The organism is Rothia sp. HMSC069C04 (genome assembly GCF_001812895.1).
Taxonomy (GTDB): domain Bacteria; phylum Actinomycetota; class Actinomycetes; order Actinomycetales; family Micrococcaceae; genus Rothia.
The window spans coordinates 152,260-267,602 of sequence record NZ_KV810742.1; the positions used below are offsets into that span (position 1 = coordinate 152,260).

At 58.7% G+C, this 115,343-nt stretch carries 93 protein-coding genes, 2 tRNA genes and 1 pseudogene (1 of these 96 running past the window's edge); 29 read left to right on the top strand and 67 right to left on the bottom strand.

Features of this window, described 5'->3' with window-relative positions; all coding sequences use genetic code 11:
- From HMPREF2879_RS05730 to HMPREF2879_RS05780, 11 genes and pseudogenes are all read left to right on the top strand, one after another.
- Positions 1–433: pseudogene (locus HMPREF2879_RS05730) on the top strand (fibrinogen); the annotation flags it as partial.
- Between the two features lie 344 nt (positions 434–777).
- On the top strand, positions 778–1,638 hold the full coding sequence (locus tag HMPREF2879_RS05735; RefSeq protein ID WP_044150700.1) for a hypothetical protein: 861 nt from the start codon (positions 778–780) through the stop codon (positions 1,636–1,638).
- A 214-nt stretch (positions 1,639–1,852) separates the two neighbouring features.
- Entirely contained in the window at positions 1,853–5,284 is a 3,432-nt protein-coding gene (locus tag HMPREF2879_RS05740) for a fibrinogen-like YCDxxxxGGGW domain-containing protein (protein WP_246822916.1), read from the top strand.
- A 478-nt stretch (positions 5,285–5,762) separates the two neighbouring features.
- The gene (locus HMPREF2879_RS05745; protein ID WP_044150701.1) at positions 5,763–6,551 is read left to right on the top strand and encodes a CDP-alcohol phosphatidyltransferase family protein; all 789 of its coding nucleotides are present in this window, start codon (positions 5,763–5,765) and stop codon (positions 6,549–6,551) included.
- An 11-nt stretch (positions 6,552–6,562) separates the two neighbouring features.
- Positions 6,563–7,513, top strand: coding sequence for a glycosyltransferase (locus HMPREF2879_RS05750; RefSeq protein WP_070635010.1), 951 nt, complete (start codon positions 6,563–6,565; stop codon positions 7,511–7,513).
- A 17-nt stretch (positions 7,514–7,530) separates the two neighbouring features.
- Positions 7,531–8,886: an O-antigen ligase family protein gene (locus HMPREF2879_RS05755; RefSeq protein ID WP_070635011.1), complete on the top strand. Its 1,356-nt coding sequence runs from the start codon at positions 7,531–7,533 to the stop codon at positions 8,884–8,886.
- Positions 8,883–10,889 carry an oligosaccharide flippase family protein gene (locus tag HMPREF2879_RS05760; protein ID WP_070635012.1) on the top strand — a complete coding sequence of 669 codons (2,007 nt, stop codon included), beginning with the start codon at positions 8,883–8,885 and terminating at the stop codon, positions 10,887–10,889. The genes HMPREF2879_RS05755 and HMPREF2879_RS05760 overlap by 4 nt, the downstream gene beginning before the upstream one ends.
- Positions 10,890–10,956: 67 nt before the next feature.
- Positions 10,957–12,189, top strand: a complete 1,233-nt coding sequence (locus tag HMPREF2879_RS05765) for a Wzz/FepE/Etk N-terminal domain-containing protein (protein ID WP_070635013.1) — start codon at positions 10,957–10,959, stop codon at positions 12,187–12,189.
- A 192-nt stretch (positions 12,190–12,381) separates the two neighbouring features.
- On the top strand, positions 12,382–12,864 hold the full coding sequence (pssD, locus tag HMPREF2879_RS05770) for a PssD/Cps14F family polysaccharide biosynthesis glycosyltransferase (RefSeq protein WP_012904005.1): 483 nt from the start codon (positions 12,382–12,384) through the stop codon (positions 12,862–12,864).
- A gap of 277 nt (positions 12,865–13,141) precedes the next feature.
- Positions 13,142–13,852: a glycosyltransferase gene (locus HMPREF2879_RS05775; protein WP_012904007.1), complete on the top strand. Its 711-nt coding sequence runs from the start codon at positions 13,142–13,144 to the stop codon at positions 13,850–13,852.
- Between the two features lie 250 nt (positions 13,853–14,102).
- On the top strand, positions 14,103–14,600 hold the full coding sequence (locus tag HMPREF2879_RS05780) for a DUF2505 domain-containing protein (protein ID WP_012904008.1): 498 nt from the start codon (positions 14,103–14,105) through the stop codon (positions 14,598–14,600).
- Between the two features lie 145 nt (positions 14,601–14,745).
- On the opposite strand, the gene HMPREF2879_RS05785 is transcribed toward HMPREF2879_RS05780, so the two are convergent.
- From HMPREF2879_RS05785 to rfbB, 7 genes are all read right to left on the bottom strand, one after another.
- The gene (locus HMPREF2879_RS05785) at positions 14,746–15,243 is read right to left on the bottom strand and encodes an FAD synthase family protein (protein ID WP_012904009.1); all 498 of its coding nucleotides are present in this window, start codon (positions 15,241–15,243) and stop codon (positions 14,746–14,748) included.
- Between the two features lie 528 nt (positions 15,244–15,771).
- Positions 15,772–16,242 carry a Fe-S cluster assembly sulfur transfer protein SufU gene (gene sufU, locus HMPREF2879_RS05790; RefSeq protein WP_005506960.1) on the bottom strand — a complete coding sequence of 157 codons (471 nt, stop codon included), beginning with the start codon at positions 16,240–16,242 and terminating at the stop codon, positions 15,772–15,774.
- 66 nt (positions 16,243–16,308) lie between these two features.
- Positions 16,309–17,607: a cysteine desulfurase gene (locus HMPREF2879_RS05795; RefSeq protein WP_070635014.1), complete on the bottom strand. Its 1,299-nt coding sequence runs from the start codon at positions 17,605–17,607 to the stop codon at positions 16,309–16,311.
- A gap of 204 nt (positions 17,608–17,811) precedes the next feature.
- Positions 17,812–18,399, bottom strand: coding sequence for an aminoacyl-tRNA hydrolase (pth, locus tag HMPREF2879_RS05800; protein WP_012904011.1), 588 nt, complete (start codon positions 18,397–18,399; stop codon positions 17,812–17,814).
- Between the two features lie 187 nt (positions 18,400–18,586).
- A complete protein-coding gene (locus HMPREF2879_RS05805; RefSeq protein ID WP_005506952.1) occupies positions 18,587–19,207 on the bottom strand; it encodes a 50S ribosomal protein L25/general stress protein Ctc in 621 nt (206 codons plus the stop codon).
- A gap of 243 nt (positions 19,208–19,450) precedes the next feature.
- On the bottom strand, positions 19,451–20,875 hold the full coding sequence (rfbD, locus tag HMPREF2879_RS05810) for a dTDP-4-dehydrorhamnose reductase (RefSeq protein WP_049338793.1): 1,425 nt from the start codon (positions 20,873–20,875) through the stop codon (positions 19,451–19,453).
- Complete coding sequence (gene rfbB, locus HMPREF2879_RS05815; RefSeq protein WP_044142793.1) at positions 20,875–21,873, bottom strand: dTDP-glucose 4,6-dehydratase; 999 nt, start codon at positions 21,871–21,873, stop codon at positions 20,875–20,877. Before rfbB ends, rfbD begins: the two co-directional genes overlap by 1 nt.
- A gap of 74 nt (positions 21,874–21,947) precedes the next feature.
- Here rfbB and rfbA point away from each other — a divergent pair, with 74 nt between their 5' ends.
- From rfbA to HMPREF2879_RS05835, 4 genes are all read left to right on the top strand, one after another.
- The gene (gene rfbA / locus HMPREF2879_RS05820; protein WP_049341599.1) at positions 21,948–22,808 is read left to right on the top strand and encodes a glucose-1-phosphate thymidylyltransferase RfbA; all 861 of its coding nucleotides are present in this window, start codon (positions 21,948–21,950) and stop codon (positions 22,806–22,808) included.
- A gap of 96 nt (positions 22,809–22,904) precedes the next feature.
- Positions 22,905–24,377 carry a tyrosine-protein kinase domain-containing protein gene (locus HMPREF2879_RS05825; RefSeq protein WP_049341597.1) on the top strand — a complete coding sequence of 491 codons (1,473 nt, stop codon included), beginning with the start codon at positions 22,905–22,907 and terminating at the stop codon, positions 24,375–24,377.
- A gap of 111 nt (positions 24,378–24,488) precedes the next feature.
- A complete protein-coding gene (locus tag HMPREF2879_RS05830; protein WP_049362346.1) occupies positions 24,489–25,346 on the top strand; it encodes a nucleotidyltransferase family protein in 858 nt (285 codons plus the stop codon).
- Positions 25,343–25,651, top strand: a complete 309-nt coding sequence (locus tag HMPREF2879_RS05835) for a PqqD family protein (RefSeq protein WP_012904017.1) — start codon at positions 25,343–25,345, stop codon at positions 25,649–25,651. The genes HMPREF2879_RS05830 and HMPREF2879_RS05835 overlap by 4 nt, the downstream gene beginning before the upstream one ends.
- An 86-nt stretch (positions 25,652–25,737) precedes the next feature.
- Here HMPREF2879_RS05835 and HMPREF2879_RS05840 read toward each other — a convergent pair whose 3' ends face one another.
- The 12 genes from HMPREF2879_RS05840 to HMPREF2879_RS05895 form a co-directional block, all read right to left on the bottom strand.
- On the bottom strand, positions 25,738–26,985 hold the full coding sequence (locus HMPREF2879_RS05840; RefSeq protein WP_049341593.1) for a glycosyltransferase: 1,248 nt from the start codon (positions 26,983–26,985) through the stop codon (positions 25,738–25,740).
- A gap of 12 nt (positions 26,986–26,997) precedes the next feature.
- On the bottom strand, positions 26,998–27,945 hold the full coding sequence (locus HMPREF2879_RS05845) for a glycosyltransferase family 2 protein (protein ID WP_049341591.1): 948 nt from the start codon (positions 27,943–27,945) through the stop codon (positions 26,998–27,000).
- Positions 27,946–28,010: 65 nt separating this feature from the next.
- The gene (locus HMPREF2879_RS05850) at positions 28,011–29,060 is read right to left on the bottom strand and encodes a glycosyltransferase family 4 protein (RefSeq protein ID WP_049341589.1); all 1,050 of its coding nucleotides are present in this window, start codon (positions 29,058–29,060) and stop codon (positions 28,011–28,013) included.
- A 168-nt stretch (positions 29,061–29,228) separates the two neighbouring features.
- Positions 29,229–30,560, bottom strand: coding sequence for an O-antigen ligase family protein (locus HMPREF2879_RS05855; RefSeq protein ID WP_049341587.1), 1,332 nt, complete (start codon positions 30,558–30,560; stop codon positions 29,229–29,231).
- Positions 30,557–31,681, bottom strand: coding sequence for a glycosyltransferase (locus HMPREF2879_RS05860; RefSeq protein WP_049341585.1), 1,125 nt, complete (start codon positions 31,679–31,681; stop codon positions 30,557–30,559). The genes HMPREF2879_RS05855 and HMPREF2879_RS05860 overlap by 4 nt, the downstream gene beginning before the upstream one ends.
- Before the next feature lie 17 nt (positions 31,682–31,698).
- Positions 31,699–33,942, bottom strand: a complete 2,244-nt coding sequence (locus HMPREF2879_RS05865) for an N-acetylneuraminate synthase family protein (protein ID WP_049341583.1) — start codon at positions 33,940–33,942, stop codon at positions 31,699–31,701.
- Positions 33,943–34,032: 90 nt separating this feature from the next.
- Complete coding sequence (locus HMPREF2879_RS05870) at positions 34,033–34,761, bottom strand: acylneuraminate cytidylyltransferase family protein (RefSeq protein ID WP_049358429.1); 729 nt, start codon at positions 34,759–34,761, stop codon at positions 34,033–34,035.
- Positions 34,761–35,855, bottom strand: a complete 1,095-nt coding sequence (locus tag HMPREF2879_RS05875) for a hypothetical protein (protein WP_049358430.1) — start codon at positions 35,853–35,855, stop codon at positions 34,761–34,763. Before HMPREF2879_RS05875 ends, HMPREF2879_RS05870 begins: the two co-directional genes overlap by 1 nt.
- Positions 35,848–36,414 carry an acyltransferase gene (locus HMPREF2879_RS09425; RefSeq protein WP_053090429.1) on the bottom strand — a complete coding sequence of 189 codons (567 nt, stop codon included), beginning with the start codon at positions 36,412–36,414 and terminating at the stop codon, positions 35,848–35,850. Before HMPREF2879_RS09425 ends, HMPREF2879_RS05875 begins: the two co-directional genes overlap by 8 nt.
- Positions 36,405–37,403 carry a CgeB family protein gene (locus HMPREF2879_RS05885; protein ID WP_049350009.1) on the bottom strand — a complete coding sequence of 333 codons (999 nt, stop codon included), beginning with the start codon at positions 37,401–37,403 and terminating at the stop codon, positions 36,405–36,407. The genes HMPREF2879_RS09425 and HMPREF2879_RS05885 overlap by 10 nt, the downstream gene beginning before the upstream one ends.
- A 258-nt stretch (positions 37,404–37,661) precedes the next feature.
- Positions 37,662–38,582, bottom strand: coding sequence for a glycosyltransferase family 2 protein (locus tag HMPREF2879_RS05890; RefSeq protein ID WP_049341577.1), 921 nt, complete (start codon positions 38,580–38,582; stop codon positions 37,662–37,664).
- A 105-nt stretch (positions 38,583–38,687) separates the two neighbouring features.
- Positions 38,688–40,505, bottom strand: coding sequence for an ABC transporter ATP-binding protein (locus HMPREF2879_RS05895; RefSeq protein ID WP_049341575.1), 1,818 nt, complete (start codon positions 40,503–40,505; stop codon positions 38,688–38,690).
- A 309-nt stretch (positions 40,506–40,814) separates the two neighbouring features.
- Between HMPREF2879_RS05895 and HMPREF2879_RS05900 the strand changes: the two genes are divergently transcribed.
- Positions 40,815–41,945, top strand: coding sequence for an arsenate reductase/protein-tyrosine-phosphatase family protein (locus HMPREF2879_RS05900; protein WP_049362294.1), 1,131 nt, complete (start codon positions 40,815–40,817; stop codon positions 41,943–41,945).
- 160 nt (positions 41,946–42,105) lie between these two features.
- Here HMPREF2879_RS05900 and HMPREF2879_RS05905 read toward each other — a convergent pair whose 3' ends face one another.
- The 3 genes from HMPREF2879_RS05905 to HMPREF2879_RS05915 all read right to left on the bottom strand — a co-directional run bounded on the left by HMPREF2879_RS05905 (position 42,106) and on the right by HMPREF2879_RS05915 (position 44,719).
- Positions 42,106–43,086 carry a ribose-phosphate diphosphokinase gene (locus HMPREF2879_RS05905; protein ID WP_049327934.1) on the bottom strand — a complete coding sequence of 327 codons (981 nt, stop codon included), beginning with the start codon at positions 43,084–43,086 and terminating at the stop codon, positions 42,106–42,108.
- Between the two features lie 20 nt (positions 43,087–43,106).
- A complete protein-coding gene (gene glmU / locus HMPREF2879_RS05910; protein ID WP_049362296.1) occupies positions 43,107–44,561 on the bottom strand; it encodes a bifunctional UDP-N-acetylglucosamine diphosphorylase/glucosamine-1-phosphate N-acetyltransferase GlmU in 1,455 nt (484 codons plus the stop codon).
- An 87-nt stretch (positions 44,562–44,648) separates the two neighbouring features.
- Positions 44,649–44,719: transfer RNA gene (locus HMPREF2879_RS05915), tRNA-Gln, on the bottom strand.
- Between the two features lie 235 nt (positions 44,720–44,954).
- On the opposite strand from HMPREF2879_RS05915, the gene HMPREF2879_RS05920 reads away from it, so the two are divergent.
- Entirely contained in the window at positions 44,955–46,784 is a 1,830-nt protein-coding gene (locus HMPREF2879_RS05920) for an ABC-F family ATP-binding cassette domain-containing protein (protein WP_049362297.1), read from the top strand.
- Positions 46,785–46,965: 181 nt separating this feature from the next.
- On the opposite strand, the gene HMPREF2879_RS05925 is transcribed toward HMPREF2879_RS05920, so the two are convergent.
- The 6 genes from HMPREF2879_RS05925 to rsmI all read right to left on the bottom strand — a co-directional run bounded on the left by HMPREF2879_RS05925 (position 46,966) and on the right by rsmI (position 53,543).
- Positions 46,966–47,964 (bottom strand): 4-(cytidine 5'-diphospho)-2-C-methyl-D-erythritol kinase, encoded by a 999-nt coding sequence (locus HMPREF2879_RS05925; RefSeq protein WP_070635015.1) that lies wholly within the window; start codon positions 47,962–47,964, stop codon positions 46,966–46,968.
- Positions 47,965–48,032: 68 nt separating this feature from the next.
- Positions 48,033–48,905 carry a 16S rRNA (adenine(1518)-N(6)/adenine(1519)-N(6))-dimethyltransferase RsmA gene (gene rsmA, locus HMPREF2879_RS05930; protein ID WP_070635016.1) on the bottom strand — a complete coding sequence of 291 codons (873 nt, stop codon included), beginning with the start codon at positions 48,903–48,905 and terminating at the stop codon, positions 48,033–48,035.
- A 45-nt stretch (positions 48,906–48,950) separates the two neighbouring features.
- Positions 48,951–49,772: a glycosyltransferase family 25 protein gene (locus HMPREF2879_RS05935; RefSeq protein WP_070635017.1), complete on the bottom strand. Its 822-nt coding sequence runs from the start codon at positions 49,770–49,772 to the stop codon at positions 48,951–48,953.
- Positions 49,773–50,157: 385 nt separating this feature from the next.
- Positions 50,158–50,979 carry a glycosyltransferase family 25 protein gene (locus HMPREF2879_RS05940; protein ID WP_044150717.1) on the bottom strand — a complete coding sequence of 274 codons (822 nt, stop codon included), beginning with the start codon at positions 50,977–50,979 and terminating at the stop codon, positions 50,158–50,160.
- A gap of 476 nt (positions 50,980–51,455) precedes the next feature.
- Positions 51,456–52,529: a TatD family hydrolase gene (locus HMPREF2879_RS05950; RefSeq protein ID WP_070635018.1), complete on the bottom strand. Its 1,074-nt coding sequence runs from the start codon at positions 52,527–52,529 to the stop codon at positions 51,456–51,458.
- A gap of 66 nt (positions 52,530–52,595) precedes the next feature.
- Positions 52,596–53,543 carry a 16S rRNA (cytidine(1402)-2'-O)-methyltransferase gene (gene rsmI / locus HMPREF2879_RS05955; RefSeq protein ID WP_070635019.1) on the bottom strand — a complete coding sequence of 316 codons (948 nt, stop codon included), beginning with the start codon at positions 53,541–53,543 and terminating at the stop codon, positions 52,596–52,598.
- A gap of 197 nt (positions 53,544–53,740) precedes the next feature.
- Here rsmI and HMPREF2879_RS05960 point away from each other — a divergent pair, with 197 nt between their 5' ends.
- The gene (locus tag HMPREF2879_RS05960) at positions 53,741–55,387 is read left to right on the top strand and encodes a dolichyl-phosphate-mannose--protein mannosyltransferase (RefSeq protein ID WP_070635020.1); all 1,647 of its coding nucleotides are present in this window, start codon (positions 53,741–53,743) and stop codon (positions 55,385–55,387) included.
- A gap of 203 nt (positions 55,388–55,590) precedes the next feature.
- Here the strand turns inward: HMPREF2879_RS05960 and HMPREF2879_RS05965 are convergent, their stop codons facing one another.
- The 3 genes from HMPREF2879_RS05965 to HMPREF2879_RS09645 form a co-directional block, all read right to left on the bottom strand.
- Positions 55,591–56,922 (bottom strand): DUF1461 domain-containing protein, encoded by a 1,332-nt coding sequence (locus HMPREF2879_RS05965; protein ID WP_070635021.1) that lies wholly within the window; start codon positions 56,920–56,922, stop codon positions 55,591–55,593.
- A gap of 146 nt (positions 56,923–57,068) precedes the next feature.
- Positions 57,069–57,296, bottom strand: a complete 228-nt coding sequence (locus HMPREF2879_RS05970) for a DUF3499 family protein (RefSeq protein WP_049355905.1) — start codon at positions 57,294–57,296, stop codon at positions 57,069–57,071.
- Positions 57,297–57,316: 20 nt separating this feature from the next.
- A complete protein-coding gene (locus tag HMPREF2879_RS09645; RefSeq protein WP_049362311.1) occupies positions 57,317–57,733 on the bottom strand; it encodes a WhiB family transcriptional regulator in 417 nt (138 codons plus the stop codon).
- 694 nt (positions 57,734–58,427) lie between these two features.
- On the opposite strand from HMPREF2879_RS09645, the gene HMPREF2879_RS05980 reads away from it, so the two are divergent.
- Complete coding sequence (locus HMPREF2879_RS05980; protein WP_070635022.1) at positions 58,428–59,228, top strand: TIGR03089 family protein; 801 nt, start codon at positions 58,428–58,430, stop codon at positions 59,226–59,228.
- Between the two features lie 180 nt (positions 59,229–59,408).
- On the opposite strand, the gene HMPREF2879_RS05985 is transcribed toward HMPREF2879_RS05980, so the two are convergent.
- Positions 59,409–60,026, bottom strand: a complete 618-nt coding sequence (locus HMPREF2879_RS05985; RefSeq protein ID WP_070635023.1) for a GtrA family protein — start codon at positions 60,024–60,026, stop codon at positions 59,409–59,411.
- Positions 60,027–60,389: 363 nt separating this feature from the next.
- Here HMPREF2879_RS05985 and HMPREF2879_RS05990 point away from each other — a divergent pair, with 363 nt between their 5' ends.
- The 3 genes from HMPREF2879_RS05990 to HMPREF2879_RS06000 all read left to right on the top strand — a co-directional run bounded on the left by HMPREF2879_RS05990 (position 60,390) and on the right by HMPREF2879_RS06000 (position 63,339).
- Positions 60,390–61,580, top strand: coding sequence for a 5-(carboxyamino)imidazole ribonucleotide synthase (locus tag HMPREF2879_RS05990; RefSeq protein WP_070635024.1), 1,191 nt, complete (start codon positions 60,390–60,392; stop codon positions 61,578–61,580).
- Positions 61,581–61,679: 99 nt separating this feature from the next.
- Positions 61,680–62,318, top strand: a complete 639-nt coding sequence (gene purE / locus HMPREF2879_RS05995; RefSeq protein ID WP_049350050.1) for a 5-(carboxyamino)imidazole ribonucleotide mutase — start codon at positions 61,680–61,682, stop codon at positions 62,316–62,318.
- Positions 62,319–62,337: 19 nt separating this feature from the next.
- Entirely contained in the window at positions 62,338–63,339 is a 1,002-nt protein-coding gene (locus tag HMPREF2879_RS06000) for a lipid II:glycine glycyltransferase FemX (RefSeq protein WP_070635025.1), read from the top strand.
- 215 nt (positions 63,340–63,554) lie between these two features.
- Here HMPREF2879_RS06000 and glpX read toward each other — a convergent pair whose 3' ends face one another.
- A complete protein-coding gene (glpX, locus tag HMPREF2879_RS06005; RefSeq protein WP_049327916.1) occupies positions 63,555–64,562 on the bottom strand; it encodes a class II fructose-bisphosphatase in 1,008 nt (335 codons plus the stop codon).
- A gap of 417 nt (positions 64,563–64,979) precedes the next feature.
- Here glpX and HMPREF2879_RS06010 point away from each other — a divergent pair, with 417 nt between their 5' ends.
- Both HMPREF2879_RS06010 and HMPREF2879_RS06015 read left to right on the top strand, forming a co-directional pair.
- Positions 64,980–65,699, top strand: coding sequence for a carbonic anhydrase (locus tag HMPREF2879_RS06010; RefSeq protein WP_070635026.1), 720 nt, complete (start codon positions 64,980–64,982; stop codon positions 65,697–65,699).
- Positions 65,700–65,923: 224 nt separating this feature from the next.
- Positions 65,924–67,330 (top strand): class II fumarate hydratase, encoded by a 1,407-nt coding sequence (locus HMPREF2879_RS06015; RefSeq protein ID WP_070635027.1) that lies wholly within the window; start codon positions 65,924–65,926, stop codon positions 67,328–67,330.
- 178 nt (positions 67,331–67,508) lie between these two features.
- Here HMPREF2879_RS06015 and HMPREF2879_RS06020 read toward each other — a convergent pair whose 3' ends face one another.
- From HMPREF2879_RS06020 to mca, 7 genes are all read right to left on the bottom strand, one after another.
- Complete coding sequence (locus HMPREF2879_RS06020) at positions 67,509–69,260, bottom strand: pyruvate dehydrogenase (RefSeq protein ID WP_049350049.1); 1,752 nt, start codon at positions 69,258–69,260, stop codon at positions 67,509–67,511.
- A gap of 183 nt (positions 69,261–69,443) precedes the next feature.
- Positions 69,444–69,734 carry an NUDIX hydrolase gene (locus HMPREF2879_RS06025; protein ID WP_246822917.1) on the bottom strand — a complete coding sequence of 97 codons (291 nt, stop codon included), beginning with the start codon at positions 69,732–69,734 and terminating at the stop codon, positions 69,444–69,446.
- A 115-nt stretch (positions 69,735–69,849) separates the two neighbouring features.
- On the bottom strand, positions 69,850–71,121 hold the full coding sequence (locus tag HMPREF2879_RS06030; RefSeq protein WP_246822918.1) for an MFS transporter: 1,272 nt from the start codon (positions 71,119–71,121) through the stop codon (positions 69,850–69,852).
- Between the two features lie 417 nt (positions 71,122–71,538).
- On the bottom strand, positions 71,539–72,045 hold the full coding sequence (locus HMPREF2879_RS06035; RefSeq protein WP_070635029.1) for an NUDIX hydrolase: 507 nt from the start codon (positions 72,043–72,045) through the stop codon (positions 71,539–71,541).
- Positions 72,046–72,171: 126 nt separating this feature from the next.
- Positions 72,172–72,699 carry a prepilin peptidase gene (locus HMPREF2879_RS06040; protein ID WP_070600600.1) on the bottom strand — a complete coding sequence of 176 codons (528 nt, stop codon included), beginning with the start codon at positions 72,697–72,699 and terminating at the stop codon, positions 72,172–72,174.
- Positions 72,700–72,802: 103 nt separating this feature from the next.
- Positions 72,803–73,612: a polyprenyl diphosphate synthase gene (gene uppS, locus HMPREF2879_RS06045; protein WP_070635030.1), complete on the bottom strand. Its 810-nt coding sequence runs from the start codon at positions 73,610–73,612 to the stop codon at positions 72,803–72,805.
- A gap of 280 nt (positions 73,613–73,892) precedes the next feature.
- The gene (mca, locus tag HMPREF2879_RS06050; RefSeq protein ID WP_070635031.1) at positions 73,893–74,864 is read right to left on the bottom strand and encodes a mycothiol conjugate amidase Mca; all 972 of its coding nucleotides are present in this window, start codon (positions 74,862–74,864) and stop codon (positions 73,893–73,895) included.
- Positions 74,865–75,275: 411 nt separating this feature from the next.
- On the opposite strand from mca, the gene greA reads away from it, so the two are divergent.
- Positions 75,276–75,773: a transcription elongation factor GreA gene (gene greA / locus HMPREF2879_RS06055; protein WP_049346797.1), complete on the top strand. Its 498-nt coding sequence runs from the start codon at positions 75,276–75,278 to the stop codon at positions 75,771–75,773.
- Positions 75,774–75,944: 171 nt separating this feature from the next.
- On the opposite strand, the gene ilvA is transcribed toward greA, so the two are convergent.
- From ilvA to sdhC, 18 genes are all read right to left on the bottom strand, one after another.
- Positions 75,945–77,198, bottom strand: coding sequence for a threonine ammonia-lyase (gene ilvA, locus HMPREF2879_RS06060; protein WP_049341524.1), 1,254 nt, complete (start codon positions 77,196–77,198; stop codon positions 75,945–75,947).
- 233 nt (positions 77,199–77,431) lie between these two features.
- A complete protein-coding gene (locus HMPREF2879_RS06065) occupies positions 77,432–78,706 on the bottom strand; it encodes an AI-2E family transporter (protein ID WP_049358313.1) in 1,275 nt (424 codons plus the stop codon).
- A 173-nt stretch (positions 78,707–78,879) separates the two neighbouring features.
- Positions 78,880–79,869 carry a Bax inhibitor-1/YccA family protein gene (locus tag HMPREF2879_RS06070; RefSeq protein ID WP_044150729.1) on the bottom strand — a complete coding sequence of 330 codons (990 nt, stop codon included), beginning with the start codon at positions 79,867–79,869 and terminating at the stop codon, positions 78,880–78,882.
- Between the two features lie 197 nt (positions 79,870–80,066).
- On the bottom strand, positions 80,067–80,951 hold the full coding sequence (locus tag HMPREF2879_RS06075; protein WP_070635032.1) for a Cof-type HAD-IIB family hydrolase: 885 nt from the start codon (positions 80,949–80,951) through the stop codon (positions 80,067–80,069).
- Positions 80,952–81,265: 314 nt separating this feature from the next.
- Positions 81,266–81,339, bottom strand: a tRNA-Leu gene (locus HMPREF2879_RS06080).
- A gap of 260 nt (positions 81,340–81,599) precedes the next feature.
- Positions 81,600–82,985: an NAD(P)/FAD-dependent oxidoreductase gene (locus HMPREF2879_RS06085; protein WP_049352115.1), complete on the bottom strand. Its 1,386-nt coding sequence runs from the start codon at positions 82,983–82,985 to the stop codon at positions 81,600–81,602.
- Positions 82,986–83,441: 456 nt separating this feature from the next.
- On the bottom strand, positions 83,442–85,046 hold the full coding sequence (locus HMPREF2879_RS06090; protein WP_070635033.1) for a S8 family peptidase: 1,605 nt from the start codon (positions 85,044–85,046) through the stop codon (positions 83,442–83,444).
- Positions 85,047–85,109: 63 nt separating this feature from the next.
- The gene (locus HMPREF2879_RS06095) at positions 85,110–86,063 is read right to left on the bottom strand and encodes a Ppx/GppA phosphatase family protein (protein ID WP_070635034.1); all 954 of its coding nucleotides are present in this window, start codon (positions 86,061–86,063) and stop codon (positions 85,110–85,112) included.
- 152 nt (positions 86,064–86,215) lie between these two features.
- On the bottom strand, positions 86,216–86,815 hold the full coding sequence (locus HMPREF2879_RS06100) for a DUF501 domain-containing protein (protein ID WP_049341514.1): 600 nt from the start codon (positions 86,813–86,815) through the stop codon (positions 86,216–86,218).
- A gap of 85 nt (positions 86,816–86,900) precedes the next feature.
- The gene (locus HMPREF2879_RS06105; protein WP_070600587.1) at positions 86,901–87,545 is read right to left on the bottom strand and encodes a septum formation initiator family protein; all 645 of its coding nucleotides are present in this window, start codon (positions 87,543–87,545) and stop codon (positions 86,901–86,903) included.
- A gap of 223 nt (positions 87,546–87,768) precedes the next feature.
- Positions 87,769–89,049: a phosphopyruvate hydratase gene (gene eno / locus HMPREF2879_RS06110; RefSeq protein WP_005506838.1), complete on the bottom strand. Its 1,281-nt coding sequence runs from the start codon at positions 89,047–89,049 to the stop codon at positions 87,769–87,771.
- 371 nt (positions 89,050–89,420) lie between these two features.
- The gene (locus tag HMPREF2879_RS06115; RefSeq protein ID WP_044150737.1) at positions 89,421–90,167 is read right to left on the bottom strand and encodes a nucleoside triphosphate pyrophosphohydrolase; all 747 of its coding nucleotides are present in this window, start codon (positions 90,165–90,167) and stop codon (positions 89,421–89,423) included.
- Between the two features lie 88 nt (positions 90,168–90,255).
- Complete coding sequence (locus tag HMPREF2879_RS06120; RefSeq protein WP_070635035.1) at positions 90,256–94,194, bottom strand: ornithinee aminotransferase; 3,939 nt, start codon at positions 94,192–94,194, stop codon at positions 90,256–90,258.
- 248 nt (positions 94,195–94,442) lie between these two features.
- Positions 94,443–95,693: an amidohydrolase gene (locus HMPREF2879_RS06125; protein ID WP_005508959.1), complete on the bottom strand. Its 1,251-nt coding sequence runs from the start codon at positions 95,691–95,693 to the stop codon at positions 94,443–94,445.
- Positions 95,694–95,936: 243 nt separating this feature from the next.
- A complete protein-coding gene (locus HMPREF2879_RS06130) occupies positions 95,937–96,725 on the bottom strand; it encodes a succinate dehydrogenase iron-sulfur subunit (RefSeq protein ID WP_005508960.1) in 789 nt (262 codons plus the stop codon).
- Between the two features lies 1 nt (position 96,726).
- On the bottom strand, positions 96,727–98,490 hold the full coding sequence (gene sdhA / locus HMPREF2879_RS06135; protein WP_049350037.1) for a succinate dehydrogenase flavoprotein subunit: 1,764 nt from the start codon (positions 98,488–98,490) through the stop codon (positions 96,727–96,729).
- Positions 98,491–98,541: 51 nt separating this feature from the next.
- Positions 98,542–99,027, bottom strand: a complete 486-nt coding sequence (locus tag HMPREF2879_RS06140; protein WP_012904082.1) for a succinate dehydrogenase hydrophobic membrane anchor subunit — start codon at positions 99,025–99,027, stop codon at positions 98,542–98,544.
- 3 nt (positions 99,028–99,030) lie between these two features.
- The gene (gene sdhC / locus HMPREF2879_RS06145) at positions 99,031–99,489 is read right to left on the bottom strand and encodes a succinate dehydrogenase, cytochrome b556 subunit (RefSeq protein ID WP_005506819.1); all 459 of its coding nucleotides are present in this window, start codon (positions 99,487–99,489) and stop codon (positions 99,031–99,033) included.
- 348 nt (positions 99,490–99,837) lie between these two features.
- Between sdhC and HMPREF2879_RS06150 the strand changes: the two genes are divergently transcribed.
- Together HMPREF2879_RS06150 and HMPREF2879_RS06155 are read left to right on the top strand one after the other, a co-directional pair.
- Positions 99,838–100,947, top strand: a complete 1,110-nt coding sequence (locus tag HMPREF2879_RS06150) for a mannose-1-phosphate guanylyltransferase (RefSeq protein WP_012904083.1) — start codon at positions 99,838–99,840, stop codon at positions 100,945–100,947.
- A 293-nt stretch (positions 100,948–101,240) separates the two neighbouring features.
- Positions 101,241–102,659: a hypothetical protein gene (locus HMPREF2879_RS06155; RefSeq protein ID WP_070635036.1), complete on the top strand. Its 1,419-nt coding sequence runs from the start codon at positions 101,241–101,243 to the stop codon at positions 102,657–102,659.
- A gap of 104 nt (positions 102,660–102,763) precedes the next feature.
- Here HMPREF2879_RS06155 and HMPREF2879_RS06160 read toward each other — a convergent pair whose 3' ends face one another.
- The 3 genes from HMPREF2879_RS06160 to HMPREF2879_RS06170 all read right to left on the bottom strand — a co-directional run bounded on the left by HMPREF2879_RS06160 (position 102,764) and on the right by HMPREF2879_RS06170 (position 105,420).
- Complete coding sequence (locus tag HMPREF2879_RS06160; RefSeq protein ID WP_070635037.1) at positions 102,764–103,342, bottom strand: 2'-5' RNA ligase family protein; 579 nt, start codon at positions 103,340–103,342, stop codon at positions 102,764–102,766.
- A gap of 51 nt (positions 103,343–103,393) precedes the next feature.
- Entirely contained in the window at positions 103,394–104,458 is a 1,065-nt protein-coding gene (gene trpS, locus HMPREF2879_RS06165) for a tryptophan--tRNA ligase (protein ID WP_070635038.1), read from the bottom strand.
- 86 nt (positions 104,459–104,544) lie between these two features.
- Complete coding sequence (locus HMPREF2879_RS06170; RefSeq protein WP_005506814.1) at positions 104,545–105,420, bottom strand: exodeoxyribonuclease III; 876 nt, start codon at positions 105,418–105,420, stop codon at positions 104,545–104,547.
- Positions 105,421–105,500: 80 nt separating this feature from the next.
- Between HMPREF2879_RS06170 and HMPREF2879_RS06175 the strand changes: the two genes are divergently transcribed.
- Complete coding sequence (locus tag HMPREF2879_RS06175; RefSeq protein ID WP_070635039.1) at positions 105,501–106,334, top strand: GntR family transcriptional regulator; 834 nt, start codon at positions 105,501–105,503, stop codon at positions 106,332–106,334.
- A gap of 104 nt (positions 106,335–106,438) precedes the next feature.
- Here the strand turns inward: HMPREF2879_RS06175 and HMPREF2879_RS06180 are convergent, their stop codons facing one another.
- The 5 genes from HMPREF2879_RS06180 to purN all read right to left on the bottom strand — a co-directional run bounded on the left by HMPREF2879_RS06180 (position 106,439) and on the right by purN (position 112,294).
- On the bottom strand, positions 106,439–107,317 hold the full coding sequence (locus HMPREF2879_RS06180) for a bifunctional methylenetetrahydrofolate dehydrogenase/methenyltetrahydrofolate cyclohydrolase (protein ID WP_005508973.1): 879 nt from the start codon (positions 107,315–107,317) through the stop codon (positions 106,439–106,441).
- Between the two features lie 205 nt (positions 107,318–107,522).
- Complete coding sequence (gene glyA, locus HMPREF2879_RS06185) at positions 107,523–108,797, bottom strand: serine hydroxymethyltransferase (RefSeq protein ID WP_049346827.1); 1,275 nt, start codon at positions 108,795–108,797, stop codon at positions 107,523–107,525.
- Between the two features lie 244 nt (positions 108,798–109,041).
- Positions 109,042–109,623, bottom strand: a complete 582-nt coding sequence (locus HMPREF2879_RS06190) for a TetR/AcrR family transcriptional regulator (protein ID WP_049341495.1) — start codon at positions 109,621–109,623, stop codon at positions 109,042–109,044.
- A gap of 268 nt (positions 109,624–109,891) precedes the next feature.
- On the bottom strand, positions 109,892–111,502 hold the full coding sequence (gene purH, locus HMPREF2879_RS06195) for a bifunctional phosphoribosylaminoimidazolecarboxamide formyltransferase/IMP cyclohydrolase (protein ID WP_070635040.1): 1,611 nt from the start codon (positions 111,500–111,502) through the stop codon (positions 109,892–109,894).
- 210 nt (positions 111,503–111,712) lie between these two features.
- Positions 111,713–112,294 carry a phosphoribosylglycinamide formyltransferase gene (purN, locus tag HMPREF2879_RS06200; protein WP_049352241.1) on the bottom strand — a complete coding sequence of 194 codons (582 nt, stop codon included), beginning with the start codon at positions 112,292–112,294 and terminating at the stop codon, positions 111,713–111,715.
- Between the two features lie 202 nt (positions 112,295–112,496).
- On the opposite strand from purN, the gene HMPREF2879_RS06205 reads away from it, so the two are divergent.
- A complete protein-coding gene (locus HMPREF2879_RS06205; RefSeq protein WP_049352147.1) occupies positions 112,497–113,027 on the top strand; it encodes a hypothetical protein in 531 nt (176 codons plus the stop codon).
- Here the strand turns inward: HMPREF2879_RS06205 and HMPREF2879_RS06210 are convergent.
- Positions 113,024–115,343 carry the 3' portion of a cell division protein PerM gene (locus HMPREF2879_RS06210; RefSeq protein WP_070635041.1) on the bottom strand. The gene runs 239 nt beyond the window's last position, so 2,320 of the gene's 2,559 nt are visible here — the last part of the coding sequence; the start codon falls outside the window, past its right edge — the gene reads right to left on this strand; the stop codon is at positions 113,024–113,026. The two genes, HMPREF2879_RS06205 and HMPREF2879_RS06210, sit on opposite strands and share 4 nt — an antisense overlap.

A 115,343-nucleotide genomic window follows, 5' to 3' on the forward strand; every position in this document is an offset into this window, starting at 1 on the left:
CGATAAGGACAGCGGTAAGATGCTGCCGGAGTTCGCACCGATTATGAACGGCGCGTATGGATACGGTGTGTGGGAGTCCTTCGTGGATTCCACGGGCACCCTGTGGGTTGGTGGCGATATCCGTAAGTCGTTGGGCGCTAATGGCGTACAGCCGACTATTGGCTTCGCGCGTTATGCTCCTCGTGATGTGACCCCTCCGGCTCCCCCGAGCGATCTGAAGGTCACGACGAACGGTTCCAAGGATCAGCTGACGTGGTCGGGTATTTCCGAGCGCAGGGTGAAGTACCAGGTTCTGCGCGATGATCGTCCTATTGCGACGGTTACGGGTACGAGCTATTCGGTGGATCACCGCGATGGCGCCCGCTATTATGTGCGCGCGGTAGATACTGCAGATAACTATTCGGCAAGCACCGAGGCTGTCCAGGCAGCATAACACCTCATCAGGGCGATATGCGCTTTTGTGACAAAGAATTTTAGTGATGTTCGCCCTATTGTCCCGGGCTGGTTTATGACCAGCCCGGGACTTTTTTGCACAATGTGAATCTATTTCATTCATTTACATGAAGGTTCTTTCATTCAGAGATATATATTTATCTTCCATTCGGGCAAAAATAGAGCATTATTTAGGGCTTATTCTCATCATTTATAAAAACGTTATTTTTGTAAGTCTAAGTATTTTCCCAGCTTTGCGTGTTAGCCTTTAGGTGCTTTGCCGCCGTGCAAGGTATTATCTTCCGGAATATAGTCATTCTCACTCCAACCACTAAAGAGGCTTCCATGTCAGTGTTCTTCAAGTACCCCTCCCGGTCCCGCCTTCTGGGCACCTTGGGTACCGTTGCGGTATCCGCCCTGGTCCTGAGCGCTTGCGCTACTGAAAACCCGAGCTCCGATAGCTCTTCGCCTGCTTCTGCGTCCGCGAGCGTTTCCGCGTCGGCGCATGCTTCCTCAAACAAGTCTTCGAGCGCTTCCCCCCAGGTTTCTGAGCAGGGCACCGCTTCTGCGTCCGCTGAGGCTTCGGGCGAGGCGTCCCCCAAGGCAGATGCTGAGGCCACTTCTTCTGACGGTCAGAAGCTTGAAGAGATTTACACCGGTTCGGAGGAAATGAAGAATGCTTCTTCCGTGCCCGTTGACACTGAAGAAGTGAAGAAGACCACCGAACTGGTCAATTCTTTTGAAAACATTCTGACCAAGGTTAAGGCAGCTCCTTCTGCCGCTCCGTCCCCGGAGCGCACTGCTGATCCGACCAGCGACGAAGAAGCTGAGCAGCAGAACGTTGAGCAGGCTCGTGCCGTTCTCGATGATGAGACGATTCGCTCCATCGAGGCTGTGGCTGTTGATTCCGCTGCCGCTGAGTTTGCCGTGCAGGCTTCCGAATACGCACTGGCAGGCTGGCACTATGAAGGTTCTTCCACTGTGGTGGGCACTCCCCGTATGACTGAGACTCAGTACAAGGGTCAGCCCGCGCGCATGCTGGAAGTATGCATGGATTCTTCCTCTGTGAAGATCTATGACGAGAATAATCAGCCCGTTAAGGATGACAATTCTCCCAAGCGTTCACTCAATATTTACACCCTCGTTCAGGTCGATGGTCAGTGGAAGATTGCGACCCATGATTTCCCGAACAATCCTGATTGTTAGGGTCTAATTAAGAGATGCCGGCTTCCAGCTACGATTCGCTAGAAACCGCGCATTATCATCCATAGCGCATTAATGTTGATGCGCACTCGATAACATTTCTTGGCATTCATTTGGAGATATTATGAAAGCCCACCTTGGCATGACGGGCTCTGGCTTTTCTCGTTCTGCTATAACCCGCTCAACTCTTTGCTTGAGCATTGCTACGGCTTTGGCTTTGCCCGTAGCTATCCCCGCTATTACGCCGAGTACCGCTGTCGAACAGACTGCGGAAAAAAGGGACTCTGCTTTCTACAATGGCACGACCTCCGAGCGTGCTGCCGCTAGCTGTTGGGAAGCCAAGCAGGCTAACCCCGAGGCAAAGAGCGGCGCCTACTGGCTGTACACTCCCGCGATGAGCCAGCCGACCCAGTTCTACTGCGATCAGGAAACTGATGGCGGCGGCTGGGTCAAGATTGGTGAGGGCCGTGACGGCTGGACCGAAAACTATGAGGGTCAGGGCGATACTTCGCAGCTCTACAGCGATGCTGCACCCGCGTCATCCGGTATGACTCTTGAACAGGGCAAGGCGCTGAGCTCCCTACCCGCCGCGAAGACCCCGATTCAGCTTTCGGGCACCACTATTTCTCAGTTGCTCAACGGCGTTCGTCCCGATCAGCTGCCCGACGGTTACCGTTTCCGCCGTGCCCTAAACACCTCGGGCACCAAGTGGCAGGAGGTGACGGTTGACCGCCGTCAGACTTCCGAGTGGACCTGGGCTCTGCGCTCGAGCGCTGTCTGGTCGAATACGACCATCACCAACCCTGACGAGTTCTCTTCCTACAACGAAGAGGGCCGCAAGAACTGGACTGACGGCACCTGGGAAGACCACATTCTGCGTGGACAGAACAACGGCTTCAAGACTTTGATGTTTGATGAGTTGGCGTCCCAGGATTACCGTATGGGTTTCCGTTACGGTGCAAACTCTCCCATTTCGCAGGATGGCTCTGAGCCGGCAATCACCGATGCGCGGAACTCCTACATCTACGGTAAGGAAAGCAACGGTGAGGCCTCTTTCGGTTACACCCAGATGTTCCTGCGCCCGAAGCTGACCCAGAATGATTTGAACCTGGGCGCTATCCCGGATTCCGGTACCCCGGCGAGCGCTCGTCGTGCCCTGCCCAATAGCCGTTCGGCGGATTGGCGCTGGCGAACCAGCGCCAGGACCGCCTCCGGTAAAACCGGCGAAATGAACACCTACGTTGAGGCCATTACCGAGGTCGATCACGGTAACGGCACCTCCAGCGTGTTTATTGGTGGCGACTTCGAGTACCTTGAGTCCTCTACCGGTGAGCGTGTTGCGCAATCTAATATTGCTGCTTTTGACCCGGTGACCGGCGAGTTGCGCCGCGATTTTAAGCTGACTGTTGACGGTCAGGTGAAGGCTGTTGAGGCTCTGCCGAATAACCGTTTGGCTGTTGGCGGTAACTTCAAGCTTGTTAACGGTGAGAAGCATGAGAGCTTCGTCGTTGTTGACGCCACAACCGGTGAAGTTGCCCCTGAATGGGCCCAGGTTAAAGTCGAAGATCGCATTCGTACCGAGGTCATGACAGTGAAGACCATTCACCGTCAGGGTGACTACGTGTATATTGGCGGCACCTTTACCCACATTTATGAAAGTGAAAAGGCGGGTGAGGCGTATTCGCGCAATATTGCCCGTTTTAAGTTGGGCGAGCCTTCTAACGGTGTGCCCGGTATTGTGAGTATAGACCGTAACTGGCGCCAGGTGTTCAACGGTACTGTCAACGGTATTAGCGCCTCCGCTGATAACTCTCATGTTTACGTAGCCGGTTACTTCACCTGGCTCAACGGTGGCCTTGCCTACCGCGTGGCTGATATTACTCAGCATATGCAGAAGGGCAGCCCGTGGGCGTACCAGCAGTCTGAGATTCCTGCTGGCGCTAATGTCTCTGACCTGCGTAATGAAACCAAAATTTGGGGTTTCCAGTTCGACGTCCAGGATGCCGGTACCGGCGTCTGGGTGGGCGGTACCGAGCACCTCATCTCTCGTTACGATAAGGCGTCCTTGACCCCCACCTACACCGCGATTACCCGCGATGGTGGAGACTTCCAGGATCTGCACCTGCACGGTAACACCATCTACGGCGCCTGCCACTGCGGCGACTTCCTCTACCAGGATTCGCGTAACAAGCGGACCCCCGTGGGCGGTTCGAGCGTGATTCACTCGGTCAAGCTGGTTGCTGCTTTCGATAAGGACAGCGGTAAGATGCTGCCGGAGTTCTCCCCTGCTATTAAGGGTGACCACGGATTCGGTATCTGGGAGTCTTTCGTGGATTCGAAGGGCACCCTGTGGGTTGGCGGCGATATTCACCGTTCGCTGGGTGTTCACGGTACTCAGGATACCGTCGGTTTTGCGCGCTTTGAGGCTCGCGATGTGGCTCCTCCGCCTACCCCGCAGAACCTGAAGGTTGAGCTGAAGGACGATAAGGACGTTCTGACCTGGGATGCTGTACAGGATACCGGTAGTGTCCGCTACCAGATTCTGCGTGATGACCGCGTCATTGCTAGCACTTCGGGTACGAAGTTCGAGATTGACCACACCGATAACGCACGTTACTTTGTGCGCGCTGTGGATAGCTCGGATAACTACTCTGCGTCCACTCCGGTCCAGGTAGCTCCGGTGCGACCGACTCCTACCCCCACGGAGACCGCGACCGCAACGCCTACCGCTGACCCGACTGCTACTGCAGACCCCACGGCAAGTGCTGACCCGACCGCGAGCGCTGACCCCAGTGCTTCGGCAAGCGCTACCCCGAGTGCAGAAGCGACTACTGAGGTACCGAAGGTCCAGGATCCGGACCCGAAGGTTGAGGAGCCTAAGCCCGCCGATCCCAAGCCTGAGAATCCGAAGGAAGAAGCCGCTAAGGACCAGATTGTTCTGCCCTACGCCTCGGATTGGAAGTACATGGTCTCTACCCAGGCTCCCAACCGTAAGTACGGTTGGAAGTACAACTTCCACTTCAGCCTGGAAGATATTGCGCAGGAAGCATGGCAGACCGGCAAGACCCCGATTGGGGTCGGTACTGGTAACCTCAACACCTCCGTTAAGGTTCCGCTCGTGCGTTCCCGCCACAATATCTACGCCTACACCACCATCCAGCTCACTCGTGAGCAGGCCAGCCGTGATCTCGTGCTGACCACTTACGCGGATGACGCTATTGCGGTGGGTGTCAACGGTGAAGAGGTTGGTCGTTCCAACTTTGACACTCGTGGAAAGCTGTGGAATAGCGCGATTGCATCGAGCTCGATTGATACCGCTACGGCTCAGAAGACTCCGGTGACCTTCACCGTTCCTTCTTCCAAGCTGAAGGTTGGCGAGAACCTCATCGCAGTTGAGGTTCATCCGGGCATCAGTCGACGAAACGTTCGCCCGAATGTAAGCTTCGACATGCAGGCAATCGCTAAGGCACCGGTTGCTGAGCAGCCTGCCGAGAAGGAAGGCGACAAGGAGGCGGATGCTCCCGCCGCACACGAGGCTGAGCAGCCCGTGGTCGACAACGCGAACAACGCGGCAGCCGGCCAGGGCGAGCGACGCATCGTCAATAACGGAGTCGGAACCCGCGTTCCGATGCAGTCTCGAAGGAACTAATACCTTCTAGATAATCTCAGCTAAATGGGGTTTGATTTTCTGAATGATTCAGGAAATCAAACCCCATTTGCGTATATTCCCCACTTTTCCGTGTTTTTTGCATCATTTATTCCCATTATTTGTGCTTCTGTCATGTGCCTCTCTGCACAATGTTCAGAAATGTTTTCTAAATCCACAATTCACGAGAACAAAGCGCCGATAACCCCCTCTAACAGCACACCAAGCCTACCCGAAGGATCCCGCAAATCTGCACCAAAGCGCATTGTCAGAGGGTTTTTACGACACAATTGTTGACCCTGACCACACGCCCCCTGTTGCACTTCATCTCGTTGTAAAATATCTATATAGTGGTGTACGTGAAAAAAGGGACCAACCACCTCTTTTTTCGCGTGCGAGACTTCCGGACTTTCTCGCAACCACCCCGAAAGGGAGTAATTCACTCTCCTTCACTCCTCTCACCGATTAAAAAGGAATGTGCATGTCCACCTCTGAGGCACCTCACGCCCCGAACTCCGCGCCCGCATCGGGATTTTCTGCGAAGTTTTCTCACACCCTGCGCTCTCTTGAAGCAGCGCAGAAGCCCGGCATTGGCGTTCCCGCCTACACCCGCTGGGTCAACCGCCGAGTAGCACGCTACTTCGCTGCGGCAGCTGTTGCGCTGGGCATCACCCCCAACGGCGTCACCGCAATTTCCGCTGCATGTTCCGCGGCAGGCATCATCGTTCTGATTACCTGCCCGCCCAGCGTTGGTGTAGGTATCTGCGTTGCCCTGCTTTTCGCGCTCGGTTACGGTCTGGACTCCGCTGACGGCCAGGTTGCTCGCGTGACCGGCGCGTCCTCCCCCGCCGGTGAGTGGCTCGACCACGTGGTCGACTCCATCCGCGTGCCTTCCGTGCACATGGCAACCCTGCTCTCCTTCCTGCTGTACCCGGCGCACTACTCCTTTACCGGCTCCAGCGCATTCAACGGCTGGATCATTGCGATGCCGATGATTTTCACCGCGCTGACCGCAGGTCACTTCATGAGCCAGATTCTGGCTGAGCAGCTGCGCAACAACCGCAAGACCGCGGCACCGCCGACCGGTGGTCCCCTGCGCTCCTTCATCAACCTGCACATGGACGCTGGCACCCTCTGCTGGATTTACATTTTCGTTGGCTTCGGCCCCGTATTCGTCATCGTCTACGCACTGCTTCTGCTGGCTAATGCCGCAACCGTCCTGCTGTCCATGCGTCGCAAGTACGTTAGCCTCGCGACCCCCGCTGAGTAAGGAGAATCCCAATGATGCACTTCACCTCTCGCACCCCTGCTGTTTCCGCCGTTATCGCAACCAACGGCAAGCGCCCCGAACTGCTGCGCGTGGCTGTCCGCTCCATCCTTGAGCAGAGCTACCGCGGTTTCGTTGAAGTTGTTGTTGTCTTTGACCGCGTTGAGCCCGACCGCCTCGAGGACATTGAGGTCGGCGAAAACCGTGCCCTGAAGATTGTCTCCAACACCCGCTCCGGCGGTCTGGCTGGCGGCCGCAACAGCGGCATCATCGCCTCCAGCGGCGAGATGATTGGCTTCTGCGATGATGACGACTACTGGATGCCTTCCAAGCTCACCCAGCAGGTCGCTCTCTGGCGCGAAAACCCCGAAGCAACCGCTATCTCTTCGGGTATTACCGTCCGCTCCGGTGGTCAGGATATCGTGCGCCTGGCGCCCGAGCGCGCAACCTTCGCTGACTTCCTGCGTTCGCGCATTACCGAAATTCACCCCTCCGCCATGCTGTACTCTCGCGAGGATCTGCTCGGCGTTGACGGTAAGCCCGCCCGCATCGGCCTGGTCGATGAGGAACTGCCCGCCGCCTACGGTGAAGACTACGACCTGCTGCTGCGTGCAACCCGCCACGGCGATGTACTGAGCGTGCCCGAACCGCTGATTCTGGTGCTCTGGGACCGCCCCTCCTTCTTCTCCGGCAAGTGGCAGTCCATGGTTGACGGTCTGAGCTACATTCTGCGTAAGTTCCCTGAATTCGAGCAGGATCCCAAGGGCCTGGCACGTATTGCCGGTCAGATTGCGTACGCTCAGGCGTCTCTGGGTAACAACAAGGAGGCGCGTGCCTACGCTCGCTCCGCTCTGCGCCGCGACCCTAAGCAGCTTCGTGCTTGGGCAGCGTATGTTGTGTCCACCGGCGTTATTAAGCCCGCTACTCTTCTTGATCTCGTCCAGAAGACCGGTCGAGGTCTCTAACCAGGTATCGCACAGACATGGTTTCCTCTTCCGTTCTTTCCCCTCCGGGTACTTCGCCTGTGGCGCTGAAGGATTCCGCCGGGTCGGTGGCCACGCCGCCTAGCGGTATTCTGCGTGCCCGCGCGCGCAACCGTCCGGTATCTACGGCGCAGAAGAAGCTCCCCGCTTGGCCTCTGCTGGCGTTGCTGTACGGCTTCCCGGCGCTGTGGGCTTTGGGCGTGCTTCAGATTGCACCGCTGGTACTGGCAGCGATCATGCTTTTTTACCTCATTATTCGAGGTAATGTGCGCGTGCCCGGTTCTCTGTGGGTGTGGGGCGCATTCTGCGTGTGGGTTGTTGTTGCGGCGCTTGCGCTGACCCGTTCGACCGACATTATTGGTTGGGGTCTACGCTTTGTAAATATTCTCAGTGCCGGCATTTACGCCCTGTACTACTACAACGCGCGAGCCTCTATTAGCATCAATAGGCTGCTGGGCGGTCTGGCGACTCTGTGGGTGACCCTGATTGTTCTGGGGTACGGTGGTGTTCTCTTCCCCGAGTTCCGCCTGCGTACTCCGATGAGCTTCATCATGCCTTCTGGTTTTATGCAGAACCCGCTGGTGCGCGACTACATGCTTCCTCCCCTGGCTGAGGTTCAGCGTCCTTGGGGTGCTCCCGAGGCGTATATTCGCCCCTCCGCGCCGTTCCCCTACGCGAATAGTTGGGGTCTGGCGTACACTCTGCTCACCCCGGTGATGCTGGCGTGCTTGCTTCGCCTGCATTCCATCTGGCTGCGTATTGCGTTGCTGATTGGTATGGCGCTTTCTACTGTGCCTGCGATTGCGACCAGTAACCGCGGCATGTTCATTGGTCTAGGTATCAGCGCAGCGTACGTACTGTTGCGTCAGTTCCTTGCGGCTAATTGGCGTGCTGTGGGTACGGGTGTTGCGGCGATTACGGCTGTGGTTGTGGCGCTCTTTGCGTCGGGCACCGTGGATAACATTCTGGGTCGTCAGGACTACTCTGACTCCACCGGTGGCCGTGCGGCGCTCTACCGCGCCACCTGGAAGGCGACCTTGGAGTCCCCGATTATTGGTTACGGCACTCCGCGTATGGAACCGAGCATTGGCGTGTCAATGGGTACCCAGGGGTACCTGTGGACTCTGATGTTCTGCTTCGGCTTCGTGGGTCTGGCGCTGTTCGCGCTCTTCATGGTGTGCACTGTAGCAGGCGGCGCACGAGTGAAGACCACCTCCGGGTACTGGCTGCATAGCGTGCCGGTCGCGTGCTGCGTCGTCTTTATTTTCTACAGCTTCGATATTGCTCAGATGACCATTCTGATGCTCGCGTCGATGGCGTGTATTCGTTCCATTCGGGATGGTGAGGGGCTATGACGAAGAATCAGTCCCCTCGTGGTTTAGAGACCACTGCGGTTTCAGCTTTCGATGATGCCTACTCGACGGGCGGTCACCCTAGCCGCCGTGCACGCCTGCGTGAGAGCGGCGAGTACGTGGATCCTGTAGTGGAGCAGGCTGACTCGCAGGCAGAGTCTTCTACCGATGAGTTTGCTCCGACGGTGGACGATATCCGTTCCGGTCGTTTTCCTGCGACCACGGCGCTGTCGATTGTGCCTCCGGCTCGAGGCTTTGCTTCCGAAGAGTTACTGCCCGATTCTTTGGAGGCGGGTTCTTCGGAGTCAGGTACTTCAACTGCTGGTTCCTCAGCGGCAAACGCTACCGCTGTAGTGGGTGCTCATCTGTCCGGTTCCCGGCGGGTTGCCTCGGCTACTGCTGAGTCTGTAGAAAAGGCGCAGGAAGAAAAGACTCCGAATGAGAAGGCTAAGCCTTCCGCGTCAGGTGCTCAGGCAGATAGCGCCTCCACTAAGAATGCACCGGTTACGAAGGCTCCCGCTAAGGGTAAGCAGCCCAGCCTCGCGAAGAGCGGTTCTCTTGCTTCTCTGTGTGTGATGTACGGTGCGGGTATTGCGTTCGTGACCACGATGGTGGTGTCGAATGGTATTGGTGCTGAGGGTTCGGGCGAGTTTTTCCGTCTGATGGCGCTATTCGCGATTGCGATTTCGCTGGTGACCTTCGGCGCGGATACGGGTCTGGTTCGTACGATGAGCGCTCAGCGTGCGCTGGGTCGTTACGGGGTGCTTCCGCAGCTAATCCGTTACGGTCTGATTCCTTCGCTGGTGACTTCGGTGCTTCTGGTGGCGGGTGTTTACATCTACACCGAGATTGTGCCGATGGCTCCTGAGTATCAGGCGGCGATGCGCGTCAGTTCTGCTTTCGTGCTGGTGGCGGCGCTGATGACGGTGTTTTTCGGCGCGCTGCGTGGTCTGCACCGCGTGGTGACCTTTACGGTTCTGCAGAATGTTCTGCTTCCTACTCTGCGTTTTGCGGCTGTGGGTTTGGTGGTTCTGTTCTCGGGCCAGCTCATGGATCTTGTGTACGCCTGGACTGTTCCGGTGGCGATTACTGCGGTGGTTGCCCTGTGGCTTTTGGAGCGGGCGTTCCCGAACGAGGAGCATGTGGAGGTTCTTCCTTCCGAGGAGGCTCCGACTGAGACGTTCCGTTCGTTCTGGGGTTTCAGTTCTGCGCGCGGTGTTGCAACCGTTGTGGAAACCATCCTGGAGTGGATTGACGTGCTGGTAGTGACGGCGTTCTTGGGTGCCGCTGCCGGTGGTATCTATGGTGCCGTGAACCGTTGTGTTCGTGTGGGCACCATGATTGAGCACACCGGTCGTGTGGTGACCGGCCCGTCGATTAGTGCGGCGTTGGCGACCCGTCAGCTCGATCGTGCTCGAGAGATTTTCTTGTCGACCACTCGCGTGTTAACTGCTCTGTCGTGGCCGTTCTACCTCTCCCTGGCGTTCTTTGGTCCGGTTCTTCTGGGCTTCTTCGGTAAGGGCTTTGAGTCTGGCGCCGGTATTCTCTGGGTGATTTGCCCGGCGGCGATGCTGTCGATGAGTGCCGGTGGTGTGCAGTCTGTTCTGCTGATGAGCGGTAAGAGTCGCTGGCAGCTGTTGAACAAGCTCTCCTCGCTGGTGGTGGCTGTGACTTTGAACTTCACCTTGGTTCCGGTCTGGGGCCTGTACGGTGCGGTGACGGCGTGGGCGTCTGCTCTGCTGATTGACACCTTCCTTGCGAGCTACCAGGTGTTCCGCCTCGTTGGTATTCGCGCTTCGGTTCGCGAGATGGCTCCGTCACTCTTCTTGGGTGCGGCTGTTCCGACGGTGTGCGCTCTGGCGTCTTTGGCTTTCTTGGGTCAGAGCGTGCTGGGCGTCATCGTGTACGTGGTGCTACTGGTGCCGGTGTACGGCGCGGTGCTGTTCCGCTTCCGCAAAGCACTCGGTATTGAGCGTTTCCTGTCCGCCCGCCGCGCGAAGTCTTAAGCCTTCAGCTTCCTCTACGTTTTTCTCCGATATTTAGTGTCCGTTTCTCTTCCTCTAGGATGTCCTCATGGATAACACCTCTCATACCTCCTCGGTTACCCTTGGCAACCAGGTACGTCGTATTTTCCGACACCCTCTGCTGATTCTGCTGTCGGTTGTGGTTTTCGCTGTGGCGGGTGCCGCCTACGGCTACATGACCAATAGCAAGTACACTTCTAAGGCTTCGCTGGTTGTTTACCCGCTGGTGGTTGATCCCGCCGGTACCGGTAGCGCCAACTCCGCGAAGGTGGATATTGCGACCGAGTCTCGCGTTGCGTCCTCTCGCGAGGTTGCGCAGAACGCGGCTAAGGCTCTGATTGCTAATGGCGATACCCTCTCTGAGGCTCAGCTGACCAGCCGCCTCATGAACTCCGTCAAGGTGACCGGCACCTCCCAGACTGCTGTACTGGATATTGAGGTAACCCGCCCCAACGGTACGGAGGCTGCACGTTACGCTAACGCTATGGCGAACGCATACCTGCAGGTTCGTTCCGAGTCGCTGAAGAGCAGCGTTGATTCTGCTCTGCACCAGATTGATGAGCAGATTTCGGCCCTCGAGGGTGATAACAACCGTGCGGGTCTGCTCTCTCAGTTGCAGGACCGTCGCGCTCAGATTCAGCTGACTTCCACCACCGGTGGTCGCGTGATGAGCGAGGCTCAGGTTCCTTCTTCTTCCTCGGCTCTTGGCCCGGTGAAGATGGGTATTGTTGGTGCTGTTGCCGGTCTGCTGATTGGTGCTGTGCTGGCGTACGGTCGTGACCGCACTATGCGTCACGTTGGTTACGCTGATCGTCTGGAAGATGCTGGTATCCCGGTTCACGAGCTGGGTTCCACTTCTGAGGCGAATGACGCGTTCATGCTGCTGCGCACCATTGGTGCTCCCGACGGCGACGTGAAGAGCGCTGGCGCTTCCGGCATTGTGATTCTGCCCGGTACTGACCGCGGTGTTGAGCACCTATACCAGATGCTGCAGCGTGTTCTGCCCACCGAGTACGCACGTTTCACCGATTACGCTTCGGTCCGTGACGCGCTGACCCGCCACACTCCCGAGTCGCTGGTTGAGAAGAGCGAGACTCCTCTGGTGATTAGCCTGAGCACCGCTACTCCCCTGTCGACTCAGCTGCGTTTCGTCCAGGCTGGCGGCGTGGCTCTGGTTCCGGTGACTGCGGCTACTTCTCTGCAGCAGGTTCGTGAGCTTTTCGCTCAGCTGGATCAGCTTGAGGGCGTGAACGCTCTGGCTGTGTTCCTGGATCGCGAGTAATCAGACCGCGAGTACTCGGGGTTCTGTTGATGGATGCCTCGCTTCTGTGCGGGTTCGTCCTTCGTCCTTGAGCGTAGGGTGCGGTGACACCTGCTGAGGCGAATCTGTTGATGCAGGCGTTGCCGAACCCGTCAGCTCACCCTTATCTTCTCTTCTTACTTTTCTCTTGTATTGGGGCTTTAGGAGAACACTATGACTGAGGCAATTTCCTCTCAGGCACCGAAGAAGAAGCTTCTGCTGGTTTCTAGCAGTGGCGGGCACTTGAAGCATCTGACGGCTACTTCTGCTGCGTGGCAGAATTATGACCGCGTGTGGGTTAGCTTTAAACAGCCCGATGTGGAATCTTCTCTGGCTGATGAGAAGACCTATTGGGCTTATTACCCGACCACTCGAAATATTAAGAACGCTATTCGTAATCTGTTCTTGGCATTTCGTATTTTTCCGAAGGAACGTCCGGATGCGGTTGTTTCTGCGGGTGCGGGTGTTGCTGTTCCTTTCTTTGTTGCGGCTAAACTTTTTGGCGTAAAGACTCTTTATATTGAGTGTTTTGACCGCCCGACTCTGCCGACGATGACCGGTAAGATGCTGTACACCTTTGCTGATCGAATTATTGTTCAGAGCGAGGAACAGCAGGAGAATTTCCCTGATTCTCGTGTGATTCATCCCATTTTCTAAGAGTGATGAATTTATCCTGAAAATAGCGTCCTCGCGTGTGCTGAGGGCGTTATTTTCAGGGTATAGTATTTATTAATACATACAGATACGCATAAGTCGTGCGCTCCACTGTGGACTCACCATCCAAGCGAACTAACCACTCGCCAGAGAAGCGTATGCGGAGATTACTCACCATTTTCTCCGGCACGACGCCGCCGCGTATACCAATGATGCCCTCCGGATTTTTGCGTCAGGTATACGGGGTTACTACCGATAAATACATAGAGAGGAATAGGCTATGTCTATTCAGGACTTCCCCCACGTCAGCGTTGATACTTCCAAGTTCGACCTGCCCGTATTTACCCCTGCCGTCGCGCCCGTTCGTATTCCTACTAAGACGTACGATTTGGTGGTGTCCCTCGGCACCGACGTTCACACTTTTGATCGTCTCTTGCGTTGGGTTGAGGCTTATCTTGAGGCTCACCCCGAGGTCACCTGCCTCGTGCAGCATGGCCACACTGCGCCCATTAAGCACGCAGACAACCTTAAGCTTCTTCCCGCCTCCGAGCTGCTGGACTACTACGCAACCGCACGCGTAGTACTGGTTCAGGGCGGCCCCGGCTCCATCCAGGATGCACGCCGCACCGGCGCTCTGCCCCTGGCTGTTCCGCGCCGCGCAGAGTTCAATGAGGTCGTTGACAACCACCAGGTCCCCTTCACCGCTCTGATGGAGAAGCGCGGCCACGCTGTTGTCGTTGAGAGCCGCGAAGATCTCTTCGCTAAGCTCGATCTTGCCCTGGCGAACCCCTCCCTGTTCCGCACCGCTGAGCCTTACGTCTCCACCCCGGAGATTTCCGCAGCTCAGCTGGGTGAGGAACTGCAGGACCTGCTCGCCGGCAAGACCCACCGTAAGGATTCCTTCTGGGGCCGCCTGAAGCAGGCTGCTCGCGCGCACCGTGCGGGTAAGGCTGAGATGGCTCGCATCGACGCGATGGCTCCCAGCGCCTAAGGTTTTCTTGCTTTCTAAGCTCAGCATCCTCGTGATGCGGTGTGGGAGGTGCCCGGCCGGGCGCTTCCCACATTTTTAGACCGGCATGCGAATCCTCCAACCACCCTGTGAGAGGCTGTGGATGTTTTCCCTTGTTCACGGCATATTCTCAGGTGGATTCGCGTCTTTACATTGGTTGCGAAACCCCGCGCACCGTATCCTTAGTAAGGGATAATGCGCGGGGTTTTCGCGCACTACGAAAGGAACAATTATGGCAGTTCAGGAATCGACCGTTATCAACGCAAGCGTTGAGCAGGTTATCGAGGCGTTCTCTAGCGAGGATTTCGCACGCTTCGTATGCTCCGAGGTTGGCGTGGAGTTCGGTAGCTTCTCCGTTTCCGGTGACACCTCCGCCGAGTTCACCGCAACCACCGAGCGTACCGTACCCGCTGAGCGCGTGCCGGACATCGCTCGTAAGTTCGTCGGCAACGGCGTTGCTATGACCCAGATGGACACCGTAAGCGCACCGGCTGCTGACGGATCCCGCACCGTTTCTACCGAGGTCAAGGTCAACGGCGTGCCCGTGTCCGCTCAGGCTACTCAGAAGCTGACCCCCGAGGGCGAGCAGACCCGCCTGGACGTCAACGGTGAAGTCTCCTGCTCCATCCCGCTGGTGGGCAAGAAGATTGCAGCCGCTGCTGAGCCGCAGGTTGGCCGCGTGCTGAAGGTTCTGGGCTCCTCCGCTGAGAAGTGGCTGGCACAGCGCTAAAGCTTATGAGACGCTCACCTTTGAGGTGTAGCTGATATACCGCCAATATGCAGAGAATCCCCGCCGTAAGTACTTACGGCGGGGATCCTCTTTGTGTCTTTATGAGTCTTATGAGCTCTAACGCACCTATGAAGGGGTAGGAGCGTTAGGAGGCGACGGTCGCCTCGGAGTATTCGCGTTCGCCAAGCAGCTCAGCAAAGCGGCGCATCTCTACGCGCAGGTCGTGCTCTGCTTCGAGTAGGTCAACGACCTTGCGCAGCTTGGTGCTGGAGGTGTGCTCGGTGTAGGGGAAGTAGTGTACTTCCACGCCGACCTCTGCGAAGCGTGCTTCCAGGGCATTGCCCTTTTCGGTGCCCTTCCAGTCGTCGCCCTTGAAGAAGACGTTGAAGGGCTTCTGCTTCCAGGTTTCGAGCTTGTCGGGGTTGGTTTCAACGTGCACTTCGTCCACGTAGTCGATGTGGCTGACGATGGCGGCACGCTCTTCGATGGGGATGACGGGGCGACGACCCTTGGTCACTTCCAGAACGTCATCGTGCACGACGCCGGCAATGAGGTAGTCGCAGTTTTCCTTAGCCTTGCGGAGAATCTCGAGGTGGCCGTAGTGGAAAAGGTCGTAGGCGCCTGCGGCGTAGCCAATAATCATAGGGCTTCCTTGTGGTTGGTAGCGGCGATGGTTATTCCGGTGTGGTTGAAGTACCGGAGGGTGAGAAACGTATCCGCGGTCTAGGGTGAGAGCATGAGATGAAACGAAGAATGTGCAATATTGAGAAAATATTTTCTTATATTGCCCTATTTCTTCGCGCTGTTGCCTTAGAACGTGCGGGTCCGAAAAGAGTTTCTCGAGGGTGCTGGTTGGGCGCCCTTCGTCCTTTTATTTTACCAGTCACCTTTTTGAAGGAAAAAGGAAAAGATATAAATATGAGGCGGATACAGTGTAGTATCCGCCTCATATTTTCTATACGTCGCTTGAAATCAAAGAAAGCTTATATAGATAAACAATTAACCGCTAGATTTTAGCGAAGAGTTTTAGCCAGTATTTTCTGCACGCTTTGACCGCATACACTTACGTTCTTGTGCAATATTTTAGGTTCAGTAGCCATTCGGTATTTTCGATTGGCGTTCAAATACTAGCTACTCCCCCACCGGTTCAGCCTACCTTCTCAGCAAAGGTTTAGTTCTTCGCAGCTGCTTCCTTAGTGGCTTCCTCAACGGCAACCCAGGAGAGCATTGCGCACTTCACGCGCGCCATGAACTTCGAAACGCCGGAGAAAGCCGCCATATCGCCGTACTCCTCTTCGTCCAGAGTCACCTTACCGCGCGAACGCAGCATCTCGCGGAACGCATCCACGTGGCTCTGCAGCTCGGAGGTGGTCATGCCGGGAGCCATTTCAGAGAGCACGGAGGCGGCAGCCATGGAGATGGAGCAACCGTCGCCTTCCCAGGAGATCGACTCGATAGTCTTCTCGCCGTCCTTCAGCTCGTCAGAGAGCACCACACGCAGGTTGATTTCGTCACCGCAGGTGGGGTTGTACTGGTGGTTATCGGCGCTTGCGTGGCCGGCGGGTACCTCTACGAGGTGCTCGCCGCTACGCTGCTTGGAATGCTCCAGAATAATTTCCTGGTACAGAGATTCAAGAGACACGGTGTTCTTCTTCCGTCAGTTGGTCTGTCTGAAAAATTGAGGCGTTATTGTCTAACGCGTCTACGTTTAGAACCCGAAGTAGGGGCGCACCTCGGCAAGTGCCTTCAGGAAAGCGTCCACATCTTCGGTGGTGTTGTAGATGTAGGTGGATGCACGGGTCGAGGCGGTCACACCGGCGCAGCGGTGTAGCGGCTGGGCGCAGTGGTGGCCCACGCGCACAGCGATACCCTGGGTGTCGAGTAGCTGGCCCACATCGTGCGGGTGCACACCCTCAATGGCGAGAGCAACCAGGCCGGCACGCTTGGAGGGGTCGGCGGGGCCGAGCAGGCGCACGCCCTCAATCTTCTGAACACCCTCAACCAGGCGAGCGCCCAGTTCGTGCTCCCATGCCTCAACGTTCTCCATGCCCAAGTGCTGCAGGTAACGCACGGCGGCGGCGAAGGCGACTGCCTGCGAGACGCGCTGGGTACCCGCTTCAAACTTGATGGGGGCGGGCATGTATTCGGCATCCTGCAGACCCACGCGGGTAATCATGGAGCCACCGGTCAGGAAGGGTGGCAGGGCCTCAAGCAGTTCGGCACGACCGTAGAGGGCGCCAATGCCGGTGGGAGCCAGCATCTTGTGGCCGGAGAACGCCGCAAAGTCGACGTCCAGGGCGTGGAAGTCTACGGGCATGTGCGGCACGGACTGGCAGGCATCCAGCACAACGAGCGCACCGTACTTGCGTGCCATGGCGACCATGCGGGGCACATCGGTAATCGCGCCGGTCACATTCGAGACGTGGGTGAACGCCACGATGCGGGTCTTCTCGTTGATGATGCCCTCGGCAGCAGCGTAGTCGAGCTGACCGTCCTCGGTGGAGGGGATGTGGCGCAGAGTTGCGCCGGTTCGCTGAGCAAGAATCTGCCAGGGAATGAGGTTCGCGTGGTGCTCAATCTCGGTGGTGACGATTTCATCGCCGGGGCCCAGTGCGAAACGCTCAGCAGCCGGACCGCCGATACCCTGAGAGGCGTTGCCAATGGAGTAGGCGACCAGGTTCAGCGCCTCGGTTGCATTAGAGGTCCACACGAGCTCTTCATCAGTGGCGCCAACGAAGTTCGCAACGGTGATGCGCGCGTCCTCGAACAGGTCGGTTGCCTCAACCGCGAGGGTGTGTGCGCCACGGTGTACAGCAGAGTTAGCGTGCAGGTAGAAGTTACGTTCAGCGTCGAGCACCTGAAGCGGTTTCTGACTGGTCGCCCCCGAATCCAGGTAGACCAAGGGATGCCCGTTGACCTCAGTGTTGAGGATCGGGAAGTCCTGGCGAAGCTGGCGTACGATCTCGTCGCTCAGCGGGGTGTTGGCGGGGGTGGAGTATTCAGCCACGGGTACCTTCTTCTCTCGCTTATACGCTCCACGGGTCGGGTATTTTCCCGTCGTGGAGCGTATAACGTCATTCTTTTCTAGCTTATTCCCTCACCGGGCTCTTGCATAGTTAGGTAGAGCCTAGTTCACACATCGGCCCGCATCATGCATTACCCCAGTTCAGTGTTGACCCAGTTCAGTGTTTACCCGGCACGGGTCATACGGCTAGGAACCTGCGCCGTGGTAGCGCTGCTGGGTTGCCAGCAGGCCTTCCTTTACGAGCATCATGGTTGCATCCGCTGCGTTTGAGATGAGGAAGGGCAGGTCCTTCGCTTCAGTGCTACTGAAGGGCTTGAGCACGAAGTCTGCGGTGTCCATGCGTCCGGGAGGACGACCGATGCCGGTGCGAACACGGTAGTAGTCCTTGGTGCCCAGCGCCTTGGTGATATCGCGCAGACCGTTATGGCCGCCCTCTCCCCCACCAATCTTGAGCTTAATGGTGTCGAAGGGGATATCCAGTTCATCGTGCACCGCGATGATACGGTCGGGGTTAATATCGTAGAACTGGGCTAGAGCCGATACCGGGCCGCCCGAGGTGTTCATATAGGTCAGGGGCTTGGCCAGCACTACCTTGGGTCCGCCTATACCCAAACGTCCTTCCAGCACCTGGGCGCGCGCGCGTCCGTGCTTCTTGAAGCCACCGCCTACTTCACGCGCCAGTTCATCAACCACCATCTGGCCGATGTTATGGCGGGTTTTCTCGTACTCCGGGCCCGGGTTCCCCAGACCAACAATGAGCCACGCATCAGACATATCTTCGCCCTTTCCACGGCGCTGTAAAAGGTTTTTTAGAAAATTCATGGACTACACCATTCTATGAGTATGGCCCGCTACCACCTCAGAAGAGAGGTAGCGGCGGGCCATCCACAGATCACTGTTGCGCTAGGCGCAGGGCGCGGTCTTAGTGCTTTGAGTTATCTGAGTCGTGAGCTTCGCCAGCCTAATCTGATTCCTCGGAAGCTTCAACGATGTCACCCTCGGGTGCGTTTTCGCCTTCTTCACCGGGCTCGGGAACGTCGAGTTCCTCGGGCTCAGAAACGTTAACGATCAGCAGTTCAGCGTCTGCAACCAGGGTTACGCCTGAGGGCAGTTCAACATCTGATGCCAGAACGTGAGCGCCAGCTTCGCGGCCTTCGATGCTCACGGTCAAAGCTTCGGGTGCCTTCAGTGCGTCAGCTTCAACCAGAAGAACGGTTTCTTCCTGGTTAGCAACGGCGCCAACAGCGGGCTCGCCTTCAACGTGTACAGGAACCTCGATCTCAACGCGCTCGCCGCGCTTAACGGTCAGCAGGTCGATGTGCTGCAGTTCGGGGCGGATTGCGTGACGCTGGATGTCCTTGATCATTGCGAGGTGTGATTCACCTTCGATGTCGAGGTCGAGGATAGCGTTGGGGACGCGGGCAGCCAGGGTGGTTGCGTGGCCGGGGAGTACTACGTGCTTGGGCTCTTCGCCGTGGCCGTAGATGACGGCGGGGATGTCGCCTGCCATGCGGATGCGGCGCGCGTAGCCCTTGCCGAAGTCGCTACGTACGGTAGCTGAAATTTTGATGGTATCTGACATGAGTCGTCCATCCTTTCTTGGTTAGAAGTGATGCGCCAAGTGGAATAGGGACTGGCGCCAGAAATCTCTTTCCAACCAGCCACCGTCAGTTACGGACCTACACGTTTCGTGTATTCCACCGCCTTGGCCAAGACAATATTGTACAGGTTCCCGGCTCTTCTTCAAGGGCCGGGAACCTGTGATATGGCGCTTTTCACGCCTTTTATGCTGTTATCAGCAGATATAGGACCAAATCCTAGAGGATTAGGAACCCATTTCTGCAAGGTAGGCGGCGAGCGCCTCGCGGTGATTGCGCGGGGTGAAGCCTGCAGCAATCAGCTTGGACAGGTCCATTGCCGAGTTCGTCGGACGGTGAGCGAAGAGCTCAGCGTTGGCGAAGTATTCCTCGGTGGTGGTGTCGCTGACTCGTGCCGGGTCGTGGCCGGTGCCTTCGTACACTGCACGAGCGAACTGTGCCCAGTTGATGACTTCACCGGTGTTCGACACGTTGTAGGTGCCGTATTCAGCGCCGGAAAAGAGCAGGTGCAGGGCAGCTGCTGCCAGGTCCTGGGTGAAGGTCGGGCGGCCCCACTGGTCGGCGACCACGGACGGGTCGATACCGCGCTCAGCCAGGGATGCCATGGTGCCAACGAAGTTCTTGCCGGCGCCAACAACCCAGCTGGTGCGCAGGGTGTAGTGCTTACGCCATGCGGCGGCGGCAACCTCACCGGCAGCCTTGGATGCGCCGTAGACGCTCAGCGGTGCCAGGGGGTAATCCTCCGGGTATTCCTCGCCCAGGGGCAGGGAACCGTCAAAGACGTAGTCGGTGGATACGTGAACCAGCGGCAGGTTAGCTTCTTCACAGATGGAGGCAAGAGCGCTCACACCCAGAGCGTTAGCTGCCCAGGCATCACGGCGACCCTCGGGGGTTTCTGCCTGATCCACTGCGGTGTACGCTGCAGCGTTGATGACCGCGCGGAAGGAGCGCCAGCGGAATGCGTCACGCCACTGCTCGGGCTTGCCCAGGTCGAGGCGGTCGCGATCCACAGCCAGGAAGGGTACGTTCTGCTCGGTGAGCTGGCGAACCAGCTCGGTGCCGAGCTGACCGCCCGCGCCAATAATCAGGATCGGGTCGGCTTCCAGGGGCTTGATCTCGTTCAGACGCGGGTGGTTACGGTCCTTCTCGGAGAGCTCTGCCTTCGCCAGGTCGATAGGCCAGTCGATTGCGACGGTCTCATCGGCAAGGTTCAGGAAGCTGTAGCCGGATACTGCATCCGCCGACCAGTGGTCGTTCACCAGGTAGGTGTAGGCGGTGTTCCCTTCCAGGGTCTGGAAGGAGTTACCCACGCCGCGGGGCACGAAGATTGCGGTGTCCGGGCCCAGCTCCACGGTGACGACCTTACCGAAGGACTCGCCGGCACGCAGGTCAACCCACGCGCCGAAGATACGGCCGGTCGCAACAGAAACGTACTTATCCCACGGCTCGGCGTGGATACCGCGGGTGGTACCTACCGAAGCGTTGAACGAGATGTTGTTCTGCACCGGGTTGAAGTCGGGCAGACCGGCTGCGACCATCTTCTCGCGCTGCCAATTTTCCTTGAACCAGCCGCGGTTATCGCCGTGAACCGGCAGGTCAATGATGAGCAGGCCGGGAATCTCGGTTTCAGTAACCTTCAATTCCTTGGTCATTACTGGCCAGCCTTTGCGTACTTCGCCTCAACCTCAGCCTTCAGGGGCTCCCACCAGCCGCGGTTGTCGGTGTACCACTTAATGGTGTCGGCAAGACCGGATTCGAAGTCGGTGAACTTCGGCTCCCAGCCGAGCTCTGCACGCAGGCGGCTACCGTCGATTGCGTAGCGCAGGTCGTGACCGGGGCGGTCAACCACGTGCTCGAAGTCGTTCTCGTCCTTGCCCATCAGTCGCAGGATGGTGCGCAGAACGGTGATGTTGTTCTCTTCACCGTCTGCACCGATGAGGTAGGTTTCACCAATCTTGCCCTGCTCCAGGATGCGCAGCACAGCAGAAGAGTGGTCGGATGCGTGAATCCAGTCACGAACGTTCAGGCCCTCGCCGTACAGCTTCGGGGTCAGACCCGAGAGGATGTTAGTAATCTGGCGGGGAATGAACTTCTCGATGTGCTGGTAGGGGCCGTAGTTGTTGGAGCAGTTAGAGATGGTTGCTTCAATACCGAAGGAGCGGACCCATGCGCGCACGAGCAGGTCGGAGCCTGCTTTAGTGGAGGAGTAAGGGGAAGAGGGGTTGTAGGGGGTGGTTTCGGTAAACTTTGCCGGATCGTCCAGCTCGAGGTCACCGAAGACCTCGTCGGTGGAGATGTGGTGGTAGCGAGTGCCGTGCTTACGGACTGCTTCCAGGAGGCTGAAAGTACCGATGAGGTTAGTGTGGATGAACGGTTCAGGGTTAGACAGGGAGTTGTCGTTGTGCGATTCCGCTGCGTAGTGAACGACAGCGTCTGCCTTGCCGACCAGCTCGTCAGCCAGCTCGCGGTCGGCAATGTCGCCTACGACGAGCTTGAAGCGGGATTCAGGAAGACCCTCCAAAGACGCAGCATTTGCGGCGTAGGTCATCTTATCCAGCACAGTAATAGTGTGATCAGTGTTATCGATGAGGTGGTGAACAAAGTTCGAACCAATAAAACCGGCACCGCCGGTAACAAGAATGTGAGCCATACGGTAGATTTTACCTGGCTAAACAGCGATTTTTACGCCTCAACAAAGAGATAAACATGACACAATAAGAAGTTATGAAGGGAATTATTCTTGCCGGCGGTACCGGAAGCCGTTTGCACCCTATCACTCAGGGTATTAGCAAGCAGCTCACTCCGGTCTATGACAAGCCGATGATTTACTACCCGCTGTCCACTCTCATGCTGGCGGGTATCCGCGATATTTTGATTATTACCACTCCTGCTGATCAGGAGCAGTTCCAGCGACTGCTCGGTGACGGTTCCCGTTTCGGTATTAATCTCGAATACAAGGTGCAGCCTTCCCCGGACGGCCTGGCACAGGCATTTATTCTGGGTGCCGACTTTATTGGCAATGACCCTGTAGCGCTCGTGCTCGGTGACAATATCTTCTACGGTCCCGGCCTGGGTACTCAGCTTGCCACCTACGAGCAGAAGGACGGCGCAACCGTCTTCGCTTACCGGGTTGCTGATCCTCGCGCCTACGGCGTGGTGGAGTTCGACGAGAACTTCAACGCACTGTCCATCGAAGAGAAGCCCGAGAACCCCAAGAGCGACTACGCTATTCCGGGTCTGTACTTCTACGACTCCAAGGTTGTAGAGTATGCACGCCAGATTAAGCCTTCCCCGCGCGGTGAGTTGGAAATCACTGACCTCAACCGTGTCTACCTGGAACAGGGTAAACTGAAGGTTGAGGTTCTACCTCGCGGTACCGCATGGCTCGACACCGGAACCTTTGATTCACTCGCTGATGCCACTAACTTCATCCGCACTGTTCAGAGCCGTCAGGGTCTGTCAGTTGGTTGCCCGGAGGAAATTGCGTGGCGCCGCGGTTGGCTCTCCGACGAGCAGTTGCGTGACATTGCTACCCCCCTCGTCAAGAGCGGTTACGGTAGCTACCTGCTCGGATTGCTCCGCTAATAAACACCAGGGGACTTTCGTATCCCTTCACCACCTGCAACAACACTCCACGTCGCAGGTACACTAACTCAAACTTTCTGGAGTATTCTCACTACCATGACCATTTTGGAATTTTTCCGCACCACGAGGGCTAACCTCTGGCTGCTGATCATTGGCATCGTTGTCGGTGCCGCAGCGGGCTTCGGCTATGCCTCTCTCCAGCCGAAGGTCTACGCTGCATCCTCCTCGGGCTACGTGACCGTGGGCGAATCCGGCACTGTGGATGTCCTCTCGGGTTCTTCCGCCGCTAAGGAACGCGCTCGCTCCTACGCAGCTATCGTCTCCTCCGAAGCCGTGGCACAGAAGATTAAGCAGAACAACCCCGACCTCTCCCTGACCACCGGTCAGATTCGTGCGAGCCTCACTGCAACTGCGGGTGATAACGCTGCACTGATTACCGTGAGCGCGCAGGCTTCTTCCCCGAAGAACGCACAGTTGCTCGCTAACGGTGCTTTGCAGGCTACCGCCGACTACATCAAGGAAATTGAGCAGAACCCCGGTAACGCTCAGGCTCTGGTGAACGGCGAAAACACCGCCGCTTCCCCGACCACCAACAACACCGTTCGCGTTATTCCTCTGAACAACGCAAGCGTCAACCCGCCGTTGGTGGCCCCGAACTACCAGCAGAACGTGCTCATCGGCGCCGTTGCTGGCCTCGGTCTGGTGTACCTGGCAATCTTCCTGCGCCGTGCTCTGGATCAGCGTATTCGAACCCGTGACGACGCTACCAAGGCAACCGGTGCAAGCATCCTGGGCGTTCTGCCTGTCAGTGAGGACCTAAACGAAGAGAACATCGTTAAGGGTGACACCGACGATCACATCGCACAGGAGTCCATCCGCCAGCTGCGTACTAACCTGCGCTTCGTGAACGTTGACACTCCCCCGCGTTCGTTCATCGTCACCTCCGCAGTGCCCGGTGAAGGTAAGTCGACCGTGTCGCTGTCGCTGGCTCGCGCAATGGCTGACGCAGGTTCGCCTGTCATCCTCATTGACGCCGACCTCCGCCGCCCGACCGTGGCTAAGAAGCTGAAGCTCGACGCTAAGGTTGGTCTGACCCAGGTTCTGGCTGGCCAGGTTGAGATCGCTAACGCCGTGCACCAGCTGGGCGATTCGAACCTCTTCGTCCTGCCTGCAGGTCGTATCCCCCCGAACCCCTCTGAGCTTCTGGGCTCGGATAAGATGCGCCAGCTGATCAAGGAACTCTCCGAAGAGTTCATCGTGGTGGTCGACGTTCCGCCGCTGCTGCCCGTGACCGATGCATCGCTGCTTTCCAACTCTGTGGACGGCGTGATTCTGGTCGGTTCGATTGGCCGCAGCCACCGCGAGCAGATGACCGAGGCGTCCAGCATCCTGAAGAAGGTCAACGCAAACCTCTTCGGTCTTGTTCTGAACCGTGCACCCCGTAAGGGCCTGGGTAACTCCTACTACGGCTTCGGTTACGCAAGCACCTACGTGGGCTACGCAACCTACTACGGTTACGGCAAGGACGGCGACAAGAAGTCGTCGAAGAAGTCCTCAGCTAAGAAGTAATAGCGTAATAAGCACCCTAAATCTTAGGGAGCGACTTAGGGCGGGATGGGCAGTTTTTCTGCCCATCCCGCCTTATACTTATCTGGTATACATGTGCACCGAAAGGCTATTGTGACCACTCACTCACCCAATACCCCGGAGCCGCAGACTACTCCTCTCGCGGCACGGATTCGGCTTGCGCACGCCTACTTCCAGCGGATTGCCGACATGCACTCCATCGATATTCTGCATGTCAAAGGCTACGCTTTCTCTCAGGAAATTTACCGCAAGGGTAGGTACAGCTCCGACGCTGACCTGCTGGTCCGCCCCTCTCACGTGGACCGCTTTGTAGAGATCCTTCTGGCAGATGGATGGCGTATTCAAGCGCACTTCGAAACAGGCTCCGTGTTCGAGCACGCAATGACGCTCTACCACGCTTCATGGGGCCTAACTGATATTCATCGGTTCTTCCCCGGTCTAGGACGCCACGGCGACTACGAGAGGGCATTTGACCGTGTCTGGGCGGCACGCAAGACCCGCATGATTGCTCACCGCCCCTGCGTTGTCCCCAGCGATTTGGATGCGCGTCTTCTCGTGGTGCTTCACCGCGCCCGCGCGGCATCGCGCTACAGCGCAGATATTAACTACCTGGTCTCTCTGCTCTCGTACAGCGATTGGCAGCGCCTGCGAGCCCGTGCCGAGGAGCTTGATTCTTCCCTCGCATATAGCGCGGCTATGGGCGGTCTGGAGCAGTACCGTGATGACCGCGACTACCTGCTGTGGCTGTCGGTTTCCCAGGATGTGCCCCACTATATTCAGTGGATTGGGCGCCTGCAGTCAGCGACGACCCTGCACGATAAGCTACGCACCCTCAAGAACATTTTCCTCGTGAATAAGGACCATCTGGCGATGCAGCTGGGACGCACCCCCACTAAGGCAGAGATACGTGCAAAGTTCTTTGAGCGTTTCGGAATCAAGGTGAATAAATGAGCAATCCAGTAGATTCCCGTCAGACCGTATACGGCATCCCTGAGAACATCGCGTACGTTCATTCTGAAGAGTTCGCGAAGTACTCCCCCACGGCAACTTATCTCGCGAATCTTGCCAACGGTGAGCTGTCTGTTCTTCAGGATTCAGCCTCCATTATTTGGAGTATTTTTGAAGATCCGATGTCTCTGCAGGATGCTATCGATGAGCTCTGCGAAATGTATGAACAGCCCATAGAGACCATGGGACCACAGATTGAGGGTTTTATTCCTGAACTGCTCTCCAAGGGGCTCCTAGAGGCCCGCTAAGGCTCTCAGAACGAATAAAAAAGGCGGGGCGGTAGGAACTTTATAGTTCTACCGCCCCGCCTTCTTCTATGAGCCGTCTAGCTCTTTTAGTCTTCGGGCAGAGCCTGCACGTAGGTCTTCAGACGGCTGATGAAACGAGCCTCCGAGAAACCGTCAACGTGCTCACGGATGTAGTCGGCATCCCAGTCGTCCGGGTTGAAAGCCTTAAGAGCTTCCACCAGCTGCTCCACGGTCGGCTGGTTGATGAACATGCCGGTCTTGCCTTCCTGAATGGTATCCAGGAAGCCGCCCGCACGGTAGGCAATCACGGCCTTGCCGCTAGCACCCGCTTCTAGCGGGGTAATGCCGAAGTCCTCATACGAGATAGCCAGCAGCGCCAGGCAGTGACGGTACGCATAACGTAGCTGCGCGTCCGAAACGCCCGAAGCAATACGAATAGTCGGGCCCGCAAGCGCTTCCAGATGTTCCTTTTCCGGACCGCGGCCAATCACCAGTAGCTTCTTGCCCAACTCATTGCAGGCTTCAATAGCCTTATCAACATTCTTGTAGGGCAGCAGGCGAGAAACAATCAGGAAATAATCGTCCGATTCGGTGAACTCTTCCAGACCCGGGATAGGCTCAACCGGTGCGGCGGCATCTACCGAGTGCGGCGGGAAGAAAATCGGAACGTCCTTTTTACCGTAGACGTTCTCGATGCGCTTCTTAATCACGCTCGCGTTCGCCACGTACACCGCCGAGCGGTGAGCCGCCCAGTGATCCCACAGCATCAGTGCAGGACGCAGAGTCTTCAGCAACAGCGGCACGGGGCCGGTGCTCTTCTCACCCAGGTACTGATCGCTCAGGTACAGCCAACGCGCCGGCGAATGGCAGTAAATGAACTTACGACCGGCGAAGTTGAAGCCGTGCGCCCAACCGGTTGTCGATACCACAGCACGCTCAGCCGGCACCTTCAAGAAAGAAGAAGCAATCGGCAGAATCGGCAGAGCCATGCGGTGGTTACGACGCAGGTAACCAATCTTGTTCAAGGGACTCGTGATAATCTTCGCGTCTTTGAACTCGGGAAAGGTGCCCTCCGGGTCGTACAGAGTCGTGTAAATCGGTGCGTCCGGGAACGCACGGTGCATCGCCAGAACAACACGCTCCGCGCCACCGCGCTGAGTCAGGTAGTCGTGGGCAATTGCAATCTCTTCAGTAGCCTCAGGCTTCACCAGCGGCACGTAACGACGCACCAGGCGGCCAAGCTTCTTGAGGCTCTTCGGGATATCCGCGAGCACCGCGTCAGGGTTCTTCGGCCCGGTAAACGGAGCGGAGGTCAAGAGCTGAGTGAGTGACATTTTCTTTTCCTCCTAGAAAACTTTCTGAGCTCGCTCAGGATAGTGAATACCGGCGTAGGATGCAGCCTCAACCTGCAGTGCCACAAGCTTCTCAGCAGCCTTAGCGGGCAGCTTGAGCAGAATCTTATCGCTCGCATCGCCCAGAGCCTTAATGGTGTTCTCGGTGGTGAAACGAGCGAGGGTCTTGACCAAGAACCCCCACGGACCCGTCGGGTTCGGGGCAGGGTGTGCTTCCTCGCCGTGCTTACGGACGAAGATGGTGCGGGCGGAGCCCGAGTGCAGGGCGCGCAGAGCACGCACTGCAGTGGTAGTAGCCTCGGCGTAGTGCTTGACCTCGACCTCATCAGAGATGATGATGCGGCCACCAGCGTCATGAACCATTTTGCCCATGTCTACGTCTTCCCAGCCGTAGAGGCGGTACGCGGGGTCGTAGCCGCCAGTACGGTCAAAGTACTCAGCAGAGATAGAAGAGTTGCCGTTCCAGTACAGCCAACGGCCTTCTTCAGCTACGCTGAGGGCACCTTCTTTGAATCGGGCATCGCGGAAGTTACCGTACACACGAGAGTAGGGAGTGTCCGGGTACACGTTCTTCAAGGTACCAATCACACCGTCGTAATCACGGTGCAGGCGGATCCGCGCTTCAACGTAGTCGGCAGCAGGCTCAAGGTCGTCATCGCAACGGATAAGAACATCCGCATCAGCCGCACGGTGGCCAGCGTTCAACGCAGCCACGCGGCCGCGGTTCTCCTCGAAAACGATCTTGGTCAGGTTCAGCTTGCCTTCTGCAATGTAGCGGTCAAGCACAGCTTCACTGTTATCAATATCGCCGTCGAGGACCACGATAACCTGGAAGTCCTTCTCGGTCTGGGCGGCAAGGGCATCCAGCGGGTAGTGCAGAATATCTGCACCACCGCGAGAAGGGATGATAACCGCAGCCTTGTAGCGGTGAGTAGTCGTCATAATTTTCCTTCGGGGTTTGAGTGAGAGGATATCCGTTGGGAATGGCCTATACGTTTAGAAGCACCTTAGCGGATAAAACGCTCCAGAATCTCACCAACACGGACCTTACCTGCTTCAGGTGAGTAGTTTTCCTGCCAACGCCAGAACAGCTCGGAGGTACGTTCTGCCAGCTCTTCAGTCTCTTCACGGATTTCCTGACCCAGCTTCTCAATGGCCTGGGCGAGTGCCTGCGGCTGGTTCACCGGGACGATGTAGGGGTAGGAGCCGTTGCCGCCGACGACCTCCATCAAGGGTGCAGCGTCGCTGATAACGACAGGGATGCGTGCGCTCATCGCTTCAGCAACCACAAGGCCGAAAGACTCTTCAGCACCCGCCGAGGGGACAACCAGCATGTCAATGTTAGAGAACAGGCGGTCCGGAGTGGTCCAGCCCAAGCGAGTGCTGAACGGTGCGACACGGGCCAGAGCAGTCTCAACCTCAGCACGGCCCTCTTCAGAAGCGAATACAGGCTCGCCACCGATGATGAAGTCGTAGATAATCTCGTCCTTGTTGAGGATGCTCAACGCCTCGCACAGAGTAGGAATACCCTTAGCAGGAGTCAGACGACCCAAGAAACCAACACGCAGACGACGATCGCCAACGTGATGGTCCAGCTCAGTTGAGACACCGTTGACCCAGTTAGCGAAAACCTCGCTGCCAGGGCAAGCACGTGCGACGTAACGGCTAGGCACCAAAGTAACCGATGCATTACGACGAGCGAACGGTACCAGCTTGGCATTGATACCAGTAGCGTACTGATGCAGGTGTACGATGCGGTTCTTACGGCCACCCGTTGCTACTGCGGGAACCAGACCATTGCACCAGAGCAGTACATCCTTGTTCTGAGCATGCCATGCACGCAAAGCAAGCATGTACTGTGCGCGGTTCTTAGCAGGCAACATAATGCGAGGGAAACCCTCATCCGCGGCAGCTTCCATGAGTTGCTTCGGTTCCGAGGGGCCCACAATGGTGACCTTGTACCCGAGGTTACGGGCTGCGCGGGCAATGTTCAGAAGCATGACCTCGCCGCCACCAATATCACCGTTATTGGTAGCAATATACAGTTCTTTTTTCATTGTTCTACTCCTAGAGCAATTCACAAGGGGAAGGGGATATTGTTCTTCTACAGAACCATCTAGGTTCCCCTGATACGCCAGAACAAGGGGCTCCAATAAGCGTTGCGCGTTATGCTCAAGACTTAGAGAAACTGCCTGTCGAGGCAGAGGATACAAAGTGAATATCCTCTACGCCTTATGGGCATTCTGGGCAGCTAGTACGTGGTTATCGGCTTCTTCAGCATCACGAATCTCAATTCGTTCGTCGAAGCCTTCGACGCTCGACTCATCATGGCCGGTGCCCAAACGCTGTTCACGTTCAAGCAACAACACACGCAAAGCCAGACCGCAGGCAACAGCCCACGGCCAGGTGTAGAACACCTCGCCCAGACGCGACGCACAAATCATAATGGCAACGCCAGCGCCCTGCACAACGTAGAACTTCGCGGGCAGGGTCTTCTGGCCGCTAAACACATTCACGATGAAGAGCAAGGTAATAGCAACAACCAGAATCATCCAGGGCCAGCCGCCCTCCACAAGCGCAGACCAGTATGAATTGTGGAAGAACCAGGTCTTCGAACCAGTATGTGCCAGATAGACATATGCTTCGCCCAAGCCCTGTCCGAAGAAGCCAGAAGCCTGAACCTTAATCTCAGATGCCTGGTCAATCAGTGAACGAAGCGCATCGGTACCGGTACGATCTGCGAAGGCACCAGACTGCGCGTAGTCATTGGTCAGAATATCGATCAGCCAGTACAGGGCCACACCCAAGGCAATGCGGCCGAAAGTCTTCATACGGTGAGCAATAACGATCCAAATCAGACCCGCTGCATACGCCGCGATAGAGGTACGAGAACCCGTAGCCCACAACAAAGCAGAGAAAACCACAATGGCAAGAATGACTTCGATCTTGTTACGGGCGAAGCTCAGAACCAACAGGCCAAAGAGGCAGTACACCAGACCCGAGAAGTTCTTATCGCCCAGCCAACCGGTCAGATAACCAACATAACCAGTTTCCGGGGCAAAACCCGCAAAATATCCTACCGCATTGAAAAGAATCGCTGTTGAGTAGCCCAGAATAATCGAGCGGATATGCAGACGCCCAGCGGCGATAGTCCAAATCAATACCGTTGCCGCTACAAGACGAAGCAAACGACGCGTCCAATCCGATGCGTCCTCGGAATGTACACCGTAGAACGAGACAATTGCGAGGTAACCCATTGCAATAAACATAATTGCGCGCAGACCCGAAAAATGACTCACGTCAAAAGTTGGCTTACGGGTCAGACCGTACAGCGCCAGCAAAAGAATGATTACCTGGTTAAAGGGCAAACCAACACCCGGTACCGGGTCACCAAAAAGCAAGAGGAACGCCATGATGAACTCAGGCATACGAATCTGGCTGGTCTGATGGCGGACGTAATTACTACCGCGAGACACAGTTTCAGAGAAACGCGAAACCTCTGGCTTCTCGGTGGGTTCGTTCAAATGCGCGTAAACCTGCGAAGTCTGGCTCATCATCGGCCTCCTCGAAGTACACGAGTGTAAATATCAACCGTCTGAGCAGCCATCTGCTCATTCGAAATCCAGGTGAAAGGCTCAGCCTCACTCTTCTGCAGCTGCGCACGCATAGCCTGCAGAACATCCTGAGTCAAGGTTGCACTTTGACGGCCTACCAGCTCGTCGGCGCCCAAAATCTCCGGGTTACCACCCACAGCGGTAGCGACCGTCTTCAGACCGGCTGCCTTAGCGTCCAGCAGAGTGTAGGAGCAGTTCTCCCACACCGACAGCTGAACAATCATGTCGCTACGGCCCATCGCCTCAATCGGGTTAACGAAGCCGCTGAAGGTCACCGATTCCCCCAGGTTCAGACGCTGAGCCTGAGCCTGCAACTCGGACGCCAAATCACCAGAGCCCGCAATCTCAAGATGAGCCTGCGGGTAATCAGCACGAAGCTGCGCAAAAGCGTCCAGTAGCACGTCAATGCCCTTCTCAGGGGACAGACGGGACAGCGAGAGAATACGCGGACCTCCCTCTGCGGGAACACGCTGCTGCTCAACAGCCGCGTGCACCTCGGGGATATCCACGCCGTTGTACACCAGCTCAACACCGCGAGCACCCCACTTGGCACGCATCTGATCAGCGGTAGAACGAGAAACAGCAATCGCCTGATCGGTACCCCACAGGCGCACACGATGCACGGTCTCCATGAGCTTAGAACGCCAGGAGCTACCGTGGTACACCGAGTCATTACCTGCAATACCGTGCTCAGTGGTCAGAAGCTTCGGTACGCAGGTGCCGCGCTTGATGACGCTACGGATGCGTAGTGCGTTGACCACAGCGGTTGCGACAACGTCTGCATACGCCAGGTGGCTGTGCACAATATCCGGGCGGAGCTGCTCAATAGCCTTCTGCAAAGAAGCAAAAGAAGTCTTAAAACCGTAGTCGGGACCGAATTCAGCCTTGATGACGGTGACGCCCAGCTCCTCAAGACGGCTCGTGAGCTTACCCTCGGGTGCGAGAACCACCAGGTTAAAGCCGGGGAGCCCGGCACGTGCCATATCGACAACGTGCCGAGCTACTCCACCAAACTCGGGAACCGGAACGACCCACAGGGCAGTGGGAAATCCGTTTGAATTCATGAGTGAGTGTCTACTTTCTACAGCCACTTCTCGAGGCGGTCCAGTGCGGTGAAGAAGCCTTCACCGTTGTTGATGTGGCCCTGCCAGATTTCGGGGATGAAGGATGCTTTCGGTGCCAGCTCACGCAGCTGCTTGCCCAGGGATGCCCAGTCGACATCGCCTTCGCCGACCTGAACGCCCTCACCGTCAACGCCGGTACCGTCCACCAGGTGCAGGTGGATGGACAGCGGTGCCAGCTGCTCAACAGCCTCCGACAGCGGAATGTTCAGGAAGTTGCAAGCAAGCATGGTGTGGGAGATGTCCAGGCAGAGCGCGGTGTCGAACTCACGCGAGAACTCCGCGGTGTCCTTCGGATCCAGGAACAGGTTATGGTACTGCTGACCACCCATCAGCCAGGGGTACGGGGGCAGAGTCTGAGCCGCCAGGCGAACACCGGATGCGTCCAGACGCTTCAGCGCCTCACCGATGCGCTCGTACTTCTCAGCACGTGCCGATGCGGGGATGTGCTTGTCCTTGGTGAAGCCACCCATGGTCACGACCATGACCGGGTCCTCGTCTACGGTGAAGTAGCGGGTCAGGTCACGGGTGATGTCAATGGTGCGCTGAACTTCAGCGATGGAGCGCTCCCACACCTCGGGGTCCTTGGACGCGAGGTCCACCAGGAAGTCGCCTGCGAACAGGTCGGGCAGGTGGGTGGTGAAGCCCATGTCCAGCTTGGAGTCAAAGACGTCGTCGATGTTGATCTCGAGGTCCTTGTAGGAGAAGTGGAACTCCAGGAAGTCCGGCTTTGCCTCTTCAATCAGCGGCTTGTAGTCGTGGTAACGAACCGGCAGACCCCAGGGGCGGTCGAACTTGAAGTCGCGGCGGGTCACCAGATCGTCCTTCAGGTCGCCCTCGAAGAAGAACGAGCCTTCTTCAACGTCGCGCTGCATGGTGCGGCCCAGCAGCTGCGGCAGGTAGTTCGGCTGCAGACCACGGCCGGGGGACTTCACAGCAACATCGGCCTCGGTCACAACCTCGCCCTTAGCAATGTGACGGGTAGCAACCAGGGACTTAGCCAGGTTCACGCGGTTCATCAGCTCACCGGTGGACACCTCGCGAGGAGCAGCGGAACCAATAGCGGCCTCAACCTCACGGATCTGCTGAACCATTGCCTTGAATTCCTCAGGCAGCAGGGAGACGGTGTGGTCGTTACCCTCGAGGGTCTTGTCGGTGGTGAAGTGCTTCTCAATGATCTTCGCGCCGCGAGCAACAGCAGCAATCGGCACGTGGTAGCCACGCTCGTGGCCGGAGTAACCGACCAAGCACTGACCAATCTCAGCCAGGCGGTCCATGTACGCCAGGTTGACGTCCTTGAAGGGTGCCGGGTATGCGGACTGGCACTGTAGCAGAGCGTAGGATGCGCCAGCGTTACGCAGCAGAGCCACGGACTCGCGAATCTCTTCCTCACGGCTCATACCGGTGGAAACCAGCATGGGCAGGCCGCGGGAAGCCACGTCGCGCAGCAGCTCGTGGTTGGTCAGGTCGGCAGAAGCAATCTTCATGCCCTGGATACCGTAGTCAACCAGTGCCTGAACGGAGGGTGCGTCCCAGGGGGTGCACATGATGTCCATGTCGTGCTGCTTGACGTGGTCGAAGACCTCGTACATCTGGTCAACGGTCAGGGAGAAGCGGGACAGCAGGTCCAGGGTGTACTGAACGCCCAGGTCCTCACCTGCGGTTGCCGCACCGCGCTGGCGGTACAGAGCGTCCATGTCGCGCAGCTGGAACTTCACAGCGTCCGCGCCGGACTCAACAGCCAGGTCCACCAGCTCCTTAGCGAAGTCAACGCTACCCTGGTGGTTGTTACCAATCTCAGCAATGATGAAGGAGGGGGAATCCTCGCTGATGGTGTGCTTACCGATGCGCAGGACGTCCTGCTCATCCATTGCCAGTGCCACGAGGTGACCGCGCTCGTCGGTCAGCGGCACGTGGTTGATACCCTTCGCGAAGTATGCGCGCAGGGTCTCGGGATCAGCATCAGCCGGTGCGGTCTGCGGGTTGGTGTTTGCAGCGTCCAGGGCGCTGGTCTCCAGGGATGCGGTCGGGTTAGCAATCAGCCAACGACGGAAGTCGCCGTCAGAGAGCGAACCGCGCAGGATACCGGACTCGTTCACCAGGAAGATGATGCGCTGGCCGTTAGCAGAAATCTTCTGCAGGGCGTTGAGAATCGGGTCTTCAGCGAAGACCACGTAGGGGGCAATATTGCGTTCAATAATCACGATTTTGACCTTTTCGTTTGAGTGTTTAGTTGAATGCCTGAGTGCCGGTCAAGCCGGGAGCTGCAGACGAGGTACTGCCGCGGGTGAAGGTTACTTGTCTTCGGCCAGGATCTGAGTGAGCTGGTGCTCTGCCACGGAGAAGTCAATCGGTGCGTCAATGTCGACGCCCTCGACCTCGTCCAGCATGAACAAATCAATGGTACCGCCGGGGTAGCCCGCCAGGCGGTTGTGGTGGTCCATGTACACGTGGGTCTTGGTGATGTACATCGAACCGTTCTCACGGTAGCGGAAGGTTTCCTTGGTCAGCTCCTGGCGGCGCGGGCGAGCCATAATCTCGAACGCCGCGGTGGGCTCACCGTCAGCGTGCCAAGTCCAGATGAACGGACCAATCGGAATCACACCGACCATGGAGTCCTTACCGTTCTCCGCGAACTGGCGGACCGCACGAGCCAGAGTACCGGGCAGACGCACCGGGCTGGTTGCCTGCAGCAGCATGACAGCCTCGGGTTCCCAACCGTTTTCGGTGTAGAACTCGATGGCGTGCTCGATGACCGGCTCGGTTGCGGTGGTGTCTTCAGCCAGGTGTGCCGGACGAATGAACGGCACCTCAGCACCGTACTCGCGGGCGATATCAGCCAGCTCAGCATCGTCGGTGGAGACGACAACGCGCAGCTCGTGCTCGCCAGCTACTTCTTCCTTAGCAGCCAGTGCCTGCTCGATGGTCCATGCGACCAGCGGCTTACCCGCGATGGGGCGTAGGTTCTTACGCGGAATGCCCTTTGAGCCACCGCGCACGGGGATGACGCAGAGAATACGCATTATGCCTCCAAAGTTTCAATCATGAGTTCAGCGATACGCTGTGCCGGTTCCTTCTTCGGCTGAACCGGTGGCGGGGTCGGTTCCTGACCCCACTGGTTCATGCCGTAGCGGTCCCAGAATTCCACGAGCCATGCCGGCGGTGCCGGGTGGTAAACCCACGCCGGGATACCGCGGATTGCAGCCTCCAGAACACCGGTAGAGAAGATGGATACCACCGGGTTCGGCACCTCGTTCAGCGGGGTGCCGGAGCGGTCAATGCGGATGCCTTCCTTCTCCCACAGCTTGTGGGTCAGCACCGACAGCTTGTCCTTCTCGCTCGGGTGCGGGCGGTAGGTTCCACCAAACTTCTTCAAGAAGGAGTGCGAAGCGTACGCGAAGGATGCGCGCGGCAGTTCCGCACCGTGCATCTGGCCCAGGAAGATCGGTTCCAGGTCGTTCGGCTTCTGCGCTTCAGCACCGGCAGCTTTCTGTGCCGCCAGGTAGAGTAGCTGCGAACCCACCGCGTGGGTGGTCACATCGCGGCGACCCGATGCCCAGAATTCCGCATCAGCTTCGCTGAAAGCCAGCAGGGTGCATCCAACCGGTAGCGGCGGTGCCTGAGGCACCAGCAGACCGTGCTGGACCATCCAGTACTCAGCGCCAATCGCGCGAGAGAACTCGTAAGCTACTGCACCGCGTCCAAGAAACTGCGCGGCAGATAGAACGATACGAACATCCGGCAGGAGGCTAATCAGCTCATCGCCGGAGATTTCCTGCTCGGACCAGTCCTTGCGCGAGTAGCGCTCGCTCGCATACTGTCCGTCCAGGTACTCGCTAGCGTCCTCGGGAACCCACAGGGCAACATCGACAGCATCCAGATGCTTGAGAGGTTCCAAGATTGCGTTGCGGTTCGTTGGAGAGAACGAATCCATAACGATCAGCACCTGAGGCTTAGTACCGCGAGTGTACAGAAGACCGCGTACGGGTTCCTCCCTGCCAGTCTGAGAACGTGCAGAATCAAGAAGCGTGTTCAGCTTATACTTAGCCCACTTCAGCTTCTTCTGACGCCTCTGCCACGCCTGCCAAGCATCCAAATCTAGAGGGTACTTAAGCATCCTGCTTCTCCCCAGAACGGACTCGAATAACGGTAGCTGGAATGCCCACAGCCACAGCGTTAGCCGGAATGTCGCGGGTGACCACAGCTCCAGCACCAATCACCGCGCCGTCTCCAATAGTGACGCCACCGAGCACAGACACATTCTGACCAAGGAAAACACGATTACCAATCACGATGTCACCACCGGGCTGCACATCGTGCAGAGAGTCCAGAGGATGCTCACCAGAATTGACCATCACGTTATCGGCAAAGACACAGTCCTTACCAATAGTCACATTCGACAGAGCGTGAATATGGCTACGGTGACCAACGTAGGTACCGGAACCAATACGCAGAATACCTCCGGCTTCAGAAGCAATCCACGCATCCTCGTAGATTGCAATCTGGTCACCAAGGTAGATGTTCTCTACACCGACCATGCGCAGGGGACAAACAAGAACAGTACCCGAGCCGAAAGAACCGAACGCTCGCGAGTACAGGGTCTTTCCTAGCAGGTCTGCCATGTGCCAACGCACGCTCGGCATCTTGGTCACAATCTTAGAAAGGTTTAGGCCCATAGCTGCTCCAAAATCTTTACACGCTGATCGAAGGTGTGCTCAGCCAGAGTACGCTTCTGACCGGCCTCACGAATCTGGCGAGCCCACTTCGGCTCACGGAAAATACGGGTACAAATCTCGATGAGCTCATCAATGCTCTCGTAGACCAGAACCTCTTCACCAGGAATGTAGTAGCGATCCACATCGGCACGGTCAATCACCTGCAGAGCGCCCACGCCGGGAGCCTCAAAGGTGCGCATGGTGAAACCATCCTGGTTATTGTGGATGTTCAGCGTTGCCGGGGAGGACGCCATAATGCCGTACGCCTCAGAGCGGTCAATATCGCGACCTGCGGGCACGCCGGAATCCTTGAACTGCTTAGTGCGCAGAATGTCATAGGGGTGACGCGACCAAGCACGACCGTAAGCACGCACCGGCAGACCGGCTGCGACCAGCGCCTGCAGGGTCTCCTCACGGTTCGGGTACTTAGCACCCACAAAGTTGATAGAGTCCTCACGCATGGGGACAACCGGGCAGTGGGTGTCGTAGGCGTTGGGCATGTCGAGCACCTCGAAGCCCTGCTCACGCAGGTGCTGCGCGTCCAGCGGGCTGTAGCTTGCCAGCGCGCCCAGGTGATGCAGGTCCTCTTCGGTATAGCTCATACGGCGCATTTCGTCGTAGAGCCAGGTGCCGTAGCGAACACCGGAGGTCTCCAGCAGGTCCCACCATTCGCGGGAGAGCATATCGCCCTTAATGACCAGCACAATATCGGGGCGGAACTCGTGGAAAGCGTCAATCGCCTTACGGGTTGCCTGCGCTGCGAAGCTTTCGGGGCGGTACTTCTCGGGCAGCTCGTGGGCAAGCTTGTTGAGGATACGCTCGGGCAGAGTACCCGGCGCATCGTAGATGTGGGTGCGCACTTCGTATCCGTGCACTTCCAGGGATGCCTGAATTGCCTTCCAGTACCCGTGGAATGCGGGTGAGAGCAGTAGAAGTTTGGGCTGAGTCATATGAGGATTGAATCCTGTCGGCGTTTGCTATGAGAACCCGCAGGGTAGAACCGTGCGGTGCTATGTGTTGGAGTGAAGAGGAACGGAAAGTTTCACCTGCAACTTGAGGCAAAACATACCTACTGAAATTTTACAACGAAAGCAGGAGACGACACACTCGAGTGCACTGTGTCGCCTCCTACGTTCTATGTGAACCTTCTTATGAAGAGTGCTAGAAATCTTGCGGAACTACCGCTGTAGATTCCGCACGTTTCGCGCCTAGTTCTCGCGGCGCTCTGCCTTGGCGATACGCTCCAGCTCGGTGGCGAGGAAACCACGAGCGTCCACATCCTTATTGCGCAGGCCGCGCACCGAGTTCACCAGGAAGTTCGCGTAGCTGGTAGCACGCAGAGCAACAGCAAGCTTCTTCTCCCAGCCCCACTTATCCGCATAAATGAAACGAGCAGTGGTCAGCCACTGTACACGGCGCTCGGAGGGCGAAGATCCGCCTCCCTCGTGGGTGACGGTTACCGAAGGAATCAGGTAACGATCCACACCAGCGTTCGAGAGGCGGTACTGGAAATCCACCTCTTCGCTGTTCATGTAGAAACGCTCATCCATGCCACCGATGCGGTTGAAGGTCGCACGAGGAACGACCATACATGCGCCCATAACCCAGTCAACCTTCGCGTCCGAGGTGCCGGTGCACGCCTCAACGTCGTGGCCAACGCCGCGGTGCCACCAGTTAGTCGGCTTAAAACGAGCCAGCGGAGTGAACCATTCCCACGCAATATGCGCTGCGGTGGGAAACTTGCGTGCGACCCACTGCTGCTTGCCGTCGTGGCCAATAATCTGCGGGCTAGCCAGCACCTCGCCGTGGCGTTCCACGGCTGCGAGCATGCGCGAGACGAAGGTGTTATCCAGCTCCAGGTCGCTGTTGAGGATGAAAACCCATTCACCGGTCGCGGTAGCAACACCGGAGTTCACAGCTTTACCGAAACCACCATTCACAGGGCGGCGAACCACGGTCACGCCCTCAACCTCGGGGAAAGGGATTGGCGAAACGTCATCCGAAACGACGATTTCAATATCGGCGGGGTCAATACCCTGCTGAGCACGCAGAGTGTCAATAATGGCAAGAACCGGCTCCGGCTCGCCGTAGAAAGGAATAACCGCAGATACGCGGGGAGTATGAGTCACAATAATGTCCTTTGAGTGAGGTGCCTGAAAATCACAATCGATAGAAGGCTAAATTATGGGGGCGACCGTATTTACTTCTGCATACGGTCACCCCCATAGTTTCAATTAGTCGGGTAGCTGGCCCAGGCGAACGAGGTTCGCAAATTCTTCATTTGCAGCCTGAACTTCCTTGAAAGTTCCCTTATTCGCAATGCGGCCCTGGGAGAGGTACACCAGCTGATCAACGTTACGCACCGTGGAAAGACGGTGAGCCACGATAATCACGGTAATCTCCTTGGAGATGCGGTTAATGGTCTGAGTAATCTTGTGCTCAGTCTCATTGTCCAGTGCACTGGTTGCCTCATCCATAACCAACAGGCTCGGGTTGCGGTACATCGCACGCGCAATGCCCACACGCTGACGCTGACCACCGGAAAGGCGGTTACCGTTCTCACCAATCGAGGTGTTAATGCCGTCTTCCAGGGTCTCGACAACAGGCATCAGCTCCGCCAGCTCGAGGCAGTAGATCACACGGTCATCATCAATGTGCTTTTCGGGGATGCCGAAGGCAACTGCCTCACGCAGCGTGCCGTTACCCAGGTAGGGATCCTGAGGGACATAACCAATCTTCTGGTACCAGGAATGCAGGTCAGTATGGATGTCCTTACCCTGGCTAGAGATCGTGCCGCTCGTCGGGGTCAGCAGACCAAGAATCAAGTCAACCAGAGTAGTCTTACCCGAGCCGGAACCACCCACGAAAGCAACCGAGGTACCAGCCGGCACATCCAGCTGAATGTCCTTGAGAACGTCCTTATCACCGTCCGGGTAACGGTAGACCAGGTTATCGATCTGAACATCCACGGGCTCAATGCCCGAGTTAATGATGGTTGCCGGATCAATTTCATCCTTGAATTCAACCATCTGCAGGCGCTGCTCTTCCGGGCTCATCGAGCGGATGACCTTAGCAACCTCTTCACTAGCGAACTCGTTCGCGCGAATACCGCCCAGGGAAGCAATCATACGGGTAGCGTTCGGAAGGATGCGGATACATGCGGTTGCGAAAAGCATAAGGGAAGGAAGACCATCAGCACCCTGAGTTGCGGTCACCAGAGCCAACAGACCAGCGATACCCACGATGAAAATAACTTCAAGAGAGTACTTGGGGAAGTCATTCAGGAACGAGAGGTTAACATCGCTTTTAACGCTTCGTACTGCGGGCTCGCGGTACTGCTCGATAGCAGCCTTGTGTGCATTCGTAATACGAATTTCGCGGAAGCCCCTGATGTCGTCCAGAAGGAAGCGCAAAGCGTCTCGGCCCGCGCGTGCCGTTATCTCACCATACTTCGCGTTACCGCGGCGCAAGAAGAACTGCATGACAGCAATGGTGATGCCGAAGTATGCGAAAGCGATCAGCGCCGGAACCGGCATGACGCAAAGAATCATGATGAGCAACACGATGATAGACAGGAAGTCGCCCACAAAGTTAATAATTGATCCCACAAAACCGCGGTATGCAAACACCACGTAGGTGCTAATCAGGTACGCGGTTTCTTCAGGCTGGGACTTCTTGTGGTTGAAGTAGCTATCCTTCATGTAATGATTGAGGATCGTCGTCGACGTCGCCAGCTGCTGGTAACCGGTAAACTTCAGGCTCCAGCGCTTAAAGAGGAGCGCAACAACACCCTTAATAACAAAGGCGAGCACCAGAACGAGACCCAGATAGACCACCAAATCAGAACGCTGAGGGTTGCCGAAGATATCGGAAATTACAGCCAAGTAACCGGTAAGTTCCGCGCCCATCGCAATATTCACAATGGGAAGAATGGCAGCAACGCCGACCATTTCCATCAAAGATAGGAGGAACAGACCGATCAGGTTAAAGACAAGCAGCGTAAAGCTTCGTCCCGGGAAAAGCAGGCGAAGCTTAGTATAAATACTCTTCATTGGTCCTCGTTGGTGAGTGTACTCGCTGGCTCCTGAGTGAGAAGAAGACCAGCATTTCACGCCAATTCTAGCACGCGGCATCTAAACATTTTCAGCATCAAACTTGTACTTTTGGTCATCTTTAGTCGCAAGAAGAACCTCTAATTCATAGCTAAAACATAAGACATTTAGGGGTATTTGCCACACACAGGAAAAGGAACCGTTGGAGGTGCAAGTAACTCGGTATGATAGATACTATTCATTCAGCAAACCCGACACTTCCGGCTTCCCTGTTCACTGTTGGGTACGTCAATTAGAAAAGGCTTTTTGATGGGCATCTTCAACATCAAGTCCCTCAAGGACAAGTACGCGTGGGGCTCCTCCGAGGACAAAACCAACTCCGCAGAAACTGCCGAGGAGCAGCAGGCAACCACCGCCTCTCCCTCCGCAAATATTGCTGATGGAGTCCGCTCCCTCATTAAGAGCAACCCCGACCTAGCGGGCAAGAACCGCCGCGGGGTAGCCGGTCGCACCATCTCCCCTGACGGATCCCTCCTGGAAGCCGTAGACGATTACGAGGTATACACCGCTACGCAGACCCCTCAGCAGGAAGTCACCCCGGAAGAAGAACTGAGCGCAGACGGCACCGCAACCGTCTCCGCACAGCCTCTCACCCACACCGACATCGAGGCCACCCCCGGCGACATCCTCGACGTAGACGGTAAGCCCACCGGCCCCAGCATTATCCGCGTGGGCCAGCACAACGCGCCCACCGTTGATGCCGAAGAGCTCGCCAACCCCGAAGAAGCCAACAGCCAGAGCGCAGGAAACGCACACTCCTCCCCCACTACTAACTCCCGCAGCGAACGCACCCCGCTCTTCAAGTTCTCCCCCAAGACTCTCAACCGTACCGACAGCACCGACAAAGACGGCCCCTTCGAAGCACTCTTCGTGTGCACCGGCAACATTGCCCGCAGCGCATCCGGTGAAGTTATCGCCAAGCACCTCGCCGCAGAATACGGTCTGGAAGACAAGTGGATTTTCGCCAGCGCGGGCACCGGAGCACTCGTCGGTCACGGCGTCTACGAGCACGTAGCCAACGAGCTTATTGAGCGTGGCTACAACCCCGAAGGTTTCGCCTCCCGCCAGCTCAACGGCCAGATTGTCGAGAACGCCACCATCATCCTGGTCGCTGAGAAGGTACACGCCGACTGGATCGTGCGCGAGTGGCCCCAGCACCACGCCAAGATCAAGCTACTCAAGCAGGTTGCACGAATCCGCGAGGACGCACGCCGCGCCGAGCCGCTCTCTTACCTCTACTCGCACGGTGCTCGCCCGCTCGATAGCGACAAGCTGGAAGACCCCTACCGCCGCGGCCCCGCAGCAGCTAAGGTCGCAGTGGACGAGGTGGAGCAGTCCCTGCGCATCATTCTGCCCTGGCTCGCACAGGCACACCGCTAAGCGCACACCGCTAAGCACACGACACTAAATACAGCACTAACCCGGCTGGAACAGATATCTGCTCCAGCCGGTTAGCTTTAGCCTCTATAACTTAGCCTCAATAGCAGAAAGTCCCCCGCCGACAGTAGTCAGCGGGGGACTTTCGTTAGGCTTTAGAAGCTTAGTGCTCGAAAATCTCGGTCACAGAGCCCTCATCGAAGACCTCGCGAATAGCGCGAGCAATCAACGGAGCGATGGAGAGAATAGTCAGGTTATCGAACTGCTTCTCTTCCGGCACGGGCAGGGTGTTGGTCACGACGACCTCCACAGCACCGCACTGGGACAGACGCTCAGCAGCCGGATCAGACAGAACCGGGTGAGTTGCCGCGATGATAACTTCCTTTGCGCCCTTGTCCATGAGGACCTTCACGGCGCCAGCAATGGTGCCACCGGTGTCGATCATGTCGTCAATCAGCACGCAGGTACGACCCTCGATGTCACCCACAACAGTCTTAGAAACAGCCTGGTTGGGGACGTTGATGTCGCGGGTCTTGTGCACGAACGCCAGAGGCGCGCCGTCCAGCAGGTCAGCCCAGTGCTCAGCCACGCGGACACGACCGGTATCCGGGGACACAACGGTCACGTTGGACAGGTCGTCCACGCGCTCGCGGATGTGCTTAGCCAGAACCGGAATTGCGAAGAGGTGATCAAGCGGACCGTCAAAGAAGCCCTGGATCTGCGAAGTGTGCAGATCCACGCACATCAGGCGGTCAGCACCCGCGGTCTTGTACAGGTCCGAAATCAGACGTGCCGAGATGGGCTCGCGACCCTTGTGCTTCTTGTCCTGACGAGCGTAGGGATAGAAGGGAGACACCACGGTAATGGAACGAGCGGATGCACGCTTGAGCGCATCGATCATAATGATCTGCTCCATGAGCCATTCGTTGATGGGTGCCGGGTGCGACTGAATCACGAAAGCGTCCGCACCGCGCACCGACTCCTCAAAGCGGACGTAGGTCTCGCCATTGGCGAAGGTGTATGCGGAGGTGGGCAACAGGTCGTGATCAAGTGCCTGTGCAATCTCCTCGGCAAGCTTGGGGTGTGCTCGACCGGAGACCACTACAAGCTTGCGCTCACCGGGGTTGGTAATCTCGCTACTCATGGTGTTGTTCTTTCCTCGAATTAGGATTCTGCCGGATCCTGAGCGCCAGCAGCCTTAGCAGCCTCGGCGGGTTCGGTACCGGCACGGTTCTTCAGAACCCAGCCATCGATGGTGCGCTGGGAAGTCTCAGAGTAGGCGAGGGCGCCAGCAGGAACATCCTTACGGATCAGCGCGCCCGCGCCGGAGTAGGCACCGTCACCGACGGTAACAGGTGCAACGTAAATGCCCGCAGAACCCATACGGGCGTGCGCGCCGATAACGGAGCGGTTCTTCACCAGACCGTTGTAGTTCGCAAAAATAGATCCAGCACCAATGTTCGCGCCTTCACCGATGGTGGCGTCACCAACGTAGGACAGGTGCGGAATCTTTGCGCCATCTCCAATCTGCGAGTTCTTAGCCTCGCAGAAGGTGCCAAGCTTAGCGTCCTTGCCCAGGGTAGTACCGGGGCGCAGGTATGCGAAGGGACCAACAGTTGCACCTTCGCCGATGACAGCACCAAAACCGTGAGCGCGGATGACGGTAGCGTCAGCCTCAACGGTCATATCGGTCAGGGTGGAGTCCGGGCCAATGGTAGCGCCGGTAGCAACGGTGGTGGAGCCGTGCAGCTGCACACCGGGCAGCAGGGTTACGTCGTTCTCAATGGTGACGGTAACGTCAACCCAAGTGTTCTCAGGATCAACAATGGTCACGCCGTTACGCATGTGAGCCTCAAGGATGCGGTTGTTGAGCATACGACCCAGCTGAGCCAGCTGCACGCGGTCGTTAGCCCCTTCAACCTCCCAGCGGTCCTCAATAGCCAGAGCGGAGGTGCGGTAGCCCTTAGAACGAGCGATGGACAGAACGTCGGTAATGTACTTCTCGCCCTGTGCGTTGTTGGTGGTCACCTCGAGCAGTGCCTCGCGCAGAACAGCGGCGTCAAAAGCGTAAATACCGGAGTTAATTTCGGTAATTTCGAGTTCTTCGGGGGAAGCGTCCTTCGCCTCAACAATGGCGGTCACTTCGCCAGCCTGGTTACGGACAATACGACCGTAGGCGCCGGGCTCATCAATGTGGGTGGTCAGCACGGTTACGGAGTTCTTGTCTTCTTCGTGGAAGGCAATCAGTTCGCGCAGAGTCTCGGGGCGCAGCAGAGGAACATCACCGTAGGTCACCAGGACGGTGCCGGAGACGGGTGCCTGCGCATCCAGGGCATTCAGACCGACCTCAACCGCGCGACCAGTACCCGGAATCTCATCCTGATCAACGATGGTTACCTCAGGGTCAAATGCAAGAACGTGCTCAGCAACCTTATCGCGCTGGTGGCGCACCACAACAGCAAGGCGCTCAGGGTTCAAATCGCGTGCAGCAGCGACAGCGTGCTCAACCATGGATCGACCACCGATGCCGTGCATGACCTTGGGGGTAGCGGACTTCATGCGCGTACCAGCGCCTGCGGCGAGAACGATCACTGCAGAGGGTGCCAGTTCAGTGTTCACTGGGAAGACTCCTTAGTAGTGGTTGTAAGAGTGAGGAGTGAGCGCGGACCGCTAACTCTCTATCAACGGTGCCGTTGAGTGCTTACGCTCCGCCACTAGGACTCGAACCTAGACAAACGGCTCCAAAGGCCGCTGTGCTGCCATTACACCATGGCGGATTATCCTTACATTCACGACAAGCCCCCGCTAGCGGGTCCTCATCGTCATTGACCGCCATTTTGGGCATAGAACAGCGCAATGCAGGAAATGCTTTCCTCAGTTTATCAAATATCTGTGCTCAACTTAGCCGCGCGCCCCGCAATCCCCACAGCTTTTCTCAGCACCGCCAAGTAGCCCCTCATCAAAGCTTGGGGCGCTACTTGAACTGAAGACTCACCCTGTACCCTAGAAGGCGTGGCACATCTACTTGGCGGCGAATCGCTGCACCTCGAATTCCCTACCCGAACCATCTTTGAAGGCATCACGGTCGGCCTGAACGAAGGCGACCGCATCGGCATTGTCGGTCGCAACGGCGACGGCAAGTCCACCCTCATGAAGATTCTTGCCGGCCGGCTCGAACCGGACTCCGGCCGCGTTACCGTGCGCGGCGGCACCCGCATCGGCTACCTCGACCAGTCAGACGTCCTCAATGACGACCACACCGTCGGCTACGCAATTGTGGGCGACACCCCCGAATACGAATGGGCGTCGCAGGCACACATCCGCGATGTCATCTCCGGTCTGGTCTCTGACCTGCCCTGGGATGCCCCCGTCTCTTCGCTCTCCGGCGGTCAGCGCCGACGCGTAGCGCTCGCCTCACTGCTCGCGCAGGAGTGGGACGTACTCATGCTCGACGAGCCCACCAACCATCTGGACGTTGAAGCCATCACCTGGCTCGCCAACCATCTGAAGTCGCGCTGGGCAAAGAACGCGGGCGGCCTCATGGTTGTCACCCACGACCGCTGGTTCCTCGACGAAATCTGTACCGACACCTGGGAGGTGCACGACCGCATCGTCGAGCCCTTCGAGGGCGGCTACGCGGCGTATATTCTGCAGCGTGTGGAACGTGACCGTCAGGCAGCCGCTGCGGAGGCGAAGCGTCAGAACCTGATGCGCAAGGAGCTCGCCTGGTTGCGCCGCGGTGCGCCCGCACGTACCTCCAAGCCGAAGTTCCGCATTGATGCCGCCAATGCCCTCATTGCGGACGTTCCGCCCGTGCGCGACACCGTGGAGTTGAAGAAGATGGCGGTCTCCCGCCTCGGCAAGGACGTGGTCGATCTCGAAAACGTTTCCGTCGTCTACGACGATTCCTCGATGCCCGGCGGCAAGCGCCCGGTGCTGAAGAAGGTTACCTGGCGTATTGCCCCCGGCGAGCGCACCGGCATCCTGGGCGTGAACGGCGCGGGTAAGTCCACCCTACTCTCCCTGGTGACGGGCGACCTGAAGCCGACTGAGGGCCGGGTCAAGCACGGTAAGACCGTGAAGATTGCGACCCTGACCCAGCAACTCGATGAGCTCAACGAGGTTGCTAACGACCGCGTCTCGGATGTGATTGGCCGTAAGAAGCGTAGCTACATTGCCGATGGTAAGGAGCTATCCCCTTCGCAGATGCTGGAGCGTCTGGGCTTTACGAGCGCGCAGCTGTCTACCCCGGTCAAGGACCTTTCGGGTGGTCAGAAGCGTCGCCTGCAGCTCATGCTGATTCTGCTGGATGAGCCGAACGTGCTGATTCTCGACGAGCCCTCCAACGACCTGGACACCGATATGCTCGCCGCGATGGAGGACCTGCTGGACACTTGGCCGGGCACCCTGCTGGTGGTCAGCCACGACCGTTACCTCATGGAGCGTGTCACCGATCAGCAGTACGCCGTGATTGACGGTTCGTTCCGTCACTTGCCCGGCGGCGTGGACGAGTATTTGGCGCTCTCAGCAGCCGGTGCCGGCGGTTCTGCCGCCGGTAGCGTGCAGGCGCGTGCCGCCTCCTCGGCGCAGGCTTCTGCTGAGCCGGATACCCCGAAGGTCTCCGGTGCCGAGCTGCGTGCGGCGCAGAAGGAATCCGGTGCGATTGAACGCCGCCTCGCCAAGCTCGCTGCAGAACAGGAGAAGCTCTCCGAGCAGATGAGCGCGCACGACGCCTCGGACTACGCCGGTTTAGCGGCACTCGGCGAGCAGCAGCAGACACTTCAGGATGAGATTGACGAGCTAGAAATGCGCTGGCTCGAACTCTCCGAGCTACTAGGCTAAGGTCTATTGGCATAGAAGAATGCCGGTTCTAGATTCAATCTAGAACCGGCATTTGTGTATATATTCAGCTCTCCACTACAGCGGCGGCTAACGGTGAATAGAACCGAAAAGCTTCTCCCAAAGCCGAACAACATATTCGGGAGAGAAAGTACGAGACTTTTCAAGACACACCGCAGATTTTTTAGCCCGCACTGACCGCGCTCACCGCGTGGTTGCCCGCAGCGCGAAGAGTGGACGCAAGAGCCTCCGCCCGAGTCTGCGAAGAAGCCAGCAGAAGCACCGTCGGGCCGGAACCGGACACCAGGGACGCGTACACGCCCTCGCTATCGCGCAGGTTCAGGGTCTGCTCCAGCTGCGGGGCGCACGAAAGTGCGGGTGTCTGCAGGTCATTACGTAGCAGCAGCGCCAAGGAGGCGAGCGCCGCCTCCGAACCGTCATAAGAATTCAGGGCGCTCAGAAGCTCTACGGGTTCCATCAGCTCGCCGGAGGCGGGATACTCACCGGCGGCACGGCCCGCGTCCAGCTGCTTGAATACGCTGGGGGTTGAGAGGCCAAACTGCGCGGCAACAATCACCAGGTGCAGAGGTTCCCGAGGCGCCGCAATATTCTGCAGCTCGGTACCGGTCCCCTGCCCCAGTGCGAGGGTCTGCCCGAGCGCGGCACGCACGCTAAAGGGAATATCGGCGCCCAGTTGCGCGGCAAGACGTTCATAATCCGTCTGGGTCAGGAGCGCACCGGTGCGGCCGGTTGCGCACAGATAGCGGTCCGTAGCAATGAGGGCAGCAGCAGCGTCCGCTGAGCCGCCAGCCATACCGCCAGCCACGGGCACAGCCTTCGCAATATGCAGGTGCAGCGCCGGGACAGATTCGATGCCGTGCTCCGCAAGAATCAGCGCAGCGGCACGGTACACAAGATTCCGCTCATCCATCGGCACGTCGGCAGGGTCGAACTGCCCCGCCTGCATTTGCTGATCCACCAGGGAGCCGGGCACAATATCCATACTCAGACTCAGCCCCGGTGCCTGCCCCTCAGAGACCGTGATGGTCTCCGTCAAAGAGACCGCCGCAAAAAGCGTAGTCAACGGGTGGTAGCCGTCCGGACGGACGTCCCCCACGGCGAGGTACAGATTGACCTTACCGGGAGCATCAACCGAAATAGCAACCTGGGAGGCGGTACTCATCAGCGCATACACCTTTCGCGCGGGAATTCGCGTGAGAACGTCAGTGAAAAATTTAGAATGAGAAGAAGCTACTCCGCTACAGGCTCAGCCGGGACAGTCAGCGAAGCCTCCGCAATACGGATAAAACCGTGAATATCCAGCTTCTCGCCGCGTTCCGTCGGAGCGATACCGGCAGCCACCAGAATCTGCTCCGCACGCGCACCCGAACCCGCCCAGGAACTCAACGCAGCACGCAGAGTCTTACGGCGCTGAGCGAAAGCAGCGTCCACAATCGTGAACACCAGGTCACGGTCAACGGTAGAGAGAGGCTCCTCGCGCATGTGGAAACCCACCAGGCCCGAGTTAATCTTCGGTGCAGGCCAGAACACGTTCTTGCCAATCACGCCCGCCTTATACACCTCGGCATACCAATTAGCCTTCACCGAGGGCACACCGTAAATCTTTGAACCCGGGGTCGCCGAAAGACGGTCGGCAACCTCGTCCTGAACCATCACCAGGGCGTGACGGATGCTCGGGAACTGCGCAAACAGGTGCAGAAGCACCGGAACCGCCACGTTATAGGGCAGGTTCGCCACCAGAGCATCCGGAGTGCGGGGCAGCTCGGTGACCTTCAGGGCATCCATGAGCACCACATCAATATCGCCCGCCTTCTCGGGGCGGAACTTCTCAATCGTGTGCGGAAGCTGCTGAGCCAGCGGCGGATCAATCTCAACCGCAACCATGTCCTTCGCCGCGTCCAGAATACCCAGGGTCAGCGACCCCAGGCCCGGGCCGACCTCCAGCACCGTCTCCTCCGGTGAAATCTCTGCCGCATTGACAATACGACGAATCGTATTAGGGTCAATCACAAAGTTCTGCCCAAGAGTCTTCGTCGGACGAATACCGAGCATCTCGGCAAGCTCACGAATCTCAGCAGGGCCGAGCAGGGGCAGATCGTTCACAGCGTTCCTTCACATAGGTGGATGGTGGGGAGGTTACAGTTTAGGTTACCGCGAGAAACGCTGCTTTACCTCATCAACAGTGGCTTCCAGAGCGTTCTTAGCATTTGTAATACGCTTCTTCGGCGCCAAAGCAATACGCACTCGATCCAGCGGACCAGTACCGTGCTGGAGGCTATTCACCTTATCCAGATGACGCTTACCGGATTCCAAAATGACGCTGCTGCCTTCCCAGCCGCACAGGCCAGGCTGCACAAAACGCACATCCACACCCCACAGCTGGTACAGCCTATAATCATCAGCCACAGTACCCGGCGCCTTGTCCTCAAACTGCTTGAGTAGAAGCTCAGCACCCGAACGGGAAATCAGGTACAGACCGGTGCAAACCAGGGGCCAAGTACCGTACGGCTTACCCATACGGTACTTACCGTGCACAAAAGGAGACAGCAGAGACAGGCGGATGTATTCCACCTGCGGGTTCAGCTTGCCGGCATCATTCGCAAAAGAATCGCTGAGGTTCACCAGCTGCACCTGCGGGTACTTCGTGATGATTGCGTTCACCACCGCCTCAGCATCCGGAGAAAGAAGAATGTCGTCTTCAGCAATCAGTGCCCAGTCGGCGTCGCTCGCAACAAAGTCACGCCACATCTTCACGTGGCTAAGCATGCAACCCTTCTCCGCGGGGCTCGGGTCGCGATGCCAGCGGCTACGGAAAAACTCAACGTCAAATTCTTCATCAGTGACGTGATTATCGCGGTTATCCACCGCAGAATAACGGACAAAATCCTGCGCGGGTGCGCCCACCGAATAGAACGAGTCAAAACGGTTCGCGCCATCCAGGCCCAGAACATACTTCAGAATCTTTGCCATGTTTTTCCCTTCAATAGCTCATCCAGAAGACCTAAGCAGTAGAAGATCGCGTCGGTTAATGATGAGTTTTCAGAACTTCAGACCACCTGCACAACAGAGGGGTTCATCAATCTTAAAAATCAGTGCGTAAACGGCAGGGAGTCTGAAATATTGAGCGTGTGATAAATACGCACACCGCAGTGCAACGTAAAAAGAATTCTATCATTCACCATGCGCCAATCTCAGGTCTCCTCAGGTTAAAACGCGATGTGGCACGCGTCGTACTGGTGCACAGCAAAAATCCCCTCCCTACCGGATATACACAATAGGGAGGGGATACTGGACAGGCAGAAGACCCACATATTTAGATTTTTATGTGATGACAGTAGCCCAATCCGTCTCTGGGTTATCGTCCCAGGCGCTGCTTCACATCATCAATGGTGGCTTCCAGAATATTCTTCGCGTTCGCAATACGCTTCTTCGGCGCCAGGGCGATGCGCAACCGATCGAGAAAACCAGTGCCATGCTGCGTGCTCTTGAGGCTTTCCAAGTGACGAACGCCAGAAGTTTGAATGAGGCTAGTACCTTCCCAACCGCATAGACCGGGTTGCACCAAATATACGTCTACCCCCCATTCTCGATAGAGGGAATAATCATCGGCAACAACGCCAGGAACCGTCTCTCCATAACATTCCACGAGTCGTTCAGCCCCAGAACGCGAAAGAAGATACAGGGCAGCACCATACAGAGGCTTTGAACCATAGGCATTACCCATACGGTACTTGCCGTACACAAAAGGAGAAAGCAACGAAAGACGAGGGTAATCAACCTGCGGGGTGAGCTTGCCAGCTTCAGAAGCGTAGATATCGCCCAGGTTAACCATCTGCACGTGAGGATACTTTTCGATAATCCTATCCACTACAGGTTGCAGGTCAGGGGAAATGAGGACATCGTCCTCAGCAAACAAAGCCCAGTCGGCATCTGAAGCGAGGAAGTCCTTCCACATGTGGTAGTGGCTCAAAGCGCAACCCTTCTCGGCAGGCCTCGGCTCTTTACCGTAACGAGCCAAGAACTGCTTGCTATCGAATTGCGCATCAGTGACGTGATCATCGCGGTTATCCACCGCAGAATAACGCTGAAAATCTTGAGCGGGTGCCCCCACCGAGAAGAAAGAATCAAAACGGTTCGCGTCGTCCAGTCCCAGAACGTATTTCAGGATTTTTGCCATGGTTTTCCCTTTGCTGTGGCACGCCCATACAGTCTTTATCTGAAACGACAGAAGCCACGCATGAGTGCCGAGTATTGACTTGGCAACGACAAACGCAAAGCGCGCAGAAAATATGCGCGCACGATAACAAGTCGCCCAGTCAGTGAGTGATGAATCGTATGTATAAAAATACACTATCATTCAATTGAATGATAGTACCCAACAATTGGCGTACGGCCCCCTGTTATGTCTCGCACGTTACATGCTACCTCACGCACTAGAGCTGAAAATAGCTACAAAAAAGCCTCTCCCCGCCATACATATATGACAAAGAAAGGCTTTCTCAAAGAGGCTTACTTATTTCGCCTTGCCCAGACGCTGCTTCACCTCATCAATGGTGGCGTCCAGGGCGTTCTTTGCATTCGCCAAACGCATCTTTGGAGCCAAGGCAATACGCAGGCGATCCAGAGTAGCTCTCCGCTACAGGCTGTACGCGCCTACCACTGACCGTAAACGCGCTCCGAATTCTCACGAATACGGCGGCAGAGCGCCTCCAGCTCCTCGCCGCGGTGAGCCGCCATGAACCGCACCGTGTAGTTCGTCATGTAGGACGCATTCGGGCGGCCGCGGAACGGATGCGGAGTCAAGAACGGCGCATCGGTCTCAGCCAGAATCAGCTCCGGACGAGCCATCTCCAACGACTCCTGAATACCCTTCGAGTTCTTGAAAGTCACCGTGCCGGCAAAGCTCATGTACCAGCCGCGCTCATTGCAGATTTCGGCAAGCTCCGGGCCGCCCGAGTAGCAGTGGAACACGGTACGTTCCGGTGCGCCCTCTTCATCCAGGATGCGCACAACATCCTCGTGCGCGTCACGGTCATGAATCTGCAACGCCAGGTTGTGCTTCTTCGCAATGCGAATATGCTCGCGGAAGCTGTAGTGCTGTGCTTCCTTACCCTCCTCGCCGGTGCGGAAATAGTCCAGGCCGGTCTCACCAATAGCGCGTACACGGTCGGCGGTGGCGAGCTCGTCGAGGGTGGCTAGCGCCGCCTCCAGCTGACCGGCTGTAGCCAGCTCGGGGGCGGTATTGGGGTGAATCGCAATGGCGGCGAGGACACGCTCATCAGCCTGCGCGGCGGCGACCGCGTACAGGGAGGAGGGGATATCGTATCCGACCTGCACAATGCCGGCGATGCCGAGCTTTTCGCCGGCGTCGATTGCATCGCGGGCGCTGATTTCCACTTCGCCGTCGAGCAGGTCCATGTGGGTGTGGTTATCCACGATGGGGTACGGCAGCGGCTCGGGGGCGGGAGGGAAGACCAGGTTACGGCTGCGGCCGTTCTCGCCGGTGGTGGAGCGACGGCGGGTGCCTTCTCCCCCTTCGGCGTCGCTGATGCCGGTGTAGAGTTCCGCCTTATAGGGTGCGGGGACTTCACCGGGGACAGGCGTCCAGCCGTTAGGCAGGGCGGTTGCCTGAAGTGCCGCGGGGGTGGGCAGGGTGTAGTTCGCCAGGGCGGCGAGGGAGTTCAGGTACTCCTGGGTGATTTCAGGACCGGGATAGCTCTGACACATTGATAAATCCTCGGGATAAAACAGCGGGGTAAAACTTAGGGGGTAAAATTGCGCGGTGATTCTGGGCTATTCGGAGCGGGCAGCCAGTGCCGCCTCATACAGGTCGCGCTTGGAGGTGCCGGTCTCAGCGGCAACCGCGGCGCAGGCGCTCTTGAGGCGCTCGCCGCCCGCTACACGGTCGAGGACCAGTTGCACTACGTCCTGTGCTTCGGGGGTTTCGGGGGCTTGTGCACCCTCGACAATAATGACGATTTCGCCGCGGACGCGCTCAGACTCAGCCCATTCGGCAAGCTCTGCCAGGGTACCGCGTCGAACCTCTTCGTGGAGCTTGGTTAGCTCACGGCTGACAGTTCCACGGCGGTCAGCGCCGAAGATCTGCACGAAGTCTGCCAGGGTTGCGGCGGTACGGTGCGGGGATTCGTAGAAAATCATGGTGCGCTCCTCCCCCGCCAGCGAGGCGAGGCGGCGCGAACGCTCGGAGCCCTTGCGGGCGAGGAAACCCTCAAAGGTAAATCGTCCGGTGGGCAAACCGGAGAGCGCGAGCGCGGTCAACGCCGCGGAGGGGCCGGGCACCACGGTGACGGGCAGGTCGGCTTCTGCGACGGCTGCGGCGGCAACGTAGCCGGGGTCGGAGATGGCGGGCATGCCCGCGTCCGAGAGCAGCAGCACACGCTGACCGTCCTGTACCGCCTGCACGATGGTTTCGCTACGTTCGGCTTCGTTGTGGTCGTGGTTGACGATGATGCGGCCGCGGGTGCGCACACCAAGCCCGGAGGCGAGGGTTCGTAGCTTGCGGGTGTCTTCGACGGCGATGAGATCTGCGGTGGCGAGGGCTGAGCGCAGTCGGTCGGAGGCATCGGCAAGGTTGCCGATGGGGGTGCCGCCGAGGATGAGCACGCCGCCTTCTTCGGAGGTGACGGCGGTGTCAGCGGTATCAGCGGTGTCAGTCTGGGGTGCCTCGACCGTTTCTGAGGGGTCGGTGGTTTCTTCGGTGTATTCTGCGGGTGCGGTCATGGCAGGCCTCATGTCTGTGTCTGGTCTTCGTGTACCCACTAAGTGTAACGCCCGCGCTCAATCCGGTGCCGGGCGGGCTTACCGGGTGAGCCCGCCGATAGAAGTAGCTAGTGCGGGTGGGGCTCCGAGCGCGTCATATATGCTGTTCACGGGCTGAAATGGTGCATCGTGCGTTCTGACCCTTTAGGATTGATGGGGTGAAGATACCTAAGCTACTTTCTCCCGCATCTGCCGCTCCGGCTGGTTCGGCTGGTTCTGCCCGTTCTTCGTCTGAACGTGGTCGTTACAGCCTCGATTCGCTGCTGGATGCGCTCGCTGTTGCCTATATTCGTGCCCCGCGTTGGGGTTGGCTGGCGCCCGCACTGATTGTGCTGGTTGCCGGTATTCTGCGTTTTTATAATTTGGCGCATCCGAACGCCATTGTTTTTGATGAGACCTACTACGCCAAGGACGCTTACTCGTATGTGCATTATGGCTACGAGTTGAGCTGGTCGAAGGACGCTAATGCGTCCTTTGCGGCGGGTCACCCGTCGGGTCTGTTGACGGATTCGCCGGAGTATGTGGTGCATCCGCCGTTGGGTAAGTGGATGATCGCAGCGGGCATGGCGATTTTTGGTGATAATAATCCCTTTGGTTGGCGTGTTTCTGCTGCGGTGATTGGCACCCTGTCGGTGGCGTTGATTGCCTATGCTGGCTGGTTGCTGTTCCGTTCGATGACGGTGGCGACTATTGCGGCGTTGCTGGCTGCTGTGGATGGCCTGATGCTGGTGGAGTCTCGTTTGGCTCTGCTGGATATTTTCCAGATGTTCTGGATTTTAGCGACTTTTGTGTGTCTGGTGCTTGACCGTATTCAGGCGCGGCGCGTGTTGGCGCGCAATATTGCGGAGGCGGCACGCCAGAATAGCGGTGTGCTTCCGCCGATGCCGTGGGGCCCGAGTATGGGTCTGCGCCTGTGGCGTTTTGCTGCCGGTGTGTGCGCCGGTGCTGCGGTGGGTGTGAAGTGGAATTCGCTGTTCTTTATTGCGGCGATGGGTCTGCTGACGGTGTTCTGGGATATTAATGCTCGCCGTATTGTTGGCCTGGACAAGTGGGGTTTGACGGCGCTGGTGCGTGACGGCATCCCCGCGTTCTTCCAGATGATTGGTGTGGGTCTGCTGGTGTACCTGAGCACTTGGGCGGGCTGGTTCCAGTCGTCGAATGCGTATTTCCGCCGCTGGGCGGTTGAGAACCCGGGCAAGGGTGTCATGTGGCTTCCTGAGGATTTGCGTTCCCTGTGGGAGTACCATGTCTCGGCGTTTAAGTTCCATTCTGGTTTGAGCAGCCCGCATACGTATTCTTCGCAGGCGTGGCAGTGGCTGGTTTTGGGTCGCCCGACCTCGTACTACTATGAGTCGCCGAAGCTGGGTTCTTCGGGTTGTACCGTGAAGTCCTGTTCCGAGGCTATTTTGAATATCGGTAACCCGGCGATTTGGTGGGCTTTTATTCCGGCGATTATTGTGGCGCTTCTGGTTTTGGTGCTGAAGCGTGATTGGCGTTTTGGTGCGCTGCTGGTTGTGTTCGGTGCGGGCTATTTCCCGTGGTTTATGTACCCGACTCGCACGATGTTTTATTTCTACGCTCTGTCCTTTGAGCCGTTCCTGATCCTGCTGTTGGCGGGTGTTTTGGGTCTGGCACTGTCGGGTGCTCGCGGTTCGGTGTTGCGTGCCCGTTTGGGCGTGACGCTGGTGGCGATTTACCTGGTGGGTGTGCTGATGTTGAGTGCGTACTTTATGCCGCTGTGGACTGCTCAGGTGATTCCGTATGAGCAGTGGTATTCGCATATGTGGTTTAAGTCCTGGATTTAGGCTCAGGTTTTAGGCTGAGGTTTTAGACCTGGTCTTAGACTCAGGTTTAGTCCTGGGTTCAGGCGCGAGCGATGCGAGCTTAGGTATAGCAAAGGGGGCTGGGTTCTACCGTGTGGTAGAGCCCAGCCCCCTTTGGGTGCCCTTTCCGCGCTGGTCTGCACGGGGAAGTGGCTGATGATTTTTAGTTGTCGCCGACGCGTGTGTTAGTTGTCGCCGACTCGTGCGGAGGCGAGCTTGACGCGCAGGTCCTGGCGTTCCTGGCGGCGGCGTTCTGCCTTAAGCTTGCGGTATTTGGTGGGCCAGGTGGTCACGAGCAGGAGGGTAATCTGCGCTGCTACGAGGACCGCTACGGCGATTGCTGCATCGATCCAGAATTGCGGCGGGTAAAGGCGGATGAGGGAGCTTCGTACGGAGAAATCCCAGTTGCCCTGCGGGAAGAACACCTGGTGGAAGGTGGTGAACAGCCATTCCCAGCCGAAGAAGCCCACAACGCCGAGCACCGCGATGAGTCCCAGGGTAATCCACGCGCCGGTGAAGAGGCTGCGGCGGATGGTTCCGGGGGCGCGCTCACGCAGGGAAATGCTGCTAAAGAGGGTCACCAAGAAGAGCGCGGCAACGGCTACAGTGGCGATGAGCAGTACCCACTTCACGTCGTGCATGTGGTTCACTTCTGCTTCGGTGAAGGCGAGGGTATTGTCGGCACCGGTGGTAACGCGGGCGAGGTATTCTCGCGGCGCGAAGTTGTTGATGTAGTCCACGCCGTAGGAGCCCAGGCGCATCCTCTCGACGAGGTAGTAGCCGTAGCTGTCTTCGGGGAATCCGGGGCGGTGATATTCGAGCCAGAGGAAGGGCGCGGAAGCTACAGTGCGGATCGCGATCATGAGTACGGTCAGCGGTACGGTGAGCGCGATGAGGGTTGCACGGAGCTTGAGGAAACGCGGGGTGTCTTCCACAGCGTCTTCGCGTGCCGCGGCGCGTTCTGCGGCCTCGGGTGAGGCTGCCAGGGAGGACAGGGGCGCGTTGGGGTCTGCGACCGCTTGGGTGTGGCCGGTGCGGGTGGTTTCGGTGCGGTACTTGCGTCCGGCGGTGGAGGCGCTTGCCGCCTCCGCTGTGGCGACGGTTTCTGCTTCAGCGGCTTTTTCGGCTTCTGCTGCTGCTGCTTCTGCTTCTGCTGCCCTCTGCATGGTTTCGCGGTTGAGGTCGCTGAGGGTCGGGTTTTTGGGGGTGCTTTGCGAGTCGCGAACGAGGGGCACGAAGCCGGTGGAGACGTTGGTGCGGGTGCGCACGCGGGTGCCGACGCCCTGTTCGCGTAGTTTGCTGCGTGCGGGTACGACGGGTACGGAGCCGGTAGGCAGGTCGGGTTCTTCGGCGACGGTGGGTACGTCTGCTGCGATGCGCCCGAAGGCGCCGGTGTGCGGTGCCGGTTCGCTGGTTTTAGTTTCGGTGCGTCGGGCGTGGAGTAGTTCTTCGGCACTGGTGCGGCGGATGGCCGGGCGCAGTGCGCCCCACATTCCTCGGTGTGTTTCTTTGCTCATGGATCTCGCGTTCTTTTCGAGTGATCGGTGTTTGAGTGAGTTGCGGGTGTCTGTACTATCTGCCAGTTTCTCATATGCAAAGAACCTTCCGCATGAATTCGCGGAAGGTTCTTTGCATTCGGGTGTTTAAATCTTGGGTTCGAATTCTAGGATTCGGTGGTGTCCGCACCCTGAACGGGTACCTTGTAGACCACGCGCCAACCCTGGGGTGCCGTCAGCCGTGCAGCGTGATGGTTGCAGAGGTCATAGGCGTGGGGTTCGCGGAATTCAGAGAGTGCATCGATAAGTGCCGTGGAGTCTGCGTAGGAGTAGTGGAGAGTAACAGTCGCCTCTCGCTGGCAGGTCTGGCGGGAGCACAGTCGTGCGGTCTGCATGTAGATGGTACCTTCCTGGCTTAGCTCGCCTGCTTGCGCAGTCGGCGGCGTTCACGTTCTGACAGCCCGCCCCAAATTCCGAAGCGCTCGTCATTGTCCATTGCATATTGTAGACATTCTTCGCGCACGGGGCATACACCGCATACCCTTTTGGCGTCTCGGGTGGAGCCGCCCTTCTCGGGGAAGAAGGCCTCGGGGTCGGTTTGGGCGCAAAGCGCTTCAGCTTGCCAGGCGAGTTCTCCGTCTTCGCCTTCGGTTCCGTAGAGTCCTGCCGCGGCGGTCCATACGTCGGTGCAGGCAGGCATGTTTCGTTCTGCTTCTGTGAGAAAGGCGTCGGCGGCTTTTTCGAGGGGCTGAGTGGGATTCATGCTACGGCGCTGAGCGCCTGATGCGCGCGCGGCCGCGACAGAGCGGTCGGATGCAATGTAGGAGCCCATGGGTTTTCCTTCCGTATTCTCATTGTGAACTTAATGAGTCTGCGGATCCGTCGTGGACGGAATCTTCGTGTGTATGGTGTGGCATGGTTTGCTCTGGCCTCTACGGTCCCTTCCAGAGCAAACACGCTTATATATCTATTAGACGTGCGACACGCCGTTTCGTCAAACTAGACTTAATCAATGTTTAGATGTATGTGTTACAGGCGTCATATTTAATGTGAATTTGACCTTTATATATTTTTCACCCCTTCACTTGCCCCTGGTCACATCTTGAGCCAGCCTCAAATTTCCCCTTTCAGGACCACTTGCCACCGAATGCAAATTCCGCATCTTGACCGCAAATATAAGGGAAGTCGGCGGTGCAACCCCCTGTAGGAATCCCCCAAACCCCACTCCCAGAAATTTTCAGGAAATTCGAAAAGAAAAGTTTATCTTTTTGACATCCATGTTCTGCATATTTTTCCAGGCTTATTGCGAAACATTTATATTCCCAATTTATCTGCATGCCCTATTTCAAAATAGGACCTTAGTTAGTGCAAAGGTTTTTCATCATTAGGTTTTTTCAAGCACCATCAGAAGTTTTTACTTTACTTCTGTACTTTTCTAGCCCGGCAATCGGCCCTCCCCTCCTCTCCGCTCCCGGAATTGTCCCTGCGCCTCCGCTCCTTCTGAACCGTGAGGTAGAGTGAAACCCATGGTTACTCTCTCCCCCACCGGCGCGTCCGCGCCCACGACTCTGAACCGTTTCTTCGAGAAACTCAGCACTCAACAAACTCCCGCCCTCATCTGGTATTCGGCGGCAGGCGAGCGTATTGAGCTCTCCGGCAGGGTCCTCATGAACTGGGTAGACAAGAGCGCAAACCTGTTGGTTGAAGAATGCGAACTGGCGCCCGATGAAGGTTTTGATCTGCAGGCTCCCCTGCACTGGCGCACTATTGTTCTGGGTCTGGCGGCTCTGCGCGTGGGCGCGATCCTCGATCAGGACGAGCCGCTGGTTGCCGTGGTCTGCACCGAGCAGGAGGCGGGCTACACGAATGACCCCGTGTACCTTCTGGCGGTTGACCGTGCGCCGCTGGCTCTTTCCTACACCGGCGATCTGCAGGCACTGGCTCCGCACGCCGAGGAGGTACTCGATTACTGCGCTCTGGTGCGCAGCTTTGGCGACCAGTACTCGGGTCTACTTCCCGATGATTCGGCAGAAATTATTGAGGGTTTCAGCTATGCGGAAGCCTACGAGCAGGTTCTTGCGCAGGCACAGACCTATCGCACGGCGGGGTACACGCTACCTTCGGGGCAGCGGGCGCTCGCACTGGAGTTGAGCCCCGACTACGGTTTTGATGCTTCGGAGGCGACCCTGAGCGCTCTGCTGGAGGTCCTAGCTATTTTGGCTTCGGGGCATGCGGTGTTTGTGGCTGACCCGAGCGTCAACTGGCAGGATGGACAGCTGGCCTCTCTGATGGTTGCTGAGCGTGCGGTGGAGATTCCCCGCGCATAATGCGCCTTCCCCTGTTGCCCGAAAAATCGCGCGGAAGGCTAACGACCGCGCAGGGTACCAGCAGACACAGCACCAACAAGCACATAGGGGTTTAAATGATTCATCCCCCGATACCGTTCGTATCGGGGGATGAATCGTTATATCACGTTCTAACTATGCTGCTTCTACAATCCGAGGAGCTTAGGAGTTCTGCGAGCCGGGCTTCGACTGCGCCTCGGATGCAGCCGCCTCAGAGCGTGCCTTCTGCTTGGTGGTTTCTTCGCCGTCGAGAATGGCGGCGGCCTCATCAAACATGCGGCCGAGCTCTTCGTGGTCGGTGCCTTCGCCCTTTTCAACCTGCTTGCGGTGCGATCCGTACACCCAGAAGCGGTAGAGGAAGTAGCGAAGAATGGTGCCCAGAATGGTACCGATAATCGTACCGGAGATGAAGGACGCCTCGGGGGTACGCAGGTTCAGCACGTAGGTACTGAATGCCACACAGCCGGCTTCGACGAGAATACCGAGCAGGTTCACCAGACCGAACTCGATAGCTTCGCGCTTCCAGTTTTCGGAGCGGGAGTCGCGGAAGGTCCACAGGCGGTTCATGAGCCAAGAGAAGATGGTTGCGACAATACTTGCAACGACCTTCGCCTTGGTGTGGGACTCCGACATGATAGTCATCATCAGCACCCACACCGTTACAGAGTTGACGATGAAGGCGGCGCCGCCCACGGTACCGAATTTGAGAACCTCAATACCGTAGCTGTCCCAGAGGGATTTCAGGCGTTCGGTAATGGTCGGTTTCGTCTGTGCGCTCATGCGGGGCCTATCTAGCGGGGTTTTATCGGAGAAAAAGGTGCCGATGCTGCGACGGTGAGCGTTGGTTACGTTGTCACTGCGTGGCGCTTCGGTCTCTTTTACAAGCTCTTATATGTTAGTACAGTCCCGGTACGTTGTTTGTCCCTTTGGGAGTTTTTCCATAGACCTCTCAGCTACCGGGTGACTCTTTTCATCATGCGCTGATAGTTTCGTCTCTGCCTGACCGCGCAGAAGGCAGGTTTTTACGATTTCTTCCGGTATTCACGCCCAAATATTGGGCTCTGAAGCCCAGTTGAACCCATTCTGCGACCTTCATGTGGTCTTGCTCCCATAAGCACTCCGAACCCGGTACACTTAGGTGATGTGACTTACCCTGTGACTGGACCCGTAATTGGTGTCATCGGCGGCGGCCAGCTGGCCCGCATGATGGCTCCCGCAGCAACTAACCTTGGCCTGAACCTGCAGATTCTCGCGGAGGCGCCCACCGTTGGCGCCGTGGCAGCGGTACGTACCGCTCCCGTCGGGGACTACAAAGATCTGGACACCCTCCGCGAATTTGCTCGCGGCAAGGATGTCATCACTTTCGATCATGAGCACGTGCCCACTGAATTTCTGCGCACCCTCATGGCAGAGGGCGTAAATGTGCAACCCCGCCCGGAGGCTCTGCAGTACGCTCAGGACAAGCTCCTGATGCGCGCCGCTATTGAGCGTCTGGGCCTGCCGAACCCCCGCTGGGCTAAGGTTTCTACCCTGGACGAGCTGCTCGCCTTCGGCGATGAAATCGGCTGGCCCGTAGTGCTGAAAACCCCGCGCGGCGGTTACGACGGCAAGGGCGTACTCGTTCTGGATTCCCCCGAGGAGGCTCGCGAGCGCAGTACTGCGTGGTTCGAGCAGTTGCCTTCCCGCGCTGATTTCTCCGCCCTGCTTGCCGAGGAGAAAGTGCCCTTCACCCGTGAGCTCTCCGCTCTAGTGGCTCGCCGTGAGAGCGGCGAGGTGCGCCCCTGGCCGGTCGTTGAGACCATCCAGGTGAACTCTATCTGCGACGAGGTTATTGCCCCCGCGCAGAACCTGGACCCCGAGATCGCTGAGGCTGCCGCAGCCGCTGCTGTGACCATTGCCTCCGAGCTGGGCGTGACCGGTGTAATGGCGGCTGAGCTTTTCGAGGTTCCCGGCTCCCCCGCCGGCTTCTACATCAACGAGCTGGCGATGCGCCCGCACAATACTGGCCACTGGACTCAGGACGGCTCGGTGACCAGCCAGTTCGAGCAGCACCTGCGTGCGGTACTTGACCTTCCGCTGGGTGATACCTCCGTGTTGGAGGGTGTTGCCGTGATGAAGAACTACCTGGGCGGTGAGAACGAAGATATCTTTGGCGTCTATCCGCTGGCGCTTTCGGCTGAACCGCGCGCAAAGATTCACTTCTACGGCAAGGAAACCCGCCCGGGCCGCAAGATTGGTCACGTGAACATTACCGGCACGGTGGCTGAGCTTGAGGCGCTGCGTCATAGCGCCGCGAATGCCGCCTCCATTTTGCGTGACGGCCGCCCCCTATAGCCCCTGTTTTAGCCGGTGCGTGGGGTGAGAGCATCCTGCGTATCCGGATCCCCCTAATGATGGTGGTTCGCCACCGCATCCTGAAAGGATATGAGGATTATGTCTCAGTCTCCCTATGATTCTTCCCAGCCTATTGTTGGCATTGTGATGGGTTCGGATTCGGATTGGTCGGTCATGGAGGCCGCAGCCGAGGTTCTGGACGAGTTCGGCATCCCTTACGAGGCTGATGTTGTTTCTGCACACCGCATGCCCGAGGACATGATTGAGTACGGCAAGAAGGCTCACAGCCGCGGTATCCGCGTGATTATTGCCGGTGCTGGCGGTGCTGCTCACCTGCCCGGTATGCTCGCTTCCGTGACCGCTCTGCCTGTGATTGGTGTTCCGGTGCGTCTGAAGAACCTCGAGGGCATGGACTCGCTGCTGTCGATTGTTCAGATGCCCGCCGGTGTTCCGGTAGCTACCGTCTCCATTAACGGTGCTCGCAATGCGGGTCTGCTGGCTCTGCGTATTCTGGGTTCGGGTACCGATGCGTTTGCTCAGCAGGTTCACGCTGATTTGCGTCAGTTCTCTCAGGATCTGCGCCAGACCGCGATGGACAAGGGAGCCGCTCTGCGCACCCGAGTTGCCGAGGCGAAGGCTAAGGCAGCGGCCGAGCGCGAGGCGGAGGAGAGCTCCTCCGCCCCCCGCCCCGCTTCTGCTCCCGAAGCGTCGTCGGAGCCCCAGGCTTACGTTCCCTAAGCTCGGATACACTAGAAGTATGAGCAATATTCTTCAGTCCGATATTTGGGCACGTTTTCAGGAATCTAATGGTCACACCGTAATCCGTAAGAGCGGTAACGGCTGGTCGTACCTTGCAACCGTTGAGGGCGGCGCTACCGGCCGCTACCTGTACAGCCCGTACGGACCGGTCGCCTCCAGCGCTGTGGCTTTTGATGAGGCTCTCGCGTCATTGAAGGAAGAGGCTGCGAAGCTTCGTTGCCTGTTTGTGCGCATTGAACCCACTGAATCCGCTATTTGGGGCGATCAGGATGCGGCTGCTTTCTTGGCTCGTCGCGGCGCGGTTCTGGCTCCTCGCCAGGTGCAGCCTTCGCACACTCAGATTATTGATCTTTCGGGCTCTGAGGACGAAATCCTCAAGGGAATGATCCCCAGTTACCGTAATCGTCATCGTAATCTCCACAAAAAGGGCGTGACCGTTGAGGTTTCGACCAATCCCTCGGATATGACGATTCTCTTCGGCTTCCTCGAGGAAACCGCGGACCGTAACGGTTTTAACCGTCAGCAGGATGAGTACCTGATGCAGGTTGCTCGCGTGCTGATGCCCGCCGGTGCGGCGTCCCTGTACATTGCGAAGCTGACCGATGAGAACGGTGAGAGCACCCCGATCGCGGCGGCGTTTGTGTACGATTCGGATGACACCCGCACCTACGCGCACGCTGCGGCTTCTTTTGAGCACCGCAACCTTAGTGCAGGTGTTGTGGTGGTGACGAACTTTATCCTGGACGCTAAGCGTAAGGGTCTGAAGTACGTTGACCTCTTCGGTATTGCGCCGGAGGATCAGCCGGATCACGAGTGGGCTGGTTTCACGAAGTTCAAGAAGTCCTTCGGCGGCGAGTCGGTGGAGTACCCGGGTACCTGGGATGTTCCGGTAACCTCGTTGGGTTACCGCGCCTACACGCTGGCGTACAAGGCTCGTCCGGCAGTTCGTGATGCTGTGTCGAAGGCGAAGGCGAAGGTTCAGTCTTTCCGCTCTCGCTAACGGGTTCAGGCTCGTCCTTACTGGGGCGTATCCTGAGAACTAAAAGCTAAATACATGAGGGAGCCGCCCTCACCGAGTTCTTCGGTGGGGGCGGCTCCCTGTGTATGTATGTGCAATGTTTGAGGAGTCTTAGCGCGGCTCCTCAGCCCTTGCGGGGGCGAAGATTACTGCCCTTCGAGGATTACTGCGCTTCGAGGATTACTGCGCTTCGAAGATTACTGCTCTTCGGGGCTCTTGGTGTGCGAGAGAATCTCGCGCAGGCGGGAGAGGCGGTGCTCTGCCTCGACGGTACGCACGGTACCCGAGGAGGAACGCATAACCAGCGACTGGGTGGTCACAACGTTCTTGCTGTAGCGCACGCCGCGCAGCAGCTTGCCGTCGGTGATACCGGTTGCGGCGAAGAAGCAGTTGTCGCTGGTGACCAGGTCGTTGGTGGTCAGCACACGGTCGAGGTCGTGGCCGGCTTCCAGTGCCTTTTCACGTTCTGCCTCGTCGGTCGGTGCCAGGCGGCCCTGGATGACGCCACCGGTTGCCTTGATAGCGCATGCTGCGACAACACCTTCGGGGGTGCCGCCGGTGCCGAGCATGAGGTCCACGCCGGTGTTTTCGCGGCAGGCTGCGATAGCGCCGGCGACGTCACCGTCGAGGATGATGCGGGTACGGGCGCCGGCCTCGCGAATCTCCTGGATCAGCTTGGCGTGGCGGGGGCGGTCCAGCACGCATACGGTCAGCTCGCTGACCTTCTTGCCCTTAGCCTTAGCGACCAGGTGCAGGTTCTGCTTGACGGGCAGGCGCAGGTCGACGAACTCTGCGGCTTCGGGGCCGGTGACCAGCTTCTCCATGTAGAACACTGCGGAGGGGTCGAACATGGTGCCGCCGTCTGCCACAGCAATCACGGAGAGGGCATTGTCCATGCCGAGTGCGGTCAAGCGGGTACCGTCGATGGGGTCAACCGCCACGTCGAGGGAGGGACCGGAGCCGTCGCCGACGTTCTCGCCGTTGTACAGCATGGGAGCCTTGTCCTTCTCGCCTTCACCGATGACAACGGTGCCGTTGAAGTTGACGGTGGAGAGGCGGTAGCGCATTGCGTCTACGGCTGCACCATCTGCGAGATTCTTTTCGCCTGCGCCGACCCAGGGGCCTGCAGCAATTGCTGCTGCCTCAGTCGCGCGGACCAGTTCCATTGCGAGGTTGCGATCGCCGTGGTTGTTGTTCGTAGTCATAGACTCACCTTCGAGATTTCTGAATACACCGTCGGCTGGCTGGTTCTTTCCAGCACGAAGTCGCCGACGCAGTAGTGCTCCTTTCAGGATAGCGCGCGGGCGCTTCGTTTTTCTTGTTCTGAACGAGTTTGCGTGCGTGTTGACTTTAAGGTGAGCAGATGCGGCAAATTGGTGAGGGCTGCGTCTCTCTTCGGCGCTTCATACGCTCTGAGGCACTGATTTTGGGTGTTGTGAAGGCGTGCCAAACTAGCTATTTTTCGCATATTTAAGGCATATTTGAGGTAGGTTCTTTCTCCGGGAGGCTCCCGGCAAGGAGCTGAGCTTCAGCGCGAGCGCCTGAAGCCCCATATACCCGTTCGCAGATTCGCTGGCTCCGACGGCACGCGTTATCTGTATTTGTCCGCTAAGGAGCATCACATGGCTGGCATCAAACCGACTCCCGCAGAAGCATGGAAGCGTCTGAAGGACGGTAACCGCCGTTTTGTTGAGGGTAGCAATGAGCACCCCAACCAGGACACGATTCGCCGTACCGACCTGGCATCGGGTCAGTTCCCGTTCGCCTCGATTTTCGGTTGCGGTGACTCTCGCCTCGCGGCAGAGATTATTTTTGACCTGGGCCTGGGCGACGCGTTCGTGGTGCGTACCGCCGGCCACGTCTTGGAGAATGCCGCGCTCGGTTCGTTGGAGTACGCGGTTGATGAGTTTGAGACCCCCATTGTGATGGTTCTCGGTCACGACTCCTGCGGTGCTGTGACTGCGGCCAGCAAGTCCCTGGAGTCCGGCGAGATGCCGCACGGCTTCATCCGTAACCTGGTGCAGCACATCCTGCCTTCGGTGATGTCTCCGAAGCTGCCGGAGAACCCGGTCGTCAACGACATGGTGCGTGAGCACACCCGCCAGACCGCCATCCGAATTATTGAGCAGTCCCACATCATTTCGGATGCGGTGGTTGAGGGCAAGGTCGCCGTGATTGGTGTCTTCTACCATCTGAAGGAAGGTAAGGCGGAGCTGGTGTTCAGCTCGCAGGACCTGACCCTGCCGGAGGAGAAGAACGACGCGCAGAACCCGCCGACTCAGGCGCTTCCGGTGGTCGTGAAGACTCCCCCGCGCGTTGTGGTTGCGGAGAACCTGGACTAGGTTTCCTCTTCTCCGCTCATTACGAGCCTTAGCGCGAGAACCCACATGCTCGCACTTAACAACAGATTTTTCTATGGGATACCCCCGCCACGGTAGCATGTTCGCACATCTACCGGGGCGGGGTTTTTACGCGCCTTCTCACGCCTCAAAATTTATGAGCGTTTTTCCTCTTTTGACACCTTTTCGAGGCGACGTAAGCCACTTTGAACGCCTATCCTAGAGATATGGCTGAAAACATTGAATACCGCATTGAACATGACACCATGGGCGAAGTTCGCGTTCCGGCTGATGCACTCTACCGTGCACAGACCCAGCGCGCAGTCGAGAACTTCCCGATTTCGGGTCAGACCCTCGAATCCGCCCATATTCGTGCGCTTGCCCTCGTGAAGAAGGCAGCCGCGACCGCCAATGAGGAACTCAAGGTGCTCGACGCTGAGCGCGCCCAGGCTATCCGCGATGCAGCGGATCTGGTAGCAACCGGTAAGTACGACGCCCACTTCCCCATTGACGTCTTCCAGACCGGTTCCGGTACCTCCTCGAACATGAACGCGAACGAGGTTCTGGCAACCCTGGCAACCCGTTCCCTGGAGTCCAAGGGCATTGAGGTTCACCCCAACGACCACGTGAACGCTTCCCAGTCCTCCAACGACGTCTTCCCCACCTCCGTGCACGTTGCTGTGACCGAGGCTCTGGTGAAGGACCTGATTCCCGCTCTCGAGGTGCTCGCTGAGTCCCTGGAGCGCAAGTCTGCAGAGTTCAAGGACGTTGTGAAGTCGGGCCGTACCCACCTGATGGACGCAACCCCCATCACCCTGGGCCAGGAGTTCTCCGGCTACGCCGCAACCGTGCGTTACGGCATTGAGCGTGTGAACGCTTCCCTGCCCCGCGTGGCTGAGGTTCCCCTGGGCGGTACTGCCGTGGGTACCGGCATTAACACCCCGGACGGCTTCTCCGCTCGTGTGATTGAGCTGCTCGCTGAGGAGACCGGCCTGCCCCTGACCGAGGCTCGTAACCACTTCGAGGCTCAGGCTAACCGTGACGGCCTGATTGAGGTTTCCGGTCAGCTGCGCACCCTGGCATACGGCCTGATGAAGATCAGCAACGACATCCGCTGGATGGGTTCGGGCCCGAACACCGGCCTGGGCGAGCTGCACATCCCCGATCTGCAGCCCGGCTCCTCGATTATGCCCGGTAAGGTCAACCCCGTGATTTGTGAGGCTACCATCATGGTCGCCGCTCAGGTTATCGGTAACGACGCAACCATTGCTCTGTCTTCCACTAACGGCGCGTTTGAGCTGAACGTGGGTATCCCGGTGATGGCTGCTAACCTGCTGCAGTCGATTCGCCTGCTCGCTAACGTTTCTCGCGTTTCGGCGGAGAAGATGATTGACGGTCTGACCGCTAACGTTGACCGTTGCCGCTTCCTGGCTGAGGCTTCGCCGTCGACCGTGACCCCGCTGAACAAGCTGATTGGTTACGAGGCTGCTGCGAAGATTGCTAAGTACTCGGTGGCTCACAAGGTGACTGTCCGTGAGGCAGTTGTGGCTCTGGGCTATGTGGAGCGCGGCGAAGTGACTGAGGAGCAGCTGGATGCGGTTCTGGACGTCACCAAGATGCTGGGCAACTTCTAATCCAAATCGTCTGATCACACCGCATACAGAATCGGGTGTGGCGCTACTGTTCCCACGGTATCGTCACACCCGATTTCTTATGTTCGTCTTGCCTCCCACGTGCGCAAAGGTAGTAGATACGACGGAGGGGCCCGCCTTTCGACGGGCCCCTCCGGTAGCGTTAAGCATCCCTTACGGACTAGCTGAACTGCCTCCACGCGGACATGTTACGCAGGTTCGAGCGAGCCATTGCCACGGCCTCCGCTGCGCCGCGGTTCAGCGCAATCTTGGAGAGCGAGGTGGCGAAGCCAACGATCTGCTTGGCCTCGACCTCGGGCGGCATCGACAGAGCGTTGGGGTCGGTAATGATCTCGACCAGGGAGGGGCCGCGGTGAGCCAGGGCGTTGCGCAGCGCACCTTCCAGGTCTTCAGCCTTCTCAACACGCTGAGCTTGGAAACCAGCGGCGGTTGCGATGTCGGCGTAGTTGACGAGCGGCACATCCACGCCGAAGTCCTCGAAGCCCTGAACCAGCTGCTCAAGCTTCACCATGCCCAGGGTGGAGTTGTTGAACACCACGATGGTCAGCGGCAGATCGTACATGACCGCTGTCAGAATATCACCCAGCATCATGGACAGGCCACCGTCACCCGAGACCGAGATGACCTGGCGGTTAGGCTCGGCAATCTGGGCGCCCAGGGCCATAGGCATGGCGTTCGCCATGGAGCCGTGGAGGAAGGAACCCAGCAGACGGCGCTTGCCGTTGGGGGTGATGTAGCGGGCGGTCCACACGTTGCACATGCCGGTGTCCGCGGTGAAGATGGCGTCATCGGAGGCCAGCTCATCCAGCACGGATGCGGCGTACTCGGGGTGAATCTTGCCCTTGGTGGGGTTGTGGGTGTAGGCGCCGACGACCTTGGTCATGATCTTCTCGTTCTTCTTCAGGAGCTTCTCCAGGAACGAGCGGTCGCTCTTGCGCTGCACGAGGGGCAGAACGGCCTTCAGGGTTGCGGCAACGTCAGCCTCAATCAGCAGGTCGACGTTGGTACGGCGGCCCAACACCTCGCCGGCACGGTCAATCTGAACGGTCTGCACGTTGGGCAGGAACTGGTCGTAGGGGAAGTCGGTACCCAGCAGGAGCATCAGGTCGGAGTCCTTCATACCCTCTGCGGCCTCACCGTAGCCCAACAGACCGGTCATTCCCACATCGAAGGGGTTGTCGTACTGGATGTACTCCTTACCGCGCATCGTGTGGCCCACGGGAGCCGCGACACGGTCGGCCAGCTGAACGACTTCATCATGTGCACCGGCCACACCGGCACCAGCGAAAATCGAAATCTTCTTGGCCGCGTTGATGCGATCGGCCAGGTCGCGCACGGTGGTCTCATCGGGGACGATGGTGCCGGGGCGGTAGTCGCCCCATGCGGGCACGTGGTCAACGGCATCCTGGATGGCAATATCGCCGGGAATCGATACGACGGCCACACCGCGGCGGGCGATAGCGTGACGCATACCGGAGTTGATGATGCGCAGGGTCTGGTGGCCAGAGACTGCCATCTCGTTGTAGACCGAGCAATCCTCGAAGATGCGCTCGGGGTGGGTTTCCTGGAAGTATCCGCTACCAATCTGGCCGGAGGGGATGTGGGAAGCAATCGCCAGCACCGGAGCGTGGGAGCGGTTGGCATCGTAGAGACCGTTGATGAGGTGGGTGTTGCCCGGACCGCACGAGCCGGCGCACACGGCCAGCTTACCGGTCACCTGGGCCTCGGCGCTTGCGGCAAAGGCCGCGGCTTCCTCGTGGCGCACGTGAATCCAGTCGATACCGCCGTTCTTCGAGCCGCCGGAGGCGCGCACTGCGTCCACGATGGGGTTCAGGGAGTCGCCCACCACGCCGTAGATACGCGTGACACCGGCCTCGACGAGCTGTGCGACAATCTGTTCTGCCAAGTTCATAATTACCCTCTTTCGTTGGCGTTCCACGGGGTGCAACGGCCCGATGGGGGAACGCTGTGTATCCCCTCAGAATAGCACTCTTTCCTCGTCAAAGAAGGTCTTGTTTTTATAACACTTAGGGTGTATCAACTTGGCATAAAGTCGGGTCTCGTTCGCGCAGGGCGGAGGGCAACCCTCGCTTGGCTAGTCCTCTTCCGGCGGCACCGATTCCAACCCAAAACGGCAGTGACCGTCATAGTTCAGCGCCGCATCAATACGGTCCAGCATCCGCTCCGAAAGCAACGCACGCTCCGCCGGGTCAGACACATCCACCCAACGCACCTGCGAAGACTCCTCGTCGTTCACCTTCGCCTCACCAGAAACCCAGCGACACAAGAACGTATGATCCAAAAACTGGCAGCGGTCACCATTACCGAACTGCATCGGCGGGTCAGCCTTCACCTGCGCCAGCTCCAGCACCTCAATTGCCTGCACCTCGCTGAGGTTCGCGGCTTAACCATAGAGGGAGGGGCGACTCGCCATGACGGCGGGTCGCCCCTCCCTCTGTATGTGTTCTCTGCTCCGTCAATGAGTTGGTAGCGGGTTCTCGCTATTGTTCAACGATATTAAACACTTTGAACTGTTTATAGTGGACCAGCGTGTAGATGAGGCAGAGTACAGCCGGGATACTGACGACAAGCGCAGCGTTGAAGGAGCCGAGATGGTCAAGCATCAGTGCTACCGCGCCCATGGAGTACAGCGTTCCTAGCCCAAACACGGCACCGTCAAGGGAGCTGGCACGCCCCAGTAGCTCATTCGGTGTAATGCAGTCACGCAGATTGTCGGAGAAGATGAAAGCTGATGCCCATCCTACGTCCAGGATGAAGAGCAGGGCTCCGAGAACTACGGGGTTATTGCTGACGGTGACGAGCGGTATTCCGAGCAGGGATACGACGTTGGCGACCAGTAGCATTCCTCGCGTGTTCTCAAAAGAGAGGAAACGATCGATGATGAGTGCCGCGACGATACCGCCGATACCGCTGCAGGCCATAATCATGCCTACCACTGAGGCTTCAAAAGTGAGTTCCTCGTACAGACGGTAAATAATGATGAGTGAATATGATGCTGTAGCTGCCGCCAAGAAGAACGTGTAGACAAGGATAAGTCTCTGCGGGGCGCCGGAGAACATGTATTGGATGCCGTCGAACATCCGGTGAATAAACCCATGTTGTGCGGTTTCGCGTTGCTCAGTTTTAGTTTCCATCTCTACGGATGGCAACGTTGCGTATGAAATAGTTGCCGCCCCGAAAAGGAGCACCGGGACAATAAGACCGACCGTTGAGCCTGCAACAAGAACAATAAATCCTGCTGTAGGGGGCGCAATGATTGCGGATATTCCCTCGCAAATTTCACGACGTGCGTTATACGAAAGAAGGTTTTCTCGTCCGAGAAGCTGCGGAATATATCCTGCTTCTGAGGCAGCAGCCAGCTCAGAGAAGACACCACTCACAAATCCTAGTGCGGCGATGGCGAACCATGACAGCATATGCTGCTCAATCATCAACGCCAAGGTAAGGATGCTGAGGATGTTTACTGCCCCGGCAATCACAATCATAGGTTTTCGAGGCAGACTATCCGATAGGGTTGCTAGTGGATATGCCAAGGCGATATTGGGGATTTGCATGGCTACCGCCATTACGCCAGCCAGCCCAATTTCGCCTGTACTAGCGAGAATCGCAATGGGTAGGGCGAAGGAATATATTCCTGTACCCACCAGAGAGCCAATAAGGGCTACGTAGATTCTCCAGGGTATTTTATGTGTTGTCATGCTTTGCTCCTTCCAGGACGCATCAAAATAGCGACCAAGAATTGCGATGAACACAATGAGCCTAGTTCACAGAAAAATGGCATGCCTTAAAGATTTATAGGCAGAGTAAAAGGAAAGCGACTACGCTCACCAGAACATCACGTGAACGAATCTTTCTCGGGTTACTGACTAATACGGGGCCGTCACTCCCAATGTAACCCGTGTCATATATAAAGCATCTCATGTACACCACTCATAACTCGAAACACAGGCACAACTTAAGGTAAAAAAGACAAAAACAAAATAAAACCACGGCAGCCTTTAGGGTTCCAGTCCCCCACTCCCACAGAAAAACAGGAAGAACCACCCAATAACATGTAACAAACTGTCATAAAAATACTGGGAGGGGCGACTCGCCATGACGGCGGGTCGCCCCTCCTTCTGTATATGCACGCCTCAATCGGCGGCTTTTACTCAGCCCCAGCAGCCGGTCTAGTACTCTTCCGGCGGCACCGACTCCAAACCAAAACGGCAGTGACCGTCATAGTTCAGCGCCGCATCAATACGGTCCAGCATCCGCTCCGAAAGCAACGCACGCTCCGCCGGGTCAGACACATCCACCCAACGCACCTGCGAAGACTCCTCGTCGTTCACCTTCGCCTCACCAGAAACCCAGCGACACAAGAACGTATGATCCAAAAACTGGCAGCGGTCACCATTACCGAACTGCATCGGCGGGTCAGCCTTCACCTGCGCCAACTCCAGCACCTCAATCCGCACGTTCGCCTCCTCCTGCGCCTCACGCAGGCAGGTCAGTGCGGGGCTTTCCCCCGGGTCCACAATGCCTGTGATCGGGGTCCACGCCCCGTTATCGCTACGGCGCACCAGCAGCACCTTAGAATCCTGCTCACGGTACACCACAGCCGTCGCACCGGACAGCCACAGGTAATCCGAACCAATCCGCTCACGCAGCTTACGGATATAGGGAGGAGTAGGCATAACATCAACCTTTCAAACGCCCCGGCAAATCTACCGGGAATAGGTGCTAGAGAGCAGAGCGAACAGTCGCGAGCCGCACACAGAACAAGCCCGCCACTTAGCCGGACGGTCACCCTACTTCGGAATCTACCACAGAGAATACGCAGGAGCCGCCAACGCCACCAGCGCACCCAGAAGCATAAACGGACCGAAGGCAATGCGGGTGCTACCGCGCGCCTTCGTGAACAGCACCAGGGCCAAAGACACCAGACCACCGGCAAGGAACGTCACCAGCGACGCCCAGCCAAGATTCGCCCAGGACAGGTACCCGAGCACGCCGCCCAGAATGCCAGCAAGCTTCACATCCCCGCGGCCCAGCGCACCGAAAGACAGGATACGCAGAAGCCCGTAGCAGAGCCATAGCGCCAGACCGGCACCAATCACGCGCCAAATATCGGCGGGGCGACCGGCAAAAAGCAAAGACACCGGCAGAGCCGTATAGGTGGCAATAGCCAGAGGAATCAGGATGCGGTGGGGCAGACGGTGCTCGCGCACGTCAATACGCCACAGTCGCAGGGTGCACCACAAAAAATACAGCAGGTAGCTGCCGAGCACCAGAGCGGCAATAACGGAGGCGCCGCCTGCGCTGTAGAGGCGGGAAAGCTCAGCGAGCATAGAACGTCCATTCTGTAATGCTGGGGGCTGTACTACCGGAGGCTGCTAGCCGGGGAGACAAGAACCGAGAGGCCAACACCACCGGTGCTAGAGCGTATAAGTTCTAGGAGCCGAAACGGCGGGAACGGTTCGCGTAATCCCGCAGGGCACGCAGAAAATCAACGCGTGTGAAATCCGGCCACAGGGCGCGGCAGAAGTAAAACTCAGAATACGCGCTCTGCCAGGTCATGAAACCGGACAGGCGCTGCTCGCCCGAAGTGCGAATCAGCAGGTCCGGGTCGGGCATATCGGCGGTGTACAGGTGCGAAGAAATATCCTCCACGCTCAGCTGTTCGGCAAGCGATTCCAAGGATGCGCCCTCAGCGGCGGCCTCACGCAGAACCGAGCTGACCGCGTCCACAATCTCCTGGCGGCCGCCGTAGCCGACCGCAATGTTCACGCGAACACCGGGCAGGTGCGCAGTCTGCTCAATCGCCCAATCCAGGCGCTCGTGCAGCTGACGAGGAATCAGATCAATATTGCCGATGGCGCGCACCGGACCGCAGGCGGACTCCACCAGACGCACCAGGAACGCATCAATCACAGCGACCAGACCGGTCAGCTCCTTCTCGGGGCGTTTCAGGTTCTCAGTGGAGAGCATGTACAGGCTCACCTGCGGAATCGACAGCTCCGTACACCACGCCAGAAAATCAATAATTCGCTCCGCACCGGCGGCGTGGCCCTCACGGGTGCTCAAGCCGCGCTGAGCCGCCCAGCGGCGGTTACCGTCCACCAGCACTCCAATATGTGCCGGCAGGGATTCGGGGCTCAGCGAGCGCGCCAGAGCCTGCTCATAGACGGTAGGCTCAGTGACAGTGCCGGGGTTGCTGGCGTGGCCGTGCACAGTAATCACGGGCAGGGCGTTGGCGCTCATAGCTCATACCTCATTCGGCTGTCGTGGCAGATAATTCAGCGGGCTCATAACGAAAGAGTCCAAGCTCTTATTCTACGCCGCCGCGCCGTACCTTCGCGGCAATCGGCATCACGGTTGGGCTGAGAATCGGCTCAAAATTTGTGGCATCTGGTGGCGGCATCCGGGGTTGTGTACAGGGGCTACACGCATCGCGCACCTAATAATAGTTGATGCCCTTCACCTACGACTCATATCGTGGGTGAAGGGCATCATTGTAACGCGCGGGGCGATGCGCCCCAGCCTAGATAACGTAGTAGTCGCTCAGGCCCTCGTCCAGGCTAGATTCGGGCAGCTGAACCTCAGCGTGCGAGGCGGCCAGCGTGTAGTCCTCCCAGGGCCATATATCCTTCAGCTGTTCGCTGGGAACGGCGAAGAACACGCCGTTCGGGTCCACCTGCGAGGCATGCGCGCGCAGAGCCTGATCGCGTTGCTCAAAGTGATCGTGAACCAGGATGCGGGTCGTAGTCTCGTGGCGAGGTGCCTCCCCCGAGGAGGCGCGGTGTGCGAGGTTCTCAATCCAGCCGCTCAGCAGGCTCTCACCGTGCGTATCGAGCAGATGCTCGTGCAGGGCGAGGGTGCGTTCGGGGTTGAATGCGCGGTCGTAGTAGAGCTTCAGCGGGGTCCAGGGCTCGCCCTCACCCACGTACGCCTCGGGGTCGCCTGCCTTCTCGAATGCTTCCACGGCAACCTTGTGGGTCATGATGTGGTCGGGGTGCGGGTAACCACCATTCTCGTCATAGGTGATGATGATGTGCGGGCGGTACTCACGCACCAGACGCACGAGCGGCGCGGCGGCACGGTCCAGGGGCATGGTGCCAAAGCTACCGAAGGGCAGCGGCGGCATGGGGTCGCCCTCGGGCAGACCAGAGTCGAAGAAGCCAATCCAGCGGTGTTCAATACCCATAATCTCGCGGGCAGCCGCCATCTCAGCGCGGCGCAGACCCGGCAGGTCGCGGTGCGCACGCGGGCTCTTATCGATCTCCTCATTCAGGATGTCACCGCGCTCGCCGCCGGTCATCGTCGCCACCATGAAGCGGGCACCACGGGCAATATACGCCGAGGCGGTACCGGCGCCCTTGGAGGACTCGTCGTCCGGGTGCGCGTGCACCGCGAGGATGCGCAGACCGGTGTAGTCCTCCTCCAACGGTTTGAGGGAGTCCACGGGAGGGTGAGACGGCAGGTTTGCCTTCAGCTGTTCAATGGCTTCGCTCACGGTGGTCTCCTTTGTGTGATGCGCCAGGGGTGATGTGTCTGTGACTCGCAAATGCGAGCGCTACGCGGCAGAAATTTTACGGTTGTAGCTTCTCGTATGATACCCAAGGATAGCGCCGGTGCACTAGCGCAGATGACGCCGTGTGACGTCGTGAAACGTGCCGTCATATCAGCAGATTCACGGGCATGAAACAGGCTGATGCTGGCGGAGTGTTCAGCTACCGGCGTGCGTACCGACGAAGATGTGCTCAGAGGGGAAGATACGACCGGCATAACAGCCGAAAATCCTCCGGTGCTCTAGAATAGGTCTGTTGATTCATTCCGTTACCACCTCCTCGCCTTTTCTTTGGCACACGGTAGCGGGTTTATTCGTTTCGCACCGGCAACGCCGGCGCATAAGCAAAGGACACGCATGGCTGAAAACACCGGTGCCTGGCTCACTCAGGACGCCTTCGACCGCCTCACCCAGGAGCTGGAGTACCTCTCCGGCCCGTACCGCCAGGAAATTGTTGACCGCATCGCGCAGGCACGCGATGAGGGCGACCTCCGCGAGAACGGCGGCTACCACGCTGCACGTGACGAGCAGGCTAAGAACGAGGCACGCATCAAGCAGCTCAAGCACCTGCTGGAAACCGCGCACATCGGCGATACTCCCGCTGACGACGGCGTGGTAGAACACGGCATGGTCATCGAAGCTGAGGTTGCCGGCCGCACCCTGAAGTTCCTGCTCGGCTCCCGCGAAATTGAGGACACTCTGCCTGCAGGTAGCGACCTGAAGGTCTTCTCTGAGAAGTCCCCCCTCGGCGCAGCAATTATGGGCGCTAAGCAGGGTGACGAAGTCACCTACACCGCTCCGAACGGTAAGGAACTGAGCGCCAAGATTATCTCCGCAACCCCCTACCTGGGCTAAGAAGTTAGGGCTAAGAGACAGCGCTAGATTTAAAACAAACAGTGCGGGGTGCTGACTATAACGGTCAGCACCCCGCACTGTTTTTTGTCTGCCTGCTTGCGCCTATCTGGTTGCCTCCACCCTTCCGATTCGAGGCAACACTATAGTTCGTCGGCTAATAAATATATCGGCTTAGTAGACGATGATGGGCTTGAAACCCGCATCCTCCAGGGCAGAAATCACCTGGCGGCAATGCTCCACACCCTTGGTTTCCATGTCGATGGTAATCGACACATCGCCCATGGACAGCGAACCACCCACACGGGTGTGATCCACACCGGTCACGTTCGCATCATTCTCAGAAATAATGCGGGAAATGGTCGCCAGCTCACCCGGACGGTCAGACAGCATCATCTTCACGGTCATGTAGCGGCCAGCCGCAGACAGACCGCGCTGAATCACCTTCAGCATCAGCATCGGGTCAATATTGCCGCCGGAAAGCACGCACACGACGGTACCCAGGTCGCCGTACTCTTCCTTCAGCTTGCCGTTCATCAGCGCAGCCACGGGCACCGAACCGGCAGGCTCCACCACAAGCTTGTTACGTTCCATCAGGAAGATCAGGGCGCGAGCGATATCGTCTTCACTCACGGTCGCCACATCGTCTACCAGCTCCTTGATGATGGAGAAAGGCATCTGGCCGGGGCGACCCACCGCAATACCATCAGCAATGGTGGAAACCTTCTTTAGCGGCACCAGAGCATCCGCAGCCAGCGACAGCGGGTACGCCGCCGCGTGCTCCGCCTGAACACCAATAATCTTGATCTTCTTACCGAGCTTCTGCTCCTTCGCGCGGATAGCAGCGGACAGACCAGCCAGCAGACCGCCGCCGCCAACACCCACAATCACGGTGTCAACGTCCGGAACCTGCTCCAGGATTTCCAGACCGATGGTGCCCTGGCCGGCAATAATGTCTTCATTGTCGAAGGGGTGCACGAACACCGCGCCGGTCTCTTCGGCGTAGCGCTTCGCCTCCGCCAGAGCCTCATCCACGGTCAGGCCGTGCAGCTCAACCTCAGCGCCGTGATCGCGGGTTGCGGTAATCTTAGGCAGTGCCGCACCCAGCGGCATGTAAATGCGAGCCTTAATGCCCAGACGGTCAGCAGCCAGAGCCACACCCTGAGCGTGGTTACCTGCACTCGCCGCCACGACGCCGCGCTTCTTCTCCTCCTCGGAGAGCTTTGCCATGCGCACATACGCGCCGCGCACCTTGAACGAACCGGCGCGTTGCAGGTTCTCACACTTGAAGAACACCTCGGAACCCAGGCGCTGGCTCAGGGCACGCGAATGGGCGACCGGGGTGCGTTCAATAACGCCTTCGAGCAGCTCTGCGGCACGTTCAATATCGGTAATGGTCACGGGCAGGGAGTCGAGATCTACGCTCACGGGTTTTCCATTCTGACGGTGCGTTGTCCCGCGGGCGCGGGATGGTGATGTATTGCTCATCCCATTTTAGAGGATGGGTACAGCGAAGGGGGCTACCCGGTCGCAAGTAGCCCCCTGGCGAGACACCGCCGTAGACGGCATCGCGGCCGGCGGTATCGCCGGGACGAGTTAGCGGTGCGTTATCGAGGGTGGCGGGGTGCCCTACGCCAAAACCTCCCGCTCGATGCAGGCCCCTAGTCTTCGGAGGAGTCCGAAGCCTCGGAAGCCTGGTTCTCAGGCTCCTCAGCCTTCTGACGGCTCGGCACCCGGGAGGCCAGATTCTTGACGCTCTCCTGCCGTTCCTGGGCCTTCTCCTCAGCCTGCTCGCGGCGAGCCACCTCGTGCGGGAAGAGGAACTCCTCCTCACGAGGTGCTTCCTTCTCCCAGTCACGGTTCGCCAGGTAACGCACCACCGCGTTGACCACAGCCAGAGTCGGCACAGCGAACAGAGCACCCACCGCACCAAAAATCATGGATCCACCAGCCACCGAGAAAATAACCGCCAGCGGGTGCAGGGAGACAGCCTTACCCATAATGAGCGGCTGCAGAATGTGGGATTCGAGCTGCTGAACCAGCAGAACAATACCGAGCATAATCAGCGCCTGCACCGGGCCCAGAGCAACCAGCGCCAGCAGCACAGCCACAGCACCGGAAATGAGAGCACCAATCACCGGAACGAAGGAGCCGAGGAAGACCAGCACACCCAGCGGGATAGCCAGCGGCACGCCCAGAATTGCGGCACCAATGCCAATGCCGATAGCGTCAATAGCCGCCACCAGAATCTGAACGCGCACGTACGCGCCCAGGGACTTCCAACCCGCACGACCCGCACCGTTGACGGCGGCACGCGCATCCTTCGGGAAGAGGCGGGTGACGAACAGCCAGATACGCTCGCCCTCCATCAGGAAGAAGACCAGGGTAAACAGGGTCAACAGGGTGCCGGTTGCAACCTCAGCCGCAGTCGAACCCACCCGAGACACACCGTGCAGCACGGAGCTGGGGTTATTGGTTGCAGCACTCTCCATCTGTTCCAGCAGCTGGTTCAGCTGGTCTGCACCGAACTCGTAACCGAGGTCCTTCAGCCAACCAATCAGCTGCTGGTAGCCCTGCATCGCCTTATCCGCCATGGACACAAAACCGCGCAGAATCTGCTGACCGGTCAGCGAAATAATACCGGCGAGCACCAGAATCATACCGATTTCGGCAATAGCCGCCGCGCCACCGGCACGAACGCCCTTCTTACGCAGAAGCATCACGGCGGGGCTCAGCAGAGCCGCCAGCAGCAGAGCCACCAGAAGAGAAATAACCAGCAGGGAGACGTGCCCCAGGCCCTTCCAAAGGATCCAACCGGCACCGGCAATCATAATGATGCGCCACGCCCAAGCACCAGCAACTTCCATAGCAAAAGGCACCCGGTAGCCGCGCTTCTCCTCGGCTACATGTTCTTCTGCAATAGGTGTAATTTTCACGGTGTCTCCAAATCGTTATCGGTGTCGCGCCCGCGCGGGGCAGCTTCGGCTGCCCCAGCGGAAGGCGGTATGTGGTGATGTTGTTGCGCCCCTCCCCTGCGCCTCGATACATCGGGGAAGTAAAGCGGCAAAGGCGGCGGCACCATCACGGTACCGCCGCCTCATAACGAGCTTTAGTCGTTGCTAAAGATGCTTGCCAGGTACATGAGAACACGCAGGATCTCAACGTACAGCCAGACCAGAGAAGCGGTCAGGCCGAATGCAAGACGCCAGGACTCACGCTCGGGCAGGCCAGCCTCCACAGCCTCGGAGGTGGTGGTGAAGTCCAGCAGCAGCGAGTAGGTTGCCAGCGCAACAGCGAACAGACCAACCACCAGGCCCAGCGGAATACCACCAATAGAGAAGCTGTTCAGCGAGGAACCGAAGATACCCGCGGTCAGCATGGACACCAGGCCGTAACCCAGGTAGCTGAGCGCACCAATCATGAAAATCTTATTCAGCTTGGGGGTGGTGCGAATCTTGCCGTTGGCGAAGAGAGCCAGGGTCACACCCGCAACCACGAGGGTTGCCAGAACCGCCTGAACTGCCACGCCGGGGTAGCGCATATCCACAACAGCGGACAGACCACCGAGTAGCAGACCTTCCATGAGCGCGTAGGTCATGACCAGAATCGGGGAAACCTTCTTCTTGAAGGAGTTCACCAGACCCAGGACCAGACCGCCAACCATGCCCAGGAGCAGCAGCACCGGTGCATTCCATGCAACAGCGGCACCGACAGCGACCAGGCCCAGGTTGATACCGGTCTTAACCAAGACATCGTTCATGGTCAGGCGCTCACCGGCGGGGATGGGCTCCGAGTAGGTGGGGGCTGCTACGCCGTAGTCAGCCTCACCGTACGGCTGGCCGTACTGTGCCTGCTGACCGTACTGGGGCTGACCATACTGCTGGCCATAGGGCTGCTGGCCGTAGGTGTTCTGGCCGTAGCCCTGCTGATCATACTGCTGACCGTACTGGCCATAGGTCTGCTGCTGACCGTACTGTGCCTGCTGACCGTACTGCGCCTGCTGGCTGGTCTGCTGCGGCTGCGCACCAAAACGACCGAAACGAGAGTCACCCTGAGTGACATTCTTCGTCATTGAATTCAGAAGCGGGTTTCCCGCCATCTTTCTCTCCTTAAACGGGTACAAAACTAATTCTGTTAATTATATCGGATAGATTCTGTGCTCACGGGCGCTGTTCGTTACCAGCATGGGCTTCTAGCGACCTTGCCAGAATATTTCAGGGCGGTGTTTACCTGAGGTTCACCCAGGCCCGCGCCGCCCCGCATGCAAAGGCTTCTGCGCGTCTCTTTGTGAAGCGTCTAGTGCGAAGCTTCCAAACGGTCCAGGAGCTGTTCCAGATACTCCAGAACTGCCTGTTCCTCGTTCGAGCCAATCACCTCATCAGCAGCATTTCGCACAACCTCCGGGGCATTAGACATGGCAACACCCCAGCCCGCGTAGCGGAGCATTTCCATGTCGTTCTCACCGTCACCGAAGGCAAGAATGCCCGCCGGATCAGCATCCAGACGCTCGCACAGGTCCTCCAGACCGGTCGCCTTATTGACACCGGTACGCACCAGATCAATGGCACCGAAGCCGCTAACCATCGGAGTGACGGTCTGCGGAAGAACCTCACGCAGGTAAACGCTCAACTGCTGCGTCTGCTTAGGCGGAGTCAACAGCGGGAACTTAATGGGTGCGCCCTCAAAATCCTCAACAGAGTCAACCATGACCGAGCCGGGGAAGAAGAACGCCGCAAAGTCCTCCAACGTGAGGGTTTCGGGAAGCTCCTGACCGGTGTCTTCAAAATAGCCGCGAATCATGTGCACAATCTGGTCGCAACGGTCCTTGGGCAGGTAGATACCTTCGGTGGTGCAAACCAGCAGACCGATCCGGTCCAATCCCTGCACTACCTCAATAATGCGCGGCACATCTTCGTCCAGAAAGGGATGCACGGCAAGCTTGCCACTCTCATCGGCAAGATACGCACCGTTTTCAGCGATATAGATGAGACCCTGGTTCTCGAAGCCGCGCATATAGTCCCGCAGCTTGGCGTAGGTGTTTCCGCTCGCCACAACAAAGTGGATGCCCTGCGCCTGCAGGCGGGATAGGATGCGCGAGAAACGTTCGGTGTCGAACGTTTTGGAGTCGGTGAGGAAGGTGCCATCCATATCGACGGCAATGATGGAGGGCTTAGTCTGCATGCTGTGCCTTTCTGACTCTACTACCCCATTCAGGCGGAGGTGCGTCTGTGGCTGTGTCTCTATATAGGGTCTCATGTTTTTGGGCTCCAGAAGACGGTATGCGGGCGTTTTTGAGAGTGGAGCCCACGGGTACCATCGCTTCCTTCGAGCAGGTGGGCATCCCCATGGCAACCGAACTGGTCGGGGGCATCGTCTTTTCCCCCCCCCCCAAAAAAACCCAGACATGTAAACCTTCAAACACGCGAGCGGCGACTCCTCCCCTACGGGAAGAGCCGCCGCCTATCTATACCGCGCATCTACGCGTGTCTATGCAGTGCCCCCACTGGGACTCGAACCCAGAACACAAGGATTTTAAGTCCTCTGTCTCTGCCAATTGGACTATGAGGGCGTATCCCGAACAGTCCGGGACACAAATATTTATTATTCCACGAAAACGCACCCGAATCTAAGCAGAGACACATTTCAAACAGTTCCCCGCACCCCACCGCAGCAAGCATCACGCAAAAGCGCTGGTGGGGAGCTAAGCTAGACAGCTCGCAAGCATCCAGGCGCAAAATAGGCGGTGCGGAAGACCAAAGTCTTCCGCACCGCCCATTGCTTTTATCTCAAATGCGCTATCCCAGGGGCGTACCCCTAAGTCAGGCTATTTTAGAGCTTTGCCTTCTGGCGTGCCGGTGCAGTACCGGTTGCTTCCTGGAATGCCAGGCGCGGGGAACGCTGGTGGCGAATCGAGGAGGTGTCGCGACCGAAGATCTGGTTCAGAGCCCAGGTGGTCATAACGCGAACGGTACGCTCGGTGGTGGGGATTGCAGAGCCGTGGTAGCCGCGGTGCATGATCCATGCCAGCGGGCCGCCAATGGTCTTGCCCTTGAAGTTTGCAACGCCCTTCCACAGGCCCAGACCTGCCACAACACCAATGGTCTCGTGGTAGTAGTCGGTCAGGGGCTCGCCGCGGCGAGCAGCCAGCAGGTTCTTAGCCAGAACAACAGCCTGGCGGGAAGCGTGCTGAGCGTTGGGAACGCAGAAGCCGCCCACGCCGCCACCGGAGAGATCCGGAACAGCTGCGTTGTCGCCTGCAGCCCAAGCACCCTCAACCACGCCGTCGTCGCCGGTGACGCGCAGGTCTGCGCTCACGCGAACGCGGCCACGCTCGTCAATCGGGAAGTCGGTGTTCTTCAGCATCGGGGATGCTGCCACGCCTGCGGTCCAGATCAGGGTGTCGGTCTTGATCTCGCCTGCGGGGGACTTGTCAGCCATGTTAATCAGCTGCAGGTTACCGTCGGTTGCGTCGGAGAGGGAGGTGTTCAGCAGGATTTCGATGCCGCGCGCACGCAGCTCTGCAACGACCTTCTCTGCACGGTCTGCGGGAACCTCGGGCATGATGCGCGGTGCAGCCTCAATCATGACGAAGTGCAGGTCAGAAACGGAAAGACGCTCGTTGCGCTCAACAGCAACGCGTGCCATGTCTTCGAGCTCGGAGATGGTCTCAACGCCAGCGAAGCCACCACCAACTACGACGAAGGTCAGGGCACGACGACGTGCTTCAGGGTCGGACAGCATGGATGCGACCTCGATGCGGTCCAGAACCCAGTTACGAACAGAAACTGCCTCTTCAATGGTTTTCAGACCGATAGCAACCTCTGCCAGACCCGGAATCGGGAATGCACGGGTCACAGCGCCTGCGCCGAGGACGATCTCGTCGTACTTCAGCTCGAAGGGCTCACCGTTATCGGTGGGCTCCACTACAGCGGTGCGGTTTGCGTGGTCGATGGAGAGAACGCGGCCGGGGATCAGCTCGGTGTCGCGCAGGTGCTGGCGCAGCGGCACAGTTGCGTTACGGCCTTCCATGGAACCTGCTGCAACCTCGGGGAGGAAGGGCTGGTAAGTCATGTAGGGGTTCGGCTCAACGATGGTGACAACGCCACCGGTCTCCTTGATAGCCTTCTGGATCTTCTTAGCAACGGTGAAGCCGACGTAGCCGCCACCGACGATCAGGACGCGAGGACGGTCCTGTGCCACCTTAGTGAATGCCATTTTGTTACTTCCTAGTCTTTAGGTACCGAGGTTCGGTAGCCCCGGTAGGGTGGTATGTGCAACTTTCGGGTCGTTCCGAAAGCTCCCCTGACGAACAAAGCGGCCCGCTCTGGAAGTCCTTGCGCAACGCGAAGTGGCTAGCAGCACGAGCCTGTCTATCACATACCTGTTATCTTCTATTTTACGCCTTTGTTTAGGTAATTTCGCACTTATGCCGTCTCAGGGCGCACCCTAAGTTAAAAGTTTTGCGCATCTGAACGGGGTTCACCCCTTAATGGTGGTTACGGTCAAAAACACCCTTTCTGATTTTTACGCGGCGTGTTCGATATTTTCGTTTATTACTGCTTATCCTGCCAGAACCCCCAACCCAAACAATAAAGCCCGGGGCCAACTCAAAAGTCAGCCCCGGGCGAACAGAAAAGCCACTGTACAACAGAAAAACGTCATCAAACAGTACTAACGAGAGGTCCGGCGAGTACCCCGATGAGACCCCGGATGATGCGCCGCCGCACGAGCCATCCGCGCAGCCTGCCCCGCGCTCACATGCATCCTGTGCAAACGATGCACAGAACCAGCCGTAATAATCGTCAGCCACAACACCAGCGCCGCCAAAATCACCGGTGGCAACCAGCCACGATCCTCCGGAGGGCGACGCGCATCCGGCGCCGCCGCCTTCACAATGCTCTCACCCTCCTCATGGACCGGCGCAGCATCGCTAGGAGTCGGATCGCTCACCTGCCGCTTACGATGCACCGCAATCCACTCAGAAATAGAACCCAACGGATTCGCCGTCACCGTAGGCGCCGCCAAAGCCATTGCATCCTGCGGATTGAAAATACCGTAACCATACAAAGGGTCACGGCCCGTCACGCCAGCATCATCAGCCGAAGCAATCAAACGCTGAGCCAGCTGAGCCGCCGACTCCTTCGGATACTTCTGCTTCAACAACGCCGCAACACCCGTCACCAACGGAGCAGCAGCCGAAGAACCCGACCACAGCATGTACCCGTTACCCGGAGCAGCCGCAATCATATCCGTACTCGGAGCAACCACAGCAATCGAAATACCCTGAGTCGACGAGCCCTCAGAAACCTGCTTATTCCGGTCAATACCGCCCACCGTCAACACGCCAGGAATCGTCGCCGGAGCACCAACCTGCGTCAAGCCGCTACCGCGGTTACCCGCAGCCGCAACAATCAGCACGCCCTTCTGCTCCGCATAGGCAAACGCCTCATCCCAGCTCTGCGGCCAGCTCGTCTTATTCGAGCCAATCGACATGTTAATAATCTGAGCCCCGTGGTCGACTGCATAACGCACCGCCGCCGGGATCTGCTCATCAATACTCTTACCACCGGTCGTACCCATATTCAGCGAAATCGGCAGAATCTTCGCCTCGGGAGCCACACCAATCACACCGGTCGGCCTACCCGGCTGACCCGCAATCGCAGAATAGCCCTGCGTATCGTGACCGTGACCGGCAATCAGAGAAGCGACCTCCGTACCGTGCATCGGCTCAGCACCCAGGCCCTTCCAGCCGTCCTCGCTACCCACGCCCGAGGCGTCATAACCACGCAGAACATTACCCTCAAGATCCGGGTGAGTACCATCCACGCCCGTATCAATCACAGCAACCGTCACGCCCTTACCCGTAGCCTGCGACCACAAGGACGTAATACCGTACTCCTTCAGCCAATACTCACGCTGACGAACATCATCACCATTCGTAGTCGACGTGCCCTTACTCGGAGTCGCAGAAGTCTTCGGCACCGCAGTAGCCGACGGCGAAGGAGTCGCAGTCACCTCCCTCTTAGGGCTCGGAGACGCAGAAGCGGAAGGAGTCGGGTCCGTCGCCCAGGCAGCAGGCGCCAGCGGGGTCCACAACGGCAGAAGAGTCAACGCGGCACTGGCGCCCAAAGCTGCACCCTTACGGATGCGGCAAGTAGCGCCTCGGTCAGAACCAACCGAGGCGCGCACACCAAATACACGAGACGCACAGGCGAAAGACGGCGCAACAGACCAGCCGGTCAGGGGTATACCTCGCCGACGCTCAGAACGAACCATTAAAACTCCTCAAGCTGAGCCGCGCCGTGAACCACCATCGGTTCACGGCGCGAGCGCTCAAGCCTACAGCTGGGACAGCGCGATACCGTCCAGAATGTCGTGCTCGCTGACGGTCACCGAATCCACGGCACCATCAGTCATCTCATTCAGACGGGTCAGGATGCGAGCGTAAATCGTCGCGCCGGCACCAATCACATCCACCCGGCCGGGGTGCATGTAGCCGAGCTCCTCACGCTCGGCTCGGCTCAGCGAAGCCAACCAGCGGGCGGTCTTCTGAACGGTCTCTACGGAGAAGCTTTGAGCGTTAATAGCCTCAGAATCGTAGCGGTCCAGGCCCAGCGCAGCGGCAGCCACAGTGGTCGCGGTGCCAGCCACAGCCACCACGCGGCGCACATTCTGCAGGGGAACCGTCTTACGAGCCACGTCGAGAGCCTCGTCAGTATCAGCCTCAACGCGGGCAATCTGCGACTCGGTCGCCGGAGCGCTGAGCATGTGACGCTCAGTCAGGCGCACACAACCAATATTGACGCTACGGGAAGCCTTCACACCCGACTCGTCGCCGAGCACAAACTCAGTCGAACCGCCGCCCAGGTCGAACACCAGGGTGTCGCCATCGCCGTAACCGACAGCGCGCACCGCGCCTGCGAAGGACAGCGCAGCTTCCTCATCACCGCTGATGACCTCGGGCTCAATGCCCAGAATCTCGCGGATACCGTCCACGAACACCTGACGGTTACCCGCATCGCGAGTCGCACTGGTCGCCACAAAACGCACCGAATCAGCGCCGTGCTCCTTCAGCAGCTGCGCATACTCACGCGCCGCAGCGAAAGTACGGTCCAGCGCCTCCTGCGCCAGCCAGCCGGTCGCATCCACGCCCTGGCCCAGACGCACAATGCGCATCTCACGCACAACGTCCTTCAGGACAGTCTTCTCGACCCCGTCCACCACCTCAGTAGTGGAATCAGCAATCAGCAGGCGAATAGAGTTCGTACCGCAGTCAATCGCACCAACGCGCACGGTGGGTTCCTTTCAGGTCTTCAATACCAATCAGTGCCAAAGGCAACGCGAGCGCCGCAGGCGAAAAATTTTCGCTTTTCGGCGCTCTTTCTTCTATCTATTATGCGCCCGCACCGTCGCTGACGACGATGCGGGCGCACCAGAATCAATATTTAGGCTTCTTCACGCCACGCGGGGTCGCAGGAGCAGACCTCGGGGGTCCACCACTCGGCGATAGCGTCCAGGCCGCGGTCACCCATCGGGTTCACGCCGCGACCCACCGACAGAGTGTGGCCGATAACAGCGTGCAGGCACTTCACGCGGGTCGGCATACCGCCGGCAGAGATACCGTCAATCTCCGGGACCTCTTCGGTGCCGCTGATCAGGCGGATGCGCTCACGCTCAGCCAGGTAGTTCTCGTGTGCGGCAGCGTACTGTGCCGCCAAGTCGGCGTCCTCAGCCAGCGAGTCGGTCATCTCGTACATCAGGCCGCCCGCCTCCAGGCGGGAAGCCGCAGCGGTAATCACCGGATGCGCCAGGTAGAAAACGGTCGGGAAGGGGGTGCCGTTGCTCAGGCGCGGCGCGGTAGCAGCCACGAGCGGGTTACCGCACACGCAGCGTGCCGGAATCTCAATCACGTCGCGGACCTTACGGCCCAGCTGCGCGGAGAGAACGCGGATGTCCTGCTCGGTGGGGGTCAGGGTTTCAACAGTTACGCCGAAGCCGCCGGGGGTGCGTGCCTTCAGCTCTTCAATGGTGTTTTCGGTGCTCATAATCCTAAGTTTCTGGAACGAGGGGTCACCTCGTCCGCTTATGCCGGGTGCTTGCCAGGGCGGGGGTTCCTGCCGGCAGCTGGGGCTAGTTCTTCTCGAGAGAATTCCAAACCTTCGTGGTCCAGGCTTCCTCGGGGGCGTTCTTCGCATTCGCAGAAGTACCGTCCGCCTTCGTGGAGTCCTCGGTAATGCCGGTGACCACGTAGGGGGTGTCGCCGGGGTTCACATAGTAGAGGCGGCTACGTGCCTGCTGGCGAACGTAGTTGTCGTCGTTCCACCAGGTCTGCTCCGCCTTCAGCTGGGCGTTCTCCTGTTGCAACTGGGAAATGTGCGCGTTGATCTGCTTAATTTCCCGATCCTGGTCAATGTAGGTGACCACCGGGTATGCGGTACCGAGCGCAATCACGCCCACCACAACAGTAGTCAGGAAGCTACGACCGGAGAACATATGAGCCGCCACGGGGGCGTCGTATCCGCCTTCTTCACTGCCCTGCTGGGCTGCGGCGCGGCGGCGGGCGCGCTCCTCACGGCGAGCCTGCGCCTGACGTTCACGCTCGGGGTGGCGCTGGTTCAAGCCCACGCCGAAGAAAAGGGCACTAGCCTTTTTCATCAGGGAGGTGCGGGCTTCCTTAGCGGCGCCACGCGGCGCATCGGAGGCGGTAGCGCCCTGAGCGGGTGCAGTGGAACTCGTAGAGTGCGACCGGGTCTGCTGGTTTGCTCGCTGGCTCATTGCTCTATCCCTCGTTCCGTTCTGTGCCGCTAAACGCTTCCTTCATATTCTACCGGGTTCGGAGGGCTTCCCCAGCTCTATGTTGCAAGCGATACATTCTACCCTGCCACGGCATACCTGAGCTGATAGATCGCGCACAGAGAAGGAGGCGGTGCCACTCCCCTACGGGGTAGCACCGCCTCCTTGACGTCTAACCGCTCACGCGGTCGGATGCTTCAGTAACTTATGCCTTGAAGCGGGGGAATGCGGACTTGCCAGCGTAAACAGCTGCCTCGCCCAGCTCTTCCTCGATGCGCAGCAGCTGGTTGTACTTAGCAACGCGCTCGGAACGTGCGGGAGCACCGGTCTTGATCTGGCCAGCGTTGGTTGCAACAGCCAGGTCAGCGATGGTGACGTCCTCGGTCTCACCGGAACGGTGAGAAACCATGCAACGGTACTCGTGGCGCTGAGCCAGCTCCATTGCGTCCAGGGTCTCGGTCAGCGAACCAATCTGGTTCACCTTCACGAGCAGAGCGTTAGCTGCGCCCTCCTCGATACCGCGAGCCAGGCGCTCGGGGTTGGTCACGAACAGGTCGTCACCAACGATCTGGACCTTGTCACCGATCTGCTCGGTCAGGGTCTTGTAGCCCTCCCAGTCGTTCTCATCCAGGGGATCCTCGATGGAAACCAGGGGGTACTTTGCAACGAGGTCAGCGTAGTATGCGCTCATCTCAGCTGCGGACTTCTTCTGGCCCTCGAACTCGTATGCGCCGTCGTTGTAGAACTCGGAGGATGCAACGTCCAGTGCCAGTGCAACCTGCTCGCCCGGCTTGTAGCCAGCCTTCTCGATTGCCTCAACAATCAGGTCCAGTGCAGCTGCGTTGGACTCCAGGTTGGGTGCGAAGCCACCCTCGTCGCCCAGGCCGGTTGCCAGGCCGCGGTCGTGCAGCACGGACTTCAGGGAGTGGTAAACCTCAACACCTGCGCGCAGAGCGTCAGAGTAGTTGTCGAAGCCGATGGGAGCAATCATGAACTCCTGGATGTCAACGTTGGAGTCTGCGTGAGAACCACCGTTGAGGATGTTCATCATGGGGACGGGCAGAACGTGAGCGTTCGGGCCGCCGAGGTACTTGTACAGGGGCAGGTCAGCGGACTCAGCGGCAGCCTTAGCAACAGCCAGGGAGACACCCAGGATTGCGTTTGCGCCCAGCTTGCCCTTGTTGTTGGTTGCATCCAGAGCAATCATGGCTGCGTCAACAGCGCGCTGGTCGGAAGCCTCAATGCCGATGACCTCTTCAGCGATTTCTTCGATAACAGACTTCACTGCGCCCAGAACACCCTTGCCCAGGTATACGGACTTGTCGCCATCGCGGCGCTCAACAGCTTCCCACTCACCGGTGGATGCGCCCGAGGGCACAGCTGCGCGTGCGAAAGCACCGTCTTCGAGCAGAACCTCAACCTCAACGGTCGGGTTGCCACGGGAATCCAGGATCTGGCGTGCGTGAACTGCGGTAATAACAGCCATGAATTGTTCTCCTTATGAGATGTCAAGGATGTGAACGGCTCACCCGGTAGTGGACAAGTCGCGTCCCCTAAATTCTAGCAAAACTCCCACACAAACACACTAGTTGCCACCGCTTTTTTATTGCCTTAATGAAGGTTTCAATAACCCTTAGTCAGGCGCTACAAAGCGGAACAAGACCCACACTCCCCCACATTGGGAGGGTGTGGGTACTCGACCAAAGCACAACATGAGCCCAAATGCCGGGGCATGTGCCACGAGCATACTCACGGCCGCCCAACACAACCCCAAACAAACAGAAGGCGCTTTGAAATCTCTTATTCCCTCAGAGAACAGATTTCAAAGCGCCTCACAGAAGAACTCAACCAGCGTTTCTAATAGCTCGGCTCATCATGCGTATGCTGAGCAATATAGCGGCGAGTGTACGAACGCAGGGCACGCTCCGGATCCAAACCATTACGCTGTGCGCGGCTCACCAACGCAAAGAGCAACTCACCGAATTCCTCTTCAGTGTGCATATAGCGCAGGTCGTCCTCCATGCTCGTAGGCTCCGGCGGCAGAATAATACCCGCCTTACGTGCCTTCACAGCAGTCTTCTCAGCCATAGCGAGCGCCGGCAGATGCGGCGGAATACCGTCCAGCGCGCCACGGTCGCTCTTCTCCTTCTTCTTCAACGCATCCCACGCCGCCTGCTGCTCAGCTGCGGTGCGGGGCGCCTCCGAAGAGCCCTCAGACTCAGCCGTGAACACGTCCGGGTGGCGCGAACGAAGCTTCTGCACCAGGCCCTCAACCACCTGCACGATGTCGAAGCCCTGCGGGTTTGCCGCAGCAATATCGGAATGGAACACCACCTGCAGCAGCACGTCGCCCAGTTCCTCACGCAACAGCGGCATATTCGGCTCTCCACCGGTTTCTACCGCCTCGACAACCTCGTAGGCTTCCTCCACCAGGTAGCGGATTAGGGAGGCATGAGTCTGCTCAGCATCCCACGGGCAACCGCCCGGTGCACGCAGCAGCGCCATGGTTTCCACCAGGGCGCCAAAAGCTTCAGCCGCGCGGGCAGCAGTGTCCTGAACGTTCTGCGCCGCAGAAGCCTCAGGAGTATTAGGGGTATCAGTCATAACAATCTTCCTCATCGAAAAAATGACAAACATAGCACGCCGCGCCGACCCCCACACGGGGAGCCGGCGCGGCACACCTTACAAGGTTTTAGAGGTTCCAGTGCGAAAGCGCGCTCGTCATATGAGCCGGGATCTTCGAACCCAGACGCGGGAACATGCGCAGCTCCTCAACGTAACGCTCAGCATCCAGCGGACGCGGGTAGGTGACAAACGCCTGCTCATTCGCATAATCGAATGCCGCCTGAACCGGCACGCCCGGGGTGAAGGTCAGGCTCATAGCCAGCGGCGAGCCCTCGCCCTCGCTGTACGAGTCGGTCTTCAGCGCCGGGATGTCCAGCAGGGTTTCGGGAATCAGCTCGAAGGTACGGACCTGCTCCCAGAAACCGTTGCGGCGCACGTGGGTCAGGGCGTCGTAGTAGGAGCCGAGGGCACGTACACGAATCAGCACGGTGGTGGCATCCTTTGCGGTGCCGTTCTCGCCGAAGAGGTGCTCGACAACCGGCGCCAGACGCTGAGCGACCTGAGCCTCGGTCAGAACCAGGTTGCCGGCTGCCAGCTGAGTCTCCGAGGGAACCAGCGGGCTCTGCACCGCGGCGGAGGGGGTGTCCGGCTCAGCCACGATGGTGGGTAGCTGGTTGAGCTCGCTCAGCGCGGATGCCGAGATGCTGGAGGAGATACCTGCCGGGGTGCTCTCCGGCAGGGCAACCGGGGTGGTCGCCTCGGAGGCGGGTGCCGCCTCTGCTACCTCTGCTGCCGGTGCTGCCGAGGCAGTCTGATCGGTAGCCTCGGAGGCGGGTGCAACCGCTACGGGAGCCTCAGCAATCTTAGCCGCGGGGGCCACCTCAACGGTCTTGAGCTCAGCGGCCTTCTCAGCGGGCTCTTCCTGAGCGACAGGAGCCTTTACCTCGGTAGCCTTCGACTCAGATACCTTTGCTTCGGTTGCCTTCGCAGCGGCGCCGGCGGTGCCCACAGCGGCAGCTGCGGCAAGAGCACCAGCCAGGCCGGGAGCGACAGATGCGCTCTCGGAGACGGGCTCAGCGTCTTCCAGGGCAGGTGCCTCAGCGTGCGCTTCAGCGGAAGCAGCGGAGGTCTCCTGCTCAGCCAGCAGTTCAGAGTCGTCCAGGAACGCGGGCAAGGCGGGCTCTTCAGCCTTCTCTGCGACCGGCTCATCAGCAGATTCCTCAACGGGCTGGGTACGATCCAGAGTGAAGGACTCAGCAACCACGGGAGCGGCAGCCTTCTGTTCCTCGACAGCCGAAGCTTCCTCAGCGGGTGCTTCCTCAGCAACTGCGGCAGTTTCCTCAGCGGCAGGAGCTTCTTCCTCTGCATCCAGCTTCTTCTGAGCGTTGGCAACGATGGCAGCCAGGGCGGCTTCCATGTCTTCGCCAGACTCATCAAGCTCCTCAGCGGAGGTCTCAGAAGCCTCAGATGCCTCAGCGGCAGACTCTTCAGCCTGCTCAGTCTCGGGCTCTACGGTAGCCGCACCGAAGACCGGGTCGTTCTCGTAATCGTGCTCGAATTCAGCTTCAACCGGCGCAAACTCAGTCTGAGCAGGTTCGTCAGAAGCTTCGACAGATTCCTCTACGTCTTCCTTCTCCTGTGCGGAGGCGACAGCGGCACCAGCCGCTACGGTACCGGCCGCAGCAAGACCGGCGGCAGGCAGCAGACCCGAAGAGGTACCCTCTTCAGCAGCCTCAACGACAGGCTCTTCAGTGGATTCAACAGCGGCCTCAGCCTCGTTAGCCGCCTGCTTCTGAGCAAGCTCAGCCTCCAGCTCACGCTCGATAGCCTCACGCTCAGCCTCAACCGAGTCAGCACGCTGAACAGCAGCTTCCTGAGTCTCCTCCTGCGAAGTAGCCTCAGCAGCCTCAGCGGTTGCAACGGGCTTAGCCTCGACAGCGGTGCCCTCCAGCAGGAAGCTCTCACGGGTGGTCTGGCCGTCCGCCATACCCAGGTAGGATGCGTGAACCTCCAGGCCGTCACCTAGACGCGGGTTCAGAGAGACCGCCGCGCGGTTCCAGGTTGCGCCGGCCTGCTGAGCCTCGGTGTACAGTGCCGCCACGGGTGCGAACCAGTCAATGCCGGGCACAACAATGCCGGTTTCGACCTCGCGACCGCGGTGCAGCAGACGGTAGTGCATATCCTCATCCACCTGGCGCAGTTCCAGGCTCATGGTGCCCGAACCGCGGGTGCGCATGAGCTCCGCCAGGCCATAGAGGGCACGCTGCTTGGGGAGAGCGGGCAGGGTCGCTGCGCCCTCTGCGGGCTCGCTCAGGATGATGGATTCAGCAACCAGCTCTGCCTCGTCTTCGCTGAGCTTCTGCTCAGCTTCCTTCAACTCTGCAGCGGGCTCCTGAGCGGACTCTTCACGAGCGGAAGCCTCCTGCTTCTCGGCTTCCTTCTTATCGATGGCCTCTGCGGTCAGAGCGACCCCCTGAGAGGTACCCTTTTCTGCCTTCTCCTCAGCCTTATCAGCCTTTGCGGCGGAGGCAACAGCAGCGGCAGCAGCCACGGGTGCAGCAACAGCGGCAAGAGCAGGAGCTACAGAGGAGCTCTCGACGGGCTCGTCGTCCTCAGAACCGGAGCCTTCAGCCGCGGAGTCCTCAATCTTGGTAGCAGGCTCTTCCGTAGCGGTTTCTTCCGCGGTGCTGTCCTCAACAGCGCTTTCTTCAACAGCGGAAGTGTCAAAGATCAGCTCTGCGGTGTTCTCTTCTTCAGCGTCGAAGTCCTCAGCCTCGAGCGATTCAGAGACGGACGCTTCGTGCTTCTCCTCAACGGATACAGCGGAGAGCAACTCGGTCTCATCAGAGACCGCGTCTTCTTCCTCAGTAAGTTCAGATGCCAGCAGTTCAGGTGCCTCAACGACAGCCTCAATCGGCTCTTCCTCACCAGCGGCAACAGGCTCTGCAGCCTCTTCTACGCCTGCGGTAAGGTCAATGGTCTCCTCGGATTCGAAGTCTTCAGTAGCATCAGCAACAGGTGCGGGTGCCTCAGAGGCCTCAGCGTCTTCGACAGATTCAGCAGCTTCAGTGGACTCGGGTGCCTCAGCGGACTCTGCTTCCTCAGCAACTACCTCATCAGCGGGAGCTTCTTCAGCGATTACCTCATCGGAGGCGACCTCGCCGAAAGTCTCCTCTTCGCTATCGAGGGTGATGCCCAGGCGAGCAGCGTAGGCTGCCGCCAGGTCGTCCAGGCCGGCGTTCTGTGCCTCGGTGACAGCGGCGCGGGTGCGGGCAGTCTTCAGGTCTTCTGCGGTCAGGGAGTCTTCAGCACCTGCAGATACGTCCTCAGCTGCAGATGCAGAATGAGCGTTCTCAGACTTGTTCTCAGTAGCTTCTACAACAGCGTCAGCAACCTCAAGCTCTTCGCCACCCTCTGCCTCGTCTGCAGCCGCTTCAGCGACCTCAGCGGCAGTATCTTCGACATTCTGGGCACGCAGAGCACGTAGGTGCTCTTCAAACTGGGAACGTGCATCCGCTGCGACGTCCTTAGGCTCCTGCGCCTCGATAGATGCGTCCTCAGCTTCGGACTCTTCATCATCGCGCAGGAACGCGGGGGTAGCGGGCTGAGCAGCCTCAGCAACCGGGGCGACTTCTTCTTTAACGTCCTGGTCCTCAGTATTCTGCTCGACCTCAACAGGCTCCTCAGATTCCTGCGGGAAAGCACCAAGCGCAGCCAGCAGGCTACGACGCTCCTGCTCCTCCGCCTGTTCCTCGGTCAGCTCCTCAGCAGCGGAAGATTCTTCAACCTTCTCATCGCCGTGCAGGAGGGCACGCTTGAGATCCTCAACAGCGCGGTGCTCTTCATTCTGCTCTTCGTCGTGGTTCTGGTGGCGTGCGCTTTCAGACTTCACGAAGCGGCGCAGGGAGTCCTCCCACTGCTGCTGTTCCATAATCTTTTCGCTCAGTCGCGCGCTCTTAGGAGCGTCTTCGCTTGCCTGTTCTTTCTGAGCCTTAGCGGTTTCGGCGCTCTGTTCTTCGCGCGACTGTTCATCCAACTTCTTCTTGCCGATTCCAAAGAAGCTCATTGGGTGTCCTCCTCCGGCGTGCGCCGTGTGATGGTGCGCCATCTCCTTCAACCCCCGCAGGTGTGTGGGCACGGAGTCGGGAACATGACGCAGATGTCCTCATAATCCTTTTAATTCTATCGTGTGCATAGAGTTTCACCCCGCTACTCGGTGAGAGGTAACGGGGTGAAACTTGTACAGTTTTCAAGGCTTGATGCGGCTATATAGTCGTACTTTCAAGCCTGACTTATAAGCTTTCGAGAAGCTCTTTAGCGTGCCTCATCGCGGATGGGGTTCGCAGCCTTCGCAGCCTTCGCCAGTTCAAAGCGGACGGCGCGCAAGGCGGTTGCCGCCATGACGCGCACACCAATGCCGATTGCCTGCTCGCTCGGGGCGTAATCGCCCTGATGCAGATCATAGGTGGGGTCGCCGGGGGCACGGGTACCCAGGCGGAACATGGAACCGGGAACTTCCTGCAGCATCCACGCGAAGTCTTCGCCACCCATGGACTGCTCGACCAGCACGATGGAGTCCTCGCCCAGCTCGGCGCGGGCTGCGTTCTCGAGCATGGTGGTTTCCAGATCGGTGTTCACGACCGGGGGTACGCCGCGGATGTGCTCCACCCGCGCCTTCACACCGAAGGGTACAGCGACCTGCTCGATCACTTCGTCCAGCAGGTTGCCTGCCTGGCGCCAAACCTCAACGTCCAGGCAACGCATGGTACCCGCCAGGTAGCCCTCGGCGGGAATAGCGTTGGGGGCAACGCCAGCACTGACCTGGCCCCATGCCACCAGCACACCCGAACGAACGTCAGTGCGGCGGGTCAGCACGGCGGGAACCTGCACAGCAATCTGGCTCATGGCGTAGATGAGGTCTTCGGTCAGGTGCGGGCGAGAAGTGTGGCCGCCGTGACCGCTCAGATGAATTTTCACGGTATCCGAGGCGCTGGTAATCGCACCGATGCGGGTACCGATCTGGCCCAAGTCCACCTTCGGGTCACAGTGCAGAGCGAAAGCACGCGGAATATCCTTGAGTAGACCCTGCGAAATCATCTGCACCGCACCGCCGGGCAGCTGCTCCTCAGCGGGCTGGAAAAGAATGCGGACGCTACGGCCCAGCGGGGTCTTCTCGTTCAGCTCGTGCAGTGCCAGCGCCACACCGAGCATGACGGTCTGGTGAATATCATGGCCGCAGGCGTGCATCACGCCGGGCACGGTGGAGGCATAGGGCAGGTCGGTCTGCTCAACAATGGGCAGAGCATCAATATCGGCACGCAGAGCCACGGCGAAGGGACCGCTTCCGATATCGACGTAGCAGCCGGTGCCTTCGCAAGCAACAGGATTCATGCCGGCTTCTCGCAGTCGGTTCATGAGGCGCTCAGTGGTCACCACCTCGCGGAAAGAAAGCTCCGGGTTGGCGTGCACTTCGCGGCGGAACTGCACGAGGGTACCCATCATGCGCTCCACCCAGTCATCGAAGACGGGGGTGGACAAATCGTAGCGAGAATTAGCAAAAACCATACACAGTAGAATAACGCCGCCCGCCGGGGTTTACCTACCCGCCGCCCCTTTCTGACAGCCCTCGAGAATATCTATGACTTTATGACAGATTGTGAAGAGTTTTTGTGCGCGCCCGAGCCCCCGAAAAATGCTCTGGGCCATCATTTCCATCAGACTTTTTCTGTCAAACAATTCAAGCCGCCACCCGGTGCGGGTGACGGCTTGAATCGTCAATGCTGTATCAGCTGATACCGCATGCTCAGATTAGAGCGAGCGGCTCAGGATTGCCTGCTTCACCTCGGCAATAGCCTTGGTGATCTGGATGCCACGGGGGCAAGCCTCGGTGCAGTTGAAGGTGGTGCGGCAACGCCACACGCCTTCCTTGTCGTTGAGGATTTCCAGACGCAGGTCGCCTGCATCGTCACGCGAGTCGAAGATGAAGCGGTGTGCGTTCACGATAGCGGAGGGGCCGAAGTACTGGCCGTCGGTCCAGAAGACCGGGCAAGACGAGGTACATGCTGCACAGAGGATGCACTTGGTGGTGTCATCGAAACGTGCACGGTCCTCAATGGTCTGCAGACGCTCACGCTCAGGCTCGTTCGAGTCGTTGATGAAGAACGGCATGATTTCACGGTATGCCTGGAAGAAGGGCTCCATGTCAACGATGAGGTCCTTCTCGCAGGGCAGACCCTTGATGGGCTCAACGGTAATCGGCTTGGTCAGGTCAAGGTCCTTCAGCAGGGTCTTGCAAGCCAGGCGGTTACGGCCGTTGATGCGCATCGCGTCCGAGCCGCAGATGCCGTGTGCGCAGGAGCGGCGGAAGGAGACGGAGCCGTCTACTTCCCACTTAATCTTGTGCAGAGCGTCGAGCACGCGGTCGGTGCGGTACATGGTCAGCGGGAATTCGTCCCAGTACGCCTCGGAGGAAACTTCCGGGTTGTAGCGACGAATCTTGATGACCACATCGTACGTGGGGATGGAGTCGGAGTCGCCGCCGGTCATACCCTCAAACAGCTTGACGGATTCCGGTTCGGGGAGTTCGTTTTCAGCCATTTTAGTACTTACGCTCCTTCGGCTCGTAGCGGGTGTAGACAACGGGCTTGGTTTCGAATCGCAGGCCCTTGACACCCTCAAACTCGGATTCGGGGTCGAGGTAGACCATCGAGTGCTTCATGAAGTTGACATCGTCACGCTTGGGGAAGTCCTCGCGGTAGTGACCACCACGGGATTCCTTACGGTGCAGCGCGCCAACGGACATGACCTTTGCCAGCTCAATCAGGAAGCCAAGCTCAACAGCCTCAAGCAGGTCGAGGTTGAAGCGCTTGCCCTTGTCCTGGATGGAGATGTTCTTGTAACGCTCTTCCAATTCAGCGATGGTTGCCAGTGCTGCGCGGATGGTCTCGTCGGTACGGAACACCTGCATGTCAGCTTCCATAGCCTTCTGCAGGTCTGCGCGGATAGCGCCGACCTTCTCGGTGCCCTTGCCTTCGAGGATGCCGTTGAGCATGTTGAGAACGCGATCTGCTGCGTCGTCCGGAACCGGTACGAACTCAGCGGATGCTGCGTACTCTGCTGCCTTGCGGCCTGCACGCTTACCGAACACGTTGATGTCCAGCAGGGAGTTGGTGCCCAGACGGTTTGCACCGTGGACGGACACACAAGCAACCTCACCAGCTGCGTAGAGGCCGGGGATGGTCTCTTCGCTGTTGCGGTAAACCTCGGTCTCGTTGTTGGTGGGGATACCGCCCATTGCGTAGTGCGCGGTGGGGAACACCGGGATGGGCTGGTGGTGCGGTTCCACTGCCAGGTAGGTACGAGCGAACTCGGTGATGTCCGGCAGCTTCTCGTCGATGTGCGAGGGCTCCAGGTGGGTCAGGTCCAGCAGCACGTAGTCCTTGTGGGGACCGCAGCCGCGGCCTTCGCGCACCTCGTTTGCCATTGCACGTGCCACGATATCGCGGGGTGCGAGGTCCTTAATGGTGGGTGCGTAGCGCTCCATGAAGCGCTCACCGTCAGCGTTACGGAGAATACCGCCTTCACCACGAGCACCCTCGGTGACGAGAATGCCCAGGCCAGCCAGGCCGGTCGGGTGGAACTGAACGAATTCCATGTCCTCCAGGGGCAGGCCTGCACGCAGTGCGATGGCCATGCCGTCGCCGGTGAGGGTGTGGGCGTTGGAGGTGGTCTTGAAGATCTTGCCGCAACCGCCGGATGCGAAGATCACGGACTTAGCCTGGAAAACGTGGACCTCACCGGTTGCCAGGTCGTAGGAGACGACACCGGCGGGGCGGGGCTTGCCCTCTTCGTCCTTGACCAGAATCAGGTCGAGCACGTAGAACTCGTTGTAGAACTCCACATTGTGGCGAACGCAGTTCTGGTAGAGGGTCTGCAGAATCATGTGGCCGGTACGGTCAGCTGCGTAGCATGCGCGGCGCACAGCAGCCTTACCGTGGTCACGGGTGTGACCGCCGAAGCGGCGCTGGTCAATGCGGCCTTCGGGGGTTCGGTTGAAGGGAAGGCCCATCTTTTCCAGGTCGAGCACAGCGTCAATAGCTTCCTTAGCCATGATTTCTGCTGCGTCCTGGTCAACCAGGTAGTCGCCACCCTTGACGGTGTCAAAGGTGTGCCACTCCCAGTTGTCCTCTTCAACGTTAGCCAGAGCGGCGCACATGCCACCCTGTGCTGCGCCGGTGTGGGAGCGGGTGGGGTATAGCTTGGTCAGTACCGCGGTGCGAACTCGCTGGCCGGCCTCAATGGCGGCACGCATACCTGCGCCACCGGCACCGACGATCACTACATCGTACTTATGTACCTGCATGATGTTCTTTCTGTGTTTTAGATGTTTTCGTTTGTCTCGGATACGTCGCCGTTAGCGTGCCGAGCAGAAGCTGGGAAGCAGATTAGCCGCTGCGCCCGAGGGGCAGGGGTCGAATGCGAAGATGGTGAGGGTACCAACCAGCAGGACGAATGCGCATGCTGCGAAGAGGATGACCTTCAGCCAAATACGCAGGCGGTCCTTCTCAGCGTAGTCATCGATGATGACGCGGATACCGTTAGCACCGTGCAGCATAGCCAGCCAGAGCAGCAGCAGATCCCAGACCTGCCAGAAGGGGTTCGCCCACTTGCCGCCCACGAAGCCGAAGTCGATGGCGTGGATGCCGTCGCCGACCATGAGGTTGGAGAACAGGTGACCGAAAATCAGCACGACGAGTACGACGCCGGACAGGCGCATACCCAGCCAAGCGAACATCTCAAAGTTGTTGCGCTTGGAGGAGGAGCGGTTGTACTTCACACCGTCGATGCGGTTGTCACGCAGACGGGGTACATAGGTGCGGGGCTTAAGCGGAGTAGCCATAGTTTAGTGACCTCCCATGTGCGAGAAAACGATCGGCAGGTGACGTGCGGCGAAGCCAGCAACGGTGATTGCCCAGAGGAAAAGCACAACCCAGAGAATCTTGATGTGCGTGTAGGTTGCCTTCTGGCTGATTTCGACGTTGCCGTCCTTGTTCTTCGCCTGAATGTGCTCCACGTGCGAGTTGGTTGCCTTACCCCAGAAGTCAATGAGGATAATGCGAATACCGTTGAACGCGTGGTAGACGATGGCGGCGACAAGCGCGGTCTCACCCAGACCCATGATGGGGTTCTTGTACAGGCTCAGTACGCCATTGTAGGCCTCCGGGGAGATACGCACGACGGCAGTATCCAGGATGTGTACAAGAAGGAAGAAGAAAATCGCGATACCGGTAATGCGATGAGCAACCCAGGACCACATGCCCCAGCGGCCGCGGTAGAGGGTTCCTTTAGAACCATTCAACACTGAATAACCTCCTGCTGCGACGGCGAGCGTCTGGGTTCTGGTACCGCATTTTTAGGCTCCAGCTTCCAGGCACAGCTGTGTGCTCACCGACTGCTTTTTGTTCGTCTGTTACTTCCAAGATATCAGGTAAATTCACAGCTTACTGACACCCTGTTTAGGGTTTTTTTACAGGTTCTAAAAGGGAATTAGAGCATGTTTTTATTGCGATATCGCCTACTTCCCTGTGTTTGTGCGGGACTTACCTTAACCTAACCTCAAACATCGCCTAAATGAGAGCCATCTGACACTTTTTGTTTAAACCCTAAAAGAATTCGATATATGACAAATTGACCCGCTATTCTTGAAGCGATGAATACTGCACTCACTCGATTCCGCCCGCTTATTCCCGCCGGCGGTGTTGGCTCGCGTTTGTGGCCTCTATCCCGCGCGCACGCCCCGAAGTTCCTGCTCGACCTCACCTCGTCGGGCAATTCCTTGTTGCGTGACACCTACGACCGTCTCATCGATCTCAGCAACGGTTCCGTCATGGTGGTTACCGGTACTTCGCACGCCAATGCGGTCACCCAGCAGATTCCTGAACTGCGTGCCGCTGACCTGGTACTGGAGCCCTCCCCCAAGGATTCGGCTGCAGCTATCGGCCTGGCTTGCGCTATCATCCACCGCCGCGAACCGGACGCCATCATTGGCTCCTTCGCAGCTGACCACGTGATCAGCCCCGTGGATGAATTCCACCGTGTGGTGACCGAAGCTGTCATCACCGCGGCAACCGGCAAGATTGTCACCATCGGTATTACCCCCACCGAGCCCTCCAGCGCGTTTGGCTACATCCACGCCAGCGAGTCCCTGGGTATTGAGGACGCCCCCAACGCTCAGGCTGTGGACACCTTCGTGGAGAAGCCCGATGCCGCTACCGCACAGAAGTACCTGGACTCCGGTGAGTACACCTGGAACGCAGGCATGTTCGTGGCACCGGCGGCTCTGATGCTCAAGCACCTCGAGGCGAACGAGCCCGAGCTGTACGCGGGCATCATGGAAATTGCTAACGCTTGGGACACCCCCGAGCGTGAGGCTGTTATGGACCGCGTCTGGGAGACCCTGCCCAAGACCGCTATCGACTACGCTGTGGCTGAGCCCGCTGCGGCAGCGGGCGACGTTGCAATGGTTCCCGGTTCCTTCAGCTGGGACGATGTGGGAGACTTCGACGCTGTGGCACGCCTGAACACCGAGAAGAGCGGCGAAGAGCTGACCATTCTCGGCGAGAAGGATAACGTTATCAACCACGGTTGTTCCGGCATTATTGTCGCGAATACCGACCGCAAGATCTCTATCCTTGGCCTCGACGATATCGTTGTGGTGGACACCCCCGACGCCCTGTTGGTCGCTCCGCGCTCCAAGGCACAGGCTGTCAAGGATGCAGTGGGTGAGGTCAAGGCGCGAGGCCTGAACAACCTCCTCTAAGTTTTTAGCCCTAAATGTTTAGCTCCGAGTAGGCGCTTGAACCCTACTCGAGCAAAAGACACTTCTAGAAACCGGCTCTCTTCTTTTCGGAAGGGAGCCGGTTTTTTATGCCCTGATGAGCCATTTCGCGAGTCGATTCAAGGCTTTCACCTAGTGGGGGCACAAAAGGACACTTCCTTCGGCTGGGCAGGGGCAGAATACCTTACACACCCCGCGCAGATTGCACTTCCAGACTCTGATACGAGCCAAGGATCAACCACTATAGAGAACCATTCTCATGTTAATCTTGGTACATGCACATGACCCGTAAGTTTTTCCTCACCCGCGCCGGCGCACTCGGCGCAGTAGCCACCCTCGCCCTGACCGCATGCGGTGCCCAGAACGCCCAGACCAGCCAGAACACGCAGACCAGCCCCAGCGCTTCCACCTCCGCGAGCGCAACCCCCGCCCCCATCACCGAAGGCAAGGGCGCGGCAAGCCGCGTCGCCATCACCTACGACGGTGGCGTGCTCGTTTACGATGCCAAGGACATGAAGTTGCTCGCAGACATCCCCAAGGAAGGCTTCCTGCGCCTCTCCGACGCTGGCGATAACCGCCACCTCGTCGTTGCAGACGGCAACAGCTACACCTTCCTGGACACCGGCGTATGGTCCGTAGCGCACGGCGACCACTCGCACTACTACACCACTTCCCCGTCGCTGTCCTCGCTGTCTCTTGCAGCTGACCACACCGGTCACGTCATCAAGGACAACGGCAAGGTCGCGGCATTCGCTGACGGCACCGGCTCCTTCGCCGTGTACGACCCGGCGAAGCTGACCCACGACAAGCGCACCGCTTCCTCCCTGGAGACCACCACCGTCACCCTGCCGAAGCCTCACCACGGCTTCGCAATCCCGCTGCCCAATGACCAGTACCTGGTAGCGGTCGGCGACTCGAAGACCCGCACCGGCGCCGCTGTTGTGGATGCGCAGGGCAAGACCGTCACCGAGAGCCCCGCCTGCCCCGGCGTTCACGGTGAAGCCATCGCTAAGGACGGCGCGTTCTCCATCGGCTGCACCGACGGCGCGCTGGTCTACAAGGACGGCAAGTTCACCAAGATCACCAACCCCGAGGACCCGTACTCGCGCTCGGGTAACCAGGCCGGTAAGGCTGACTCCCAGTACGTTCTGGCGGACTACAAGACCGACAAGGACGCTAAGCTGGAGCGCCCCGAGAAGTTCTCCATTATCGACACCGTTGCGGCAACCCGCACCGTCTACTCCCTGCCTTCTGGCGTGAGCTACACCTTCCGTTCGCTGGCTCGCGGTCCCCAGGGTGAGGCGCTGCTGCTGACCACCGACGGTAAGCTGCGCGTCTTCGATCCGGCAACCGGCACTGAGCTGGGATCCGTACAGCTAATGGAGGCGTGGACCGAGTCTGAGACGTGGCAGGATGAGCGTCCGGCACTGTGGGTGGACGGTAAGACCGCCTACGTGACCGACCCGGCGACCAAGAAGCTCATTGCGGTATCTCTGTCGAACCCGGCAGCGCCGAAGGAGCTGATGAGCGTGGAGCTTCCGAAGACCCCGAACGAGATTCTGGGTGTCTCTTCCTCGAACGCTGCACCGGTTGAGGCTGAGGCACACGGCGCTGAAGCGCACGGCTCTGCTTCCTCCTCGGCTTCCGCTGATGCGCACGAGTCTGGCGAGGCTCACGAGGGCCACTCCCACTAGGGATCTCACGCTGAGATAAACCTAGTGAAAGCATAAAGAGAGATGCGACCGATAACCTATCGGTCGCATCTCTCTTTATGTTTTCCAGGTTGATACGCCTGCTCCTAACGCAACGGCAGAACGCTAATCTCTTCCCAGTCCTGCCCGTCATAGGAGTAGCAGTGCAGGTGATCCACGGTGAAGGTGCGCTGCTCGGCGGGCAGAGCATCAAACACCTCACGGGCGTTCGCCACCTGCTCTTCCGTGAGCCCGTGACCCAGGGTCACGTGCGGCACGTAGGGGAAGGACGCCGCGCCGGCACCGAATAGCTCAACCAGCTTCTGGTGAATCTGCTCAAACTCGGTCTTGCCCGCCTCCAGGTTCAGGTACTCCACCTCGGTGACCGGGCGGAAGGAGTGCACCGAACCCCAGCGCGCCTCAAAACGCGGCGTGTCCAGCGCCTCGCGGAGCTGCGGGGACTGCACCTCAGCCATTAGAGACTCGTTCAGCTCCGTCAGGTACACGGTCACGTGGGTGCTGATAGGCGCCACCGCACCACCGGCTACCGCGCGCTTCCACTCTTCCAGGCGCTGAACATTCTCACCGCTCACGTGCGCAATAACGCTCAGGTAGCGGCGACCGGGTTTCAGGGTCGGGGATACAGGAGCCGTCGTGGGGCTCGAAGAGTTCTCTTGTGCTGTCATCTCAATCGTGCAGGTAATGCGGCGTCTCAGCCGGACTGGCTGAACAGCGCGCTAGATTGCTGCGGCAGGCAGGAAGCCAACCTTCTTGTACACGTTCTCAATGGTGACCGTAGCGATCTCGCGGGCAGCGGATGCACCCACAGCCAGCAGGCGGTCCAGCTCGGCGGGGTCGTCCATCAGCTCGAGGGTACGCTCACGCACCGGGGTGAGGCGCTCCACCACGATATCGGCAAGGTCAACCTTCAGGTGGCCGTACATCTTGCCCTCGTAGCGTGCCACGATCTCGTCGATGCTCTCGCCGGTCATTGCCGAGTAGATGGAGAGCAGGTTGGAGACGCCGGGCTTAGCCTCGCGGTCGTAGGCGATGACGGAGCCGTCATCGGTCACGGCGGACTTAATCTTCTTCTGGGTTGTCTTGGGGGTGTCCAGAAGCTTAATCAGGCCCTTGTCGGTGGCTGCAGACTTGGACATCTTCGAGGTCGGGTCCTGCAGGTCGTAAATCTTAGCGGTTTCCTTCAGAATCACCGGCTCGGGCACCACGAAGGTCTCACCGAAACGGGAGTTGAAACGCTGAGCCAGGTTACGGGTCAGCTCCAGGTGCTGACGCTGGTCCTCGCCCACGGGCACGCCGTCCACCTGGTAGAGCAGGATGTCGGCAGCCATCAGAATCGGGTAGGTGAACAGACCCACGGAGGCGTTCTCGGCACCCTGCTTCTGGGACTTGTCCTTGAACTGGGTCATACGGGACGCCTCACCGAAGCCGGTGAAGCAGTTCAGAATCCACGCCAGCTGGGCGTGCTCGGGCACGTGCGACTGCACGAACAGCGGGGTGCGGGTCGGGTCGATACCGGAGGCGATGTACTGCGCCGCGGTCAGGCGGGTACGCTCACGCAGCTCCTCGGGGTTCTGAGGAACGGTGATGGCGTGCATATCCGGGATAAAGAACAGGCATTCGTTATTCGGGTCGTCCTGCAACGCCACCCAGTTGTTCACAGCACCAATGTAGTTACCCAGGTGCATCGAATCAGCCGACGGCTGCGCACCCGAGTAGATACGCGCCTTCTGCTGAGAGGCGTTAAGGATGAGGGACTTATCCTGCTTCTTTTCGTCTGCCATAGTTATTTCCTGTGCAGTTCTTCCTGTGCGGTGCTGCGGACGGTGCAGCACATCTTCAAAAACTTATCTGTAGGTGGGTCCGCGTCTTACTCACCGATGCGGTAGTCAACCACGAGCGGCGCGTGATCGCTGAAACGCTCATCGTAGCTTGCCGCGCGGTCCACGACCGCCTCCACGGCGCTTTCGGCGAGCGCCGGGGTCGCCATGTGGTAGTCGATACGCCAGCCTGCGTCATTATCGAACGCCTTGCCGCGGTAAGACCACCAGGTGTAGGGGCCGGGCACCTGACCCGCCAGCTCACGAGCCACATCGCGGTAGCCGATATCGCCGAAGAAGCGGTCAAAGTAGGCACGTTCCTCCGGCAGGAAGCCGGCACGCTTCTGGTTAGCCTTCCAGTTCTTAATGTCCAGCTCGGTGTGGCCCACGTTCAAATCGCCCACGATGAGCACGTGGTCCGAATGCTTTGCCAGTTCAGGCATGCGCACCAGCATGCGCTCCAGGAAGCGGTACTTATCGTCCTGCTTCTGGGTGCCGACCTCACCGGAGTGAACGTAGGCGCTGACCACGGTCAGGGTCTTGCCGTTGGGCAGAACGTAGTCCGCCTCAACCCAGCGACCCGAATCGTCAAAGTACTCTTCGCCAATATTCGAGCGGGTCGCGACCGGCTGGTTCTCCAGAACTTCACCGGCTGAGTTCGGGGTACGGCGGGTCGCCACCAGCACGCCGGCACGGCCCTTCGCGGCAGCCTCCGCATGCAGAATATGCCACTGGGATTCGTCCAGCAGCTCACGCACGATAGCGTCGGGGGCGCGCACCTCCTGCAGGCAGAGAATGTCGATGTCACGGCTCGCCAACCACGCCGCCATATCCTTCTTGTAGGCGGCTCGGATACCGTTCACATTCACGCTTGCCACGCGAAGCAGACCGCTCGGGCGCGGTGCAGGGGTGTTAGAAAAATGCATAGTCTTAATTATGCCAGTTTGAGGGAAGAGAAATTTTCACTCGTGCGCGTTTTTTCTCTGGCTGAACGGTAAACTATTGGGTGATGAATTCACACTCCTCACAGACCACCGACCACGGTACCCCCTCACATTCTGCGGGCACCACCGCATCCGAAAGTACCGCTCACAACGCTGAGAGCCGCTACGAGCTACCCCCGATTCCCGGCCCGAAGTACGAGCAGGTCATCCACTACATTGAGCAGCGCTACATTATTCCCGGCAAGCCCGGCGATAAGCTGCCCACCGAACGCATGATTCAGCAGAACTTTGGGGTGAGCCGCCAGACGGTTCGTAGCGCCCTGAAGGTTCTGATTGAACGCGGCCTGCTCTACAACGTGCAGGGCTCCGGCACCTACGTTGCCGAGCGCACCGACGCCACCTACATTCCGCGCGTGGACACCTTCGTTGACGATATGCGCCGCCGCGGTTTTGAGGGGTCCACCCGCATGATTGCGACCCGCTGGGTGGACGCCACCGAAGAGATCTCCACCCACCTATCCGTGCCGGTGGGTGAGCAGGTGCTGTTCGTGCGTCGTCTGCGTCTTGCCAACCACGAAGTCATCGGCTTTGAGCGTTCCTACTTTGTCAAGGCCGCCGCAAGCAGCATCCTGGACGCCATGATGGCGGAGATGTCCGGTGCGATGAGCTCGCTAGACCAGCTTGCCGACACCCCCAACGCGATTAAGCACGCCCGCGTACGCACCAGCGCGGCGCTCTTCACCGACGCCGACGCCGAGGCGTTCAACCACCAGGTTCCCGTGGGCGAGGCGGCGTTCAAGGTCTGCGCGACCGGCTACACCGAAGAAGGTAGCCCCGTAGAGTACGCAGAGACCCTGTACCTTGCCGATGCCTACTTCTACGAGATGATTCTCTAGCATCTGCCTTTTCTTGTGATGACAGTGTGAAGGGCGGTGCCCCGGTAGATTGTTCTACCGGGGCACCGCCCTTTTGAGTTATCAGCCCTGAAATGTTGCGAGCCTTACGCCGCCTGACGCTCCGCAGTCTCAACCACGTTCACCAGCAGCTCCGCGCGGGTCATCGGGCCCACACCGCCGGGGTTCGGGGAAACCCAGGACGCCTTCTGCGCAGCCTCCGGGGAGACGTCGCCGAATAGCTTCTTCTTGCCGGTCTCCGGGTCCTCAGCACGGGAAACACCAACGTCCAGCAGGATTGCGCCGTCCTTGACCTGGTGAGCCTTCAGCACGTGCGGAACACCCACAGCGGCAACAATGACGTCAGCCTCGCGCAGTACCTCGTCCAGGTTCTCGGTACCGGTGTGCGCCAGGGTTGCGGTCGCGTTCACCTCGCGGCGGGTCAGCAGCAGACCCAGCGGGCGGCCCACGGTAATGCCGCGGCCGAGCACCACAACGTTCTTGCCGTTCCAGTCGATGCCGTGGCGCTTCACCAGCTCAATGACACCGTTGGGAGTGCAGGGCAACGGGGAATCCAGCGGCTCAGAAACGTTCAGCACGAGCTTGCCGAGGTTGGTCGGGTGCAGGCCGTCAGCGTCCTTCTCGGGGGCGATGCGCTCCAGCACGCGGTTGGTGTCCAGGTGCTTGGGCAGGGGCAACTGCACAATGTAGCTGGTGCACGCCGGGTCGTTGTTCAGCTTGTCGATCTCTGCGTCGAGCTCTTCCTGAGTGATGTCACCGGGCAGGTCCACACGGATGGAGTTAATACCGATCTCTGCGCAGTCGCGGTGCTTAGCGCCCACGTACGAGCGGGATGCGGGGTCGTCACCGACCAGCACGGTACCCAGGCCGGGGGTAATACCCTTAGCCTTGAGCGCCTCGACGCGCTCCTTCAGCTCTTCCTTGATGGCTGCGGCGGTTGCGTTACCGTCTAGAATCTGGGGCATTGTTTTTCCTTCCATAGATTGCGGCGGGTTCGCCGAAACGGACGGTCTGTGTGTTGGGTTCTAGGGTGTGCCCCTAGAGGTACCACTCCCCCGCTACGTCCCTCAACGAATGTGGCGGGTAGAGCAGCAAAAAGTAAGAGGGCGAAATAACCCCGCCCGCTCAGCACCCACAGGGAATGTTGAGCGAACGGGGTCATTCATGGGTCTACCAGTTCTCGCTGCCCTGGTAGAGGGGGTACTTGGCGCACAGTGCCTCAACGCGGGCACGCAGCGCAGCGATGTCCGGGTTCGGCAGCAGTACGGAAGCGATAATGTCGGCAACCTCGGTGAAGCCCTCGGCGTCGAAGCCGCGGGTCGCCAGAGCAGGGGTACCGATACGCAGACCGGAGGTCACCATCGGCGGGCGGGGGTCGTTCGGCACAGCGTTACGGTTGACAGTAATACCGGCATCGTGCAGCAGGTCTTCTGCTTCCTTGCCGTTGAGGGCGTGGTTGCGCAGGTCAACAAGCACCAGGTGAACGTCAGTACCGCCGGATGCGATGGAAACGCCGGCGTCCTTCACATCCTGCTGCAGCAGGCGGTTCGCCAGGATCTGTGCGCCCTCAACGGTGCGCTTCTGGCGGTCCTTGAACGCGTCAGATGCGGCGACCTTGAACGCGGTAGCCTTCGCAGCGATCACGTGCATGAGCGGACCGCCCTGCTGACCGGGGAACACAGCGGAGTCAATCTTCTTCTTCAGCTCCTCGGTGCAGAGGATGAAGCCGGAGCGGGGACCGCCCAGAGTCTTGTGCACGGTGGAGGAAACCACGTGTGCGTGCGGGACGGGGTTCGGGTGCAGACCTGCAGCCACCAGGCCCGCGAAGTGGGCCATGTCCACCCACAGGTACGCGCCGATTTCGTCAGCAATCGCGCGGAACGCAGCGAAGTCCAACTGACGGGGGTACGCGGACCAGCCGGCAATAATCAGCTTGGGGCGCTCGGCAAGAGCCAGTTCACGCACCTGCTCCATGTCAACGCGGCCAGACTCGTCCACGCTGTACGCCACAACGTTGTACAGCTTGCCGGAGACGTTCAGCTTCATGCCGTGGGTCAGGTGGCCACCGTGTGCCAGGGACAGACCCATGATGGTGTCACCGGGGTTCAGCAGTGCATGCATGACGGCGTTGTTCGCCTGCGCACCGGAGTGCGGCTGAACGTTGGCGTGCTCAGCGCCGAAGAGTTCCTTCACACGGGAAATAGCGAGGGACTCAACGATGTCGACAAATTCGCAGCCGCCGTAGTAGCGGCGGCCGGGGTAACCCTCAGCGTACTTGTTGGTCAGTACCGAGCCCTGGCTTTCGAGGACGGCACGGGGGACGAAGTTCTCGGATGCAATCATCTCGAGGGTGTTCTGCTGGCGCTTGCGCTCCAGCTCAATGGCTTCTGCAACTTCGGGGTCAAGGTCGGCGAGGGGCATCTCGAGGATCTTCTGCTCGGACATTACGCTCCTGGGAGTGTTTTTGCATTATCTTCGGTCGCTCATCATCGGGGCTGCGGCAGTGTCTGCGGCTGAAAACCCTGAATGAAAAAATATGAGCTACACCTCATAATACCGTAAAGCCCGCTTTCCTTCGAGAAGGAAAACAGGCTTTACAAAGCATCACGATGAAGTTTTACACCGCCACCGCAGGGCATATAAACCGGCCTTTAGGCTTATCGGCGGTAGCTACGCGGGTCTACAAACCCTACGCCTGACGCAGGATAGCGGAAGCATACTCCAGGTACGCCTCGCGAGCGCTCTCCTTCTTACCGCCAGCGACCAGCTGGGTCTGCACCACGTAACCGGTCAGCACCGACAGCACCGCGGCACCGATAACGGTCAGCCACTCTTCAAGCTCCTCTTCGGTGAAGTCCAGCTCAGCGGCTCCCCAGGCACGGTAGCGCTCCAGGGACTGATCGCGCAGGTAGCTCAGCTGTTCAGACACCACGGTCGCCAGCTGCGGCATTGCCACAGCCTCGCCCCAGGTGACGAGCAGGTGACGGCGAATCTTGGGGGTGTCCAGCACCTTCAGGCACCCGAACACGTAGTCCCAGGGCTGTTCGGCGCGGATACGGTCGAAAGGCGCCATGTCCATGCGGGCTGCCGCCAGGATAATCTCATCCTTGGAGGAGAAGTGGTTATAAATCGCTCCAGCAGACAGGCCGGTGGCCGCAATAATCTCGCTCATCGAAGCCTTCTGATAACCCTGCTTGATGAAGCATTCGCGGGCGGTCTCTACAATCTGAGAACGCCTGTTCTTTTTGTATTCTTCGCTGACTTTAGGCACACCCTAATCCTAGCGAACTTTTAGCCAATCCGTGCGCATCCTGGTCGCTGTTGACGCGCCCTCATGCGCAAATCCGGCGCAAAATAGAGCAAAAATTCTATAAATACGACTGCCCACAATACGGATGCTCCACCGCAGATGTTCCAACACGAATGTCCCAGGTGGAGAGTATGAAAAAGCGGGGCATCCCAGGCTCACCAGAAGGTTCACCCTAGAATGCCCCGCTCACAGCGGGCAGCTCAGCGCAGGCTGAGCCCGCTACACATTTTTAGTGGAAGAAGTGGCGGGTACCGGTCAGGTACATGGTCACGCCAGCAGCCTTAGCCGCCTCGATAACTTCCTCGTCGCGGATCGAACCGCCCGGGTGCACGACGGCACGCACGCCGGCGTCCAGCAGCACCTGCAGGCCGTCAGCGAAGGGGAAGAACGCGTCGGATGCGGCAACCGCACCGCGGGCACGCTCGTTACCTTCACCGCCGAGAGTGTTCGCGCGCTCCACCGAAAGCTTGCAGGAATCCACGCGGTTCACCTGGCCCATGCCGATGCCCACGGCGGCACCGTTATCGGCAAGCAGAATAGCGTTGGACTTGGGCGAACGCAGTGCACGCCACGCGAACTCGAGGTCACGCAGGGTTGCCTCGTCAGCCGGCTCACCGGCAACCAGGGTCCAGTTCTTCGGGTCGTCACCCTCAGCCTGTAGGCGGTCAGCCTCCTGGAAGAGTGCGCCACCGGAAATGGGGCGGTACTCGATAGCCTCGCGGGCAAAGTTCTCGGGCAGAACCAGCAGGCGCAGGTTCTTCTTCTCACGCAGGATCTCCAGCGCCTCGGGCTCGAAGCCGGGAGCCACGATCACCTCGGTGAAGATGCCCTTGACGGTCTGAGCCATAGCGGCGGTCACCGGGCGGTTAGCGGCAATCACGCCACCGTATGCGGACAGCGGGTCGCAAGCGTGCGCCTTCGCGTGAGCGTCCGCAATCGGGTCAGCCGCGCCGGGGGTTGCCACAGCAATACCGCAGGGGTTGTTGTGCTTGATAACGGCAACAGCCGGCTCGTCGAAGTCGTAAGCGGCACGCAGAGCGGCATCAGCATCAACGTAGTTGTTGTAGCTCATCGCCTTACCGTGCAGCTGCTCCGCCTGAGCAATGCCGGGGGCAGCGGCGGGGTCAACGTACAGGGCGGCACGCTGGTGCGGGTTCTCGCCGTAACGCAGGGTCTCGCTGCGCTCGAAGCCCAGGCCAGCGTACGGGGGCCAGAAGTTAGCGTCCTCATCCTGCAGGAACTGGGATGCAGTCCAGGTAGCCACAGCGGTATCGTACGCGGCGGTGTGGGCGAATGCGCCGGCAGCAAGGCGGCGGCGCTCATCCAGGGAGAAGCCACCGTTCTTAGCGGCCTCAACGGTGCGCGCGTAGTCGGCGGGGTCCACAACAATAGCGACGGCGTCGTGGTTCTTCGCGGCAGCGCGAACCATGGAGGGGCCACCAATGTCGATCTTCTCGATGATGGCGTCCTGATCGGCACCGGAAGCAACGGTCTCAACGAAGGGGTACAGGTTCACAACCACCAGGTCGAATGCCTCAACATCCAGCTCTTCGAGGGTGTCGATGTGCTCCTGCTTGCGGCGGTCCGCCAGAATACCGGCGTGGATGCGCGGGTGCAGGGTCTTCACGCGCCCTTCGAGGCACTCGGGGAAGCCGGTAACTTCGGTGACCTCGGTGACGGGTACGCCTGCTGCCGCGATGGTTGCTGCGGTCGAACCGGTGGAGACCAGCGCGACGCCAGCCTCGTGCAGGCCGCGGGCGAACTCCTCCAGACCGGTCTTGTCGTAGACGGAAATGAGGGCGCGGCGCAGGGGCACGCGATCGAGCTCAATGAGAGACACAAATACTCCGATGCTTTAGACGTGCACGCCGGTTCTCGGCGGCACAGCTGGTGGATGGACGTAGCCTGCCCGGATAGACAGGATATGTGTGGGGTATTCCCCGCCGCTGTGCACCTTCCCCTCAGGGGTACTCGGGTGCCACAACGGAACGTGTGTGGGCGGCGGGGTGTGAGCTCGGCTCATTCCGCCGCAAAAATCTAGTGGGCGGAATTAGCTGTCGGATGCAGCGCCGTCAGATGCAGTGCCGTGAGATTCAGCCAGGGATGCGATGGTCTGCACGAGCAGGCGGCGCTCCTGCACCTTAATGCGTTCGTGCAGGGTTTCTTCGGTGTCGTCATCCAGAACGGGCACTGCCGCCTGGGCGAGGATGGGGCCGGTGTCAACGCCCGCATCCACAAAGTGGACGGTCAGGCCGGTAATCTTCACACCGTGCGCTAGGGCGTCACGCACGCCGTGCGCACCCGGGAAGGAGGGCAGCAGGGCGGGGTGGGTGTTAATAATGCGGTTTTTGAAACGCTCGACCAGCTGCGCGTCAACAATGCGCATGAAGCCGGCGAACACAATGTAATCGGGGTTGTAGGAAGCGATCTTTTCTTCCAGCGCGCGGTTCCAAGAGGGGCGGTCGGCGTAGTCGCCGGGCTGCACCAGGAAGGTGGGTACGCCCGCCGCCTGGGCACGTTCAATGCCCAGACAGGGCTTGTCGGCGCCCACTGCCGCAATGTCGAGGGGAAGCTCGCCCGCTGCTACAGCGTCGAGGATGGACTGAAGATTCGTTCCGGAGCCGGATACCATAACCACAATTCGCACCCGACTAGTATAACCCGTCTCACACCCTTATCCAAAGGGGGTAAGAGGTTCACAACACGCCTAAAGCCCAAAGGCGAGCACAAAGAAACCCCGGCGAGACGAATCCTCACTGGGGTTCACCGGACGCAAACTCAACAGGTCGCAAACTCAATAGGTCACGGGCAGACGGGGCGGTACCCTTATAGGTATGTCTACTCCCCCGCAGAACACCCCGAACAACACTCCGAACGACACCCCGCAGCAGCCCACCCCGAACATGATGCCGCAGCCTCGGGGACCTCAGGGCAAGAAGCCGCGCAAGCCCATCGACCCCATCGAACAGCAGAAAGCGAATATTCGCACCTCGCTCATGCTGATTGTTGCCGCGCTGGTGATTTTTGCGGCGTCTTCCTTCGTGCTTTCCACGATGCCGCTTTTCTTGGCGCTCTTCCTCTTCGCGCTCGCCGGCATTACCCTGAGCATTATTGCGATTGTGCGCACCGCAATCTACCGCGGCCCCTGGTTCTTCTACATTGCCGCAGGCGTCAGCATTATCTACGGCGCTATGACCCTGCTCGGTGGCATTGGCCTCGCCTTCATGCCCGGCGCGCAGGAGTACCGTGAGTGCCGCGCCGCCGCGCTGACTCAGACCGACATGTCCACCTGCGACGAGAAGTTCCAGGGCACGATGGACAAGCTCACCGGCGCGTCCAGCTCTAGCTCTTCAGCCGCGCGTTAGTTCTTCTTGCGCGCGTTAGAACCCTGGCCGCTAGAACCCTGGGACTTCGAGGAGATGACATCCAGCGGGGGCAGCTCCACGGTAGACGCCTCATCGGTCACCAGCGGAAGCACTCCGGTCTGACTACGAACCTCAAAGATGCGCTTCATCGCCTGATCAGCAGAGAGGACATCCAGTTCGCGATCCACAAAGTCGCGCTCTGAGTCCTTCTTCTGCTTCTTGAGTGCCGCCTTAGCCGCCTTCTTCGCCTCGCGCTTCTGCTCACGCTCATGCGCGCGGTCATTGGCACGGTCCCGAGCGGAATCCTGCGCGGCGGATGCGGCGTGAGCGGCATCGGCTGAGCTATCCTGCGCTGAGTCATCTTGCGCTGCGGCGGGCTGCTCAAGACCAAAGCCGAAGTACGCCATAATGCGGCTCGCGCGGCCCTTCGAACGCAGCGCCTGCTCTGCGGGCTCTTCGACAGCGTCCTCACGCTCAACAGGTTCAGCAGCCTCGTAGACGGGCTCCTGAATCAGCTCGCGGGTCTGCTCATCGGAGGGGTCGTGAGCGTACAGGGCGGGCTCATAAGCAGTGTGTTCATAAGTAGCGTGCTCGCTGGAGGCAGGCTCAACAGAAGCTTCGATACTCTCGTAATCCTCAGCATGCGCAGAGTCAGCATGTGCAGAGCCAGCATGTGCAGAGCCAGCATGTGCAGAGTGCAGGTAATCGACCTGCTGAACGGCCTCAATCGGCTCGTACTCCTCAGCAGAGCTCTCCTGCGCAATAAGCTCTTCGGAGACAGACTCCTGAGTAGCGTCCGCAGTGGATTCTGCTACTACAGGCTCTTCAGCCGCCTCTTCGCGCTCTGCAACAATCTCAGCGAAAGCATCCGCCGCCGCACGCTGCGCCAGCTGCTCAGTTGCCTCCACCGGGACGGCAACCACAGGCTCCTGCGGATGCACCGGAACGTGACCGGTCGCCACCTCAGATACAACAGACTGCTCAGATGCTACAGACCGCTCGGGCTCAGCAACGTGCTCGGAAGCCTGCGCACGTGCCGCCTCCTCAGCTTCACGCTCAGCGGCTTCACGCGCAGCCGCCTCTTCAGCTTCACGCTCAGCGGCTTCCTCAGCCTCACGCTGTGCACGTTCCGCACGCTCCTGGGCACGCTGCTCACGACGCTCCGCAAAACGCTCACGACGCTCCGCAAAACGCTCACGGCCCTGTGCAAAACGCTCACGGGCCGAAGCAGTAAAACTCATCAGACGCTCACCCAGGTTCGGGCGCTCATCCGCAAAACGAGGCAGCTCACGGCTACTGTCCGGCACCAGGGCACGGCTCAGCAACATACCGAAAGTCACGCCGGCACCCACCGTCAACGCGGTATGCGCCGCAAAAGTCAGCGGCTCAGCACCAACCTCCGTAAAACGACCAATGCCCAGAGAACCGTACGAAATCCAGCCCAGCCACAGGGCACCAAACGACGTCATAATACCGGTCATCACACCCAGCACCACTGCAGAAATCAGCGCAGACAGCGGGCGGAACGGAACCTTCAGAGCAACCCACTCATCCAGGTGATCCTCACCCTCACGCAAGAACCACCAGCCAGCAATCGCACCGGCAACCAGTGGCACCAGCAAACCCACCAGACCAAATGTGCCCAACGACTCGGGCACAGCGCCCAAAATCGGAAGCATCGGCAAAGTACCAGCATCGCTACTGGTCAAACCAACCGAGGTGCCCGCACCAAAGGAGAAACCGGCACCGGTCGACCACGCAATCGCGTAGATTACCAGGTTCGGCAAGAAACCCAGCTGCAGCAGAGTCACCGCAGTATCACCCACAGCGCCCGCGTGCAGCTCCTGGTAGGTGGCAACGATCTGCGACCAGCCCGCCAAAATACCGATACCCAAAAGCACCGCACCCAGACCAATCAGCGCCACAAAAGCAACCACCGCAGCACGCACCACAGCCCACGCGTACGAACCCGCCCAACGCGAATACTGACTCATCTGCGAAATCTGCTCCGCAGTATCAACACCCACCATGCGCGAGAGCGAACGCGCCTCACGGTAGCCACCCCACATCAGACCAGCCACCACAATACCCAAAGGCACCAGGGCAGCATTCAACGCCTGAAGAGGCTGAGGATGCGGACTCGCCCAACCGTACATCGCCGAACTAATCAGCGCATAGGTCACCGAACCGGACAGCACCGGAATCAAAAACTCACCCTCATACGAGGCACGCGCCAAGCGACGACCCGAACGATAACAGAGCAGCAGCGGCAGAATACTCAAACCCAGCGGCACCAGCGTCATCGTGCCGGCAGAA

What these genes read in the sequence shown, in the direction of transcription:
- trpS (WP_070635038.1), bottom strand. Translation starts at nt 104,458, where the DNA reads ATGGCAGACGAAAAGAAGCAGGATAAGTCCCTCATCCTTAACGCCTCT.
- HMPREF2879_RS05875 (WP_049358430.1), bottom strand. Translation starts at nt 35,855, where the DNA reads ATGCTTAAGTACCCTCTAGATTTGGATGCTTGGCAGGCGTGGCAGAGG.
- HMPREF2879_RS06160 (WP_070635037.1), bottom strand. Translation starts at nt 103,342, where the DNA reads ATGACAGCACAAGAGAACTCTTCGAGCCCCACGACGGCTCCTGTATCC.
- HMPREF2879_RS06040 (WP_070600600.1), bottom strand. Translation starts at nt 72,699, where the DNA reads ATGCTCGCTGAGCTTTCCCGCCTCTACAGCGCAGGCGGCGCCTCCGTT.
- greA (WP_049346797.1), top strand. Translation starts at nt 75,276, where the DNA reads ATGGCTGAAAACACCGGTGCCTGGCTCACTCAGGACGCCTTCGACCGC.
- HMPREF2879_RS06130 (WP_005508960.1), bottom strand. Translation starts at nt 96,725, where the DNA reads ATGGCTGAAAACGAACTCCCCGAACCGGAATCCGTCAAGCTGTTTGAG.
- HMPREF2879_RS05965 (WP_070635021.1), bottom strand. Translation starts at nt 56,922, where the DNA reads ATGAGCAAAGAAACACACCGAGGAATGTGGGGCGCACTGCGCCCGGCC.
- HMPREF2879_RS05970 (WP_049355905.1), bottom strand. Translation starts at nt 57,296, where the DNA reads ATGCAGACCGCACGACTGTGCTCCCGCCAGACCTGCCAGCGAGAGGCG.
- HMPREF2879_RS09645 (WP_049362311.1), bottom strand. Translation starts at nt 57,733, where the DNA reads ATGGGCTCCTACATTGCATCCGACCGCTCTGTCGCGGCCGCGCGCGCA.
- HMPREF2879_RS05895 (WP_049341575.1), bottom strand. Translation starts at nt 40,505, where the DNA reads ATGAAGAGTATTTATACTAAGCTTCGCCTGCTTTTCCCGGGACGAAGC.
- rfbD (WP_049338793.1), bottom strand. Translation starts at nt 20,875, where the DNA reads ATGACCAAGGAATTGAAGGTTACTGAAACCGAGATTCCCGGCCTGCTC.
- pth (WP_012904011.1), bottom strand. Translation starts at nt 18,399, where the DNA reads ATGTCTGATGCGTGGCTCATTGTTGGTCTGGGGAACCCGGGCCCGGAG.
- HMPREF2879_RS05765 (WP_070635013.1), top strand. Translation starts at nt 10,957, where the DNA reads ATGGATAACACCTCTCATACCTCCTCGGTTACCCTTGGCAACCAGGTA.
- HMPREF2879_RS06090 (WP_070635033.1), bottom strand. Translation starts at nt 85,046, where the DNA reads ATGGTTCGTTCTGAGCGTCGGCGAGGTATACCCCTGACCGGCTGGTCT.
- HMPREF2879_RS06150 (WP_012904083.1), top strand. Translation starts at nt 99,838, where the DNA reads ATGAATACTGCACTCACTCGATTCCGCCCGCTTATTCCCGCCGGCGGT.
- HMPREF2879_RS06155 (WP_070635036.1), top strand. Translation starts at nt 101,241, where the DNA reads ATGCACATGACCCGTAAGTTTTTCCTCACCCGCGCCGGCGCACTCGGC.
- HMPREF2879_RS05780 (WP_012904008.1), top strand. Translation starts at nt 14,103, where the DNA reads ATGGCAGTTCAGGAATCGACCGTTATCAACGCAAGCGTTGAGCAGGTT.
- pssD (WP_012904005.1), top strand. Translation starts at nt 12,382, where the DNA reads ATGACTGAGGCAATTTCCTCTCAGGCACCGAAGAAGAAGCTTCTGCTG.
- HMPREF2879_RS05825 (WP_049341597.1), top strand. Translation starts at nt 22,905, where the DNA reads ATGACCATTTTGGAATTTTTCCGCACCACGAGGGCTAACCTCTGGCTG.
- glyA (WP_049346827.1), bottom strand. Translation starts at nt 108,797, where the DNA reads ATGTCCGAGCAGAAGATCCTCGAGATGCCCCTCGCCGACCTTGACCCC.
- HMPREF2879_RS06000 (WP_070635025.1), top strand. Translation starts at nt 62,338, where the DNA reads ATGAGCAATATTCTTCAGTCCGATATTTGGGCACGTTTTCAGGAATCT.
- HMPREF2879_RS05985 (WP_070635023.1), bottom strand. Translation starts at nt 60,026, where the DNA reads ATGAGCGCACAGACGAAACCGACCATTACCGAACGCCTGAAATCCCTC.
- HMPREF2879_RS05785 (WP_012904009.1), bottom strand. Translation starts at nt 15,243, where the DNA reads ATGATTATTGGCTACGCCGCAGGCGCCTACGACCTTTTCCACTACGGC.
- HMPREF2879_RS05760 (WP_070635012.1), top strand. Translation starts at nt 8,883, where the DNA reads ATGACGAAGAATCAGTCCCCTCGTGGTTTAGAGACCACTGCGGTTTCA.
- HMPREF2879_RS05860 (WP_049341585.1), bottom strand. Translation starts at nt 31,681, where the DNA reads ATGAATTCAAACGGATTTCCCACTGCCCTGTGGGTCGTTCCGGTTCCC.
- HMPREF2879_RS06015 (WP_070635027.1), top strand. Translation starts at nt 65,924, where the DNA reads ATGGCTGAAAACATTGAATACCGCATTGAACATGACACCATGGGCGAA.
- HMPREF2879_RS05745 (WP_044150701.1), top strand. Translation starts at nt 5,763, where the DNA reads ATGTCCACCTCTGAGGCACCTCACGCCCCGAACTCCGCGCCCGCATCG.
- purN (WP_049352241.1), bottom strand. Translation starts at nt 112,294, where the DNA reads ATGGTATCCGGCTCCGGAACGAATCTTCAGTCCATCCTCGACGCTGTA.
- purE (WP_049350050.1), top strand. Translation starts at nt 61,680, where the DNA reads ATGTCTCAGTCTCCCTATGATTCTTCCCAGCCTATTGTTGGCATTGTG.
- HMPREF2879_RS05905 (WP_049327934.1), bottom strand. Translation starts at nt 43,086, where the DNA reads ATGAGTAGCGAGATTACCAACCCCGGTGAGCGCAAGCTTGTAGTGGTC.
- HMPREF2879_RS06070 (WP_044150729.1), bottom strand. Translation starts at nt 79,869, where the DNA reads ATGGCGGGAAACCCGCTTCTGAATTCAATGACGAAGAATGTCACTCAG.
- HMPREF2879_RS06125 (WP_005508959.1), bottom strand. Translation starts at nt 95,693, where the DNA reads ATGGTTTTTGCTAATTCTCGCTACGATTTGTCCACCCCCGTCTTCGAT.
- HMPREF2879_RS05775 (WP_012904007.1), top strand. Translation starts at nt 13,142, where the DNA reads ATGTCTATTCAGGACTTCCCCCACGTCAGCGTTGATACTTCCAAGTTC.
- HMPREF2879_RS06170 (WP_005506814.1), bottom strand. Translation starts at nt 105,420, where the DNA reads ATGCATTTTTCTAACACCCCTGCACCGCGCCCGAGCGGTCTGCTTCGC.
- HMPREF2879_RS05845 (WP_049341591.1), bottom strand. Translation starts at nt 27,945, where the DNA reads ATGACGACTACTCACCGCTACAAGGCTGCGGTTATCATCCCTTCTCGC.
- HMPREF2879_RS05870 (WP_049358429.1), bottom strand. Translation starts at nt 34,761, where the DNA reads ATGCGTATTCTCTGCGTCATCCCCGTGCGCGGTGGCTCAAAGGGCATT.
- glpX (WP_049327916.1), bottom strand. Translation starts at nt 64,562, where the DNA reads ATGACTACGAACAACAACCACGGCGATCGCAACCTCGCAATGGAACTG.
- HMPREF2879_RS05735 (WP_044150700.1), top strand. Translation starts at nt 778, where the DNA reads ATGTCAGTGTTCTTCAAGTACCCCTCCCGGTCCCGCCTTCTGGGCACC.
- HMPREF2879_RS06075 (WP_070635032.1), bottom strand. Translation starts at nt 80,951, where the DNA reads ATGCAGACTAAGCCCTCCATCATTGCCGTCGATATGGATGGCACCTTC.
- HMPREF2879_RS05855 (WP_049341587.1), bottom strand. Translation starts at nt 30,560, where the DNA reads ATGATGAGCCAGACTTCGCAGGTTTACGCGCATTTGAACGAACCCACC.
- uppS (WP_070635030.1), bottom strand. Translation starts at nt 73,612, where the DNA reads ATGAGCGCCAACGCCCTGCCCGTGATTACTGTGCACGGCCACGCCAGC.
- HMPREF2879_RS05755 (WP_070635011.1), top strand. Translation starts at nt 7,531, where the DNA reads ATGGTTTCCTCTTCCGTTCTTTCCCCTCCGGGTACTTCGCCTGTGGCG.
- HMPREF2879_RS06020 (WP_049350049.1), bottom strand. Translation starts at nt 69,260, where the DNA reads ATGAACTTGGCAGAACAGATTGTCGCACAGCTCGTCGAGGCCGGTGTC.
- HMPREF2879_RS05950 (WP_070635018.1), bottom strand. Translation starts at nt 52,529, where the DNA reads ATGTGTCAGAGCTATCCCGGTCCTGAAATCACCCAGGAGTACCTGAAC.
- HMPREF2879_RS05980 (WP_070635022.1), top strand. Translation starts at nt 58,428, where the DNA reads ATGGTTACTCTCTCCCCCACCGGCGCGTCCGCGCCCACGACTCTGAAC.
- HMPREF2879_RS05840 (WP_049341593.1), bottom strand. Translation starts at nt 26,985, where the DNA reads ATGTCACTCACTCAGCTCTTGACCTCCGCTCCGTTTACCGGGCCGAAG.
- HMPREF2879_RS06105 (WP_070600587.1), bottom strand. Translation starts at nt 87,545, where the DNA reads ATGAGCCAGCGAGCAAACCAGCAGACCCGGTCGCACTCTACGAGTTCC.
- HMPREF2879_RS09425 (WP_053090429.1), bottom strand. Translation starts at nt 36,414, where the DNA reads ATGGGCCTAAACCTTTCTAAGATTGTGACCAAGATGCCGAGCGTGCGT.
- HMPREF2879_RS05835 (WP_012904017.1), top strand. Translation starts at nt 25,343, where the DNA reads ATGAGCAATCCAGTAGATTCCCGTCAGACCGTATACGGCATCCCTGAG.
- HMPREF2879_RS06085 (WP_049352115.1), bottom strand. Translation starts at nt 82,985, where the DNA reads ATGGCATTCACTAAGGTGGCACAGGACCGTCCTCGCGTCCTGATCGTC.
- rfbA (WP_049341599.1), top strand. Translation starts at nt 21,948, where the DNA reads ATGAAGGGAATTATTCTTGCCGGCGGTACCGGAAGCCGTTTGCACCCT.
- HMPREF2879_RS06120 (WP_070635035.1), bottom strand. Translation starts at nt 94,194, where the DNA reads ATGAGCTTCTTTGGAATCGGCAAGAAGAAGTTGGATGAACAGTCGCGC.
- HMPREF2879_RS05900 (WP_049362294.1), top strand. Translation starts at nt 40,815, where the DNA reads ATGGGCATCTTCAACATCAAGTCCCTCAAGGACAAGTACGCGTGGGGC.
- HMPREF2879_RS05750 (WP_070635010.1), top strand. Translation starts at nt 6,563, where the DNA reads ATGATGCACTTCACCTCTCGCACCCCTGCTGTTTCCGCCGTTATCGCA.
- sdhA (WP_049350037.1), bottom strand. Translation starts at nt 98,490, where the DNA reads ATGCAGGTACATAAGTACGATGTAGTGATCGTCGGTGCCGGTGGCGCA.
- HMPREF2879_RS05885 (WP_049350009.1), bottom strand. Translation starts at nt 37,403, where the DNA reads ATGACTCAGCCCAAACTTCTACTGCTCTCACCCGCATTCCACGGGTAC.
- HMPREF2879_RS06115 (WP_044150737.1), bottom strand. Translation starts at nt 90,167, where the DNA reads ATGACTGATACCCCTAATACTCCTGAGGCTTCTGCGGCGCAGAACGTT.
- HMPREF2879_RS06100 (WP_049341514.1), bottom strand. Translation starts at nt 86,815, where the DNA reads ATGAGCACCGAAAACACCATTGAAGAGCTGAAGGCACGCACCCCCGGC.
- rfbB (WP_044142793.1), bottom strand. Translation starts at nt 21,873, where the DNA reads ATGGCTCACATTCTTGTTACCGGCGGTGCCGGTTTTATTGGTTCGAAC.
- HMPREF2879_RS05805 (WP_005506952.1), bottom strand. Translation starts at nt 19,207, where the DNA reads ATGTCAGATACCATCAAAATTTCAGCTACCGTACGTAGCGACTTCGGC.
- HMPREF2879_RS06010 (WP_070635026.1), top strand. Translation starts at nt 64,980, where the DNA reads ATGGCTGGCATCAAACCGACTCCCGCAGAAGCATGGAAGCGTCTGAAG.
- HMPREF2879_RS05925 (WP_070635015.1), bottom strand. Translation starts at nt 47,964, where the DNA reads ATGAGTACCGCCTCCCAGGTTGCTATTTCGGTTGATGCTCCCGGTAAG.
- HMPREF2879_RS06205 (WP_049352147.1), top strand. Translation starts at nt 112,497, where the DNA reads ATGTCTACTCCCCCGCAGAACACCCCGAACAACACTCCGAACGACACC.
- HMPREF2879_RS05940 (WP_044150717.1), bottom strand. Translation starts at nt 50,979, where the DNA reads ATGGCAAAAATCCTGAAATACGTTCTGGGACTGGACGACGCGAACCGT.
- HMPREF2879_RS06180 (WP_005508973.1), bottom strand. Translation starts at nt 107,317, where the DNA reads ATGCCCCAGATTCTAGACGGTAACGCAACCGCCGCAGCCATCAAGGAA.
- HMPREF2879_RS05850 (WP_049341589.1), bottom strand. Translation starts at nt 29,060, where the DNA reads ATGAAAAAAGAACTGTATATTGCTACCAATAACGGTGATATTGGTGGC.
- eno (WP_005506838.1), bottom strand. Translation starts at nt 89,049, where the DNA reads ATGGCTGTTATTACCGCAGTTCACGCACGCCAGATCCTGGATTCCCGT.
- HMPREF2879_RS05935 (WP_070635017.1), bottom strand. Translation starts at nt 49,772, where the DNA reads ATGGCAAAGATTCTGAAGTATGTTCTGGGCCTGGATGGCGCGAACCGT.
- HMPREF2879_RS06140 (WP_012904082.1), bottom strand. Translation starts at nt 99,027, where the DNA reads ATGGCTACTCCGCTTAAGCCCCGCACCTATGTACCCCGTCTGCGTGAC.
- rsmI (WP_070635019.1), bottom strand. Translation starts at nt 53,543, where the DNA reads ATGACCGCACCCGCAGAATACACCGAAGAAACCACCGACCCCTCAGAA.
- HMPREF2879_RS06035 (WP_070635029.1), bottom strand. Translation starts at nt 72,045, where the DNA reads ATGCCTACTCCTCCCTATATCCGTAAGCTGCGTGAGCGGATTGGTTCG.